The 115,343-nt window shown below is 54.7% G+C and carries 105 protein-coding genes, 1 tRNA gene, 1 other RNA gene and 1 pseudogene (2 of these 108 only partly in view); 59 read left to right on the plus strand and 49 right to left on the minus strand.

The features are described 5' to 3' along the window. The 6 genes from HV127_RS01945 to HV127_RS01970 all read right to left on the minus strand — a co-directional run. Nucleotides 1–425: the 5' portion of a hypothetical protein gene (locus tag HV127_RS01945; protein WP_040215118.1), read on the minus strand. It extends 202 nt beyond the left edge of the window; 425 of the gene's 627 nt are visible here — the first part of the coding sequence; its start codon is at nt 423–425; the stop codon falls past the left edge of the window. A gap of 24 nt (nt 426–449) precedes the next feature. Beyond that, entirely contained in the window at nt 450–1,181 is a 732-nt protein-coding gene (locus HV127_RS01950) for an HNH endonuclease (protein WP_064379999.1), read from the minus strand. Between the two features lie 199 nt (nt 1,182–1,380). Next, nucleotides 1,381–1,533, minus strand: a complete 153-nt coding sequence (locus HV127_RS01955) for a hypothetical protein (protein WP_168191999.1) — start codon at nt 1,531–1,533, stop codon at nt 1,381–1,383. A 639-nt stretch (nt 1,534–2,172) separates the two neighbouring features. Then, nucleotides 2,173–2,246, minus strand: a tRNA-Gly gene (locus HV127_RS01960). 80 nt (nt 2,247–2,326) lie between these two features. Beyond that, entirely contained in the window at nt 2,327–3,052 is a 726-nt protein-coding gene (gene actS / locus HV127_RS01965) for an amidase activator ActS (RefSeq protein WP_182234802.1), read from the minus strand. 89 nt (nt 3,053–3,141) lie between these two features. Beyond that, entirely contained in the window at nt 3,142–4,038 is an 897-nt protein-coding gene (locus tag HV127_RS01970; RefSeq protein ID WP_182240535.1) for a LysR family transcriptional regulator, read from the minus strand. Between the two features lie 216 nt (nt 4,039–4,254). Between HV127_RS01970 and HV127_RS01975 the strand changes: the two genes are divergently transcribed. From HV127_RS01975 to xdhC, 6 genes are all read left to right on the plus strand, one after another. Then, a complete protein-coding gene (locus tag HV127_RS01975) occupies nt 4,255–5,739 on the plus strand; it encodes a UbiD family decarboxylase (RefSeq protein WP_182234804.1) in 1,485 nt (494 codons plus the stop codon). Between the two features lie 11 nt (nt 5,740–5,750). Then, nucleotides 5,751–6,329 (plus strand): UbiX family flavin prenyltransferase, encoded by a 579-nt coding sequence (locus HV127_RS01980; RefSeq protein WP_182234806.1) that lies wholly within the window; start codon nt 5,751–5,753, stop codon nt 6,327–6,329. Between the two features lie 14 nt (nt 6,330–6,343). Next, on the plus strand, nt 6,344–7,060 hold the full coding sequence (locus HV127_RS01985; protein ID WP_182234808.1) for a DUF554 domain-containing protein: 717 nt from the start codon (nt 6,344–6,346) through the stop codon (nt 7,058–7,060). Nucleotides 7,061–7,274: 214 nt separating this feature from the next. Continuing rightward, nucleotides 7,275–9,578 (plus strand): xanthine dehydrogenase molybdenum-binding subunit XdhA, encoded by a 2,304-nt coding sequence (gene xdhA / locus HV127_RS01990; RefSeq protein ID WP_182234810.1) that lies wholly within the window; start codon nt 7,275–7,277, stop codon nt 9,576–9,578. Nucleotides 9,579–9,582: 4 nt separating this feature from the next. Continuing rightward, nucleotides 9,583–10,461 carry a xanthine dehydrogenase FAD-binding subunit XdhB gene (gene xdhB, locus HV127_RS01995; protein WP_182234812.1) on the plus strand — a complete coding sequence of 293 codons (879 nt, stop codon included), beginning with the start codon at nt 9,583–9,585 and terminating at the stop codon, nt 10,459–10,461. Next, nucleotides 10,458–10,937: a xanthine dehydrogenase iron sulfur-binding subunit XdhC gene (gene xdhC / locus HV127_RS02000; RefSeq protein WP_182234814.1), complete on the plus strand. Its 480-nt coding sequence runs from the start codon at nt 10,458–10,460 to the stop codon at nt 10,935–10,937. The genes xdhB and xdhC overlap by 4 nt, the downstream gene beginning before the upstream one ends. 492 nt (nt 10,938–11,429) lie before the next feature. Here xdhC and HV127_RS02005 read toward each other — a convergent pair whose 3' ends face one another. After that, complete coding sequence (locus HV127_RS02005) at nt 11,430–13,208, minus strand: sigma-54-dependent Fis family transcriptional regulator (RefSeq protein ID WP_182234816.1); 1,779 nt, start codon at nt 13,206–13,208, stop codon at nt 11,430–11,432. A 465-nt stretch (nt 13,209–13,673) separates the two neighbouring features. Here HV127_RS02005 and ygeW point away from each other — a divergent pair, with 465 nt between their 5' ends. From ygeW to arcC, 5 genes are read left to right on the plus strand one after another with little or no spacing between them, the layout of a single operon-like run. Then, the gene (gene ygeW / locus HV127_RS02010; RefSeq protein WP_130624347.1) at nt 13,674–14,861 is read left to right on the plus strand and encodes a knotted carbamoyltransferase YgeW; all 1,188 of its coding nucleotides are present in this window, start codon (nt 13,674–13,676) and stop codon (nt 14,859–14,861) included. A 56-nt stretch (nt 14,862–14,917) separates the two neighbouring features. Further along, nucleotides 14,918–16,114 (plus strand): diaminopropionate ammonia-lyase, encoded by a 1,197-nt coding sequence (dpaL, locus tag HV127_RS02015; protein WP_182234818.1) that lies wholly within the window; start codon nt 14,918–14,920, stop codon nt 16,112–16,114. 57 nt (nt 16,115–16,171) lie between these two features. Then, on the plus strand, nt 16,172–17,383 hold the full coding sequence (locus HV127_RS02020; RefSeq protein WP_182234820.1) for a YgeY family selenium metabolism-linked hydrolase: 1,212 nt from the start codon (nt 16,172–16,174) through the stop codon (nt 17,381–17,383). A gap of 48 nt (nt 17,384–17,431) precedes the next feature. Further along, nucleotides 17,432–18,823, plus strand: coding sequence for a dihydropyrimidinase (gene hydA, locus HV127_RS02025; protein WP_182234822.1), 1,392 nt, complete (start codon nt 17,432–17,434; stop codon nt 18,821–18,823). Between the two features lie 10 nt (nt 18,824–18,833). After that, nucleotides 18,834–19,766 carry a carbamate kinase gene (gene arcC, locus HV127_RS02030; RefSeq protein ID WP_182234824.1) on the plus strand — a complete coding sequence of 311 codons (933 nt, stop codon included), beginning with the start codon at nt 18,834–18,836 and terminating at the stop codon, nt 19,764–19,766. A gap of 238 nt (nt 19,767–20,004) precedes the next feature. On the opposite strand, the gene yqeB is transcribed toward arcC, so the two are convergent. Continuing rightward, nucleotides 20,005–21,630, minus strand: a complete 1,626-nt coding sequence (yqeB, locus tag HV127_RS02035) for a selenium-dependent molybdenum cofactor biosynthesis protein YqeB (protein ID WP_182234826.1) — start codon at nt 21,628–21,630, stop codon at nt 20,005–20,007. Nucleotides 21,631–21,678: 48 nt separating this feature from the next. Beyond that, nucleotides 21,679–22,458: a selenium cofactor biosynthesis protein YqeC gene (yqeC, locus tag HV127_RS02040; protein WP_182234828.1), complete on the minus strand. Its 780-nt coding sequence runs from the start codon at nt 22,456–22,458 to the stop codon at nt 21,679–21,681. Nucleotides 22,459–22,484: 26 nt separating this feature from the next. Between yqeC and mocA the strand changes: the two genes are divergently transcribed. The 11 genes from mocA (at nt 22,485) to idi (ending at nt 38,343) form a co-directional block, all read left to right on the plus strand. Then, nucleotides 22,485–23,051 (plus strand): molybdenum cofactor cytidylyltransferase, encoded by a 567-nt coding sequence (gene mocA / locus HV127_RS02045; protein WP_182234830.1) that lies wholly within the window; start codon nt 22,485–22,487, stop codon nt 23,049–23,051. Nucleotides 23,052–23,372: 321 nt separating this feature from the next. Continuing rightward, nucleotides 23,373–26,471 carry a putative selenate reductase subunit YgfK gene (gene ygfK / locus HV127_RS02050; protein ID WP_182234832.1) on the plus strand — a complete coding sequence of 1,033 codons (3,099 nt, stop codon included), beginning with the start codon at nt 23,373–23,375 and terminating at the stop codon, nt 26,469–26,471. A 2-nt stretch (nt 26,472–26,473) separates the two neighbouring features. Beyond that, on the plus strand, nt 26,474–27,802 hold the full coding sequence (ssnA, locus tag HV127_RS02055; RefSeq protein WP_182234834.1) for a putative aminohydrolase SsnA: 1,329 nt from the start codon (nt 26,474–26,476) through the stop codon (nt 27,800–27,802). 46 nt (nt 27,803–27,848) lie between these two features. Further along, the gene (ygfM, locus tag HV127_RS02060; protein ID WP_112217312.1) at nt 27,849–28,628 is read left to right on the plus strand and encodes a molybdopterin-dependent oxidoreductase FAD-binding subunit; all 780 of its coding nucleotides are present in this window, start codon (nt 27,849–27,851) and stop codon (nt 28,626–28,628) included. Next, the gene (locus HV127_RS02065; protein WP_182234836.1) at nt 28,625–31,495 is read left to right on the plus strand and encodes a molybdopterin-dependent oxidoreductase Mo/Fe-S-binding subunit; all 2,871 of its coding nucleotides are present in this window, start codon (nt 28,625–28,627) and stop codon (nt 31,493–31,495) included. The genes ygfM and HV127_RS02065 overlap by 4 nt, the downstream gene beginning before the upstream one ends. 379 nt (nt 31,496–31,874) lie before the next feature. Beyond that, nucleotides 31,875–33,275, plus strand: coding sequence for an NCS2 family protein (locus HV127_RS02070; RefSeq protein ID WP_181484949.1), 1,401 nt, complete (start codon nt 31,875–31,877; stop codon nt 33,273–33,275). 15 nt (nt 33,276–33,290) lie between these two features. Beyond that, on the plus strand, nt 33,291–34,607 hold the full coding sequence (gene guaD, locus HV127_RS02075; RefSeq protein WP_182234838.1) for a guanine deaminase: 1,317 nt from the start codon (nt 33,291–33,293) through the stop codon (nt 34,605–34,607). A gap of 32 nt (nt 34,608–34,639) precedes the next feature. Next, nucleotides 34,640–36,007, plus strand: a complete 1,368-nt coding sequence (gene ghxQ / locus HV127_RS02080) for a guanine/hypoxanthine transporter GhxQ (RefSeq protein ID WP_182234840.1) — start codon at nt 34,640–34,642, stop codon at nt 36,005–36,007. A gap of 85 nt (nt 36,008–36,092) precedes the next feature. Then, nucleotides 36,093–37,538: a nucleobase:cation symporter-2 family protein gene (locus HV127_RS02085; protein WP_182234842.1), complete on the plus strand. Its 1,446-nt coding sequence runs from the start codon at nt 36,093–36,095 to the stop codon at nt 37,536–37,538. Between the two features lies 1 nt (nt 37,539). Further along, nucleotides 37,540–37,662: a hypothetical protein gene (locus HV127_RS31645; protein ID WP_228288593.1), complete on the plus strand. Its 123-nt coding sequence runs from the start codon at nt 37,540–37,542 to the stop codon at nt 37,660–37,662. A 132-nt stretch (nt 37,663–37,794) separates the two neighbouring features. Further along, on the plus strand, nt 37,795–38,343 hold the full coding sequence (idi, locus tag HV127_RS02090; RefSeq protein ID WP_182234844.1) for an isopentenyl-diphosphate Delta-isomerase: 549 nt from the start codon (nt 37,795–37,797) through the stop codon (nt 38,341–38,343). Between the two features lie 42 nt (nt 38,344–38,385). On the opposite strand, the gene lysS is transcribed toward idi, so the two are convergent. From lysS to xerD, 5 genes are all read right to left on the minus strand, one after another. Continuing rightward, entirely contained in the window at nt 38,386–39,903 is a 1,518-nt protein-coding gene (gene lysS, locus HV127_RS02095; protein ID WP_182234846.1) for a lysine--tRNA ligase, read from the minus strand. Between the two features lie 9 nt (nt 39,904–39,912). Beyond that, nucleotides 39,913–41,011, minus strand: a protein-coding gene (prfB, locus tag HV127_RS02100; protein WP_182234848.1) for a peptide chain release factor 2 whose coding sequence is annotated in 2 segments (ribosomal slippage) — nt 39,913–40,935 and nt 40,937–41,011 — 1,098 coding nt in all. Because the reading frame shifts where the segments join, the coding sequence is not laid out codon by codon here. 85 nt (nt 41,012–41,096) lie between these two features. Continuing rightward, on the minus strand, nt 41,097–42,830 hold the full coding sequence (gene recJ / locus HV127_RS02105) for a single-stranded-DNA-specific exonuclease RecJ (RefSeq protein ID WP_182234850.1): 1,734 nt from the start codon (nt 42,828–42,830) through the stop codon (nt 41,097–41,099). 5 nt (nt 42,831–42,835) lie between these two features. After that, complete coding sequence (gene dsbC / locus HV127_RS02110; protein WP_181484942.1) at nt 42,836–43,549, minus strand: bifunctional protein-disulfide isomerase/oxidoreductase DsbC; 714 nt, start codon at nt 43,547–43,549, stop codon at nt 42,836–42,838. A gap of 23 nt (nt 43,550–43,572) precedes the next feature. Then, a complete protein-coding gene (gene xerD / locus HV127_RS02115; protein WP_182234852.1) occupies nt 43,573–44,469 on the minus strand; it encodes a site-specific tyrosine recombinase XerD in 897 nt (298 codons plus the stop codon). 121 nt (nt 44,470–44,590) lie between these two features. On the opposite strand from xerD, the gene fldB reads away from it, so the two are divergent. Beyond that, on the plus strand, nt 44,591–45,112 hold the full coding sequence (gene fldB, locus HV127_RS02120; protein WP_182234854.1) for a flavodoxin FldB: 522 nt from the start codon (nt 44,591–44,593) through the stop codon (nt 45,110–45,112). A gap of 8 nt (nt 45,113–45,120) precedes the next feature. On the opposite strand, the gene HV127_RS02125 is transcribed toward fldB, so the two are convergent. Together HV127_RS02125 and sdhE are read right to left on the minus strand one after the other, a co-directional pair. Next, nucleotides 45,121–45,531, minus strand: a complete 411-nt coding sequence (locus tag HV127_RS02125; RefSeq protein WP_110276702.1) for a protein YgfX — start codon at nt 45,529–45,531, stop codon at nt 45,121–45,123. Then, nucleotides 45,512–45,778: an FAD assembly factor SdhE gene (gene sdhE, locus HV127_RS02130; RefSeq protein WP_110276703.1), complete on the minus strand. Its 267-nt coding sequence runs from the start codon at nt 45,776–45,778 to the stop codon at nt 45,512–45,514. Before sdhE ends, HV127_RS02125 begins: the two co-directional genes overlap by 20 nt. Nucleotides 45,779–46,021: 243 nt before the next feature. Between sdhE and ygfZ the strand changes: the two genes are divergently transcribed. The 8 genes from ygfZ to HV127_RS02170 all read left to right on the plus strand — a co-directional run bounded on the left by ygfZ (nt 46,022) and on the right by HV127_RS02170 (nt 54,582). Next, the gene (gene ygfZ, locus HV127_RS02135; protein WP_182234856.1) at nt 46,022–47,005 is read left to right on the plus strand and encodes a tRNA-modifying protein YgfZ; all 984 of its coding nucleotides are present in this window, start codon (nt 46,022–46,024) and stop codon (nt 47,003–47,005) included. A 259-nt stretch (nt 47,006–47,264) separates the two neighbouring features. Continuing rightward, nucleotides 47,265–50,063 (plus strand): transcriptional regulator DagR, encoded by a 2,799-nt coding sequence (gene dagR / locus HV127_RS02140; protein WP_182234858.1) that lies wholly within the window; start codon nt 47,265–47,267, stop codon nt 50,061–50,063. A 120-nt stretch (nt 50,064–50,183) separates the two neighbouring features. Further along, nucleotides 50,184–50,609, plus strand: coding sequence for a PTS sugar transporter subunit IIA (locus tag HV127_RS02145; RefSeq protein WP_182234860.1), 426 nt, complete (start codon nt 50,184–50,186; stop codon nt 50,607–50,609). A 12-nt stretch (nt 50,610–50,621) separates the two neighbouring features. Beyond that, nucleotides 50,622–51,107 carry a PTS system mannose/fructose/N-acetylgalactosamine-transporter subunit IIB gene (locus HV127_RS02150; protein ID WP_181484936.1) on the plus strand — a complete coding sequence of 162 codons (486 nt, stop codon included), beginning with the start codon at nt 50,622–50,624 and terminating at the stop codon, nt 51,105–51,107. A 25-nt stretch (nt 51,108–51,132) separates the two neighbouring features. Continuing rightward, nucleotides 51,133–51,882: a PTS sugar transporter subunit IIC gene (locus tag HV127_RS02155; protein ID WP_110276708.1), complete on the plus strand. Its 750-nt coding sequence runs from the start codon at nt 51,133–51,135 to the stop codon at nt 51,880–51,882. After that, on the plus strand, nt 51,879–52,739 hold the full coding sequence (locus tag HV127_RS02160; RefSeq protein WP_167492726.1) for a PTS system mannose/fructose/sorbose family transporter subunit IID: 861 nt from the start codon (nt 51,879–51,881) through the stop codon (nt 52,737–52,739). Before HV127_RS02155 ends, HV127_RS02160 begins: the two co-directional genes overlap by 4 nt. Before the next feature lie 3 nt (nt 52,740–52,742). Beyond that, entirely contained in the window at nt 52,743–53,852 is a 1,110-nt protein-coding gene (gene dgaE / locus HV127_RS02165) for a D-glucosaminate-6-phosphate ammonia lyase (protein WP_182234862.1), read from the plus strand. Continuing rightward, complete coding sequence (locus tag HV127_RS02170; protein ID WP_182234865.1) at nt 53,839–54,582, plus strand: 2-dehydro-3-deoxy-phosphogluconate aldolase; 744 nt, start codon at nt 53,839–53,841, stop codon at nt 54,580–54,582. The genes dgaE and HV127_RS02170 overlap by 14 nt, the downstream gene beginning before the upstream one ends. A gap of 114 nt (nt 54,583–54,696) precedes the next feature. On the opposite strand, the gene HV127_RS02175 is transcribed toward HV127_RS02170, so the two are convergent. After that, entirely contained in the window at nt 54,697–55,356 is a 660-nt protein-coding gene (locus tag HV127_RS02175; protein WP_112216534.1) for a hemolysin III family protein, read from the minus strand. Nucleotides 55,357–55,517: 161 nt separating this feature from the next. After that, complete coding sequence (gene yqfB, locus HV127_RS02180) at nt 55,518–55,829, minus strand: N(4)-acetylcytidine aminohydrolase (protein WP_110276712.1); 312 nt, start codon at nt 55,827–55,829, stop codon at nt 55,518–55,520. Between the two features lie 50 nt (nt 55,830–55,879). On the opposite strand from yqfB, the gene HV127_RS02185 reads away from it, so the two are divergent. The 6 genes from HV127_RS02185 to HV127_RS02210 all read left to right on the plus strand — a co-directional run bounded on the left by HV127_RS02185 (nt 55,880) and on the right by HV127_RS02210 (nt 61,989). After that, nucleotides 55,880–56,608: a MurR/RpiR family transcriptional regulator gene (locus HV127_RS02185; protein ID WP_182240537.1), complete on the plus strand. Its 729-nt coding sequence runs from the start codon at nt 55,880–55,882 to the stop codon at nt 56,606–56,608. 121 nt (nt 56,609–56,729) lie between these two features. Next, nucleotides 56,730–58,163 carry a 6-phospho-beta-glucosidase BglA gene (gene bglA / locus HV127_RS02190; protein WP_182234867.1) on the plus strand — a complete coding sequence of 478 codons (1,434 nt, stop codon included), beginning with the start codon at nt 56,730–56,732 and terminating at the stop codon, nt 58,161–58,163. Nucleotides 58,164–58,479: 316 nt separating this feature from the next. Beyond that, the gene (locus HV127_RS02195; RefSeq protein ID WP_182234869.1) at nt 58,480–58,839 is read left to right on the plus strand and encodes a copper resistance protein; all 360 of its coding nucleotides are present in this window, start codon (nt 58,480–58,482) and stop codon (nt 58,837–58,839) included. Between the two features lie 48 nt (nt 58,840–58,887). Next, nucleotides 58,888–60,897 (plus strand): protein-disulfide reductase DsbD domain-containing protein, encoded by a 2,010-nt coding sequence (locus HV127_RS02200; protein ID WP_182234871.1) that lies wholly within the window; start codon nt 58,888–58,890, stop codon nt 60,895–60,897. A 2-nt stretch (nt 60,898–60,899) separates the two neighbouring features. Then, on the plus strand, nt 60,900–61,499 hold the full coding sequence (locus tag HV127_RS02205) for a DsbA family protein (protein WP_182234873.1): 600 nt from the start codon (nt 60,900–60,902) through the stop codon (nt 61,497–61,499). Next, nucleotides 61,489–61,989 (plus strand): protein disulfide oxidoreductase, encoded by a 501-nt coding sequence (locus HV127_RS02210; RefSeq protein ID WP_182234875.1) that lies wholly within the window; start codon nt 61,489–61,491, stop codon nt 61,987–61,989. The genes HV127_RS02205 and HV127_RS02210 overlap by 11 nt, the downstream gene beginning before the upstream one ends. Nucleotides 61,990–62,176: 187 nt before the next feature. Here the strand turns inward: HV127_RS02210 and HV127_RS02215 are convergent, their stop codons facing one another. From HV127_RS02215 to HV127_RS02250, 8 genes are all read right to left on the minus strand, one after another. Further along, nucleotides 62,177–62,920 (minus strand): SDR family oxidoreductase, encoded by a 744-nt coding sequence (locus HV127_RS02215; protein ID WP_182234877.1) that lies wholly within the window; start codon nt 62,918–62,920, stop codon nt 62,177–62,179. Nucleotides 62,921–62,980: 60 nt separating this feature from the next. Then, nucleotides 62,981–65,854, minus strand: coding sequence for an aminomethyl-transferring glycine dehydrogenase (gene gcvP, locus HV127_RS02220; RefSeq protein ID WP_182234879.1), 2,874 nt, complete (start codon nt 65,852–65,854; stop codon nt 62,981–62,983). Between the two features lie 178 nt (nt 65,855–66,032). After that, on the minus strand, nt 66,033–66,422 hold the full coding sequence (gene gcvH / locus HV127_RS02225; protein ID WP_110276721.1) for a glycine cleavage system protein GcvH: 390 nt from the start codon (nt 66,420–66,422) through the stop codon (nt 66,033–66,035). A gap of 23 nt (nt 66,423–66,445) precedes the next feature. Beyond that, nucleotides 66,446–67,540: a glycine cleavage system aminomethyltransferase GcvT gene (gene gcvT, locus HV127_RS02230; protein ID WP_181484926.1), complete on the minus strand. Its 1,095-nt coding sequence runs from the start codon at nt 67,538–67,540 to the stop codon at nt 66,446–66,448. Nucleotides 67,541–67,960: 420 nt separating this feature from the next. Next, the gene (gene ubiI, locus HV127_RS02235; RefSeq protein WP_182234881.1) at nt 67,961–69,163 is read right to left on the minus strand and encodes an FAD-dependent 2-octaprenylphenol hydroxylase; all 1,203 of its coding nucleotides are present in this window, start codon (nt 69,161–69,163) and stop codon (nt 67,961–67,963) included. Nucleotides 69,164–69,173: 10 nt separating this feature from the next. Continuing rightward, nucleotides 69,174–70,352: a 2-octaprenyl-6-methoxyphenyl hydroxylase gene (ubiH, locus tag HV127_RS02240; protein WP_182234883.1), complete on the minus strand. Its 1,179-nt coding sequence runs from the start codon at nt 70,350–70,352 to the stop codon at nt 69,174–69,176. Further along, a complete protein-coding gene (pepP, locus tag HV127_RS02245; RefSeq protein WP_182234885.1) occupies nt 70,349–71,665 on the minus strand; it encodes a Xaa-Pro aminopeptidase in 1,317 nt (438 codons plus the stop codon). Before pepP ends, ubiH begins: the two co-directional genes overlap by 4 nt. A gap of 28 nt (nt 71,666–71,693) precedes the next feature. Further along, nucleotides 71,694–72,272: a YecA family protein gene (locus HV127_RS02250; protein ID WP_142670565.1), complete on the minus strand. Its 579-nt coding sequence runs from the start codon at nt 72,270–72,272 to the stop codon at nt 71,694–71,696. A gap of 163 nt (nt 72,273–72,435) precedes the next feature. On the opposite strand from HV127_RS02250, the gene zapA reads away from it, so the two are divergent. From zapA to HV127_RS02265, 3 genes are all read left to right on the plus strand, one after another. Continuing rightward, nucleotides 72,436–72,765 carry a cell division protein ZapA gene (gene zapA / locus HV127_RS02255; protein ID WP_110276727.1) on the plus strand — a complete coding sequence of 110 codons (330 nt, stop codon included), beginning with the start codon at nt 72,436–72,438 and terminating at the stop codon, nt 72,763–72,765. Nucleotides 72,766–72,806: 41 nt separating this feature from the next. Continuing rightward, nucleotides 72,807–72,990: non-coding RNA, 6S RNA (gene ssrS, locus HV127_RS02260), on the plus strand. Between the two features lie 111 nt (nt 72,991–73,101). Further along, nucleotides 73,102–73,698 (plus strand): 5-formyltetrahydrofolate cyclo-ligase, encoded by a 597-nt coding sequence (locus HV127_RS02265; RefSeq protein ID WP_182234888.1) that lies wholly within the window; start codon nt 73,102–73,104, stop codon nt 73,696–73,698. A gap of 502 nt (nt 73,699–74,200) precedes the next feature. Here the strand turns inward: HV127_RS02265 and serA are convergent. Further along, nucleotides 74,201–75,433: a phosphoglycerate dehydrogenase gene (gene serA, locus HV127_RS02270; RefSeq protein WP_112216549.1), complete on the minus strand. Its 1,233-nt coding sequence runs from the start codon at nt 75,431–75,433 to the stop codon at nt 74,201–74,203. Nucleotides 75,434–75,702: 269 nt separating this feature from the next. Continuing rightward, a complete protein-coding gene (gene rpiA / locus HV127_RS02275) occupies nt 75,703–76,362 on the minus strand; it encodes a ribose-5-phosphate isomerase RpiA (protein WP_110276730.1) in 660 nt (219 codons plus the stop codon). A gap of 168 nt (nt 76,363–76,530) precedes the next feature. Between rpiA and argP the strand changes: the two genes are divergently transcribed. From argP to HV127_RS02300, 5 genes are all read left to right on the plus strand, one after another. Further along, a complete protein-coding gene (gene argP / locus HV127_RS02280) occupies nt 76,531–77,424 on the plus strand; it encodes a DNA-binding transcriptional regulator ArgP (protein WP_110276731.1) in 894 nt (297 codons plus the stop codon). A gap of 200 nt (nt 77,425–77,624) precedes the next feature. Continuing rightward, complete coding sequence (gene scpA / locus HV127_RS02285) at nt 77,625–79,769, plus strand: methylmalonyl-CoA mutase (protein ID WP_139540310.1); 2,145 nt, start codon at nt 77,625–77,627, stop codon at nt 79,767–79,769. Next, nucleotides 79,762–80,757 (plus strand): methylmalonyl Co-A mutase-associated GTPase MeaB, encoded by a 996-nt coding sequence (gene meaB / locus HV127_RS02290; RefSeq protein WP_182234890.1) that lies wholly within the window; start codon nt 79,762–79,764, stop codon nt 80,755–80,757. Before scpA ends, meaB begins: the two co-directional genes overlap by 8 nt. Nucleotides 80,758–80,767: 10 nt before the next feature. Next, nucleotides 80,768–81,553: a methylmalonyl-CoA decarboxylase gene (scpB, locus tag HV127_RS02295; RefSeq protein WP_182234892.1), complete on the plus strand. Its 786-nt coding sequence runs from the start codon at nt 80,768–80,770 to the stop codon at nt 81,551–81,553. A 10-nt stretch (nt 81,554–81,563) separates the two neighbouring features. After that, nucleotides 81,564–83,030 (plus strand): acetyl-CoA hydrolase/transferase family protein, encoded by a 1,467-nt coding sequence (locus HV127_RS02300; protein ID WP_182234894.1) that lies wholly within the window; start codon nt 81,564–81,566, stop codon nt 83,028–83,030. Here HV127_RS02300 and HV127_RS02305 read toward each other — a convergent pair. The 7 genes from HV127_RS02305 to epd form a co-directional block, all read right to left on the minus strand. After that, nucleotides 83,027–83,923 carry a LysR family transcriptional regulator gene (locus HV127_RS02305; RefSeq protein ID WP_142512828.1) on the minus strand — a complete coding sequence of 299 codons (897 nt, stop codon included), beginning with the start codon at nt 83,921–83,923 and terminating at the stop codon, nt 83,027–83,029. The genes HV127_RS02300 and HV127_RS02305 overlap by 4 nt on opposite strands. A 119-nt stretch (nt 83,924–84,042) precedes the next feature. After that, on the minus strand, nt 84,043–84,810 hold the full coding sequence (locus HV127_RS02310) for an oxidative stress defense protein (RefSeq protein WP_182234896.1): 768 nt from the start codon (nt 84,808–84,810) through the stop codon (nt 84,043–84,045). A gap of 90 nt (nt 84,811–84,900) precedes the next feature. Beyond that, nucleotides 84,901–85,536 carry an arginine exporter ArgO gene (argO, locus tag HV127_RS02315; protein ID WP_182234898.1) on the minus strand — a complete coding sequence of 212 codons (636 nt, stop codon included), beginning with the start codon at nt 85,534–85,536 and terminating at the stop codon, nt 84,901–84,903. Nucleotides 85,537–85,725: 189 nt separating this feature from the next. After that, nucleotides 85,726–86,583, minus strand: coding sequence for a small-conductance mechanosensitive channel MscS (gene mscS, locus HV127_RS02320; protein ID WP_110276739.1), 858 nt, complete (start codon nt 86,581–86,583; stop codon nt 85,726–85,728). A 187-nt stretch (nt 86,584–86,770) separates the two neighbouring features. Further along, nucleotides 86,771–87,850, minus strand: coding sequence for a class II fructose-bisphosphate aldolase (gene fbaA, locus HV127_RS02325; RefSeq protein ID WP_110276740.1), 1,080 nt, complete (start codon nt 87,848–87,850; stop codon nt 86,771–86,773). Nucleotides 87,851–87,947: 97 nt separating this feature from the next. Next, a complete protein-coding gene (pgk, locus tag HV127_RS02330) occupies nt 87,948–89,111 on the minus strand; it encodes a phosphoglycerate kinase (protein WP_112216559.1) in 1,164 nt (387 codons plus the stop codon). A gap of 51 nt (nt 89,112–89,162) precedes the next feature. Continuing rightward, nucleotides 89,163–90,182 (minus strand): erythrose-4-phosphate dehydrogenase, encoded by a 1,020-nt coding sequence (gene epd, locus HV127_RS02335; RefSeq protein ID WP_182234900.1) that lies wholly within the window; start codon nt 90,180–90,182, stop codon nt 89,163–89,165. Between the two features lie 274 nt (nt 90,183–90,456). Here epd and HV127_RS02340 point away from each other — a divergent pair. After that, nucleotides 90,457–90,546 (plus strand): annotated as a pseudogene (locus tag HV127_RS02340) (prohibitin family protein); the annotation flags it as partial. Nucleotides 90,547–90,593: 47 nt separating this feature from the next. On the opposite strand, the gene HV127_RS02345 reads toward HV127_RS02340, so the two are convergent. The 7 genes from HV127_RS02345 to tkt all read right to left on the minus strand — a co-directional run bounded on the left by HV127_RS02345 (nt 90,594) and on the right by tkt (nt 98,270). Next, a complete protein-coding gene (locus HV127_RS02345) occupies nt 90,594–91,310 on the minus strand; it encodes a nucleoside/nucleotide kinase family protein (RefSeq protein ID WP_182234902.1) in 717 nt (238 codons plus the stop codon). After that, complete coding sequence (locus tag HV127_RS02350) at nt 91,307–91,816, minus strand: MltR family transcriptional regulator (RefSeq protein WP_112216562.1); 510 nt, start codon at nt 91,814–91,816, stop codon at nt 91,307–91,309. Before HV127_RS02350 ends, HV127_RS02345 begins: the two co-directional genes overlap by 4 nt. A gap of 15 nt (nt 91,817–91,831) precedes the next feature. After that, on the minus strand, nt 91,832–92,803 hold the full coding sequence (glpX, locus tag HV127_RS02355) for a class II fructose-bisphosphatase (RefSeq protein ID WP_182234903.1): 972 nt from the start codon (nt 92,801–92,803) through the stop codon (nt 91,832–91,834). Beyond that, nucleotides 92,800–94,077: a zinc-binding dehydrogenase gene (locus tag HV127_RS02360; RefSeq protein WP_182234904.1), complete on the minus strand. Its 1,278-nt coding sequence runs from the start codon at nt 94,075–94,077 to the stop codon at nt 92,800–92,802. The genes glpX and HV127_RS02360 overlap by 4 nt, the downstream gene beginning before the upstream one ends. Before the next feature lie 25 nt (nt 94,078–94,102). Then, the gene (locus HV127_RS02365) at nt 94,103–95,479 is read right to left on the minus strand and encodes a PTS mannitol transporter subunit IICB (protein ID WP_182234905.1); all 1,377 of its coding nucleotides are present in this window, start codon (nt 95,477–95,479) and stop codon (nt 94,103–94,105) included. 27 nt (nt 95,480–95,506) lie between these two features. Next, entirely contained in the window at nt 95,507–95,950 is a 444-nt protein-coding gene (gene cmtB / locus HV127_RS02370; RefSeq protein WP_182234906.1) for a PTS mannitol transporter subunit IIA, read from the minus strand. A gap of 328 nt (nt 95,951–96,278) precedes the next feature. Next, complete coding sequence (gene tkt, locus HV127_RS02375; protein WP_182234907.1) at nt 96,279–98,270, minus strand: transketolase; 1,992 nt, start codon at nt 98,268–98,270, stop codon at nt 96,279–96,281. A gap of 279 nt (nt 98,271–98,549) precedes the next feature. Here tkt and HV127_RS02380 point away from each other — a divergent pair, with 279 nt between their 5' ends. Then, nucleotides 98,550–99,308 carry a M48 family metallopeptidase gene (locus HV127_RS02380; RefSeq protein WP_181484898.1) on the plus strand — a complete coding sequence of 253 codons (759 nt, stop codon included), beginning with the start codon at nt 98,550–98,552 and terminating at the stop codon, nt 99,306–99,308. Between the two features lie 220 nt (nt 99,309–99,528). Here the strand turns inward: HV127_RS02380 and speB are convergent, their stop codons facing one another. The 5 genes from speB to HV127_RS02410 form a co-directional block, all read right to left on the minus strand. Further along, on the minus strand, nt 99,529–100,449 hold the full coding sequence (gene speB, locus HV127_RS02385) for an agmatinase (RefSeq protein ID WP_112217192.1): 921 nt from the start codon (nt 100,447–100,449) through the stop codon (nt 99,529–99,531). Between the two features lie 149 nt (nt 100,450–100,598). Next, nucleotides 100,599–101,330, minus strand: coding sequence for a hypothetical protein (locus HV127_RS02390; protein ID WP_182234908.1), 732 nt, complete (start codon nt 101,328–101,330; stop codon nt 100,599–100,601). Nucleotides 101,331–101,481: 151 nt separating this feature from the next. After that, nucleotides 101,482–103,458 carry a biosynthetic arginine decarboxylase gene (speA, locus tag HV127_RS02395; protein WP_181484896.1) on the minus strand — a complete coding sequence of 659 codons (1,977 nt, stop codon included), beginning with the start codon at nt 103,456–103,458 and terminating at the stop codon, nt 101,482–101,484. Then, nucleotides 103,451–103,597, minus strand: coding sequence for an acid stress response protein YqgB (gene yqgB, locus HV127_RS02400; protein ID WP_130624344.1), 147 nt, complete (start codon nt 103,595–103,597; stop codon nt 103,451–103,453). Before yqgB ends, speA begins: the two co-directional genes overlap by 8 nt. Before the next feature lie 393 nt (nt 103,598–103,990). Next, a complete protein-coding gene (locus tag HV127_RS02410) occupies nt 103,991–104,161 on the minus strand; it encodes a hypothetical protein (protein WP_182234909.1) in 171 nt (56 codons plus the stop codon). A 137-nt stretch (nt 104,162–104,298) separates the two neighbouring features. Here HV127_RS02410 and metK point away from each other — a divergent pair, with 137 nt between their 5' ends. The 8 genes from metK (at nt 104,299) to ruvX (ending at nt 111,668) form a co-directional block, all read left to right on the plus strand. Then, complete coding sequence (gene metK / locus HV127_RS02415) at nt 104,299–105,453, plus strand: methionine adenosyltransferase (RefSeq protein ID WP_110273091.1); 1,155 nt, start codon at nt 104,299–104,301, stop codon at nt 105,451–105,453. A gap of 388 nt (nt 105,454–105,841) precedes the next feature. Next, nucleotides 105,842–107,236: a sugar porter family MFS transporter gene (locus HV127_RS02420; protein WP_182234910.1), complete on the plus strand. Its 1,395-nt coding sequence runs from the start codon at nt 105,842–105,844 to the stop codon at nt 107,234–107,236. Between the two features lie 200 nt (nt 107,237–107,436). Then, the gene (locus HV127_RS02425; RefSeq protein ID WP_182234911.1) at nt 107,437–107,937 is read left to right on the plus strand and encodes a SprT family zinc-dependent metalloprotease; all 501 of its coding nucleotides are present in this window, start codon (nt 107,437–107,439) and stop codon (nt 107,935–107,937) included. A 94-nt stretch (nt 107,938–108,031) separates the two neighbouring features. Beyond that, nucleotides 108,032–108,739 (plus strand): deoxyribonuclease I, encoded by a 708-nt coding sequence (gene endA / locus HV127_RS02430; RefSeq protein ID WP_182234912.1) that lies wholly within the window; start codon nt 108,032–108,034, stop codon nt 108,737–108,739. A gap of 91 nt (nt 108,740–108,830) precedes the next feature. After that, nucleotides 108,831–109,562 (plus strand): 16S rRNA (uracil(1498)-N(3))-methyltransferase, encoded by a 732-nt coding sequence (gene rsmE, locus HV127_RS02435; protein ID WP_182234913.1) that lies wholly within the window; start codon nt 108,831–108,833, stop codon nt 109,560–109,562. A gap of 20 nt (nt 109,563–109,582) precedes the next feature. After that, nucleotides 109,583–110,530 carry a glutathione synthase gene (gshB, locus tag HV127_RS02440; RefSeq protein WP_182234914.1) on the plus strand — a complete coding sequence of 316 codons (948 nt, stop codon included), beginning with the start codon at nt 109,583–109,585 and terminating at the stop codon, nt 110,528–110,530. 158 nt (nt 110,531–110,688) lie between these two features. Next, nucleotides 110,689–111,252 (plus strand): YqgE/AlgH family protein, encoded by a 564-nt coding sequence (locus tag HV127_RS02445; RefSeq protein WP_112217183.1) that lies wholly within the window; start codon nt 110,689–110,691, stop codon nt 111,250–111,252. After that, nucleotides 111,252–111,668 carry a Holliday junction resolvase RuvX gene (gene ruvX / locus HV127_RS02450; RefSeq protein ID WP_181250250.1) on the plus strand — a complete coding sequence of 139 codons (417 nt, stop codon included), beginning with the start codon at nt 111,252–111,254 and terminating at the stop codon, nt 111,666–111,668. The genes HV127_RS02445 and ruvX overlap by 1 nt, the downstream gene beginning before the upstream one ends. A 54-nt stretch (nt 111,669–111,722) precedes the next feature. On the opposite strand, the gene HV127_RS02455 is transcribed toward ruvX, so the two are convergent. Then, nucleotides 111,723–112,376: a LuxR C-terminal-related transcriptional regulator gene (locus HV127_RS02455; protein WP_182234915.1), complete on the minus strand. Its 654-nt coding sequence runs from the start codon at nt 112,374–112,376 to the stop codon at nt 111,723–111,725. Between the two features lie 348 nt (nt 112,377–112,724). Further along, on the minus strand, nt 112,725–113,705 hold the full coding sequence (locus tag HV127_RS02460) for a type IV pilus twitching motility protein PilT (protein ID WP_182234916.1): 981 nt from the start codon (nt 113,703–113,705) through the stop codon (nt 112,725–112,727). Between the two features lie 16 nt (nt 113,706–113,721). Here HV127_RS02460 and HV127_RS02465 point away from each other — a divergent pair, with 16 nt between their 5' ends. The 4 genes in view from HV127_RS02465 to HV127_RS02480 are tightly spaced (at most 17 nt apart) and all read left to right on the plus strand, a layout consistent with a single transcriptional unit that may run on beyond the window. Beyond that, nucleotides 113,722–114,426, plus strand: a complete 705-nt coding sequence (locus HV127_RS02465) for a YggS family pyridoxal phosphate-dependent enzyme (protein ID WP_182234917.1) — start codon at nt 113,722–113,724, stop codon at nt 114,424–114,426. Nucleotides 114,427–114,443: 17 nt separating this feature from the next. Next, complete coding sequence (locus HV127_RS02470; RefSeq protein ID WP_181484884.1) at nt 114,444–115,010, plus strand: YggT family protein; 567 nt, start codon at nt 114,444–114,446, stop codon at nt 115,008–115,010. Further along, on the plus strand, nt 115,007–115,297 hold the full coding sequence (gene yggU, locus HV127_RS02475) for a DUF167 family protein YggU (RefSeq protein ID WP_110273080.1): 291 nt from the start codon (nt 115,007–115,009) through the stop codon (nt 115,295–115,297). Before HV127_RS02470 ends, yggU begins: the two co-directional genes overlap by 4 nt. A 12-nt stretch (nt 115,298–115,309) precedes the next feature. Next, nucleotides 115,310–115,343 carry the 5' end (the start) of an XTP/dITP diphosphatase gene (locus HV127_RS02480; protein WP_182234918.1) on the plus strand. The gene runs 560 nt beyond the window's last position, so 34 of the gene's 594 nt are visible here — the first part of the coding sequence; it begins with the start codon at nt 115,310–115,312; the stop codon falls past the right edge of the window.

Raw genomic sequence — 115,343 nt, forward strand, 5'->3', positions numbered from 1 at the left:
AATTCCAATGCTGCCACAGTTTGCATTCTGCCCTCATGCAACTGCTTTAAATAAAACTTACGGTTAAAAAAGAAATCACGGAATGTTGGCGCATCTGCTTCAAGCCTAATGTCCCATGTAAGCGGTAGAGCGTCACAGATTTTTTCACTCATCATTTCACCGCTCGCGCTTCCGTCCTCGGATGCATCCATACTCACAGTCATCTTTGGTTGTGAAGGATCTAATCCCAGTTCGCCACTGTCCGCTAAGTATTCAGCATTTGTTGACCATTGACCTGTTAAAAATTCGCTATCGTAGATGTATGTCTTCTTTAATTCTTTATACGACGAAGGAATTTTCACTAAACTATCTAAAGCACCACTGAAACTGGTCAGAAACCCCGCCAAATAGATCAGCGCGTATTTACCCCATTCGAGTTTTTTCATGGCATCCTGTATGAGAAGTTATGTTCAGTTTTGCTTATTAACCGCCATTAATTCCAAAACACCGTAATGAGCTTGCCTATGGCAATTGGGGCATAATGCAATAGCATTTTCCACTGAATCGTCGCCTCCCCTTGAAAGCCACTCAATGTGGTGAACCTCAAGAAATGGTGTGCCATCTTCTTTCAGGAAAGGAGCATCACGCTTACAGCTTTGGCACTTGCCATTAGCCCTTGAAAGAACCTCAGCAACCACATACGGGCTTCGCTTATAAACTCTCGTTGTTACTTCCGTTAGTTCAGGGCTTTTACTTTCTATCGCTAAAATTTGCTTTCGTTTAGAGGGGGATAATTTTGCAGCAGCTTCTACAGCCTGTTCAAACGTTGATTTTACTTGTCGGTAACACCATTTACCCTGTAAATCTTGGTATAGCTCCCAAATGCCATGTAAAGAGGGTTGATAGATTTCAAAAATGTTCCCGCGCTTGAACAAACGGTCATACTCATGGTAACGATGAGTCACATCATCTGATCTCCTCGCAACTTTATTACAATCCCAATGGCTTCTGTTGCAATTGACAGTGTTAATGACAAGGTTTGAGCGCGTGTTGTCTCGATAATGCGGAAACAATGTCCTAAGGTAATCATCAACTTGCTTTACCGTTGCCGCTCCTTCGAACTGTTTCTCGACTACTTGAACAGTAGTGATTCTTATCGGCTGCTCTCCATACTTGTAAATTCGGTTAGATTTTTCTGCCATCACCAATCCCTTAATAGCCAAGATTCATCTTTAGTTACAGATGGTTCGTAGTTTGCGCAATTATCTGATGCAAGGCAATAGAAACCATTTAGCGCCGTGATGGATACATCTATCGATCAGCGCCGTCGACATATCATCAGATTTTTCAGCGGGAGATAAGGCAAAACAGTGATCCCCGTCTTTTTGTAATTACCTACAATCAGATAAATTTCCGGGCCTCCGAGACCATTTTCAACTCAGCCTCTTCTGCCTTCTTCCGTTCAAGCCATGCTTTGCCCTCTGGTGTCGCCAGAAACTTACGAGCGTGAATTTTACGGTTGTTGCGTTTGGTTGCTGCTGCATTCTTCGCCATGATTGCCTCCAGATCGGCCCTCACACTGGGGCCACAAAGGCAGGCTACAGAAAATCGCAGTGACAAATCCAGATGCAAAAATACCCTACCAAATGGTGCCGAAGGCAATAAGTGACCTTTACGTGCCGTGTTGGGCACATAAGGAGAGGCGGAGCGAAGCGACATCCGCAGTTAGCTCTTTTTCCTTCACAGGGAAGAACGAGCCATATGTGATCCCCTCGCGGGAATGATGATGCCTTGTCATGGCCTCTTATCAGGTAGCCGTTGTGATCCGGTGGCTGAAACCGTGGCAGAGCCGGATTCTTTCCCGATCCGGTTAGTCTTCCCAACATTACGCCTGTTTATTCTCTGCGACCTTTCACAAGGTGTTGCATCATAGAGCGCCGCACGAAGCGCGAGCCACATTGACAAGGGTTTTGGGAGAGGTTTAAAGCCTTGGTAAAGGCATCTTTTGTTCATGTTGGACTGTCGCAGTATGAACGATAGAACTACTGCCAGCGTGGTGGTATGCTCCCCTTATACCACTGACCACACACGCGGCAGGTGCGGGCGTAGTACAATGGGTAGTTTAAGTTGTACCTGCTTTGCAGGGCAACTTAACTAACTGAATAATCTAACTTGTTGATTATTCAGGAGATCTGGAGCGGGCGAAGGGAATCGAACCCTCGTATAGAGCTTGGGAAGCTCTCGTTCTACCATTGAACTACGCCCGCAAAGAAGTGCGAGGGCCATTATAGACCTTACGCACTCGCTGACAAGCCCAAACTGCGCTAACTGCCGATAAAATAACCTTTTAGCACTTAGGCTTACTGCCCTGCGGCGGCAAATAGCGCAGCGGGTCGATAGCCGTTGCGCGATAGCGAATCTGGAAATGCAGGCGTACGGAATCAGTATCTGTACTGCCCATAGTGGCGATCTGCTGGCCAATCTTCACGCTCTGACCGTTATTCACCATCAGCTTATCGTTGTGCGCATAGGCGCTGATGTAGTCCTCATTATGTTTAATCATAATCAGGTTACCGTAGCCGCGCAGTTGGTTGCCCACGTACACCACTTTGCCCGCACCGGACGCATAAACCGGCTGGCCGCGCTTCCCGGCGATATCAATACCTTTATTACCGCCATCGCTTAATGAATACGGCAACACCACTTTGCCGCTGGTTGGCCAGCGCCAGCAGCGTTGTCCGACCGGAGGCCAGGATGATTGCGGTACCGCCGAGGATGGCGTCACGGCAGCGGTGCGGCTGGCTGATGATTTTTTGCTGGATGATCCCGATTTCGCAGTGGTTCCTGAACTGCTGTTCAGCTTCAGCTTCTGCCCTACTTCAATGGTATAGGGCGGTGAAATATTGTTGAGTCGGGCCAGATCCCTGACGCTGGTACCGGTAGTGCGCGAAATGGCGTACAGCGTGTCGCCGCGCTTCACGGTATACGTGGAACCGGAATCAGATGAACTGGAGCACCCTGCAACGATCAGGCTGCTCACCAACATTATGGTGATAAAAAAACGTTTTCTCATCAGGCGTCCTGCGCTCAACACGAACTCTCACCTCGAAACCAGGGGCGATTATCATACCAGTCCGTAGGACGATCCCCAATCTCAACCCTTCATCCAGAAGTATTAAATGGATATCCCTGGGCGATAATATCCATTAGCGCGGGCAGATAAGACATAGATGGCAATTTCACCAGCGACGGATAGAATATTTGCGGCGAGGGGAATACCTCCACCACGTAGCACTGGCTAAGTTTGTCAGCATCAACTTCGGAAGACGGCAGCAGCGTCGCAGCCTCAAGGCCAGATTCGAGCCAGTCGAGGATCACCCCCGGCTGGGTTATATGCATAATCACCTTCGCATTTACCCCGGACTTACGAAACAGCTCCATCAGCATCTCGTAAGTCCCTGAATCCTTTGCCCGATGCAGCAACACCAGCGGCAGCACCGCCAGTGAAGTGTAACTGCACGGATTTGAAGGCGGCCCAGACAGACATTTTTTATTAATCACCGCCACCAGCTTGATCGGGTCAAAAGAGACATAATCAAAGCCTTCGCTTCGATAGGGCCGCTGTATTAACGCCAGGTCGATTGCGCCTTCTGTTAATAATGTCTCAAGATGGCTGGAGTCGGTAACGGAGATATTTATCGATGTTTCAGGGTTACGCCGATATAGCTCCATTAAGAGCGGTTTAAAATAATTCTGATAAAGATGCGTTAAGCCAATTCGCAATTCAGTTCTGTTTTTCTGTGCGATATCTGTTGTTTCACGGGCGGCATCTTCTACCTGACGTAATATTTCGCAGCCTTTGCGATAAAGAAAAAAGCCGGCTTCAGTCGGTTCAATGCGGTTACCACGACGCACAAAAAGCGATACCTGAAGCTCCTCTTCCAGCTCCTGAATCCGCTTGCTGAGCGGCGGCTGAGCCATGTTCAGTGATTTCGCCGCCTGGCTGACGGAACCGTGCTCCACCACCCGACAAAAGTAACGTAAGCGCTTTAAATCCATCATTGCCACCCATGATTTATCTTCTTATCAGTATCACACTTACGCAGCTAAATAAAAAGCCAGCGCCACTTCACCTCATATTGATTAATCATCCGTTAACACATTCTTAAAATAAACTTTTTTGATCTACTGAGCCTCCGCTAAACGGTATTTGTTTAAAAGGGCGATGAAAAATATTGTGCCGGTAGCAAAACTGCTTTTCTGAAGGAACATCCCATGGCAAATACTGATAACAAAACAGTACATGATTTACGCTCAGCGCTCGAACTCCTGAAAACCCTTCCCGGCGAATACGTCGAAACCGATACTGAAGTTGACCCGCACGCGGAGCTCTCCGGGGTTTATCGCTACGTTGGCGCAGGCGGCACCTGCCAGCGTCCGACTCGCAAAAACGGCCCGGTGATGGTGTTTAACAAAATCAAAGGATTTAACGATATCAGCGTGGCGATTGGCCTCAACGGCTCCCGCCAGCGCGTCAGCCATTTTCTCCAGTGCGAATCAGCAAAGCTGGGGCATCTGCTTAAAGATTCGGTAGAAAACGCAATAGCGCCAGTGATGGCTCAAGGTCCAGCGGTATGTCAGGAAGTGGTACATCTGGCAAGCGATGCCGATTTCGATCTGCGCAAGCTGCTGCCCGCTCCAACCAACACCGAAGAGGACGCCGGACCGTATATCACCATGGGCCTGTGCTACGCCTCCGACCCGGAAACCCACGAATCCGACATCACCATTCACCGCCTGTGCGTACAGAGCCGCGACGAACTCTCCATGTGGCTGACGCCGGGCCGCCATATCGACGCCTTCCGCATGAAGGCAGAGGCCGCTGGCCAACCGTTGCCGATTTCGATCAGTATCGGTGTCGATCCGGCCATTGAGATTGCCGCCTGCTTCGAGCCGCCGACCACGCCGCTGGGCTTCAACGAACTGAGCATTGCGGGCGCGCTGCGCGGCAAAGCGGTTGAAATGGTGCAGTGTAAAACCATCAATGAAAAAGCCATCGCTCACGCCGAGATCGTCATTGAAGGCGAACTGCTGCCAAACGTGCGCGTACGTGAAGATCAGAACACCAATACCGGCCGCGCAATGCCGGAATTCCCGGGCTATACCGGTGAAGCCAAAGAGGCTATCCCGGTGATTAAAGTGAAAGCGGTCACCCATCGCATCAACCCTATCTGGCGCACCACCGTCGGGCCGGGCGAAGAACATGTGAATATGGCAGGTATTCCGACGGAAGCCAGCATTCTGGATATGGTGGAACGCGCGATGCCGGGCAAACTGCTGAACGTTTTCGCCCACTCCGCTGGCGGCGGCAAACTACTGGCAGTGCTGCAATTTAAAAAATTCTCCCCAGCCGATGAAGGGCGTCAGCGCCAGGCGGCCCTGCTGGCCTTCTCCGCCTTCCCGGAACTGAAGCACGTGATTCTGGTAGATGAAGACGTGGATATTTTCGATAGCGACGACGTGCTGTGGGCGATGCAAACTCGCTATCAGGGCGATGTCGACACCATTACCATCCCCGGCGTGCGCTGCCACCCGCTCGACCCGTCCCAGGTGCCGGAGTACAGCCCGAGCATCCTGCAACAGGGGATGTCCTGCAAAACCATTTTCGACTGTACGGTACCGTTCCACCTGAAGCACAACTTCCAGCGCTCCAAATTTAAAGACGTGGACGTGAAGCGCTTCCTGCCGGATTTCGAATAAAGGAGACCCCCATGACGGCACGCATCATCATTGGTATCAGCGGAGCATCAGGATTTCAGTACGGTGTGAAGGCGCTGGAGTTACTTCGCCCGCTTCCTGTTGAAGTCCATCTGGTGGTCTCGAAAGGCGCGGAGAAAACCTGCGAACTGGAGACGGATTATCGGCTGGACGAGGTGATGGCGCTGGCTGACGTGGTGCATCCCATTGGCAATCTGGGGGCTTCTATCTCCAGCGGTTCATTCAAAACGCTGGGGATGCTGGTCGCCCCTTGCTCAATGCGCTCTTTGGGTGCCATTGCCCACTGTCTGACCGACAACCTGCTCACCCGGGCTGCGGACGTGGTGCTAAAAGAGCGCCGCCGTCTGGTGCTGCTGGCCCGCGAAACGCCGCTCAACCTCGGCCATATTCGCAATATGCTGGCGGTGACGGAAATGGGCGGGATTGTGTTCCCACCGGTTCCGGCGCTTTATCAACGCCCGCAAACGGCAGACGACATCATTACTCATAGCGTGAATCGCGCGCTCGACCTGTTTGACCTTGAGGTCAACAACATCCCTCGCTGGGGCGAGGGCGAGCTAAGTTTTAATTAACCGGAAATTGTTCAATGTTAATCGGCCCATATGTAAATGGAGCCGCCGTGATTATTGGCGGACTTATTGGCGCAGCGGCGGGCGGTAAGCTCCCCGATCGCGTAAAAACGGCGCTGCCGATGACCTTCGGCCTGTGCTCCGTCGGTCTTGGCATTACGTTGGTTTTGAAAGTGAAATATATGCCCGCCGTGGTGCTGGCGATGGTGATCGGCGCAATTCTCGGTGAACTGCTGCATCTGGAAAAGGGCATCGGTAAAGCGGCAGGCTCAACGCGTGGCCTTATCAATAAAGTGCTTCCCCCGGTGCAGGGCCTGAGCCACGAAGAGTTCACTGAGAAATTTGTCGCTATCCTGGTACTGTTTTGCGCCAGCGGCACCGGCATTTTCGGGGCGATGACGGAAGGGATGAGCGGCGACCCGTCAATCTTGTACATCAAAACGATTCTCGATCTGTTCACCGCCGGGATCTTCGCCACGCTGTTGGGTTACGCGGTGATGACTATCGCTATCCCGCAGGTCATTATTCAGGTGGCGTTAGCGATGCTGGCGGTGGTTATCCTGCCGATGATCTCGCCTGAAATGATGGCGGATTTCTCCTGCGCAGGCGGGCTGCTGATGGTAGCGACCGGATTGCGTATCTGTAACATCAAGCTGTTCCCGGTCGCCAATATGCTGCCCGGACTGGTTCTGGTGATGCCGTTCTCCCATTTATGGGCGACGCTGGTTGCCTGATAGAATCTATCGTCGCGTATCATAATGATTTGATTAAGCTCATAATGATACGCGGCGCGCGGCGTTTTTTCTCCCTCCCCACCCCATACCGGCCACAACTTTTAACGTCATCACAGTTCCTTGACTTACCTACCGTAATTTCCGCTTCTGGCGTAATTCTTGCCTGTTTTAGGTATTGGCTTGCGAGCCAAATCTTCATTTCAGGGGGACGACTATGGAATCGCGAGAAGCGACCGTTACCGGTGAGTCATGTATGCGCGTGGATGCCATTGCCAAGGTGACCGGGCGGGCCAGATACACCGATGATTACGTGATGGCAGGCATGTGTTATGCCAAATATGTTCGCAGCCCCATCGCGCATGGCTTTGCCAACAGCATCAATTGCGACGATGCCAAAAATGTGCCCGGCGTGCTGGCGGTATTTACCTGGGAAGATGTGCCGGATATTGCGTTTGCCACCGCAGGCCACGCCTGGACGCTGGAGGCGGGTAAACGCGACGCCGCCGACCGCTATCTGCTGACCCGTCACGTCCGTCATCACGGTGACGCGGTGGCAATTGTGGTGGCCAGGGACGAACTGACCGCCGAGAAAGCGGCGCTGCTGGTTAAGGTCGACTGGCAGCCATTGCCGGTGATAACCACCCCGGAGGCCGCGCTGGCTGAAGGAGCCGTCGAAATCCATCCCGGCGGCAATCTGCTCAAACAGAGTGAAATGGCCGCCGGAGACGTTGCCGGGGCGATTGAAACCGCAGACCTGCAGATTCAGGGGCACTATCAAACGCCGGTCATCCAACATTGCCATATGGAGACCGTCACCTCATTTGCCTGGATGGAAGAGGATTCCCGCATCTCCATCGTCACCAGCACCCAGATCCCCCACATCGTGCGCCGGGTCGTCGGTCAGGCGCTCGGCATTCCGTGGTCCTGCGTGCGGGTTATTAAGCCCTATGTCGGCGGTGGTTTTGGCAATAAACAGGACGTGTTAGAAGAGCCTATGGCGGCCTTCCTGACCAGCAAGCTCGGCGGCATTCCGGTGAAGGTCTCGCTCAGCCGCGAAGAGTGCTTTCTCGCCTCCCGCACGCGACATGCGTTTACCATCGACGGACGGATGGGCATCAATCGCGACGGCATCTTAAAAGGCTACAGTCTCGACGTGCTGTCTAACACCGGGGCGTATGCTTCGCACGGCCACTCCATCGCCTCGGCGGGCGGCAACAAAGTGGCGTATCTCTATCCACGCAGCGCCTACGGGTACCGCTCCACCACCTGCTATACCAACCTGCCCTCGGCGGGCGCGATGCGCGGATACGGCGCGCCGCAGGTCGTCTTTGCGGTGGAAGCGATGATCGATGATGCCGCCACCGCGTTGGGGCTAGACCCGATAGATGTCCGCTTACTCAACGTCGCCCGCGAAGGGGACGCCAACCCCCTCACTGGCAAAGTTATCTACAGCGCCGGGCTGCCGGAGTGCCTGCAAAAAGGCCGCGAGCTGTTTGAATGGGATAAACGCCGCGCTGAATATCAGAATCAGCAGGGCGATATCCGTCGCGGCGTCGGCGTCGCCTGCTTTAGCTATACCTCCAACACCTGGCCGGTCGGCGTTGAGATCGCCGGGGTTCGCCTGCTGATGAATCAGGACGGGACGATCAACGTCCAGAGCGGCGCGACGGAAATTGGTCAGGGAGCCGATACCGTGTTTGCGCAGATGGTGGCGGAAACCGTCGGCGTCCCGGTGAGCAATGTCCACGTGATTTCGACCCAGGATACCGATGTCACCCCGTTCGATCCCGGCGCGTTTGCTTCGCGGCAAAGCTATACCACCGCGCCCGCGCTGCGCAAAGCGGCGCTGGAATTGAAAGAAAAAATCCTCACGCACGCTGCTGTCATGCTGCATCAGTCGGCCATGAGCCTGACGCTTATCGGCGGCAATATCGTCCTTATCGATCGCCCCACACGCCCACTGCTGTCGCTGAAAGACCTGGCCATGGACGCGTTTTATCATCCGGAACGCGGCGGTCAGCTGTCGGCGGAAAGCTCGGTGAAAACCACCACCAATCCCCCAGCCTTCGGCTGCACGTTTGTTGACCTGAGCGTCGATCTTGCCCTGTGTAAAGTCACGATTAACCGGATCCTCAACGTCCACGACTCTGGTCATATTTTGAATCCACAGCTGGCGGAAGGTCAGGTGCACGGCGGAATGGGGATGGGCATCGGCTGGTCGCTGTTTGAAGAGATGATTATCGATACCGACAGCGGCGTAGTGCGTAATCCCAACCTGCTGGATTACAAAATGCCGACCATGCTCGATCTCCCGGAACTGGAGAGCGCGTTCGTTGAAACGCTGGAGCCGCAATCCGCCTACGGGCATAAATCGCTCGGCGAGCCGCCGATTATTCCCATTGCCGCCGCCATTCGTAACGCGGTCAAAATGGCGACGGGCGTCGCTGTCGATACGCTGCCGCTGACGCCAAAACGGCTGTTCGAGGCGTTTCACGAAGCGGGTTTGATTAAAGGATAAGACTATGTTTGATATCGCGACCTACCATCGCGCCCCGGATATCGCCGGGGCCATCGCGCTGCTGGCAAACAATCCGCAGGCGAAACTGCTCGCGGGCGGCACTGACGTTTTAATTCAGCTTCACCATCACAACGCTCGTTATCGCCATATTGTGGACATTAACGCCTTAGTGGAGCTGCGCGGCATTACCCTCACTGAGCACGGCGGGATTCGCATCGGCTCCGCCACCACCTTTAGCGAGCTTATCGACCATCCCTTAGTCCAGCGCCATCTTCCCGCTCTCAGTGCGGCTTCCGCTTCAATCGCCGGACCGCAAATTCGTAACGTCGCCACCTACGGCGGCAATATTTGCAACGGAGCGACCAGCGCCGACTCTGCCACCCCGACGCTGATTTACGAGGCCTCGCTGGAGATCCATTCGTCGAAAGGCGTGCGCTTTACGCCGATCAACGGCTTCCACACCGGCCCCGGCAAGGTATCCCTTGAGCACGACGAGCTGGTGGTGGCGTTTCACTTTCCTGCCCAGCCCGCCGAGTTTACCGGCAGCGCACACTATAAATATGCCATGCGCGATGCCATGGATATTTCCACCATCGGCTGTGCCGCACGCTGTTGTCTGGAAGAGGGTCGCATTCGCGAGCTGCGGCTGGCCTTCGGAGTCGCCGCCCCCACGCCCATCCGCTGCCAACACGCTGAACAGAGCGCGCAAAACGCCCCGTTAACCCGGCAAACCCTCGAGACACTCGGCGAAGCGGTATTGCAGGACGTCACCCCGCGCTCCTCCTGGCGCGCCAGCAAAGAATTTCGTCTGCACCTTATCCAGACGATGACAAAAAAAGTGGTCAGCGAAGCCGTGATCGCGGCGGGAGGAGAATGGCAATGAATCACAGCGACAGAATCACCATCGAATGTAGAATCAACGGAATGGTCTTTCAGCTAAGCGTCTCGCCGGGTATGCCGCTCTCCGAGCTGCTGCGCGAACAGGGGTTATTGAGCGTGAAACACGGCTGCTGCGTCGGGGAGTGCGGCGCATGCACCGTTTTGATTGATGGAACGGCGATAGACAGCTGCCTGTATCTCGCCGTCTGGGCCGCAGGTAAGGAGATTCGCACGCTGGAGGGAGAGCAGCAGGCCGGGCGGCTGTCACCGGTGCAAAAAGCCTATGCAGAATCGGGGGCCGTTCAGTGCGGGTTCTGCACGCCGGGATTGATTATGGCGACAACCGCCATGCTCGCCAGGCCGCGCAGCCAACCGCTAACCGTACTGGAGATCCGCCGGGGGCTGGCGGGAAACCTGTGCCGCTGCACCGGCTATCAGATGATCCTCCAGGCCGTACAGGCCTGCGAGAAGCAGGAATAACGCGCGTCGGATATCGCCTCCGGGAAATACAGGTTCGTGCGCTCTGCGGGTTTGGTAGCCCGGACAGATGCGCAGCATCGCCTCCGGGAAATGTGCCAGATCTGATGCCTCTGCGTGGCTTCATCCCGGGTGCGGCGCTCGACGCGCCTTGCCCGGGCTACGGGTCCGTGCGCTCTGCGAGTTTGGTAGCCCGGACAGATGCGCAGCATCGCCTCCGGGAAATGTGCCAGATCTGATGCCTCTGCGTGGCTTCATCCCGGGGGCGGCGCTCGACGCGCCTTGCCCGGGCTACGGGTCCGCGCGCTCTGCGGGTTTGGTAGCCCGGACAGATGCGCAGCATCGCCTCCGGGAAATGTGCCGGACCTGATGCATCGGCGTGGCTTCATCCCGGGGGCGGCGCTCGACGCGCCTTGCCCGGGCTACGGGTTCACAGCCGTCTGCGGGCCGGTAGCCCGGACAGATGCGCAGCATCGCCTCCGGGAAATGTGCCGTTCAGACGTTCAGCAATTCATATTTCTTAATCTTGCGATAGAGCGTAGCGATGCCGATGCCCAGCTCGTCCGCCGCCTGTTTTTTATTGTGATGCCGGGACAGCGCTTCGCGGATCATCTGTTTCTCCATCTCCTCAAGCGCGGTGCCTCCGGCGTCGTCGGCCAGCACGTGCAGCACCTCGGCGGGTGCGATATCACGCTCGGGCGCTTTGCCGTTATTGAGCAGATTCGGTGGCAGCAGCGTGCTATCAATCACCTCTCCCGAGGGGACAACGTTAACCAGATACTCCATCAGGTTGCTCAATTCCCGCAGATTGCCCGGCCAGCGATGATACTTCAGCAACGTCACCACATCCGGGGCGATGCCGGGGTAAACCAGGCCAAGCCGACGGGTATGCAGATGCAGAAAGTAGTGCACCAGCAACTCGATATCATCCTGACGTTCACGCAGTGGCGGCAGGGTTAACGGGATGACGTTAAGCCTGTAGAAAAGATCTTCGCGAAATTTTCCCTCGGCAATAAACAGCCCGAGGTTCTGATTGGTGGCGGAGATTATGCGGATATCCACCTGCACCGGACTGCTGGCGCCGAGAGGCAGAATTTCCCGCGCCTCAATAGCCCGCAGCAGCTTCGCCTGGAGCACCAGCGGCATATCGCCAATCTCATCAAGAAATAGCGTCCCGCTATTGGCTGCCTGAATCAGACCGGTTTTACCGTTGGCGGACGCTCCGGTAAATGCGCCTTTCACATAGCCAAACAGTTCGCTTTCCAGCAGTTGCTCCGGAATAGCGGCGCAGTTGATAGCGATAAAAGGTTTATTTTTGCGATCGCTGAGCTTATGAATTGCCCGGGCGACCACCTCTTTCCCGGTGCCGCTTTCGCCGACAATCATCACGCTGGAAGGGCTCGGGGCAATACGACCAATCAACTGCTTAAGCTGGCGCATCACCCGGCACTCACCGACCAGTTGCTCAATATGCGGTTCATTATCGGCTAACGCCACGACGGTACTCGTATGCGACTGATGAAAGGCCATCAGGAATAATTGCCGCCCCTGAACATTATGCAGCTGACCAATAATGAGTTCGCTTTTATCATCCCATGAAACAATATGTTGCATATGCCCGTGCGTAAAATTACTTTCAAAGGTGAGCGGTCTGAAGCGCACGGATTTACCCGTCATGGTGTTTTGCATCACCCCGAGTATTTTTAGTGCCGTTTGATTAGCAAACTGCATCCGATTATCTTCATCAATAACCAGCACCCCTTGATCCATATTCTCGATCATCGTCGCGAATATTTTACTGATGCTGTCATTGCCTCCCTGATCTTGCAGAAGTTTCGAAACAAAAATGGTCGATATATGGCGAACGTAATCGGAGAACTCGCGCAGATTATCGTTAATATGCTCCTGCTGTTCATGGGTAACGGCAATCAAACTTATCACCCCCACGCAGCGGTCTTGTAAAATAACCGGCGTGCCCAAAAAGGCTTTCTCACGGCAGTTGTCTTTACTGTCACATCCTTCACAGAGCGGATCGTGGCGAGAATGGGTGACCACCTTTTCCTGCTGGGTTTCCAGAACAAAGCGTAATAGCCTTGAATTGCTGCTTAGCGGACGCCCCAGAAACTTGCCGTAGGCGCCGGTACCCGCCACGCGGCACAGGTGTTCGTCGACAATCTCCACCTCAAGTTGCAAAACGCTGGCCAGCATTCTGGCAAAGCGCTGAATAGTCGGTTGAATCTGCATCAAAACGGATTGCGTTGTTGCGAGGACCATAGACTTACCTTCCGGCATCACTTAAGCGGTAGATCGTTGAGGATATCGATGACTGCAAGAGGACTATGATACTAACTCAGAAAAAAACGCCTTTGATAAAAAGCGGGTTGTTTATCATTTTGTCATGATAATTATGCAAGAGGTGTCACATTTCTATATCAATATGAGAATTACCCCAGCGTATTTATCAATATGACGATTTACTCCCCGTCCCTTAATATTATTCTCATTCTCTTTATGACGATGAAAAATGATATTTAAAAAGCCAAACGATTACGTCGATTAATTCCCACCAATAACATTGTTAATTTGTGATCGCAACCACAAATAACCATCCTAAAATAGGACTGACGCCGCCTTGAATTAATCCTGGCACACTTATTGTTAGTTGATGGTATCGCTGTGATATCGCGCAGTCACAGCCGTTAAGCCACCTTGCCGTTATTCCACTACCGGGACCTTATAATGAAAACTGTTAATGAGCTGATAAAGGATATCAATTCGCTGACCTCGCACCTTCACGAGAAGGATTTTTTATTAACGTGGGAGCAGACGCCGGATGAACTGAAGCAAGTCCTCGACGTCGCCGCCGCGCTGAAGATGCTACGCGCTGAGAATATCGCGACCAAAGTCTTCAACAGCGGATTAGGGATTTCTGTTTTCCGCGATAACTCCACCCGTACCCGCTTCTCTTATGCTTCGGCCCTCAACCTGCTCGGCCTCGCCCAGCAGGATCTCGATGAAGGCAAATCGCAAATCGCCCACGGCGAAACCGTCCGCGAAACGGCCAACATGATCTCGTTTTGCGCCGATGCGATCGGCATTCGCGACGACATGTATCTCGGCGCGGGCAACGCCTATATGCGTGAAGTCGGCGCAGCGCTTGACGACGGTTACAAGCAGGGCGTCCTGCCGCAGCGTCCGGCGTTAGTTAACCTGCAATGTGATATCGACCACCCGACGCAGGCGATGGCAGATCTGGCCTGGCTGCGCGAGCACTTTGGCTCGCTGGAAAACCTCAAAGGCAAAAAAATCGCCATGACCTGGGCGTATTCCCCGAGCTACGGTAAACCGCTCTCCGTACCGCAGGGGATTATCGGCCTGATGACCCGCTTCGGTATGGACGTCACGCTGGCGCATCCGGAAGGCTATGACCTGATTCCTGATGTTATCGAAGTGGCAAAAAGCAACGCCAACGCCTCCGGCGGCAGCTTCCGCCAGGTGACCAGCATGGAAGAGGCCTTTAAGGACGCCGACATCGTCTATCCGAAGTCATGGGCCCCTTACAAAGTGATGGAAGAGCGTACCGAGTTACTGCGCGCTAACGACCATGCGGCGCTGAAAGAACTGGAAAGACAGTGTCTGGAGCAGAACGCGAAGCATAAAGACTGGCACTGCACCGAAGAGATGATGGAGCTAACCCGCGACGGCGAAGCGCTGTATATGCACTGCCTGCCAGCGGATATCAGCGGCGTCTCCTGTAAAGAAGGCGAAGTTACCGAAGGTGTGTTCGAAAAATACCGTATCGCCACTTATAAAGAGGCCAGCTGGAAGCCTTACATCATCGCCGCGATGATCCTCGCCCGCAAATATCCGAAGCCCGGCGTCCTGCTGGAACAACTGTTGAAAGAAGCGCAACAGCGCATGAAATAACCCCCGAGCCGACCCGCCGGTCGGCTTTCCCTTCCGGAGGCCAATAAGGATAGGATATGTCCGTTTTCACACTGAAGATCGATATTGCCGACAACCATTTTTATAACGGTGAAACGTCGCCCCTTTTTTCGCAAAAACAGGCCCAAGTGGCGCGCCAGTTCCATCAAAAAATCGCGGGCTATCGCCCAACGCCGCTCTGCGCGCTGGACAGCCTGGCCAGTCTGTTTGGCGTGAAAAAAATTCTCGTCAAAGATGAATCAAAACGCTTTGGGCTGAACGCCTTCAAAATGCTCGGCGGTGCCTATGCCATCGCCCGCCTGCTATGCGAGAAATATCACCTTGATATCGAGACGCTCTCGTTCGCGCAGCTGAAAAACGCCATCGGCGAAAAGATGACCTTTGCCACCACCACCGATGGCAACCACGGTCGCGGCATCGCCTGGGCCGCGCAGCAGCTTGGGCAACATGCGGTGATTTATATGCCGAAAGGCTCCGCTCAGGAGCGCGTCGACGCCATTCTCAATCTCGGCGCTGAATGCATCGTTACCGATATGAACTATGACGACACCGTTCGTCTGACCATGCAACACGCGCAGCAAAACGGCTGGGAGGTGGTGCAGGATACCGCCTGGGAAGGTTACACCAAAATTCCGACCTGGATTATGCAGGGCTACGCGACGCTTGCCGATGAAGCCGTAGAGCAGATGCGCGAAATGGGCGTCACGCCAACCCACGTACTGTTGCAGGCGGGGGTCGGCGCGATGGCGGGCGGCGTGCTGGGCTACCTGGTGGATGTTTATGGCCCGCAAAACCTGCGCAGCATTATCGTTGAGCCGGATAAGGCCGACTGCATTTATCGCTCGGGCGTCAAGGGCGACATCGTCAACGTCGGCGGCGATATGGCAACCATCATGGCCGGTCTGGCCTGTGGCGAACCTAACCCGCTCGGCTGGGAAATTCTGCGCAACTGCGCCACGCAGTTTATCTCCTGCCAGGACAGCGTCGCCGCGCTGGGCATGCGCGTGCTGGGTAACCCATACGGCGACGATCCGCGAGTGATCTCCGGCGAGTCCGGTGCCGTAGGTCTGGGCGTACTGGCGGCAGTACACCATCACCCGCAACGTCAGGCCCTGATGGAAAAACTGGCGCTGGATAAAGACGCCATCGTGCTGGTTATCAGCACCGAAGGCGACACCGACGTGAAGCACTATCGCGAAGTGGTCTGGGAAGGCAAACATCCGGTCACCCCGTAATCCCCCAATGAGAACAGGCTCCCAAGGAGATACGGGAGTGAAAACTGGAGAACAACAATGGCTAAGCACATTCCCTTTAAACTGATTCTGGAAAAAGCACACGACTACCAGGCAGACATGACGCGCTTCCTGCGCGATATGGTCGCCATCCCCAGCGAGAGCTGTGATGAAAAACGCGTGGTTCACCGCATCAAACAGGAGATGGAAAAAGTCGGCTTCGATAAAGTCGAGATCGACCCGATGGGCAACATTCTCGGTTATATCGGTCATGGCCCGCGGCTGGTGGCGATGGACGCCCATATCGATACCGTAGGCGTCGGCAATATTAAGAACTGGGAATTTGATCCGTATGAAGGCATGGAAACCGATGAGCTGATCGGCGGACGCGGCACTTCCGATCAGGAAGGCGGCATGGCATCGATGGTGTATGCCGGGAAGATCATCAAAGACCTCGGCCTGGAAGATGAGTACACCCTGCTGGTGACCGGTACGGTACAGGAAGAGGACTGCGACGGCCTGTGCTGGCAGTACATCATCGAACAGTCCGGCATTCGCCCTGAATTTGTCGTCAGCACCGAGCCGACCGACTGTCAGGTGTATCGCGGGCAGCGCGGACGTATGGAAATCCGTGTTGATGTACAGGGCGTCAGCTGTCACGGCTCTGCACCAGAGCGCGGCGATAACGCGATCTTCAAGATGGGGCCGATTCTCAATGAATTGCAGGATTTGTCGCAGCATCTGGCTTACGACGAATTCCTCGGCAAGGGCACGTTGACGGTTTCCGAGATCTTCTTCACCTCGCCGAGCCGCTGCGCGGTGGCGGATAGCTGCGCCGTCTCTATCGACCGCCGTCTGACCTGGGGCGAAACCTGGGAAGGCGCGCTGGACGAAATCCGCGCCCTGCCTGCCGTGCAAAAAGCCAATGCGGTGGTGTCGATGTACAACTATGACCGCCCATCCTGGACCGGATTAGTTTATCCGACCGAATGCTACTTCCCGACCTGGAAAGTCGAAGAGGATCACTTCACCGTCAAAGCGCTGGTCAATGCTTATGAAGGGCTGTTCGGCAAAGCGCCGGTGGTCGATAAGTGGACCTTCTCCACCAACGGCGTCTCGATTATGGGACGTCACGGCATTCCAGTGATCGGCTTTGGTCCGGGTAAAGAGCCGGAAGCCCATGCGCCAAACGAGAAAACCTGGAAATCGCATCTGGTCACCTGCGCCGCCATGTACGCCGCCATCCCGCTGAGCTGGCTGGCAACAAAATAATCATCCCTCTGCATCCCCCGGCTTACCGGGGGATTTCTGGAGTCTGCTATGCGCGTACTGATTAAAAACGGAATCGTCGTTAACGCTGACGGACAGGCAAAACAGGATTTGCTGATAGAAAACGGTATTGTTCGTCAGCTCGGCGACAATATTACGCCACAGCTACCTTGCGAGATCGTCGATGCGGCCGGCTGCTACGTCATGCCCGGCGGCGTGGACGTGCACACCCATTTCAACATTGACGTCGGCATTGCCCGTAGCTGTGATGATTTTTTTACCGGCACCCGCGCGGCGGCGTGTGGCGGTACAACAACCATTATCGACCATATGGGGTTTGGCCCGACAGGCTGCCGGTTACGCCATCAGTTGGAGGTTTACCACGGTTACGCCGCGCATAAGGCGGTGGTCGATTACAGCTTCCACGGGGTCATCCAGCATATCAATCACGCCATCCTTGATGAAATTCCGATGATGGTTGAAGAGGGGATCAGCAGCTTTAAGCTCTACCTGACCTATCAGTACAAGCTCAACGACGATGATGTGCTGCAAGCGCTGCGCCGCCTGCACATCTCCGGCGCACTGACGACGGTCCATCCGGAGAATGATGCCGCCATTGCCTGCAAGCGCGCCGAGTTTCTTGCCGCCGGGCTGACCGCGCCGCGCTATCACGCCCTGAGCCGCCCGCTGGAGTGCGAGGCCGAGGCCATTGCCCGGATGATCAATCTGGCGCAGCTCGCCGGGAATGCGCCGCTGTATATCGTCCATCTCTCCAACGGTTTGGGGCTGGATTATTTACGCCTGGCAAGAGCTAACCACCAGCCGGTGTGGGTAGAGACCTGCCCGCAATATCTATTGCTGGATGAGCGCCGTTATGACGCACCTGACGGGCTGAATTTTATTCTCAGTCCGCCTCTGCGCAACGTCCGCGAGCAGGACAAACTCTGGTGCGGCATCAGCGACGGCGCAATCGACGTGGTCGCCACCGACCACTGCAACTTTTCGATAGCCCAGCGCCAGCAGCTCTCTGGCGGCGATTTCAACCGCTGCCCGAACGGTCTGCCCGGCGTGGAAAACCGCCTGCTGCTGCTCTTTTCCAGCGCCGTGATAAGCGGGCGCATCACGCCAGAACGCTTTGTCGATATGACCAGCGCCATGCCGTCCAGGCTGTTCGGCCTGTGGCCGCAGAAAGGTCGGCTGGCCCCAGGTTCCGATGGCGATGTGGTGATTATCGACCCGAATCAAACGACGGAAATTCGTCACGCCAAACTGCATGACAACGCCGACTACTCCCCGTGGGAGGGCTTTCGCTGTACCGGGGCGATCGTCAGAACCCTTTCGCGCGGTGAAACCCTCTTTTGCAAAGGGGAATTTAACGCCAGAGCGGGCCGGGGCCGCTTCCTGAGACGCAAACCGTTTAGCCATCCCTGGCATACTGAATAAGTGAGGAAAAATGAGTAAGAAAATTGTTCTCGCCCTCGGCGGGAATGCGCTGGGAGAGGATCTGGCCGGGCAGATGCAGGCCGTCAAAATGACCTCTCAGGCGATCGTCGATTTAATCGCCCAGGGCCATCAGGTAGTGGTCACCCACGGCAACGGGCCGCAAGTCGGGATGATCAACCTGGCCTTTGAGGCGGCGGCGAAAACCGAAGCTCACACGCCGATGCTGCCGATGTCGGTATGCGTGGCGTTGAGCCAGGGCTATATCGGTTACGATCTGCAAAACGCGCTGCGCGAAGAGCTGCTGTCGCGCGGGATGCATAAGCCGGTAGTGACGCTGGTGACCCAGGTGGAAGTTGATGCCCACGATCCCGCGTTCCTGAATCCGACCAAACCTATCGGTTCATTCTTCACTCAGCAGGAGGCTGAACAGCTGGAGAAACAGGGCTATACGCTGAAAGAAGATGCTGGTCGCGGCTATCGTCGCGTCGTCGCGTCGCCTAAACCGGTAGACATCATTGAGAAAGAGACGGTAAAAACTCTGCTGGATGCCGGGCAGGTAGTGATTACCGTTGGCGGCGGCGGCATTCCGGTGATCCGCGAAGGCAACCATCTGCGCGGCGCCAGCGCGGTGATCGATAAGGACTGGGCCAGCGCCCGGCTCGCCGAAATGATCGATGCGGATATGCTGATCATCCTGACGGCGGTGGAAAAAGTGGCTATCAACTTCGGTAAATCTAACGAACAGTGGCTGGATCGCTTGTCATTAAGCGATGCAGAGCGCTTTATCAACGAAGGGCATTTCGCCAAAGGTTCCATGTTGCCGAAAGTCGAAGCCGCCGCCTCGTTCGCCCGTTCCCGCCCAGGACGCGAATCTCTGATTACCGTGTTGAGCAAAGCGAAAGAAGGTATCGAAGGTAAAACCGGCACCGTGATTTGCCAGTAGCCGGATAAGGTGTTGGCCGCTTAGTCGGGAGGGCTGGTATTTTCCCCGGAGGCGATGCTACGCATCTGTCCGGGCTACGGGTTCACAACCGTCTGCGGGCCGGTAGCCCGGACAGGCGCGTCAAGCGCCGCCTCCGGGAAATGTGCCGGGCCTGATGGTTCGGCTCAGCAACTTCCCGGCTCGCGCTACGCTTAGCCGGGCTACAGGTTCACAGTCGTCTGAGGGTGAGGAGCCCACGCTATGCGACTTCCAGCACCTCGTTAGTCGATTTCACGCCCTGATGCATCAGCATCATCAGCGCTTCCAGCACGCCGCCGCCAATCGCCCTCGCTTTATCAGAAACGCTGGTAAAATCAGCGGTCTCGCCGCGCGGGTCGATATCGCCAATCTTAAAGCCGCCGACCACCGCCAGACCATCGCTTAACAAGCCGCGTACCATGCCCGATAGCGGCGCTTTAATTTCGCTTTCGCCAATCCAGGCCACGACATCACCCTCTTCTACCAGATCGCCTAGCTTCACGTTGGCACGCATGATGCCTGCGGCGGGCGCGCGGATCACCCGACGCGCGGTGTGGCCCATAATATTGCCGGGAACGCCGGTATTTTCCTGCGCGCAGCCCGAGTAAATCACCTGCCCCAGCCAGTGACCGCGATTGGTCTCAATCACCGCACGGCAATCCTCACCCGCGCGGAACCCTGGCCCCAGCGCGATAGTCACCGGCGCCATTTCAATATGAGTGCCCAGATTCTGTTTCGCCAGAATCGCATCGACCACGCAGACGGGCTTCAGCGCCTCAAGCGATGAACAGAAAGGGTCGACCAATATCGGAATAATACCGCGTTCAGCCAGCGCAATCGCCTCTGCCGTCGTGCTCGCCAGCCGGGCGGTTACGCCTTCGACCACCATTTCGCCGTCAAACGCGGCCTGGGCAAAAGCCACGCTGCGGCGGATAACCGTCGGTTTCTCAACCTCCAGCATGAACACTTTGAATCCGGCATGAAACAGACGCAGCGCCACGCCGCTGGCGATATCCCCCGCGCCGCGAACCACCACGCGCTGGTGTCCGGACGGGTGCGCCGCTCGCATCATCAAGCCGCCGGGAGCATTGTTTTTAACCTGTAAGATTTCAGCCAGCACGCTCACCGCAATCTCCTGCGGCGTTTCGGCACCAATGTTATAGCCCACCGGCGCATGCAGGCGCGCGAGATGCTCTTCATCAACCCCCTTCTCCCGCAGCTGGCGCATGAAAAGCTGAACCTTGCGGCGGCTCGCCAGCAACCCCAGCCATGCCACCGGGCGCTCCACCAGCTTATCCAGCGCCTCGCGATCCTGATTATTGGTGGCGATCAGCACAAAGTTATCGGGGCGGATCTCCAGCGCATCCACCGCCGCGGCAAACGAGTCGGCACAAAGTAGCTGTACCGAAGGAGGAAAAGAGGCCGGATTTAAGCTTTCACGATGGATATCCGCCACGGCAATATCAAAACCCAATAGCGCCGCGCTCTGGGCAATAGCCCGATTCACATGCCCCGCGCCAATCAACACCAGCCGGGGCCGCAGACCGTGGACGCTAATAAATACCGTCATCGCGCCGCCGCAATCTGAACCCACGGCATCGGTGCCGTTGCGCGCCATTCGCCCATGAAACAGGCGCGGCTTTCGCTCCTCTAATGCCTGTAGCGCCTCGTCGATCACCTTACGCTCCACCATGCCGCCGCCAATGGTGCCGACGATAGTTCCATCCTGATGGACAAGCATTTCTGCTGCATGTCGCGGCGTTGAGCCACGGCTATCCACAATTTGCGCCAGCGCAAATGGACTGTTTTGTTCTTCGAGTCTTGCAGCTTCTGTGAAAATATTCATAAAAACCTCAATGGATATCCGTTCGGTAGATCCGGTCTCCCGGCGTCGCTATCTCACAAATCTGCGCATAATCGGCGGGCGTTCCAGTATCGCGCCCAGCCAGATGGCATCCATATCCCCATTGCGCAAGAGCGAGTTCAGTTCGTCTTCAGCCAGGCGATTCTCAGATTGAGAAAACTGGTTGAGAAACCAGATCCGTCGGCTGTCCGGCGGTACGTTTTTAAACGCGCCCTGCGGATGGCGAATGAGCCGGAGAAGGTGCCCGAACGTCAGCGGCTCATCCGCTGTCAGGCCAGTGATATCAGCAAACAACGGCCAGCGATGGACATTTTCCGCTCCCGTTTTCTCCCCCAACATATGCCCGCCCGTTACGGCAATCACGCAGCAACTGCTTTCAGGTATGCAAGGTTCATGCTCATCCGGCGCTTTCAGCGGCAATCCGTGAGCGCCGTCAGCTTCCACTAATATAACGTCGCATTCCTCACGCGCCGCCAGCGCATCAATGGCGCTCGCCGAAAAACCTCGCGCTTTGCCCTCCTGCGCTTTCCAGGAGTGGAAACAGGTTAAAATAGGCAGCTTGAGATAGTGGGAAGGCAGAGCGGCAGCCTCCCGACAAAAGATCACCGGATAAGCAGCATCAGGCAGGAACATTTGAGTCGTCGTCGTCACCACGACGCGCCGTCCGCTGGCATGGAATAACTGAGCCAGCCAGAAAATGGTGCTGGTTTTGCCTCCGGCCCCCACTACTGAAATAACCGAGGGACGACTCTGCGCACCTAAGTCAAAGAACAATTCGGCGTTATCCTTTATATTTTCCTTGGTAACCATCAATCACCTTAAATAATGGACGCGCAATGCCAGCTATCGACTGTATTATTACCGCCGCAGGGCTTTCATCACGGATGGGAGAATGGAAAATGATGTTACCCTGGCAAGGAGGGACAATTCTTGATGCAAGTATCAAAAACGCCCTGCAATTTTGCAGTCGGATTATTTTAGTCACGGGGTATCGTGGCAATGAACTGCATCAACGTTATGCCAATATGCGTAATATTATTATTATCCACAACTCAGATTATGCTGACGGTTTATACTCTTCCGTGAAGGCCGCCGCCGCCGCCGTTGAGAGCGAATACTGCTTCATCACCCACGGTGACATGCCCTGCCTCACCGTTGAAATATTCAATAAAATGTGGTCGTTACGTAACACTGGCGCGCTCATGCCTTACTATCACGGCGTCCCTGGACACCCTATTTTGCTCACCAGAGAGTGCCTGCAGCAAGCTATCTCCCGGCCACATAAAAATATGCGTCAGGCACTGCTGGCGGGCGCGCATAATAGAGTAGAAATAAACAATCGCGAAATCACTTTAGATATCGATACACCAGAAGATTTTATTAACCTGCATCATCGTCAATAAAATAGCTTATCTGCCGAGTTAAACGATTGCGTTCAAATAATCAAACCAGGCGTCTTCCGCACTTATCATAATGATACAAACTCACCCTTTTTGAGAAAATAAGATACTTTCGAGAAACGCTGACTTCATCAACAACCAGGACTGATTTTAATTCTCATTTACGCAATGTGAGATCTTTCACAAAGCAGACATAACTTTAGAAGCGCTTCACAAAAAATTATATTTATGCCGCTCGCCAGCAAGAGTGGTGCGAATGTTGCTCTATCTCTCCCATACCACCGGTTTATTTGTACCGGCTAATTAATGATAAAGGAGAGGGTTATGGGGGATATTATGCGTCCCGTTCCGTTCGAGGAACTCTTGACGCGCATATTTGATGAATACCAACAGCAGCGCTCCATCTTTGGTATTCCCGAGCAACAATTTTACTCACCTGCCAAAGATAAATCGGTCAGCGTCTTTGGTGAAACCTGCGCTACCCCCGTTGGCCCCGCTGCTGGCCCACACACCCAGCTGGCGCAAAATATTGTCACCTCCTGGCTCACCGGCGGCCGTTTTATCGAGCTGAAAACGGTACAAATCCTTGACCGGCTGGAGCTGGAAAAACCCTGTATCGATGCCGAAGACGAGTGCTTCAATACCGAATGGTCCACCGAATTTACCCTGCAAAAAGCGTGGGATGAGTACCTGAAAGCGTGGTTCGTTCTGCATCTGTTAGAGCAGGTTTTCCAGCCCTCGGGCGCGGAAAAGTCGTTTATCTTCAATATGAGCGTCGGCTACAACCTGGACGGCATCAAGCAGCCGCCGATGCAGCAATTTATTGACTCAATGACAGACGCCTCCACGCAGCCGAAATTTGCGCAATATCGCGACACGCTTAGCCGTTGGCTGCACGACGACGCCTTCCTTGAGCGCCACGGCCTGAGCGGGCAGCGGGAAAACCTGCGCGCGCTACCCGCGCGCATTCCTGCCACCCTGGTTCACGGCGTCACGCTCTCCACCATGCACGGCTGCCCGCCGCACGAAATCGAAGCTATCTGCCAGTACATGCTGGAAGAAAAAGCGCTGAACACCTTCGTGAAGCTGAACCCGACGCTGCTGGGCTATGCGCGCGTTCGCGAGATTTTGGATAGCTGCGGCTTTGCGTATATCGGCCTGAAAGAAGAGTCCTTCGAGCACGATCTCAAACTGGCCCAGGCGCTGGAAATGCTGCAACGCCTGATGGCGCTGGCAAAACAGAAATCGCTCGGTTTCGGCGTGAAGCTGACCAACACTCTTGGCACCATCAATAATAAAGGCGCGCTTCCCGGCGATGAGATGTATATGTCTGGCCGCGCACTGTTCCCGCTCGCCATCAACGTGGCGGCGGTGCTGTCCCGCGCTTTTGACGGCAAATTACCCATTTCTTATTCCGGCGGCGCCAGCCAGCTGACCATTCGCGACATTTTCGACACCGGGATCCGCCCTATTACGATGGCGACCGATCTGCTCAAGCCCGGCGGCTACCTGCGCCTGAGCGCCTGCATGCGTGAACTGGAATCATCGGATGCGTGGGGCATGACCCACGTCGACGTCGAGCGGCTAAACCGGCTGGCAGAAGACGCCGTCACCATGGCCTATACGCAGAAACACTGGAAGCCGGAAGAACGCATCGAGGTTGCGGAAGACCTGCCGCTGACCGACTGCTACGTCGCACCTTGTATTACGGCCTGCGCGATCAAACAGGATATTCCGGAATACATTCGCCTGATGGGCGAGCAGCGCTACGCCGACGCGCTGGAGCTTATCTATCAGCGCAACGCCCTGCCCGCTATCACCGGGCATATCTGCGATCATCAGTGCCAGTACAACTGTACGCGCCTGGACTACGACAGCGCGCTGAACATCCGCGAACTCAAAAAAATCGCCCTGGAAAAAGGCTGGGACGAGTACAAGCAGCGCTGGCATAAACCGGCAGGATCCGGCTCACGCCATCCGGTTGCGGTCATTGGCGCAGGCCCGGCGGGGCTTGCCGCAGGCTATTTTCTGGCGCGCGCGGGGCATCCGGTTACCGTGTTTGAGCGGGAAGCCAACGCCGGCGGCGTCGTCAAAAACATCATTCCGCAGTTCCGCATTCCGGCGGAGCTCATCCAGCACGATATTGATTTTGTCGCCGACCACGGCGTGAAATTTGAGTACGGCTGCGATGCGCATCTGACGGTCGAACAGCTAAAAAATCAGGGCTATCAGTATGTGCTGATCGCTACCGGTACCGATAAAAACAGCGGCGTCACGCTGCACGGCGATAACCCGCACGTCTGGAAATCACTGCCTTTCCTGCGGGAATACAATCTGGGTTCCACGCTCAATCTGGGTAAACATGTGGTGGTGGTTGGTGCGGGGAATACCGCGATGGACTGCGCCCGCGCAGCGTTACGCGTACCCGGCGTGGAGAAAGCCACCATTGTATACCGCCGTTCGCTTCAGGAAATGCCCGCCTGGCGTGAAGAGTACGAAGAGGCGCTGCACGACGGCGTTGAGTTCCGCTTCCTCAATAATCCGCAGCGCTTTGATGCCGATGGCACATTGACCCTGCGGGTGATGTCGCTGGGTGAACCGGACGCCAAAGGCCGCCGCCGCCCGGTCGAAACCGATGAAACCGTGACGCTCCATGCCGACAGCCTGATCACCGCCATCGGCGAGCAGCAGGATACCGACGCCCTGAGCGCCATGGGTATTCCGCTGGATGAAAAAGGCTGGCCGGAGGTCAATGCCAGCGGCGAAACCCGCCTTGCCAACGTCTTTATGATTGGCGATGTTCAGCGCGGCCCCTCTTCCATTGTCGCCGCTATCGGCTCAGCCCGTCGAGCAAGCGATACCATCCTCTATCGGGAAAATATCCGCTCCCACCACGCGGATAAACGCTGGAACAACGTCAACCCAGCCGAAATTTACCAGCGCAAGGGGGAAATATCGGTCGCGATAGTCGATAAAGACGACCGCGATGCCTTCGTCGCTCAGGAAGCCGAACGCTGCCTTGAATGCAACTATGTGTGCAGCAAGTGCGTGGACGTCTGTCCGAACCGCGCCAACATCTCTATTGCGGTCCCTGGCTTCCAGAATCGCTTCCAGACGCTGCATCTGGATGCTTACTGCAACGAATGCGGCAACTGCGCCCAGTTCTGCCCGTGGTTGGGCAAACCCTACAAAGACAAAATCACCGTCTTCAGCCTGGCACAGGATTTTGACTCCAGCAGCAACCCCGGCTTCCTGGTGGAAGATGACCGCGTGCGCGTGCGTCTCGACAGCCAAAGCTGGGTACTGAATATCGACAACGACGGCCAGTTCGCCAGCATCCCTCCGGGGCTGGATGAGATGTGTCGCATCATCAGCCATGTCCATCAGCAGCATCACTATCTGCTGGGCCGGGTGGAGGTATAACGATGTTAATTCTAAAGAATGTGACCGCCGTACAGCTCTATCCGGCAAAAGTGCAGGAAGGCGTTGATATCGCTATCGAAAATGACGTTATTGTTGAGGTTGGAGATGCGCTGACCCGCCGCTATCCACAGGCTGACTGGAAGGAGATGCACGGGCGTATCGTGATGCCCGGACTGGTGTGCGCGCACAACCATTTCTACTCCGGATTGTCGCGCGGCATTATGGCCAACATCGCCCCCAGCCCGGATTTTATTTCGACGCTGAAAAATCTGTGGTGGCGGCTGGACCGCGCGCTGGACGAAGAGTCGCTCTACTACAGCGGGCTGATTTGCTCAATGGAAGCCATTAAGAGCGGATGCTCTGCGGTCATCGACCATCACGCTTCTCCGGCGTATATCGATGGCTCGCTCTCTACGCTGCGCAATGCCTTTTTGAAGATTGGCCTGCGCGGGATGACCTGCTTTGAAACCACCGACCGCAACGGTGGAGTCGATGAATTGCAGGCAGGCGTAGAGGAAAATATCCGCTTCGCCCGCCAGATAGACCATGCTCGGGCGACGGGTACGGAGCCCTATCTGGTGGAAGCGCATATCGGCGCTCATGCCCCCTTTACCGTGCCGGATGCCGGGCTATCCATGCTCAGCGAGGCCCTCAAGGTTACCGGGCGCGGCCTGCATATCCACGCGGCGGAAGACCTCTATGATGTCTCCCACAGCCACCATCTTTATGGCAAAGACCTGCTGGTCAGGCTGGCGGAATACGACCTTATCAGCAGCAAAACGCTGGTGGCGCACGGGCTGTATTTGTCGACAGACGATATCGCCCTACTCAACGAACAGAATGCTTTTCTGGTGCACAACGCCCGTTCCAACATGAACAACCATGTGGGCTACAACTATCACCTCACCGATATCCGCAACCTGGCGCTGGGTACCGACGGTATCGGCTCCGACATGCTGGAAGAGATGAAGTTTGCCTTCTTTAAGCATCGCGACGCCGGTGGCCCGCTGTGGCCGGACAGCTTCGCCCGCGCGCTGGCCAGCGGTAACGAACTGCTGAGCCGCAACTTTAGCGCCCGCTTTGGGCAGCTAGAGGCTGGTTATAAAGCCGACCTGACCATTTGCGATTATGCCGCGCCGACGCCGCTGCTGGCAGACAATATTGCCGGACATATCGCCTTTGGCCTCGGTTCCGCCAGCGTTCATAGCGTGATGGTCAACGGCGTGATGGTCTACGAAGACCGGCAGTTCACCTTTGATTGCGATTCGATTTACGCCCAGGCCCGAAAAGTCGCCGCAGATATGTGGCGGCGTATGGACTCGCTGGCATAGCCCACGCCCTCTTTCGTGCTGAAAGGGGGATTGATGAGGAAAGATTATGATCGAGCAATTTTTCAAACCAGACTCTGTAGAGCAGGCGCTGGAGCTCAAATCGCGCTACCAGGATGATGCCGTCTGGTTTGCCGGGGGCAGTAAGATCAATGCCACCCCGACGCGACCGGATAAGCGAATCGCCATTTCGTTACAGGACCTTGAGCTGGAATGGGTGGATTGGGATAACGGCGCGCTGCGCGTTGGCGCGATGACGCGTCTGCAAACCCTGCGTGATGCGCACTTCATTCCCGCCGCGCTACACGATGCGCTGGGCTTCGTCTACTCCCGCCACCTGCGCAACCAGTCAACCCTCGGCGGCGAAATCGCCGCCCGCCAGGAAGAGTCGGTGTTACTGCCCGTTCTGCTGGCGCTGGACGCGCATCTGGTATTTGGCGACGGCAAGTGCCTGTCGCTGGAGAGCTATCTCGCCGATCCCGGCGCGCGGCTGATCACGGAAATTGTCATTAAAGACCCTTTCCGCCCCTGCGCCACGCGAAAAATCAGCCGCTCACAGGCGGGGTTAACCGTCGTCACCGCGGCGGTTGCCATCTCAGAGCACGACGGCGTACATATCGCGCTGGACGGCGTGGCCGATGGCCCTCTGCGCCTGCGGGACGTGGAGTCGCAGCAACTGGAAGGCAGCGCGCTGGAGCAGGCCGTCGCCGCCGCAATTTTCCCTCAGCAAGATGTTCGGGGCAGCGTGGCCTATAAACGCTATATCACCGGCGTGGTTGTCGCAGACCTGTATGCCGACTGCCAGCAGATGGGCGAGGAGGTCGTATGATGATTCACTTTACCTTGAACGGCGCTGCGCGCGAGATGAAGGTCAATCCCGGCGCTAACGTACAGGCGCTGCTTTTCGGCCTCGGGATGCACTCGGTGCGCAACAGCGACGATGGGTTCGGCTTCGCGGGATCCGACGCAATTCTGTTTAACGGCCGCATCGTTAACGCTTCCCTGCTGATCGCCGCTCAGTTGGAACAGGCGGAGATCCGCACCAGCGAATCGCTGGGCAAATGGAATCAGCTCAGTCTGGTGCAGCAGGCGATGGTCGATGTCGGCGTGGTGCAATCGGGCTATAACGATCCCGCCGCCGCGCTGATTATCAGCGATCTGCTGGATCGCATCGCCGCCCCGACGCGCGATGAGATCGATGACGCGCTCTCCGGATTATTTAGCCGTGACGCGGGCTGGCAGCAATATTATCAAGTGATCGAACTGGCGGTGGCGCGTAAAGGCGACCCGCAGATCGCTATCGATAGCGCCCCGACCTTCCGCGACGATCTGGCGGTCGTCGGCAAGCTATATCCAAAAACCGATGCGGCAACCATGGTGCAGGCCAAGCCCTGCTACGTGGAGGACCGCGTCACACCGGACGCCTGCATTATTAAAATGCTGCGCAGCCCGCATCCCCACGCGCTAATTACTCATCTCGACGTCAGCAAGGCCGAGGCGCTGCCCGGCGTGGTTCACGTGATCACCCATCTTAACTGCCCTGATATCTATTACACCCCCGGCGGGCAGAGCGCACCGGAGCCGTCACCGCTCGACCGGCGGATGTTCGGCAAGAAGCTGCGCCACGTCGGCGATCGCGTCGCGGCGGTTGTCGCAGAAAGTGAAGATATTGCATTGGCCGCGCTGAAGCTTATTGACGTCAAATATGAAGTGCTTAAGCCGGTAATGTCGATTGATGAGGCGATGGCCGATGACGCGCCGGTGGTTCACGATGAACCGGTGGTATACGTCGCTGGCGCGCCGGATACGCTGGAAGAAGATAACCGCCACGCCACCCAGCGCGGCGAACATATGATTATCAATTTCCCCATTGGCTCGCGCCCGCGCAAGAATATCGCCGCCAGCATCCACGGCCATATTGGCGATATGGAAAAAGGTTTCGCTGAAGCCGATGTGGTTATCGAGCGCACCTACTCCTCCACTCAGGCTCAGCAGTGCCCGACGGAACCGCATCTTTGTTTTACCCGCATGGATGGCGATCGTCTGGTTATTCACGCCTCGACCCAGGTTCCGTGGCACCTTCGCCGCCAGGTGGCGCGTCTGGTCGGCATGAAGCAGCACAAGGTTCACGTGATTAAAGAGCGCGTGGGCGGCGGCTTCGGCTCCAAGCAGGATATCCTGCTGGAAGAGGTCTGCGCCTGGGCCACCTGCGTCACCGGACGCCCGGTCTATTTCCGCTATACCCGTGAAGAGGAGTTTATCGCCAATACCTCTCGCCACGTCGCCAAGGTGACGGTGAAGCTGGGGGCGAAGAAAGATGGTCGCCTGACGGCGGTGAAGATGGATTTCCGCGCCAACACCGGCCCCTACGGCAACCATTCGCTGACCGTGCCGTCCAACGGACCGGCACTTTCGCTGCCGCTGTATCCCTGCGATAACGTCGATTTCAAAGTGACCACCTACTACAGCAATATCTGCCCAACCGGCGCTTATCAGGGCTATGGCGCACCGAAGGGCAACTTCGCCATCACTATGGCGCTGGCGGAACTGGCGGAGCAGTTGCAGATCGATCAACTGGAGATTATCGAGCGCAACCGCGTGCATGAAGGGCAGGAGCTGAAGATCCTTGGCGCGATTGGCGAAGGTAAAGCGCCAACGTCGGTGCCTACCGCTGCCAGCTGTGCGCTGGAGGAGATCCTGCGTCAGGGCCGCGAGATGATCCAATGGTCGTCACCGAAACCGCACGCGGGCGACTGGCGGACAGGTCGCGGCGTGGCGATCATTATGCAGAAGTCGGGGATCCCGGACATCGACCAGGCCAACTGCATGATCAAGCTCGAATCCGATGGCACCTTTATCGTCCACTCCGGCGGCGCGGATATCGGCACCGGACTGGATACGGTGGTCACCAAGCTGGCGGCGGAAGTGCTGCATTGCCCACCGCAGGAGGTGCATGTCATTTCCGGCGACACCGATCATGCGTTGTTCGATAAAGGCGCTTACGCCTCGTCCGGCACCTGCTTCTCTGGTAATGCGGCGCGTAAGGCGGCAGAAAATCTGCGGGAGAAAATACGCTTCCACGGCGCAGAGATGCTCGGGGAACCGCTAAGCGACGTTGAGCTGGTAGCCCCTGGCGTGGTGCGCGGTAAGCAGGGGGAAGTGAGCTATGCCGATATCGCCCACAAGGCCGAGACCGGCACCGGCTTCGGTACGTTGGTCGCCACCGCCAGCTATATCACCGCCGATTTCGCCTTCCCGTATGGAGCCAACTTCGCCGAAGTGGCGGTGAATACCCGTACCGGTGAAATCCGCCTCGACAAGTTCTATGCGCTGCTGGACTGCGGCACGCCGGTTAACCCGGAGCTGGCGCTGGGGCAAATTTACGGGGCGTCGATGCGCGCCATTGGTCATAGCCTGACGGAGGAGATTCTTTACGACGCACAGGGCCATCCGCTTACCCGCGATCTGCGCAGCTATGGCGCGCCGAAAATCGGCGATATTCCGCATGATTTCCGCGCGGTGCTGGTGCCAAGCGATGACAAGGTCGGCCCGTTTGGCGCGAAATCAATCTCCGAAATCGGCGTCAACGGCGCGGCTCCGGCGATTGCCACCGCCATTCACGATGCCTGCGGCGTCTGGCTACGCGAATGGCATTTCACGCCGGAGAAAATACTGAGCGCATTAGGAAAACTGTAACCACAAGGGGCCGCTACGGCGCTGTTGCCGATGCCCTCACCCCGGCCCTCTCCCACAGGGAGAGGGAAAAAACCGGAGGGTGCGGGCTGTAGCTCCGCTTATCCGTTGCTATTTAACAAAAAATCGCAGAGGGGAGAGGGTTAGGGTGAGGGGAAAAACACGCACTCCCCCTCACCCCGATGCTTTCTCTGAGGGAGAAAACCGGCCGGTTCCTCATTTCGGGGAGACGGCCTGGCTAAGTGATTCAATCAATATTAAATGCCGTCTGTGGATTGAGAACCGCCTTTCTCAGGGCCTCCTGCGCCCAAAATTCGCAGAATTTAATTTCACTGATTCAGATGATCAAATTTGCTTATACCCAAATAGAGGGAGTAAAGGGATGTCTGATATAAACCGCACAGGTTCTGATCTGATTTATGAACTGGAGGATCGCCCCCCTTTTCACCAGACGATTGTGGGAGCGATTACCCATCTGTTGGCCATTTTCGTTCCCATGGTCACCCCTGCTCTGATCGTGGGGGCAACGCTACAACTCTCTGCGGAAACCACCGCCTACCTGGTTTCGATGGCGATGATCGCCTCCGGGATAGGCACCTGGCTACAGGTGAACCGCTACGGCATCGTCGGCTCTGGATTACTGTCGATACAGTCGGTGAACTTCTCGTTTGTCACCGTGATGATCGCGCTTGGCAGCGGGATGAAAAGCGACGGTTTTCATGAAGAACTGATTATGTCCTCGCTGCTCGGCGTGTCGTTTGTCGGCGCGTTTCTGGTGGTCGGCTCCTCTTTTATCCTCCCCTATCTGCGCCGGGTCATTACACCCACCGTCAGCGGTATTGTGGTGCTGATGATTGGCCTGAGCCTGATTAAAGTCGGCATTATTGATTTCGGCGGCGGCTTCGCGGCAAAGAGCAGCGGCACCTACGGTAATTACGAAAATCTCGGTGTGGGTTTATTGGTCCTGATGGTGGTGATTGGCTTCAACTGCTGCCGTAGCCCGCTGCTGCGCATGGGGGGGATCGCCATCGGCTTGGGCGTGGGCTACGTGGTGTCGCTGTGCCTGGGAATGGTCGATTTCAGCGGCATGAAAAACCTGCCGCTGGTGACTATCCCAATCCCTTTTAAATACGGTTTTCATTTCAGCCTGCATCACTTTCTGGTCGTCGGCACCATTTACCTGCTGAGCGTGCTGGAAGCGGTTGGCGATATCACTGCTACGGCGATGGTGTCGAGACGCCCCATCCAGGGTGATGAGTACCAGTCGCGCCTGAAAGGCGGCGTGCTGGCGGACGGGCTGGTTTCGGTCATCGCCTCCGCGCTCGGTTCCCTGCCGCTCACCACCTTCGCGCAAAACAACGGGGTTATCCAGATGACCGGCGTCGCCTCGCGCTATATCGGGCGCACCATCGCCGTCATGCTGGTGATCCTCGGCCTGTTCCCGACCATTGGCGGCTTCTTCACCACCATCCCCTCGGCGGTACTGGGCGGTGCGATGACGCTAATGTTCTCGATGATCGCTATCGCCGGGATCCGCATCATTATTTCCAATGGCCTGAAGCGCCGTGAAACGCTGATCGTCGCCACCTCTCTCGGGCTGGGGCTTGGCGTCTCTTACGATCCGGAAATTTTCAAAATCTTACCCGCCTCAATTTATGTGCTGGTGGAAAACCCCATCTGCGCAGGCGGACTGACCGCAATCCTGTTGAATATCATTCTTCCGGGCGGCTACCGGCAAGAGGACGTCTTGCCCGCAGCCGATTCATTGGAAGAAGCGGATTAACTGTAAGGAGTTCACATGTCAGGAGAACACACGCTAAAAGCCGTGCGTGGTAGCTTTATCGATATCACGCGCACCATCGAACATCCCGAGGAACTCGAATCGGCGCTGCGGTTTATCGAGGATGGATTGCTGTTGATTCGCGAGGGCAAAGTCGAATGGTTTGGCGAATGGGAAAAGGGAAAGCATCGGGTTCCTGAGGCTATCCGGATCCGCGATTATCGCGGCAAGCTGGTGATTCCGGGATTTGTCGATACCCATATTCACTACCCACAGAGCGAGATGGTTGGCGCCTATGGCGAGCAGCTGTTGGAGTGGCTGAATAAGCACACCTTCCCCACCGAGCGGCGCTATCAGGACCTGGAATATGCGCGCGAAATGTCCTCTTTTTTCCTCAAGCAGCTACTGCGTAACGGCACCACCACCGCGCTGGTCTTCGGCACCGTGCATCCGCAGTCGGTAGACGCCCTGTTTGAAGCCGCCAGCCATATCAACATGCGCATGATTGCCGGCAAAGTGATGATGGATCGCAACGCGCCGGAGTATCTGCTGGATGATGCCGAAAGCAGCTACCAGCAAAGCAAAGCGCTGATTGAACGCTGGCACAAAAATGGTCGCCTGCTGTATGCCATCACCCCGCGCTTCGCCCCAACCTCAACGCCGCAACAGCTGGCGATGGCGCAACGTCTGCGTCAGGAGTATCCCGACACCTGGGTACATACACATCTGTGTGAAAACAAAGATGAAATTGCCTGGGTTAAAGAGCTCTATCCCGATCATGATGGCTACCTTGACGTCTATCACCAATATGGTTTGACCGGTAAAAACTGCGTTTTCGCCCACTGCGTACATCTGGAAGAGAAAGAGTGGGATCGCCTGAGCGAAACCGACTCCAGCATCGCTTTTTGCCCCACCTCGAACCTGTACCTCGGCAGCGGGCTGTTCAATTTGCAAAAAGCCTGGCGGAAGAAAATCAAGGTCGGGCTGGGCACCGACATCGGCGCAGGCACCACCTTCAACATGCTGCAAACGCTAAACGAAGCCTACAAAGTGGTGCAGTTACAGGGATATCGGCTCTCGGCCTATGAGGCGTTCTACCTGGCGACTCTCGGCGGCGCGAAAGCGCTGGGGCTTGACCACCTGATTGGTAATTTCACACCGGGCAAAGAGGCCGACTTTGTGGTGCTGGAGCCGACGGCGACGCCGTTGCAGCAGCTACGCTACGACAACTCGGTGTCCCTGGTCGACAAGCTGTTCGTGATGATGACGCTGGGCGACGATCGTTCTATTTATCGTACCTATATTGATGGCCGCCTGGTGTATGAGCGCACCTGACGAAACCCTTCTATTCTGCTGAGGACATAACTATGTCTGGAGATACTCTGCCTACCCCGGATGCATCGCAGCCCCGCGGTGCGCTGGATACCTGGTTCAAAATTTCGGCTCGCGGCAGTACGGTTCGCCAGGAAGTGCTGGCGGGACTCACCACCTTTCTGGCGATGGTCTATTCGGTCATCGTGGTGCCCGGCATGTTGGGAAAAGCGGGTTTCCCACCCGCCGCCGTGTTTGTCGCCACCTGCCTGGTCGCAGGCTTCGGTTCACTGCTGATGGGGCTGTGGGCAAACCTGCCAATGGCCATCGGCTGCGCCATTTCCCTGACCGCCTTTACCGCCTTTAGCCTGGTGCTGGGGCAGCACATCAGCATTCCCGTCGCATTGGGCGCGGTTTTTCTGATGGGGGTAATTTTCACCGCCATTTCGGTCACCGGGGTGCGCACCTGGATCTTGCGCAACCTGCCGATGGGTATTGCTCACGGTACCGGCATCGGTATTGGGCTGTTTCTGCTGCTCATTGCAGCGAACGGTGTCGGCATGGTGATAAAAAACCCACTGGAAGGGCTGCCGGTGGCGCTCGGATCGTTTACTTCCTTTCCGGTGATCATGAGCCTGTTGGGTCTGGCGGTAATTTTTGGTCTGGAAAAAAATCGCGTCCCCGGGGGGATCCTGCTGGTCATTATTGCCATTTCAATTATCGGCCTGATTTTCGATCCCGCCGTTCAGTATCACGGCCTGGTCGCGATACCCAGCCTGAGCGGTGAAGATGGTAAGTCACTGATTTTTAGTCTCGATATCATGGGTGCGCTACAGCCCGCCGTACTTCCCAGCGTTCTGGCTCTGGTAATGACCGCCGTATTCGACGCCACCGGCACTATCCGCGCCGTGGCCGGGCAGGCAAACCTGCTGGATAAAGACAACCAGATTATCAACGGCGGCAAAGCGCTGACCAGCGACTCCATTAGCTCCGTATTCTCCGGTCTGGTCGGTGCCGCCCCTGCAGCGGTCTATATTGAATCCGCCGCAGGAACCGCCGCCGGAGGGAAAACCGGCCTGACGGCGACCATCGTTGGCCTCCTGTTCCTGTTGATTCTGTTTTTATCGCCGCTGTCGTATTTGATCCCCGGCTACGCCACCGCGCCCGCGCTGATGTACGTGGGGTTATTGATGCTAAGTAACGTCTCGAAGCTCGATTTTGATGACTTTATTGATGCGATGTCCGGGCTGGTCTGCGCGGTATTTATCGTCCTGACCTGCAATATCGTCACCGGCATTATGCTGGGTTTTGTCACCCTGGTTGTCGGGCGCGTCTTCTCTCGCGAGTGGCAAAAGCTGAATATCGGCACCGTGATTATCACCCTCGCCCTGGTGGCATTCTATGCCGGAGGATGGGCGATTTAAGCGCCAGATGTGATGTGCGGAAGGTTCACCATTTTACCGCCCGGTAACCGATTTTGGCGCGTGCCGGGTTCAAGGAGAAATACACATGAGCGCCATAGATTCTCAACTTCCACCTCCCGCCGAACCCGGCGGCACCATCGACGAGGTTGACCGCATCTTATCGCCGGGAAAGCTGGTCATCCTCGGGCTACAGCATGTACTGGTGATGTATGCGGGCGCAGTGGCAGTGCCGCTGATGATCGGCGACCGGCTCGGGCTGAATAAAGAGGCCGTCGCGCTGCTGATTAGCTCCGATCTGTTTTGCTGCGGCGTGGTGACGCTGCTGCAATGCATTGGGATCGGTCGCTTTATGGGCATTCGTCTGCCGGTAATTATGTCGGTGACGTTTGCCGCCGTAACGCCGATGATCGCCATCGGGATGAATCCGGATATTGGCCTGCTGGGGATTTTTGGCGCAACCATTGCCGCAGGCATCATCACCACCTTACTGGCACCGCTTATCGGGCGCTTAATCCCGCTGTTTCCTCCGCTGGTTACCGGTGTGGTGATTACCTCTATCGGCCTGAGCATTATCCAGGTCGGCATCGACTGGGCCGCAGGGGGAAAAGGGAATCCGCAATACGGCGATCCGGTTTATTTGGGTATTTCATTTGCCGTGCTCGTTTTTATCTTATTAATCACCCGCTTTGCCAAAGGTTTTCTGTCCAACGTCGCCGTATTGTTAGGCATTATTTTCGGCTTTGCGCTGTCGTGGATGATGAATGAGGTTAACCTCTCCGGTCTGCAGGACGCCTCGTGGTTTGCCATCGTCACGCCAATGGCCTTCGGTATGCCGGTGTTTGATCCGGTATCGATTCTGACCATGACGGCGGTGTTAATCATCGTCTTTATCGAATCGATGGGCATGTTCCTCGCCCTCGGGGAGATTGTCGGTCGCAAACTGTCTTCGCAGGATATTATCCGCGGGCTGCGCGTTGATGGCGTGGGCTCGCTGATTGGCGGCTTATTTAATAGCTTTCCCCATACGTCATTTTCACAAAACGTCGGACTGGTCAGCGTGACCCGGGTATACAGCCGTTGGGTATGTATTGCCTCAGGGGTGATTTTGATTCTGTTTGGTATGGTGCCCAAAATGGCGGTGCTGGTGGCATCGATCCCGCAGTTTGTACTGGGCGGAGCCGGTCTGGTGATGTTTGGCATGGTGCTGGCGACGGGGATTCGCATTCTGTCGCGCTGTAACTACACCACCAATCGCTACAACCTCTATATTGTGGCGATCAGCCTCGGCGTGGGCATGACGCCAACATTGTCACACGATTTCTTTTCTAAACTACCTGCCGTACTCCAGCCGCTGCTGCATAGCGGCATTATGCTGGCCACCGTTAGCGCCGTGGTGCTTAACCTCTTCTTCAATGGTTATCGCCACCATACGGAACTGGCGCAAGAAACGGCATCCTCGGGTGGAAAAGTCCGTACGGTACGCATGTGGTTGCTGCTGCGAAAGCTAAAAAAGAGCCAGCGGGAGGAGTGATATGAATATCTTACTGCGCTGCATGATTAGCCTTTTCTTACTGATGCTGATGGCGATCCCTGCCGTTTCTGACGGTATTGCGTTAGGCATTGAAAGCCGGTTTCACTTTCTGCTGCTTTTTTAAGCACCTCACTTCAAGCAGTTCCGTTTCTGTTACGGGACTGCTTCCCCCTATCGGTTAAATAGTCCGAAGTGTTAATTATTCCGTCGCATTAAGGCTTATAATAGCGAGTGCTTAAGATTCTTGGTGGACACTATGCGACAGGAACATGTCATCTTGCTGGATGAGCAAGATAAGCCTTCAGGTATGCTGGAGAAGTATACCGCTCACACCCTCGACACCCCGCTGCACCTCGCGTTTTCCTGCTGGTTGTTTAATGAACATAGTCAGCTGCTGGTCACCCGACGTTCGCTGGCTAAAAAAGCCTGGCCCGGCGTGTGGACTAACTCGGTTTGCGGGCACCCGCAAACGGGCGAAACGTTTGAGCAGGCCGTTGCGCGCCGCTGCCGCTTTGAGCTGGGCGTCGATATCCACAGCATAACGCCTGTTTATCCTGAATTTCGCTATCGGGCCGTGGCGCCAAACGGTATTGTCGAAAATGAAGTCTGCCCGGTGTATGCCGCCCGAAGAGCCAGCCCGCTACAGATAAATCCTGATGAAGTGATGGATTTCCAGTGGTGCAATCTTGAAGATGTTTTCAGCGGGATCCGCGCCACGCCGTGGGCTTTCAGCCCGTGGATGGTGATGCAGGCTGCGGATGATAATGCGCGTAACGCATTGATAAATTTTAGCCGTCAGGCATAAAAAACCCCAGCTCTGCTGGGGTTTCGTTTATTACGGTAATGCTTATTTTACCGGACGCATCGCCGGGAACAGGATCACGTCGCGGATGGTATGGCTGTTAGTGAACAGCATGACCATACGGTCGATACCAATACCCAGACCCGCAGTCGGCGGCAGGCCGTGCTCCAGCGCGGTCACGTAGTCTTCGTCGTAGAACATCGCTTCGTCGTCACCGGCAGCTTTCGCGTTTACCTGATCCAGGAAGCGCTGCGCCTGGTCTTCTGCGTCGTTCAGTTCGCTGAAGCCGTTACCGATTTCGCGGCCGCCGATAAAGAATTCAAAGCGGTCGGTGATTTCCGGGTTCTCGTCGTTACGACGCGCCAGCGGAGAGACTTCTGCCGGGTATTCAGTAATGAAAGTCGGCTGAATCAGGTGCGCTTCCGCTACTTCTTCGAAGATCTCGGTCACGATACGGCCCAGGCCCCAGCTCTTCTCAACGTGAACGCCGATAGATTCAGCAATGGCTTTCGCAGAGTCGAAGTTATCCAGGTCCGCCATCTCGGTTTCCGGACGATATTTCTTAATCGCTTCGCGCATGGTCAGTTTTTCAAACGGCTTGCCGAAATCGAAGGTCTGATCGCCATAAGGCACCGCAGTGTTGCCGAGGATATTCTGCGCCAGGGTGCGGAACAGGGATTCGGTCAGCTCGATCAGATCTTTATAGTCCGCATAAGCCATATAGAGTTCCATCATGGTGAACTCTGGGTTATGACGAACGGAGATGCCTTCGTTGCGGAAGTTACGGTTGATTTCGAACACGCGCTCGAAGCCGCCGACCACCAGACGCTTCAGGTACAGTTCCGGCGCGATACGCAGGTACATGTCCATATCCAGGGCATTGTGATGAGTGACAAACGGACGGGCAGATGCGCCGCCAGGGATCACCTGCATCATCGGGGTTTCCACTTCCATAAAGTTGCGGCCAACCATGAACTGACGGATACCAGCCAGGATCTGCGAACGAATTTTAAAAGTGTTGCGGGATTCATCGTTGGAGATCAGGTCCAGGTAGCGCTGACGATAGCGCGCTTCCTGATCCTGCAGGCCGTGGAATTTGTCCGGCAGCGGGCGCAGGGCTTTGGTCAGCAAACGCAACTCGGTGCAATGGATAGAGAGTTCACCGGTTTTGGTTTTGAACAGCTTACCGCGTGCAGCGATGATGTCCCCGAGATCCCATTTCTTGAACTGCTCGTTGTAGACGCCTTCCGCCAGATCGTCACGCGCAACGTACAGCTGAATGCGGCCGCCAACGTCCTGCAGCGTAACGAAAGAGGCTTTACCCATGATACGACGGGTCATCATGCGGCCAGCAACAGCGACCTCAACGTTCAGCGCTTCCAGCTCTTCGTTTTCTTTCGCATCGAAGTCAGCGTGCAGTTGATCAGAGGTGTGGTCACGACGGAAATCATTCGGGAACGGGATGCCCTGCTCACGCAGTGCGGCCAGCTTCTCACGACGGGCTTTCAGTTCATTATTAAGGTCAATTGCCGCGTCAGCGCCCTGTGCTTGTTGTTCAGACATGTTGGTTCCTCATAACCCTGCTTTCAAACTTGCTTCGATAAATTGATCCAGGCTGCCGTCCAGCACTGCCTGAGTGTTGCGGGTTTCCACCCCGGTGCGCAGATCTTTGATGCGGGAATCGTCCAGCACGTAAGAACGGATCTGGCTGCCCCAGCCGATGTCGGATTTGGTATCTTCCATCGCCTGCTTCTCGGCATTTTTCTTCTGCATTTCCAGTTCATAAAGCTTGGCTTTCATCTGCTTCATGGCCTGGTCTTTGTTTTTATGCTGTGAACGGTCGTTCTGACACTGCGTCACTAAGCCGGTCGGAATATGGGTGATACGCACCGCAGACTCCGTACGGTTAACGTGCTGACCGCCCGCACCGGATGCGCGGTAAACGTCGATACGCAGATCCGCCGGGTTGATTTCGATATCAATATCGTCATCCACTTCCGGGTAAACGAACGCAGAGCTGAAAGAGGTGTGGCGACGGCCGCCGGAATCGAACGGGCTCTTACGCACCAGGCGATGGACGCCGGTTTCGGTACGCAACCAACCGTAGGCGTAGTCGCCGATAATCTTAATGGTGACGGACTTAATACCCGCCACTTCGCCTTCAGACTCTTCGATAATCTCGGTTTTAAAGCCGCGCGCTTCGGCCCAGCGCAGATACATACGCGTCAGCATGCTGGCCCAGTCCTGCGCTTCCGTACCGCCGGAACCGGCCTGGATATCCAGATAGCAATCGGCGCTGTCGTATTCACCGGAGAACATGCGGCGGAATTCCAACTGCGCGAGTTTCTCTTCCAGCACGTCGAGTTCAGCAACGGCTTCGTTGAAGGTTTCTTCGTCGTCGGCTTCAACGGCCAGCTCCAGCAGACCGGAAACGTCATCCAGCCCTTGGGACATCTGATCCAGCGTATCCACGATGGCTTCCAGTGAGGAACGTTCTTTGCCCAGCGCCTGTGCGCGCTCTGGCTCGTTCCACACGTCCGGCTGTTCCAGCTCGGCGTTTACTTCTTCGAGACGCTCTTTCTTAGCATCGTAGTCAAAGATACCCCCTAAGAACGTTCGAGCGCTCCGTGAGGTCCTGAATGCGGTTATTTACCGGATTTATTTCAAACATGGTCGGTTTCTTTTAATGGATTCGTCAAAATGCGGTGATAAGAGCGGAATTCTACCGGATTCGCGCTCCCATTAATATACTGTTGTCAATTTGGCCAGAGGTGGTCAATGATCAGCTGCAGGCTGCGGTTGCCGCGGAACTCATTGATATCAAGCTTGTAGGCAAGCTGGACTTCGCGCACGCCGTTATCTGGCCAAATGGAAGTATCGACATTAAACGCGATACCATCCAGCAGCGGGCCGCCGCCAACCGGTTCAACCATCACTTTCAGGTGACGTTCGCCGACCAGGCGCTGCTGCAAAATGCGAAAATGACCATCAAACAGCGGTTCGGGGAACATTTGCCCCCAGGGGCCCGCATCGCGCAGCATTTGAGCGACTTCCATGCTCATTTCAGCCGCTGCTAACGGGCCGTCGGAAACCACTTCCCCTTGCAATAGCGCGGGGTCGAGCCACTCGGTCACCAGTTCGCCAAAGCGCTGCTGAAACTCATCAAAGCGCGCCTCTTCCAGCGACAGTCCTGCCGCCATGGCGTGACCGCCGAACTTCAGAATCATGCCAGGATAGAGCGTATCCAGGCGCTCCAGCGCATCGCGCATATGCAGCCCCTGAATCGAACGACCGGAACCTTTTAGCAGTCCGTCTCCGGTGGGCGCAAAAGCGATGACCGGGCGGTGAAAACGCTCTTTAATACGTGAAGCCAGGATGCCGACCACGCCCTGGTGCCACTGCGGGTGGTACATCGCCAGCCCGCCAGGCAGCGTCTCGCTGCTGCGCTCCAGCTTTTCACATAAGGTCAGCGCTTCCGCCTGCATCCCCTGTTCAATCTCTTTGCGCGTCTGGTTTAGCGCATCCAGTTCATTCGCCAGCACCCGCGCTTCGCCGGTACTCTCGCACAGCAGCAATGCGACGCCGACGGACATATCATCCAGCCGTCCGGCCGCATTAAGGCGCGGACCGAGAGCAAAACCGAGATCGCTGGCCGCCAGCTTTTGCGGATCGCGATTAGAGATTTCCAGCAGCGCCTTAATACCCGGACGGCATTTACCCGCCCGAATGCGGCTCAGCCCCTGCCAGGTCAAAATACGGTTGTTGGCATCCAGCGGCACCACATCTGCCACGGTGCCAAGCGCCACCAGGTCGAGTAAGTCAGCCAGATTCGGCGGCGCGATGCCGCGCTCCTCAAACCAGCCTTTATCACGCAGGAAAGTGCGCAGCGCCAGCATCAGATAAAAAGCCACGCCAACCCCGGCCAGCGATTTCGATGGGAACTCACAGTCGCGCAGGTTTGGGTTAATGATCGCATCAGCTGCGGGCAGCGTGTCGCCAGGCAGGTGGTGATCGGTCACCAGCACCGGAATGCCCAGAGCATGGGCGTGATCGACGCCAGCATGTGATGAGATACCGTTATCAACGGTCATAATCATCTGCGCGCCGCGGGCATGAGCCTGATCGACCACTTCCGGGCTCAGGCCGTAACCGTCTTCAAAGCGGTTAGGCACCAGATAGGAAACGTTGCCGTAACCCAGCGCGCGCAAGGCGAGCACGCTCAACGCCGTACTGGTGGCGCCATCGGCGTCAAAATCGCCAACCACCACGATGTGCAGTTGTTGCTTAAATGCGCCGTAGAGCATTTCTACCGCTTTTTCGACGCCGGTCAGTTGCGCCCACGGCAGCATGCCTTTCACGCCGCGTTCCAGCTCCTGCGCACTGCGCACGCCCCGGCTGGCGTACAGCCGTTGCAGGAGCGGAGGAAGGTCTGGAGGTAAGTCGGCGCCGTCAGCCGCCTCCCGGCGGCGTAGTTGTATCTGTTGTTTCACGCGAATCAGTTACCGCTTGTCTGTTTTTGATGCTCATCAAGGAGCGCTTTCAGGTCTTTAGGATCGCGATAGCCCGGCATAAGGGTCCCGTCGCTCAGCACCATCGCCGGGGTGCCGTTAACACCAAGCTGCACGCCAAGCGTGTAGTGTTTAGCGATATCAACATCGCAGCTGGCAGCCTCTACGGCTTTGCCGCTCATGGCGTTATCCAGCGCTTTGTTAGGATCTTTGGCGCACCAGATAGCCTTCATATTCTGCTCGGCTTCGCTTTGCAGTCCCTGGCGCGGGAAGGCCAGGTAGCGCACGGTGATACCCAGCGCGTTGTAGTCGCTCATCTGCTCGTGCAGCTTGTGACAATAGCCGCAGGTAATGTCGGTGAAGACGGTGATGACGTGTTTTTCCTGCGGCGCTTTGTAGACAATCATCTCTTTTTCCAGCGCGTTGAGCTTACCGGCCAGCAACGTGTTGGTAACGTTCACCGGCTGCGCGCCGCTGACATCGTACATCGGCCCCTGGATGATGTGCTTACCATCATCGGTGACGTACAGAACGCCGCTATCCGTCAACACGGTGCTGATGCCCTTGACCGGAGAAGGTTGCACGTCCGTGCTCTGCACACCCAGCTTTGCCAGCAGCTGCTTAATCGCCGCGCTATCGGCATGTGCTGCACCGGATAAGGTGGTCGCCAGCAGGGTGAACATCAGTAAACCTTTTTTCATACTCAATCCTTTTTATTCAGCGCTCACGCACGCGGGTGATGCTGTTGATGAAGTTGTCGCAGACGCTCGGTCGCCACGTGGGTGTAGATCTGCGTCGTGGAGAGATCGCTGTGTCCTAACAGCATCTGCACCACGCGTAAGTCCGCGCCATGGTTAAGTAAATGCGTGGCGAACGCATGGCGTAACACGTGCGGGGAGAGCTTTGCGCTGTCAATCCCCGCCAGTACGGAATAGTGTTTAATCCGATGCCAGAACGTCTGGCGCGTCATCTGCTGCGCGCGCTGGCTGGGAAAAAGCACATCGGACGCCACGCCGTTCAGCAACCAGGGACGCCCGTACTCAAGGTAATTCTCAACCCACAGTACCGCCTCTTCGCCTAACGGTACCAGTCGTTCTTTATTGCCTTTACCAATCACGCGCACAACGCCCTGGCGCAGGCTGATGTCGCTCATGGTCAAGCCCACCAGTTCTGAGACGCGCAGACCCGTCGCGTACAGCACTTCCAGCATCGCTTTATCGCGCAGCTCCAGCGGTTGCTCCACCAGCGGTGCCTGCAGCAGACGTTCAACCTGGGCTTCGCTCAGATCCTTCGGCAGCCTCTGCGGCAGCTTTGGAGATGCCAGCAGCGCGCTTGGATCATCCGGGCGGATTTTTTCCCGATAAAGATGCTGAAAGAAACGACGTACGGCGCTCAGCAAGCGTGCAGTACTAGTGGCTTTATAGCCCCCGGTCTGGCGCTCCGCCAACAGCGACTGAAGATCCTCGCCGCTCACGCTGGCAAGCGACAGCCCGCGATGATGCAGCCATTCGACCACCATCGTCAGGTCCCGGCGATAGGCGCTTAGCGTGTTCTCCGCCAGATTACGCTCCAGCCATAAAGCATCGAGAAACTGCTCGATTTGTGCGAGATCCTGTTTCACATCGGCCTCTTTGCTTATCAAAACGGCGTCATTATACCCTAAATAATTCGAGTTGCAGGCGGCCACGGCCTTTCTGGTAGACTAAGCACAAAGTCACAACAAGAATTGAGACATTTTTGCGATGAACATAGGTCTTTTTTACGGTTCCAGCACCTGCTACACCGAAATGGCGGCGGAAAAAATCCGCGATATCATCGGCCCTGAGCTGGTGACGCTGCATAACCTGAAAGATGATTCCCCTGCCCTGATGACGCAATATGACGTGCTGATCCTCGGCATTCCAACCTGGGATTTCGGTGAAATCCAGGAAGATTGGGAGGCCGTCTGGCAGCAGCTCGATACGCTGGATCTGCAAGATAAGATCGTCGCGCTATACGGTATGGGCGACCAGTTAGGCTACGGCGAATGGTTCCTTGATGCACTGGGTATGCTGCACGACAAGCTGGCAACCAAAGGCGTGAAGTTCATCGGCTATTGGCCAACTGAAGGCTATGAGTTTACCAGTCCGAAACCGGTTATCGCCGACGGGCAGCTGTTTGTTGGGCTGGCGCTGGATGAAACTAACCAGTACGACCTGAGCGATGAACGTATCCAGAGCTGGTGCGAGCAAATCCTCGGCGAAATGGCTGAGCAGTTCGCCTGAGGCTTGACTTAATCTTGCGCCGATTTCTGTAACACCAGTCGGCGCAGGTCTCGCCACTCTCCCGCGTCCATACTATCTGCCGCGACCCACAGATGCTGGGTACGGTGGTTTTTTGTATCCCGCAGACGCAGCAGCATTCCGCTATTGATCACCCACGGGGTACCGACGATTTCCCACTCCGCTTTTTGCCAGCGCAGTCGGGAGTCCATCAGCAGTTTTATTTCGCCCTGACGGGCGTGAATCCGCCTCTGGCTGCGCACGCAGTCAAACACCACCAGCGATAGCAGTATCAGCCATAACGGGGTGTAGCTGAGCGGCCAGGGCATCAGCAGCACGAGTGCCGCCACAACGCCGTGCAGCAGCAGTGAGAACCACTGCGCTCGCCATGAGATGCGTAAATCAGATTGCCACAGGACCACGTTCCCGATTCCGTATCTGAATTAATTTTACCATCCGTTGCAGTTCCGCATCAGCCGGTTCACCATGGTTCATTAACCAGTTGAACAGGTCCGGATCGTCGTTTTCCAGCAGGCGGATGAACAACAGCTTGTCACCATCGCTGAGCGTATCGTACTCGTACTCAAAAAACGGCATGATGGAGATATCGAGTTCACGCATCCCCCGGCGACACGCCCAGTGGATACGAGCTTTATTGTTAATATCCATGTTTACTTCCTACTTATAAATATTTCTTAGTTTAACCCGTTTTCGCCACTGACTTCACAGGAATATCAAGATTCGCGAGCGCGCCTCCATGAAAACCCTAAAATTATCAGGTCTTTCATTATTTCCTGCGGTATAGCTTCCCACCATTGAGGGCACAAATGGCTTGCCGAAAGCGCTTGCATTGCACTCTAGCTCTTTTACCATTAGTCACACACTCTGCGTTAAGCTATTCGGGATATGACTATGGCTTTTACACCTTTTCCTCCGCGTCAGCCTTCCTCTTGCGCGCGTCTGCCGTTAACGCTGATGACGCTGGATGACTGGGCGCTGGCGACGATTACCGGTGCGGATGGCGAAAAATATCTGCAAGGGCAGATTACCGCTGATATCAGTCAACTAACCAACGAGCAGCACCTGCTTGCCGCGCATTGCGATGCTAAAGGCAAGATGTGGAGCAACCTGCGCGTTTTCCGCCGTAACGAGGGGTTTGCGTGGATTGAACGCCGCAGCCTACGCGACGCGCAATTGACTGAACTGAAAAAATACGCGGTGTTCTCTAAAGTGACGATCGCCGCCGATGATGAACTGGTGCTGCTGGGCGTCGCCGGTTTCCAGGCCCGTGCTGCGCTGGCACCGCTGTTTAGCGAACTGCCGAATGCCGACAAGCAGGTTGTCAGTGAAGGATCCACCAGCCTGCTGTGGTTTGAGCATCCGGCCGAGCGTTTCCTGCTGGTGACCGATGAGGCAACCGCCACCCGCGTCACCGAGGCCCTGCGCGGTGAAGCGCAGCTTAACAACAGCCAGCAGTGGCTGGCGCTGAATATTGAAGCCGGACTGCCGGTTATCGACAGCGCCAACAGCGCACAGTTTATTCCGCAAGCGACTAACCTTCAGGCATTAGGCGGCATCAGCTTTAAGAAAGGCTGCTACACCGGTCAGGAAATGGTTGCCCGCGCAAAATTCCGCGGTGCCAACAAGCGTGCTCTGTGGTCCCTGGCGGGGAAAGCCAGCCGCGTGCCGGAAGCCGGGGAGGACCTTGAGCTGAAAATGGGTGAAAACTGGCGTCGTACCGGCACCGTTTTAGCCGCCGTGCAGTTAGACGATGGTCGCCTGCTGGTGCAGGTGGTGATGAATAACGATATGGAGCCGGACAGCGTATTCCGTGTGCGCGATGATGCCGGTAGCCTGAGCATCGAACCGCTGCCGTATTCGCTGGAAGAAGGTTAAGCCTCAATTAAGCCGTCTCCCCGGAGGCGGCGCAATGCGCCTGTCCGGGCTACCGGACAGCAGGCGGCTGTGAACTTGTAGCCGGCCATATAGTAGCTCCGCCGGGGAATCTCCCGAAAACGATACCGCCTCCCTGCAGTCTCTCAACGGCCATATCCGTCTTTGAGCTAATGCACCATCTCTGGCCCCAGGCCACTTTCATGCATAGCAGAATAGTGTATGTTCTGAACAATCATTTATTTCTTAAGCGGTAAAGAGAATGAGACGGATTGAGGTAATACAGGGAGAGCTGGCGCGGCTGACGAGCGGCTTGAGTCTTGCAGATTTAGCGCAGGAGACGGCGTTTACGGCAGAAGCCATCGGCTTTAACCTTGGGCTGGCGCGTAACTCAGTGAGTAAAGATCTCAATCAGTTGTGGAGCGACGGTTTGGTCATTAAGAGCCGTGGCCGTCCGGTATTCTTCCTGCACCGTCAAGCGGTGGAAACGCTGCTGGGACGCACGCTGGAGGAATCCGAGCGTGAAGTGCGCACGGTTGCCGATCTGCTCCCCCATCAGGAAGACCACTCGACTGATGACCCTTTTAGCGGCCTGATTGGTTATGACCGTAGTCTGCGTGACGCGGTGGAAAAAGGCCGCGCTGCGGTACTTTATCCCCACGGGTTGCATGTGCTGTTGACCGGCCCTTCCGGCGTTGGCAAAACCTTCTTTGCCGAACTGATGCATCGCTTTGCCTGCGAACATGCAACGGGAACTGCGCCGCCGCTGGTCTACTTTAACTGTGCAGAATATGCCCATAACCCGGAACTGCTCTCCTCGCACCTGTTTGGTCACCGGCAGGGGGCATTTACCGGAGCAAACGAGAATAAACCCGGTTTGGTTGAACAGGCCGATGGTGGCTATCTACTGCTCGATGAGGTCCACCGTCTGCCGTATGAAGGGCAGGAAAAGCTATTCTCCATTCTCGACAAAGGCCAGTATCGCCCGCTCGGCTCGAGCGCCACTGCGCGCTCAATTTCGGTACGCCTGATTTGTGCAACGACTGAACCAGTCAGCTCGGCACTGTTGCGCACCTTCCAGCGGCGTATTCAGGTCTGCATCGATCTGCCCGGTATTCGCCAGCGCTCGGTGGAAGAACAGGTTGAATTGATTGTCGGTTTCTTACAGCGTGAGAGCCGTAAAATCGAGCGCACAATAAGCATCGACAAAACGCTGCTGCTCTGGCTGTTAAATAAACCGCTGGAAGGCAATATTGGCCAGCTCAAAAGTGATATTCAGTTCCTGTGTGCCCAGGCGTGGGCATCAGGGATGACGGAGCATAGCGATACGCTACAGTTGGATAAACGGCTGGCGGAGATGCCGTTTAACGCCACGCCGGAGCAGCGTCTGCTGGTCGATACGCTATTTGACGGTAAAGAGCGGCTAAGTGTTGATGCGCGCACGCTGCCGGCGTTGAAAACCTCGCTGGCGACGGGAGCGGAGATTGAAGAGAGCGATCTCTTTTACAGCTTCCTGACTCGCGAATATGTCAATCTGCGCAACAGCAACGTTCCGCCAGCTGAAACGCTGGCAATCCTGAAAAACAAGCTCAGTTCAATTTTTGAATATGGTCTCTACAGCCGCGACAATATTGCCCATCCGCCGCGCTATGGCGATCAGATTGAGGAGCGCGTGACGCTGCTGATTGGTTGCGTGGAGCAGGTGCTTACGTTTACGCTGCCAGAAAACCTGGTGAATCCGCTGCGTAAGCACTTTCTGGCGCTGATTGGCTACGTGCAGCGTGGTCTTATCCCGCAGCTTTACTCCTCCAGCCTGATCCTCGACCGCTGTAAAGATGAATACGACAATGCCACGCTGCTGTGTCGAAAAATCAACGAGCTACTGCATATCCAGTGCCCGGCGACGGAAGTGGTCTGGCTATGCCTGTTCCTGAAGGAATGTCGACATTACCGCCAGCGCATCGACGCCAGCCCGGACTGCGGGGTGATTTTGATTGCCCATGGTTCGACGACGGCCACCAGCCAGGCGCAGTACGTGAACCGGGTGCTGGAGCGCGAGCTGTTTAGCGCCATTGACATGCCGTTTGAGCAGTCGGTGCATGACACCCTCGAAACGTTAATCCAGATGATCCAGGCCCGACGCTGGCAGCGGCTGATATTGATGGTAGATATCGGCTCACTGATTCATTTTGGCAGTACGATCAGCAAGCTATTTCAGATTGACGTACTGCTGATGCCCAATATAACTCTGACCAGCCTGCTGGAGTTAGGGCTGGACTTAAGCTATGAAACCAGCGAGTTACCACAGCTGGCGGCGTTAATGCAGAGTAAAGATATCCCCTGCCAGCTCTGCACGCCGCAGCAGGAGAACGGCGGTAAAGTACTGGTAATCTCCTGCATTACCGGCATGGGCACGGCGGAGAAAATCAAAAAGGTGCTGGAGGAAAGCTTTGGCGAACTGATGTCACAGGACACGCGGATGGTGATCCTCGACTACAATGAGGTGCGCAGTCTGGAGCGGGTCCAGCAGGCGATTAACCCCAGCGAACGGTTGGCGGGAATTGTCGGCACCTTCCAACCCGGTCTGCCGGATATTCCGTTTATCTCGCTGGAAGAATTGTTCTCCGAACAGGGGCCGGAGCTGGTGCTAAGCCTGCTGACACCGGATCTCTCAAGCAGCGAACGCCGCCTGGAGATGGAGCGCAGCGCGATGCGTTTTATCAGCGCGCTAACCATGGAAAGCATCATCAACCATATTTCGGTGCTCAATCCTCAGCGCATTCTCAAAGAGATGGAAGGCGTGCTCAACCATCTGACCACCTCACTTTCGCTGAAACCGAGCCGCCAGGTGACACTGCGCTTCCTGATCCACTGCTGCTGTATGGTCGAGCGTATCGTGATTAACCGCAAACCGTTACAGATGTCGCTGGAGAACAAGCCCGATCTGGATGCCCGGGCGTTTAGTGTCATTAAATCCGCCTTCCTGCCTATCGAAGAGGCTTATGCCATCCGTTTATCCGACGCGGAATATTTTTATATCTACGAACTGTTGTATCGCTAACCCCTTATCTGGCGTGGCTCTGCGCCTCGCCAGCCCTCTCTCCTCCCCCACGTGACACAAATTCTGGCACAGCCTTTGCTCTTACTACGTGTGTAAACGTAATAGAGCCAGGAGGCCATTTTGACTACCACTGAACCCTTGTCCCAAATCCTGCTGCTGACGCATGGCGGCTGGGGGCAACAGCTTTGCAACAGCCTGTGCATGGTGACGGGCGAAATCAAAGGCGTGACGGAGATTGCGCTGATGCCCGTCGATACGCTGGGCGAATTTTACCAGCGTGTCGAAGCCGTTGTGAAAACCATGCCGGAAGGCTCACTCATTCTGACCGATTTTGTTGGTGGTACCACCTCAAACGTGGCGGCGCGACTGAGTGCGGATTATCCGGTGGCGGTGGTTTCCGGGCTAAATGCCTCGCTGTTGCTGGAGGCGCTGGACAGGCGTGAAGAGGGGCCGCTCTCTGCCTGCGTGGCCGAGCTGGTGGAAGCCGCACGCAGCAGCTGTCTGGACGTTGTCGCCCACGTTCGTCAATTACAACAACCACAATAAGGGAAAAATATTATGGCTAACATCGTGTTATGTCGCATCGACAGCCGCCTGATTCATGGACAGGTGGTGACAAAGTGGGTCGGACAATCTCAGGCCAACCGGATTGCGGTAGTCAGTGATGAGCTGGACGCCGATCCGTTTATGAAAAACATCTATCTGATGGCCGCGCCACCAAACATTAAAGTGGATTGCTACAGCAATCAGAGCTTTGCGGCATCGTGGAAAGAAAATCAGCTTGGCGATGGCAACGTGCTGGTGCTGTTCCCTTCTCTGGCGGCGATTCAGGAAGCCGTACAGCTGGGGTTTGATGTCTCCGCCATTCAGGTGGGTGGTTTAGGCGGCGGGCCGAACCGCAAAGTCGTTTTCCAGAACATCACGCTGGATGAAAAAGACGTTGGCATTCTTAACGACCTGAAAAGTCGCGGGATTAAGGCAGTATTCCAGACCATTCCGGAAGATAAGCCGCAGTCTCTGGACGATATCCTGAAAAAATTCTAATCCTCTGATAACAGGGTAAATAATTATGGATACTTTAGTCTTTGCAAGCCTGATGGGATTGTATTACTGGTTTGCCCGATTACGCCTTGGCTACACCTTCTCCGCCATGCTGCTACAGCCGGTGGTTATCGCCGTCTTCGTCGGCTTGCTGCTCGGCAATATGCAAACGGCAATGATTATTGGTGCGGGCATGCAGCTCGTCTATCTCGGCGTAACTTCGACGCCGGGCGGTAACGTACCGTCGGACCCGGCGCTGGCCGCCTGTATTGCTATTCCCATTGCCGTGAAGGCCGGGATGGATCCGAACCTGGCGATAGCGCTGGCGATTCCGTTTGGCGTGATCGGCGTGTTCCTCGACCAGTTGCGTCGTACGCTGAACGCCGCCTGGGTGCATATGGCGGATAAACATGCGGAAACGGCGAATATGGCGGGCATTATGCGCTGCGCCTTCCTCTACCCGGCACTGCTTGGGCTGGTACTGCGCTTCCCGGTGGTATTTGCCGCCAACTATTTCGGCCAGAACGTGGTGGAAAGTTTCCTCAAGCTGATGCCGCACTGGCTGACCCACTCCTTTGAAATCATGGGCGGGATCCTCCCGGCTCTGGGTTTCGCCATCACCATTATGGTGATCGGTAAAAAGAGCCTGCTGCCGTGGTTCATTGGTGGATTCTTCGCGGTGCTGTATCTGAAGGTAGACATCATGGCGATGGCCATCTTCGGCACCTGCGTGGCCTTCCTGATTAAAGGCCTGGCGAAAAATGAAGGAGCAGCATGATGAGCAGCGACGTAATGCAGAATGAACTGGTCGAACGCGCACGAGTAAGCGGCACGCTGACCAAAGCCGATATCACTAAAGCCTGGTTTATCTACTGGTTGGGTGCGGAAGTTTCCAGCTCCTATGAGCGTTTGCAAAGCCTGATTTTCTGCGCCTCGATGACGCCGATCATCAAAAAGCTTTACCCGCAAAAAGAGGAGCAGGTAGAGGCGCTAAAACGTCATCTGAACTTCTTCAACTCAGAGCAGACCTTTGGTGCGGTGATTCAGGGGATCTCCATTGCGATGGAGGAGCAAAAAACCCGCGGCGAGCCGATTAGCGACGCCTCGATCACCGGGATTAAAACCGGCCTGATGGGGCCGCTGGCCGGGATGGGCGACTCCATTATCTGGGCCGCCGTGATGCCGCTGCTGATTGCTATTTTTATTCCGTTCGCCGCCAACGGCAGCGCAATGGGCGGTATTGTGCCCTTAATTCTCTACCCGGCGATTACGCTGGCGATTAGCTACGGCATGGTGCACAAAGGCTACACGCTGGGGCGCGACTCAATAATCGGCCTGCTGCAAGGGGGGCGAATCAAAGAACTGATCTACGGCGCGAACGTGCTGGGTTTGATCATGATGGGCGCGCTTTCGGCGAGCTACGTCAAAATTACCACGCCGTTAAAAATCAGCGCCCTGAAAGGTTCTGAGGTGGTCGTCCAGCAGATCCTCGACTCCATCGCACCGGGCCTGCTGCCGCTAGCGGCGGTATTCGCGGTCTACTTCTATCTGCTGAAGAAAGGGCCGCGTTACACCACTATTTTGCTGTCGATTGTCGCGCTGAGCGTGGTCTGTTCGCTGTTGGGAGTACTGTAAGCCATGACGCAGAACATCTATCAACAGCTGGGGCTAAAGCAAGTTATTAACGCCTGCGGCAAGATGACGATTCTGGGCGTCTCCAGCGTCGCGCCACAGGTGATGCAGGCAACGGCACGGGCGGCCTCGGCCTTTGTGGAAATCGACAGACTGGTGGACCGTACTGGCGAGCTGGTTTCCCGCTTTACCGACGCAGAGGACAGTTACGTCACTTCCTGCGCCTCGGCGGGCATCGCCATTGCCGTCGCCGCCGCCATTACCCGTGGTGACCAGGCCAGAGTCACGCTGATGCCGGACAGCTCCGGTATGGCCAACGAAGTAGTGATGCTGCGCGGGCATAACGTCGACTACGGTGCGCCGATTACCAGCGCCATTCGCCTCGGCGGCGGGCGTGTGGTAGAGGTGGGTTCGAGCAACCTGGCGGCCCGCTGGCAACTGGAGAGTGCGATTACTGACAACACCGCCGCGCTGCTGTATGTGAAATCACACCACTGCGTGCAGAAAGGGATGTTGAGCATTGAAGACTTTGCGCAGGTCGCACAGGTTCGCAACCTGCCGCTGATTGTTGATGCCGCCGCCGAGGAGGATTTGCACGCCTGGGTGTCGAGCGGAGCGGATATGGTTGTCTACAGTGGGGCAAAAGCCTTTAACGCGCCCACCTCCGGGTTTATCACCGGTAAGAAACCGTGGATCGCTGCCTGTAAAGCACAGCACCACGGCATCGCCAGGGCGATGAAAATCGGTAAGGAGAATATGGTTGGGCTGGTGTACGCGCTGGAAAATTATCATCAGGAGCAGGCGGTAGTGACTGCCGAACAACTGCAGCCAGTGGCGGAGGCAATTTCCGCGATTCGCGGGCTGAGCGCCGATATTGAGCAGGATGAAGCAGGGCGTGCCATCTGGCGTATTCGTATCCGGGTGAATGCGCAGGCGTTAGGCATTGACGCCCGTGAAGTGGAAGCGCAACTGCGCGGCGGCGATATCGCCATTTATGCCCGACGCTATAACCTTCACCAGGGCGTATTTAGCCTCGATCCGCGGACGGTCGCAGAAGGGGAAATGGCGTTAATCGTGGCGCGACTCAAGGAGATTGCAGACCATGCAGCAGATTAATTTTTATCGCCAACGAGTGGCGATCAACGTGCTGGCGAAAGATATTGCCAATGCCAGGGAAATCTATGATGCCGCAGAGGGCCATGCGGTGATCGGCGTGCTCTCCGCGCAGTTTACTTCAGTGGAAGACGGCGTTCAGGAGATCAAACGCTGGATGGCGGAGGTGCCGTCCATCTCCGTGGGGCTGGGAGCCGGGGATCCGGCGCAGTATTACAAGGCAGCGATGATCGCGTCGAAGGTACATCCGGCACACGTCAACCAGACCTTTACCGGCTGCGGTTTCGCGGCAGGGGCGCTGGCGACGACGGGCGGCGAACAGACGCACATCAACGCGCTGGTCAGCCCGACGGGAACGCCGGGCGAGGTGCTGATTTCAACAGGAGTCAGCAGTAGTCAGGGAACGCCCGCCCGCGTCTCCTGCGATGCGGCGGTACGTATGATGCAGGATTCAGGGGCGCATGCAGCGAAGTTTTTCCCAATGGGCGGTGAGAAGTCACTACCGGAACTGTATGTGCTGGCGACTACCGCTGCGCGCAACGGGATGACGCTGATAGAACCAACCGGCGGAATCGATCTCGATAACTTTGGCATTATTTTGCAAAGCTGTCTGGAAGCAGGTGTACCTCGCGTGATGCCTCATGTTTACAGCTCGATAATCGACCCGCAAACCGGCAATACACGACCAGAAGATATCCGCAGATTAATAGATATCGTGAAAGCCGTGGTCTAAATAAAAAACACCAAGCCGTAGCCCTGGCAAGCAAGCTATCACCAACGGAGAATGTCCCGGAGGCGGTGCTGGCGCGCCTGCCCGGGCTATAAAACCCGGGAGATTTCGCGAAATTTAAACCTGTCCGACGTACAGATAAATCGCCAGGAAGTGACACACGCTGCCGCCGAGCACAAACCCATGCCAGATTGCATGATTGTACGGAATGCGCTTGCAGACGTAAAAAATCACCCCCAGCGAATAGACCACTCCGCCGACCGCCAGCAGCGTGACGCCGCCCACCGCCAGCTTAATCGCCAGTTGATAAACCACGATAAGCGACAGCCAGCCCATCGTCAGGTAGGTCACCAGTGAGAGGATCTTAAAGCGATGCGCGATGGTCAGCTTGAACAGGATCCCCAGCAGCGCCAGGCTCCAGATAACAATCATCAGCCCGCGCGATAGCGGTGAATTTAGCCCCACCAGCAGGAACGGCGTATAGGTCCCGGCAATCAGCAGATAGATGGCGCAGTGGTCAAACTTTTTCAGCCACAGCTTAGCCCGCTGATGCGGAATCGCGTGATAGAGAGTGGAGGCGAGGAACAGCAAAATCATGCTGCCGCCGTACAGGCTGTAGCTGGTGATAGCCGTTGCGCCAGCGTTGCTATCTACCGCCTGCACCAACAACAACACCAGACCGACGATACCAAACACCAGCCCGATCCCGTGGCTGATGCTGTTGGCAATTTCCTCTGCCAGAGAATATCCCTGAGTGATTAATGGTTTGCGAACCATATTTGACTCCGAAAACAAGTACGCTTTTTGTGCTCACTTAGGTTAACTGAGAATGATTCCAGTGAACACCTGTTAGCTAAAATAAAAAGATGAATATTTATGAACACTATAAAATCATAGTGTTACAGTTAAATTTCAACTAACAGTCGTTCACTATTTTATTAAAGCGTTTCGAATTCAATGACATAAAACTGCTGTTCACCCGGATAGATCTCCGCAATCACGTCTCGTAGTTGCGTCAGCGTCATATTCTCCTGCTGCGCATGGAGATCGGTCAGCGTCTCCAGGGTTACCGTTGAGGTCGCCACTACGCGGATGGTGCAAAAATAGCCGTTATCTTCGTAACGGCCAACGCGCAGGATATCGCCCACTTTAAAGTGCGATTCGGCTGCATCGCGGATAGTAATGGTTTTACGCCCGGCAAGGATGTCGTCCTGAAAGCGCTGAAAAAAGGTAATGTCATTCTGCTGCATGATATAATTCCGTCCTGGTCATTATGAATTGTGAGTTTGCCACTGTGAGTATCTTCTCCCACGCTGCTATCGCCAGTCTCAACAATCTTGAGATGATGGTCTATCACTACGTTATTAAGAATCGTGACAAAGTGATGTATATGACCATCCGCGAACTGGCGGAAGCCGTCGGAGTCTCTACGACAACCGTCCTGCGCTTCTGCCGTAAGCTGCAGTGCGAAGGCTACTCAGAGTTTCGCGTACGCTTTAAATTATATCTGGAGCAGAATGAGCCTCAACAGGCAAATATCGGTGCCAGTGAAATAATGAGCTTTTTCAAAAGCGTCAATAACGATGAATTTGATGGCTTACTGGAACAGGCCGTCGATATTATTCTCTCTTCTGAGCGTATTATTTTCGTTGGCGCGGGGACTTCCGGCGCACTGGCGAAATATGGTGCCCGCTTCTTTTCTAACGTTGGGAAATTCAGCAATCATATCGATGACCCTTATTTCCCGGTCACCAATGATATGGCGCGCAATGCGCTGGCGATCGTGCTGTCGGTCTCCGGCGAAACCGAAGAGATCCTGCGTTTCGCCAGCCAGTTCAGCCTGCACCGCTGCAAAGTGATGTCCATCACCAGCCACGAACACTCGCGACTGGCAAAGCTTGCGGACTTTAATCTCTCGTGGCACGTCCCGCAAACGCGCATCGGCGGCGTCTACGATATTACGACGCAGATCCCGGTTATTTATATTCTTGAAAGCCTCGGGCGTAAATTAGCGCGTAAACTCAGCTAAAAATAACACCCTGTTTTTTCGATGTAACAAATTCCACGCAGGGAAAATTGTTATATCGTGACATTTATATCCCCTTTGCTAGACTCGAAACCAACAAGTAATTATGACGAGATCAGCAAAGATGAAAAAAATACCTTTACCGAAAGACTTTTTATGGGGTGGCGCGGTAGCTGCGCACCAGGTTGAAGGCGGCTGGAATAAAGGCGGCAAAGGCCCAAGCATCTGTGATGTGCTGACCGGTGGCGCGCACGGCGTACCACGCGAGATAACCCAGCAGGTTGAGCCGGGTAAATACTACCCGAACCACGAAGCCATCGACTTCCACGGCCACTATAAAGAAGACATCAAGCTGTTTGCCGAGATGGGCTTTAAATGTTTCCGTACCTCTATCGCCTGGACCCGCATCTTCCCGTTAGGTGACGAAACCCAGCCGAATGAAGAAGGCCTGAAGTTTTACGATGACATGTTCGATGAACTGTTGAAGTACAACATCGAGCCGGTTATTACCCTCTCCCACTTTGAGATGCCGCTGCATCTGGTTCAGCAATATGGTGGCTGGACCAACCGTAAAGTGGTCGATTTCTTTGTGCGCTTCGCCGAAGTGGTCTTCGAGCGCTATAAGCACAAAGTGAAATACTGGATGACCTTTAACGAGATCAATAACCAGCGCAACTGGCGCGCGCCGCTGTTTGGCTACTGCTGTTCCGGCGTGGTCTATACCGATCATGAAAACCCGGAAGAGACCATGTACCAGGTGCTACACCACCAGTTCGTAGCCAGCGCGCTGGCGGTAAAAGCGGCGCGTCAAATCAACCCGGATATGCAGGTTGGCTGCATGCTGGCGATGGTTCCCCTCTATCCGTTCTCCTGTAAGCCGGAAGACATCATGTTCGCTCAGGAATCAATGCGCGAGCGCTATGTCTTTACCGATGTCCAGCTACGCGGTTACTACCCAAGCTACGTCCTGAACGAATGGGAACGTCGCGGCTTTAACATCAAAATGGAAGACGGCGATGCGCAGATCCTGCGTGAAGGGACCTGTGCTTACCTCGGATTCAGCTACTACATGACCAACGCGGTGAAAGCGGAAGGCGGCACCGGCGACGCGATTTCTGGCTTTGAAGGCAGCGTACCGAACCCGCACGTCAAAGCCTCCGACTGGGGATGGCAAATCGACCCGGTAGGCCTGCGCTATGCGCTGTGCGAACTGTATGAGCGCTATCAGAAACCGCTGTTCATTGTGGAAAACGGTTTTGGCGCTTATGACAAAGTCGAAGAAGACGGCAGCATCAACGACGACTACCGTATCGACTACCTGCGCGCGCACGTCGAAGAGATGATCAAAGCGGTCACTTACGACGGCGTTGAGCTGATGGGCTACACCCCGTGGGGCTGCATCGACTGCGTCTCCTTCACCACCGGCCAGTACAGCAAACGTTACGGCTTTATCTACGTCAATAAACACGACGACGGCACCGGCGATATGTCGCGCTCGCGTAAGAAAAGTTTCAACTGGTACAAAGAGGTTATCGCCAGCAACGGTGAAAAACTGTAATGCTTTCGCCCTCTCCCGGTCGGGAGGGGGCAAAAAACCCCACGATATATACCCTAAGTAATTCGAGTTGCAGGACAAGGCACTTGTACCTTGAACAGCGCTTGCGCTGGCCCCGAAGGGGCGAGGCCGTAGGCCGAGTAACGCGGCAAGAGAGTGAATCCCGATGAGCTTACTTTGGTAAGTGATTCGGGTGAACGAACGCAGTCAACACACCTGCAACTTGAAGTACGACGGGTACAGACACTTCTTTACAGCATTAACATTGCCAAAACGCTTTCGCCCGATAAGATAGGCCACGTGAATAATTGAGGCGATCATGATCAAGCGACAACGCAAAGCCATCCTTCTTGTAGCCCTTGCCTGTCTGGTGGTGCTGATATGCACCGCGCAGCGTATGGCCGGGATGCATGCGCTTGTCATAAATGCGACTGCCGCCACTCAATTGGTACAGCAGGGTCAGAGTAATAGCGATGAGCCTGTGACGCCCTGCGAGCTGAGCGCCAAATCGCTGATGGCCGTTCCGCCGATACTATTCGAAGGCGCGCTATTTGCCATCACCCTGCTGCTGGCGGTACTGGCGGCAAACCCTGCGCGTATTGAGCGCCTCTGGCCTCCCCGCGAAATTTCTCCTCCCCGGTTACGGGTGCATCTCCGATTATGCGTTTTCCGTGAATGAGCACTGGCCTGACGGTTCAGGTTAATCATTCATTTACGGAGAAAATTTATGTTTATGGTATTCAGGCGACTGCTGGTCTGCCTGCTTTGGCTATGGCTGCCCGTCAGTCAGGCCGCCGACAGCGGCTGGTTACGCGCCGCCGATAATCAACACGCCAGCGTCAGGCTGCGCGCGCAAAATGAGAGCAGCGGCGAAACGCGCTTGCTGCTGGACGTCGCTCTGGAAAAGGGCTGGAAAACCTACTGGCGCTCACCGGGTGAAGGGGGAATTGCTCCGGCAATAACCTGGTCAAAACCGCTTGAAGTCAGTTGGTACTGGCCAACGCCGCAGCGCTTTGACGTCGCCGGGATTTCTACTCAGGGCTATCACGGCAACGTCAGCTTCCCACTGGAGATTCGCGGCCCACTGCCGGAAACCCTGCACGGCGTGCTGACGCTATCAACCTGTAGCAACGTCTGTATTCTCACCGACTATCCCTTCTCGCTGGATATGACCTCCCCCGCAGGAAGCGATTTTCGCTACGACTTCACGCGGGCGATGGGCACTCTACCGCTGACGGACGGCCTGACCTCGCAGCGTAGCGCCAGCTATATCAGCGGTAAGTTAACGGTCACCGCCGTTCGCGAAGCGGGCTGGCAGCAGCCCTCGCTATTTATCGACAGTATGGATGACGTGGATTTCGGCAAGCCCGCCTTCGCCATCAAGGGGAATACGCTTATCGCCACGCTGCCGGTCACCGATAGCTGGGGCGATGCTGCGCCAAACCTCAGCGATAAGACTTTGTCGCTGGTGCTTACCGAGGGCGGTCAGGCCGAGGAGAGCCGGGTTGCCATTGTTCAGGGGACTGCCGCACCGGAGCTGTCTCTGTGGTGGGTGCTGCTGATGGCGCTGGCCGGGGGCCTGATCCTCAACGTGATGCCCTGCGTGCTGCCGGTACTGGCCATGAAGCTGGGCACGCTGGTGCAAAGCGCTAACCAGCAGCGCGGGGTAATAAGACGCCAGTTCCTGGCATCCGTTGGCGGGATTATCGCCTCTTTCCTCGCTCTGGCGCTGATGATGACCCTGTTAAGGCTGGGCAATCAGGCGCTGGGCTGGGGCATTCAGTTCCAGAATCCGTGGTTTATCGGTGCGATGGCGATGGTGATGGTGCTGTTCAGCGCCAGCCTGATGGGGCTGTTTGAGTTTCGCCTCTCCTCGAATACCAGCACGTTTCTGGCCACCCGCGGCGGAAGCGGTTTATTGGGCCACTTCTGGCAAGGGGCATTCGCCACGCTTCTCGCCACACCGTGTACCGCGCCGTTTCTCGGCACTGCCGTATCGGTGGCGCTCGTCGCGCCACTGCCGCTGCTGTGGGGGATCTTCTTCGCGATGGGTCTGGGAATGAGCCTGCCGTGGTTGCTGATTGTCGCCTGGCCCGGTTTCGCCCGACATCTTCCTCGCCCAGGCCGCTGGATGAACCGCGTTCGGGTCATTCTCGGGCTGATGATGCTCGCCTCGTCGCTGTGGCTGGTAAGTCTGCTGACGGTGCACATAGGTCGCCTGCCGGTGCTCGCACTGTTGGTGATTCTGACTCTCGTTCTGCTGCTGGCGACGGCCTGGCGCTACCGCTGGCGTACGGCGCTACAGGCCGCAGCGCTGGCCCTGGTGATTGCGGTCGCGGTGGCTTTGATTTCACCACCGGAAAGCCAGGGTTCGCGCCGCGATCGCGTCAACTGGCAACCGCTCAGTGAACAGGCGATTGCCGACGCGCTGGCGAAGCATCAGCGAGTGTTTGTCGATGTAACCGCCGACTGGTGCGTGACCTGTAAAGCCAATAAATACAACGTATTGCTTCGTGATGAGGTACAGGAGGCGCTCTCAGCCCCGGATGTGGTGGCGCTGCGCGGCGACTGGAGTCGACCGTCGGACACCATTAGCCAGTTTCTGACCGCTCGCGGCAGCGCCGCCGTACCGTTCAATCAGATTTATGGACCGGCGTTACCGCAGGGCCAGACGCTGCCTGCGCTATTAAATCGAGAAGAGCTTCTCGCCACCCTATCCGCTGCGAAAGGAAAATAATCATGAGAATCATCACCGCATTACTGCTGCTGTGCATAGCAACATTTAGCATGGCCGCGCCGGAATCATCCACCGATGACCAGCTCGCCAGGCTGCTGTTTAACGATCCCTTAAGCCCGCGTATGGGAGCCAAAGAGCCGAAACTGACCATCGTCTCATTCACGGATTACAACTGCCCTTACTGCAAGCAGTTCGACCCAATGCTGGAGAAAATCGTCCATGATAATCCTGACGTTTTACTGATTGTGAAGCTACTGCCGTTTAAGGGGCAAAGTTCGGTCAACGCCGCCAAAGCCGCGCTCTCAACCTGGCAGCAGCAGCCAGATAAGTTTTGGGCGCTGCATCAGAGGCTGATGGCGAAAAAGGGCTATCACGACGATGCCAGCATTCACGCCGCGCAGCAGAAGACCGCCTCGGACGGGGTGAAGATCGATGAGAAAACCATGGAATCGCTGAAGATGAACCTGATTTTATCGCAGGTACTGAATATTCAGGGCACACCGGCCACCATTATCGGCGACGAGATGGTCGCGGGCGCAATCCCCGAAGCAGATCTGGAGGGGCTGGTGAAAGAACAGCTGGCGAAAGCGGATGCGCAGTAAATTAACGCGCTGGCTGCGCGAGGGGATCGTCTTACTATTGATTGGGGTGGCGATAAGCCTGGCGGTGGATTACGTGCGTAAACCCGCATTGCCGCAAAATTTCACCAGCACGCCGCTGCAAACCCTTGATGGCCGGACGGTCGATCTGGCGGCGATGAGCCACGAACGTCCGCTGCTGCTGTACGTCTGGGCCACATGGTGCGGCGTATGTCGTTACACCACGCCATCGGTGGCCGCGTTGGCTGACGATGGCGGTAACGTTATAACCGTGGCGCTGCGCTCCGGCGATAACGCCGCCCTGGAGAAATGGCTGGCGCATAAAAAGATGGCGTTACCGACGATCAACGACGCCAGCGGTCAGCTCTCACGGCAGTGGGATGTGCAGGTGACGCCAACTCTGGTCGTGATTTCGCGCGGCGAGGTGAAGTCGGTCACCAGCGGCTGGACCAGCGGTTGGGGGATGCGCCTGCGGCTGTGGATGGCGTCGTAGCGCATCTCCCCCGCTCGCTGAGCTACGGGTCGATGCGGTCTGAAGGTCTGGCAACCCGGAAATCCACAGTGTAATGGATCACAAAGCTCCCGGTGGCGCTGCGCTGACCGGGCTACAAGTTCACAGTTGTCTGTGGGCTGGTAGCCCGGACAGGTGCGCAGCGCCGCCTCCGGGAAAGATTTACGGATTACTTCCCGCCCGCCAGCTCCAGAAAGCTGCCGGTCACGTAGGACGCTTTGTCGCTCAGCAGCCAGACGATGGCCTGGGCGACCTCTTCCGGCTGACCGCCGCGCTGCATCGGCAACATCGACTTCACGCGATCCACGCGCCCCGGTTCACCGCCGCTGGCGTGCATTTCAGTATAAATTAGGCCAGGACGAACCCCGTTGACCCGAATTCCCTGCGCCGCAACCTCTAGCGACAGGCCAGTGGTCAGGGTATCTACCGCGCCTTTTGACGCGGCATAGTCTACATATTCCCCCGGCGCGCCCAGGCGCGAGGCCGCTGATGAAACGTTAACAATCGCCCCACCCTTACCGCCGTGCTTGTGTGACATCCGCTTTACCGCTTCCCGGCAGCAAAGAAAATAGCCAGTGACGTTGGTCGCCAGCACCCGGTTAATCCGCTCGGCGCAAAGGCTTTCAATCGTCCCTTGGGTAAACAAAATGCCAGCGTTATTGACCAGCGCCGAGAGCGGTTCGCCAAGGCGATCGACAGCCTCAAACATCGCCACCACCTGCGTTTCATCACTGACGTCCGCTTGCAGCGCAACGGCCTTTCCCCCGCTGGCGATAATTTCGTTCACCACGCCGGTAGCAGCTTCACTGTTCTGGTGATAATTCACCACCACGGTATAACCTTCCTGCGCCAGCAGCAGCGCCGTCGCTTTACCTATTCCGCGGCTGCCGCCGGTCACTAATGCTATCGTCATGCCATTCCCCCAAAAAATAAAGGCGCCGCAGCGCCTTTAAAAGATAGTCTAATCAGCAGATTACTGGTATTCGCTCATCGGGACGCAAGAGCAGAACAGATTACGGTCGCCGTAAACATCGTCCAGACGCTTCACGGTCGGCCAGTATTTATTGTTCAGCCCTGCCGGGAATACCGCCAGCTCGCGGGTGTACGGGTGGTTCCACTCGCTCACCAGTTCGCCCTGGGTATGAGGAGCGTTAACCAGCGGGTTGTCTTCCAGCGGCCACTCACCGGCTTTCACACGGTCAATCTCGCCGCGAATCGCCAGCATCGCATCGATAAAACGGTCCAGCTCGGCTTTGCCTTCCGATTCGGTCGGCTCAACCATCAGCGTACCCGCTACCGGGAAGGACATCGTCGGCGCGTGGAAACCAAAGTCAATCAGGCGCTTAGCGATGTCCAGCTCGCTGATGCCGGTCTCTTCTTTCAGCGGACGAATATCAAGAATGCATTCGTGCGCCACGCGACCGTCGCGTCCGGTATACAGCACCGGGAACGCGTCTTTCAAGCGGGTGGCGATGTAGTTGGCATTCAAAATCGCCATCTGGCTCGCCTGTTTCAGCCCTTCTGAGCCCATCATGCGGATATACATCCAGCTGATCGGCAGAATCGAGGCGCTGCCGAACGGGGCGGCGGAAACTGCGCCCTGACGGGTCAGCATACCTTCGATTTGCACCACGCTATGGCCCGGAACAAACGGCGCCAGATGTGATTTCACGCCAATCGGTCCCATACCCGGGCCGCCGCCGCCGTGCGGAATGCAGAAGGTTTTATGCAGGTTGAGATGCGATACGTCCGCGCCGATAAAGCCTGGAGAGGTAATGCCGACCTGCGCGTTCATGTTCGCGCCGTCGAGGTAAACCTGGCCGCCGAACTGATGCACGATTTCACACACTTCGCGGATCGTCTCTTCGTAGACGCCGTGGGTGGACGGATAGGTGACCATAATGCAGGAGAGGTTGTCAGCGTGCTGCTCCGCTTTTGCCCGCAGATCTGCCAGATCGATGTTGCCATTTTTATCACAGGCCACCACGACCACCTGCATCCCCGCCATCTGCGCGGAAGCCGGGTTGGTGCCGTGGGCAGAAGCCGGGATCAGGCAGATATCGCGATGCCCGTCGTTACGGCTCTCATAGTAATGACGGATCGCCAGCAGGCCCGCGTACTCGCCCTGTGCGCCAGAGTTCGGCTGCATACAGACGCTATCGTAACCGGTCAAGGTGACCAGCCAGTCGGCAAGCTGGGCGATCATTTGATGATAACCTTCCGCCTGTTCGATCGGGCAGAACGGGTGCAGCTCGGCAAATTCCGGCCAGGTGATCGGGATCATCTCAGCGGCGGCGTTGAGCTTCATGGTGCAGGAGCCCAGCGGGATCATCGCCTGATTCAGCGCCAGATCCTTGCGTTCCAGCGAGTGCATATAGCGCATCATCTCGGTTTCGCTGTGATAGCGATTAAATACCGGATGGGTCAGGATCGCATCGTCGCGCAGCATGCTGGCCGGGATCGAGCGGCTATCAAGCGCCACGTCTTTATCCAGGGTGTCGATATCCAGACCATGATCATCGCCAACGATGGCACGGAACAGGTTCTGCACGTCTTCGCGGGTGGTGGCTTCATCCAGCGTGATGCCGACGGCGTTGTGAATATCGCTGCGCAGGTTGATCTGCAGCGCTTGCGCCCGCGCCAGTACCGCTGCTTTATCAGCTACTTCCACGCACAGGGTATCGAAGTAATGCGCGTGACGCAGCTTGAGGCCTTTTTTCTGCAGGCCATCGGCCAGAATATCGGTCAGGCGATGAATACGGCTGGCAATACGTTTCAGGCCTACCGGGCCGTGGAATACGGCGTACAGGCTGGCGATGTTAGCCAGCAGCACCTGGGAAGTACAGATATTGGAGTTCGCTTTCTCGCGGCGAATATGCTGCTCACGAGTCTGCATCGCCATGCGCAACGCAATATTGCCCGCCGCATCTTTCGATACGCCGATAATACGGCCCGGCATGGAGCGTTTGAATTCATCTTTTGCGGCAAAGAAGGCCGCGTGCGGGCCGCCGTAGCCCATCGGTACGCCGAAGCGCTGAGCGGAGCCGAAGACAATGTCCGCGCCCTGCTTGCCCGGAGCGGTCAGCAGAACCAGCGTCATAAAATCGGCAGCGACGCTGACAATCACTTTGCGCGCTTTCAGTTCCGCGATCAGCTTGCTGTAATCATGCACTTCACCCGTGGTGCCGACCTGTTGCAGCAGTACGCCGAAGACATCCTGGTGGTCGAGGACTTTATCAGCATCATCGACAATCACGTCAAAGCCAAAGGTTTCCGCACGAGTACGCACCACGTCCAGGGTTTGCGGATGAACATCGGCGGCAACGAAAAAACGGTTGGCATTTTTCAGTTTGCTTACGCGTTTAGCCATCGCCATCGCTTCAGCCGCGGCGGTAGCTTCGTCCAGCAACGAGGCCGAAGCGATATCCAGACCGGTCAGGTCGAGCGTCACCTGCTGGAAGTTCAGCAGAGATTCCAGCCGCCCCTGAGAGACTTCCGGCTGATAAGGCGTATAGGCGGTATACCAGCCCGGATTTTCCAGCATGTTGCGCTGAATAACCGGCGGCAACTGCACGGCGCTGTAGCCCATGCCAATGTACGACTTGAAGCGCTTGTTACGACCGGCAATCGCCTTCAGCTCCGCCAGCGCGGCGAATTCAGTCGTTGCTTCGCCCACCTGCGGCGGCGTCGCCAGCTGGATATCCTGCGGCACAATCTGGCCAATCAGGGCGTTAAGCGAGTCGGCGCCAACGGTTTTCAGCATCTCCTGCTGTTGCTGGGCGTCCGGGCCGATGTGACGTTCAATAAAGGCGTCACGGTTTTCAAGCTGGCCTAAAGTCTGGGTCATGAGCGATGGTTCCTGAAACGTGCGGTGAATCGTAGGTGTCTCTACTTATCTGAATACGCAAAATAATTCGCGTTGCAGGCAGGCGGCAAGTCAGTGAATCCCCAGGAGCGTACATAAGTACGTGACTGGGGTGAGCGAGCGCAGCCAACACACCTGCAACGTGAAGAATGAAGCGTATTTATTCGTCTTCTAACAGCGCTTCGTACGCAGTGGCATCCAGCAGAGCGGCAACCTGAGCTTCGTCGCTGGCTTTGATTTTGAAGATCCAACCGTCGGTGTACGGCTCGCTGTTCACTAGCTCAGGAGAGTCATTCAGCTCTTCGTTAACGGCAACGATTTCACCGCTAATAGGTGCATAGATATCGGAAGCCGCTTTCACAGACTCGGCAACCGCGCAGTCAGCACCTGCTTCGACGATGGCGCCCACTTCCGGAAGGTCAACGAAGACCATATCGCCAAGCAGCTCCTGTGCGTGTTCGGTGATCCCGACGGTATAGGTGCCGTCAGCTTCTTTACGCAGCCATTCGTGTTCTTTGCTGTATTTCAGTTCTGCTGGTACGTTGCTCATCAATTCATCTCCAAAAGGGGAAATCACACCACGGCTTTGCCGTTGCGTACAAAAACAGGTTTAGTCACTTTTACCGGCATTTCACGGTTGCGAATCTGTACCACGGCGGTTTCGCCGATGCCTTCCGGTACGCGTGCCAGCGCAATACTGTAGCCCAGCGTTGGGGAGAAGGTGCCGCTGGTGATAATACCTTCTTTCTGATTACCCTCGGCATCGCTAAAGCGCACCGGCAAGCCGCCGCGCAGGACGCCTTTGTCGGTCATCACCAGGCCAACAAGCTGCTCAGTGCCTTTTTCACGCTGTAACTCCAGCGCTTCGCGGCCGATAAAATTACGCTCTGCAGGCTCCCAGGCAATGGTCCAGCCCATGTTCGCCGCCAGCGGAGAAACGCCTTCGTCCATCTCCTGGCCGTACAGGTTCATCCCCGCTTCCAGACGCAGCGTGTCGCGTGCGCCCAGGCCGCATGGCTTAACGCCAGCATCCAGAAGACCGCGCCAGAAATCCACTGCCTGCTCGTTCGGCAGCGCAATTTCATAACCCGCCTCGCCGGTATAGCCGGTGGTGGCGATAAACAGGTCGCCCGTCTGCACGCCAAAGAACGGCTTCATGCCTGCAACCGCCTGGCGCTGCTCATCGGTAAACAGCGTCGCTGCTTTTTCTTTCGCTTTCGGACCCTGTACCGCAATCAGTGAAAGATCGTCACGCACGGTCATTTCAAGGCCATAAGATTCAGATTGCTGAGTTATCCAGGCAAGGTCTTTTTCACGGGTGGCGGAGTTAACAACGAGGCGGAAATAATCTTCAGAAAGGAAATAGACAATCAGGTCATCGATGACGCCGCCAGAAGCGGTTAGCATCCCACTGTAGAGCGCTTTGCCCGGCGTGGTGAGCTTATTCACGTCGTTAGCCAGCAAATAACGCAGGAATTCACGGATGCGGCTGCCGTGGAAATCAACGATGGTCATGTGCGACACATCGAACATTCCGGCATCGCCGCGCACCGCGTGATGCTCATCAATCTGGGATCCGTAATGTAGCGGCATCATCCAGCCATGGAAATCCACCATGCGCGCGCCGCATAGCGTGTGTTGTTCAAACAACGGAGTCTGTTGAGCCATCTTTTCCTCATCGAATAAAACGGAACCAGCCACTATTTTTGGCGATTTTGCGCCACGAAATCCGCCGTCGACATCGCTGACGGAGGTCGACGCAAACGTTCTCTTTGGCCAGAACTTACCACCGATACCGGGAGTAAACCATAAGCTGAATCAGGACATCACATTAGCTTATGACTAAAATCCGCTAATGAGCCTACAGAGTTATCAACTGAATTAAAGCGATAGATGCCACATAAAAACAATGCCATAAACCTTAAAGGCAGAGGGTAATGATATTTTATGCGAAATTACGTACCTAATTTCTATAACAAAAAAAAGGTAACATTAATAAAACTAATGCGAAAAAAGAGGTGAGATTAGATTATTTCAAATGAGCGGGGAGACCCGGCGCGATGGCCGGGAGAGAGAAATGTGATGGGCTTAACGTAACCAGGCAGGAAGGTCGTTTAGCCCCATTGCCTGACGGATAAGCTGCGGCTTCACACCAGGCAGCGTGTCCGCCAGCTTAAGGCCGATATCGCGCAGCAGCTTCTTCGCCGGATTGCTGCCGGAGAACATCTCGCGAAACCCCTGCATTCCTGCCAGCATCACTGCGGCGCTATGCTTGCGGCTGCGCTCATAGCGACGCAGATACAGATGCTGACCAATATCTTTGCCCTGCGCATGCAGGCGTTTGAGCTCATCAATCAGCTCGGCGGCATCCATAAAGCCAAGATTGACGCCCTGCCCCGCCAACGGATGAATGGTGTGAGCAGCATCGCCAACCAGCGCCAGACGATGGGCGGCGAACTGACGCGCATAGCGGCCCGTCAGCGGGAAAACCTGACGTTCGCTTTCCACCGAGCACAAGCCAAGGCGGTTATCGAAAGCAATATTCAGCGCCTGGTTGAAAGCGGCTTCGTCAGCCTGCTGCATCCGCTTCGCGTCTTCAGGAGACAGCGACCAGACAATAGAGCAGAGATGCGGATCGCTCAGCGGCAAGAACGCCAGAATCCCTTCGCCGTGGAACGCCTGACGCGCAATCGCTTCGTGCGGCTCTGCGGTACGAATAGTGGCAACCAGCGCATGATGATGATAATCCCAGTAAGTCAGAGGAATATCGGCCTTGTTGCGCAACCATGAATTGGCACCGTCAGCGCCAACCACCAGCCGGGCGGTTAACATGCTGCCGTCCTGCAGGCTCAGAAAAGCCTCGTTCTCGCCCCATGCGACCTGCTGCAGTTGAGCCGGGGCCAACAGTGTGACATCGGAACAGCGCTGAGCTTTCTGCCACAGGGCATGGTGCACCACAGCGTTTTCGATAATATGCCCGAGATGGCTGAATCCCATGCTCTGGTCATCAAAGCTGATATGGCCAAAACTGTCTTTGTCCCACACTTCCATACCGTGGTAGCGGCTGGCGCGCTGGGCGACAATATCCTGCCAGACATCCAGTTTGCTCAGCAGCTTCTCGCTGGCGGCGTTAATCGCCGATACCCGCAACGCCGGCGGCGCATCCATATCCAGCGGCTGAGGAGTTGCCTGTTCCAGCACCGCCACGCGCAGCCCGCTCCCCTGCAAACCGCAGGCAACCGCCAGGCCCACCATCCCACCGCCAACAATGGCGACATCAACACTTTGCACGTTTAACTCCTTAACGGGGGACCCAACCGAGGGTACGCTGCGCCAGCGCATCTCGCGCCGGGGTAAATAATTCCATCGCCATCAGGCCCAGGTTACGCCCCGCGACCAGCGGCGCCCAGCGATTGGCGAACAGATGCACCAACCCGTCAGTCACACCAATGGTGGCAGCTTTATCATCGGCACGCCGCGCCTGATAGCGACTCAGAAGTGAATAATCACCCGAGTCCTGACCAGCGGCCTGCGCCTGCGCCAGCATTTCCGCCAGGCTCATCACATCGCGCAGACCGAGATTAAAACCCTGTCCGGCAATAGGATGTAACGTTTGTGCCGCATTGCCGACCAGCGCCAGACGATGCGCAACCGTGCGGGTGGCCGAAGTCAGCGATAGCGGATAAACGCTGCGCTTTCCGGCATGGGTAATTTGACCGAGTCGCCAGCCAAACGCTTGCTGAAGCTCATGGCAAAAACGTTCGTCAGACCAGCTCAGCACCTCTTCTTGCCGCGACTGCGGATGACACCACACCAGCGAGCAGCGCCCCTGCGACATCGGCAGCATCGCCAGCGGGCCGTGTTGGGTAAAGCGTTCGAAGGCGCGGCCGTTGTGAGGCAGGGCGGTACTAACGTTGGCAATAATTGCCAACTGTTCATAGGGTTGCTGCTGCCAGCTGATGCCACAACGAGCCCCCAGAGTGGAGCGAGAGCCGTCTGCCGCCACCAGCAGTTTACCGTGGAGAACCTCGCCGCTGTCCAGGGTCAGGCTTACGCCCTCCTCGCTGCGGCTGACGTCTTCAACTTTTGCCGGGCAGTGCAACGTAATGCCCGGCGCTTTGCGCAGTTGCGCAAACAGGCGCTGGCCCACATCATGCAGCTCAACCACCTGGCCTAATGCCGCCAGGCCATACTCCTGAGCATCGAGCGTCACAAAGCCCGCATGACCGCGATCGCTGACGTGGACACGCTGAATAGGCGTAGCGCAGTCGGCAATCTCTTGCCAGATACCCACCCGAGCCAGCTGTTGGCAGGTGCCGGCGGCCAGGGCGATAGCGCGGGCATCAAAGCCCGAATGCCGCGCGGATTCCGGCGCTGTCGCTTCCACCAAATGCACCGGCAACGTGCCGCTGGTGAAGCGAGAAATGGCTAACGCCAGCGTCGCGCCGGTCATTCCGCCGCCAACGATCAGCACGCTCATAGCTCGCGCGCCGCCGCCATCAGCGCCTCAATATCATCAGCTTTTTTCACGACACCTGCGGTGAGATTTTCATTGCCGTCTTCGGTGATAACAATGTCATCTTCGATACGAATGCCGATACCGCGATACTGAGCCGGCACATCGGCATCCATCGCAATATAGAGTCCCGGTTCGATGGTCAGCACCATCCCCGGTTCGAGGATGCGCGAACGGTCTACGTCATAGTTGCCGACATCATGCACGTCGAGGCCAAGCCAGTGGCTCAGACCATGCATAAAGAAAGGACGATGGGCGTTGTTGGCAATCAGCTCGTCGATATCCCCTTTGAGGATCCCCAGACGCGCCAGGCCAGTAATCATAATCCGCACGACCTGCTGATTAACCTCGTGAATTGAGGTGCCGGGACGATAGAGCTTCAGCGAGGTTTCCAGCGATTCGAGGACGATATCGTAAATCTCGCGCTGCGCCGGGCTGAACTTGCCGTTAACCGGGAAAGTTCGGGTGATGTCGCCCGCGTAGCCGCGATATTCACAGCCAGCATCGATCAATACCAGATCACCGTCGCGCAGTTCACATTCGTTTTCAGTGTAGTGCAGGATGCAGCCATTTTCGCCGCCACCAACGATGGTGTTGTAGGAAGGGAAACGCGCGCCGTGGCGGTTGAATTCGTGAAGGATTTCGCCTTCAAGGTGATACTCAAACATGCCCGGGCGACATTTTTCCATGGCGCGGGTGTGGGCCAGCGCGGAAATTTCACCAGCTCGCCGCATAACCTCAAGCTCTTCCGCCGACTTAAACAGGCGCATTTCATGCACCATCGGCCGCCAGTCAATCACCGAGTTCGGCGCTTGCAGATTCTGACGCACGCCTTTGCGCAGTTTTTCCAGCGCGTTGAACACGATTTCGTCTGCGTAAGCGTATTCACCCTGTGCAAAATAAATAGCATCAAGGCCGTTAAGTATCTGGAATAGCTGCTGATTGATTTCACTAAACGCCAGGGCGCGATCGACGCCGAGTTTTTCCGGCGCAGCGTCCTGACCAAGACGACGACCAAACCAAATTTCCGCCGTCAGATCGCGGACGCGGTTAAACAGTACGCTGTGATTATGCGTTTCGTCGCTTTTAATCAAGATAAGGAGCGCTTCTGGCTCGTTAAAGCCGGTGAAGTACCAAAAGTCGCTGCTTTGCCGGTAGGGATATTCCGAATCTGCGCTGCGTACCGCTTCCGGTGCAGCGAAAATTAGCGCTGCGCTGCCTGGCTGCATCTGTGCCAGCAGAGCCTGGCGACGAGAGAGAAATTCCTGCTGAGTCATGACGCCCCCTGAACGATTTAATCAATGATTAGTGTAATGTCGGCTTTTGAACTTCCGGCGCAGTAGGCTTTTGCGTAGAGAAGGTATCGTGGCACAGCAGCGCGGCAACGCGTACGTACTCGATAATCTCTTCGAGGGACATTTCCAGTTCTTCCTGGTCTTCATCCTCGTCGTAGCCTAACTGGGCAATGTTGCGCAGATCGTCGATGGCTTCGCCGGTTTCATCTTTGACCTTATCTAACTTAGGCTGCGTCACGCCCAACCCGAGCAGAAAATGGTTCACCCAACCCGCCAGCGCATCGGCGCGATCAAAAACGCTCACCGCGTCTCCATCCGGCAAATAGAGCTGGAACAGAAAGCCGTCATCTTCCAGCGCATCGCTGGTGGCGGAATGCATGTTACGCAGCGCCTGTGCCAGCTCATGACCAAAAGCAAGACCTTCGTTGGTCAGGTCATGTACCAACGGCTGCCAACTGCTGTCTTTATTGCCGCCGCACAGGATCCCGCTGATCAAACCGTGCATTTCTGCAGGGGTTAATCCCACCCCTTGTTGGTTCAGTAACTGGTCTACGTCGTTGTAACCAGGCATTTCGTTCTGTATAGACATGCGCATTCGTCATCGTTGGGAGGAATTCATGATATGCTACCACTTTGGACCCTGGTGAACCAGAATGGGGCTTGTATCTTCATTCCAGGGTAGCTATAGTGTCGCCCCTTCGCAGACCCGGGCAGGGCGTGAAGGCAGCGCAGTCAATCAGCAGGAAGGTGGCATGTCTGCACAACCCGTAGATCTCCAAATTTTTGGCCGTTCACTACGAGTGAATTGCCCGCCTGAACAAAGGGATGCCTTAAACCAGGCAGCTGACGACCTGAATCAGCGGTTGCAAGATTTAAAAGAACGCACTAGAGTCACAAATACTGAGCAGCTGGTTTTCATCGCCGCGTTGAACATCAGCTACGAATTGGCTCAGGAAAAAGCGAAAACCCGCGACTACGCCGCCAGCATGGAACAGCGTATTCGGATGCTTCAGCAGACCATCGAACAAGCGTTGCTTGAGCAAGGTCGCATAAGCGAAAGACCCGGGCAGAAGTTTGAATAACACTTTGCATTTAACTGTGTTAGAGTAATCGCAAGAACAAAATTTCTCTGAGATGTTTGCAAGCGGGCCAGTCCCCTGAGCCGATATTTCATACCACAAGAATGTGGCGCTCCACGGTTGGTGAGCATGCTCGGTTCGTCCGAGAAGCCTTAAGACTGTGACGACACATTCACCTTGAACCAAGGGTTCAAGGGTTACAGCCTGCGGCGGCATCTCGGAGATTCCCTTCTTTATCGTTCCATCCCCCCAGTTTCATTTTCGGCTTTTGCCGCCTGGTGTATTACACTTGCTTCGTTCGTCTCCTTTGCTCTCGTAACGCTTTTCAGGCAGCCCGGTATGACTCAAATTTCAGATATCCCACTAAGCCGACAACAAATTCGCCAGCAGACTCGCCTGCGCCGACGTGCATTAACGCCAGAGCAGCAAACGCAGTTTGCGCTTCAGGCCGCTGACCGAATGATGGCCTATCCACCGGTTTTACTGGCGCATACCGTGGCAGTGTTTCTCTCATTTGATGGAGAACTGGATACACAACCGCTGATTGATCAGCTTTGGCGGGCGGGTAAACGGGTTTATCTTCCGGTGCTCCACCCTTTCAGCCCGGGTAATCTTCTGTTTCTGCACTACCATCCGAGCAGCAACCTGGTAGTGAATCGCTTGAAAATCCGCGAGCCAAAGCTTGATGTGCGCGACGTCCTCCCCCTTAGCCAACTGGATGTTCTGATTACGCCGCTGGTGGCGTTTGATGCCGCCGGACAGCGACTGGGTATGGGCGGCGGATTTTACGACCGGACGCTGCAAAACTGGCGGCAGTATCATCTACAGCCGGTCGGCTACGCCCACGACTGCCAGCAGGTCGAAGCGTTACCAACGGAGCAGTGGGATATCCCGCTGCCCGCAGTGGTTACGCCAGCAAAAACCTGGCTCTGGTAGAGCGTCGGCCCCATTGACATTGCTTTTTTTTTAACCTAAATTCTCGGGTAAAGGGTGAGGGAGGCGAACCTCCCTCCTGCTTCCTCTCTGTTAATATACCGGCCAGGCAATGATTAACAGGATAAGCAACATGATGAATAGTCTCATCATCGTCCCTTTCCTTTTATACCCGTCATACTTCAAGTTGCATGTGCGTTGGCTTCACTCGCTCACCCCAGTCACTTACTCATGTAAGCTCCTGGGGACTCCCTCACTTGCCGCCTTCTTGCAACTTGAATTATTTAGGGTATAGAGCCCTGCTCTGCCAGGGGCTTTCCCGTTTCAGCCTCATGCTGCGCCCTTATCGTAATTCCCTTTCTTTCAGGCACAACGACATCTATCGGCTTTAATCGCCGTTTGCGGCAAGCCTCGCAAAGAGTTTGTATGAGCGCGGGAAATTTCAGAAATGAGGACTTCGGAAAGGAAAAGGGGCAGGTCAAAACCTGCCCGCTGACAAAAATGATTAGAACAACAGACGTGCGCGAATCGTACCTGGAATAGCTTTCATTGCCTGCAGCGCCTGCTGCGCGACATCTTCTTCCGCTTCAATATCAATAACCACATAGCCCATCTGCGGGGTGGTTTGCAGATACTGGGCCGCGATGTTAATGCTCTGAGCGGCAAAAATCTGGTTGAGAGCAGTCAGTACGCCCGGACGGTTTTCATGGATGTGCAGCAGACGGCGACCGCCGTGCAGCGGCAGCGACACTTCCGGGAAGTTAACCGCAGAAAGCGTTGAACCGTTATCGGAGTACTTCGCCAGCTTGCCAGCCACTTCCAGGCCGATATTTTCCTGTGCTTCCTGGGTTGATCCGCCAATGTGCGGAGTCAGGATCACGTTGTCGAATTCGCACAGCGGCGAATTGAACGGGTCGGTGTTGGTCGCCGGTTCAGTCGGGAATACGTCAATCGCTGCGCCCGCCAGGTGTTTGCTTGCCAGTACATCGCACAGCGCCGGGATATCAACCACGGTACCGCGAGAGGCGTTAATCAGCAGTGCGCCCGGTTTCATCAGCGCCAGTTCTTCTGCGCCAATCATGTTCTTGGTGGAGGCGTTTTCCGGCACGTGCAGGCTCACCACATCGCTCATATTCAACAGATCAGAGAGATGCTGAACCTGAGTGGCATTACCTAATGGCAGTTTGCTTTCAATATCATAGAAATAAACGTGCATTCCCAGCGATTCTGCCAGAATACCCAACTGGGTACCGATATGGCCATAGCCGATAATACCCAGTTTTTTGCCGCGCGCTTCAAAGCTACCGACAGCCAACTTGTTCCAGACACCGCGGTGCGCTTTGGCGTTTGCCGCCGGTACGCCACGCAGCATCAGCAGCAGTTCGCCGATCACCAGTTCAGCAACAGAGCGAGTATTTGAGAACGGCGCGTTAAACACCGGAATACCGCGTTTTGCCGCCGCATTCAAATCAACCTGATTGGTACCGATACAGAAACAACCGACCGCAACCAGCTTTTCCGCCGCCGCGAAGATCTCTTCAGTCAGGTGAGTACGGGAACGCAGGCCGATGAAATGGGCATCACGGATCGACGCTTTCAGCTCTTCGCTGTCCAGCGCGCCTTTGTGAAATTCGATGTTGGTGTAGCCTGCAGCGCGGAGGTTATCCACCGCTTTTTGATGCACACCTTCAACCAGTAGAAATTTAATCTTGTCTTTTTCCAGTGATACCTTAGCCATTTCCCCGTCCTGTTTTTGTCTTATCTGATGTCGTGCGGAACGAAAGTTCTTCTCAGCAACATATCAAAAAAAACTATTGCGGCAATATGAACGTTTGCGTCGACGACCTGAAGAAATATCACACAGAGGGAAATGACAGGACAAAACACCAGAAAGTAAAAGAAAGGTAGATTGTTAATGACACCAGCCGCACAAATGTGACAGAAGTCACCAAAATCGTCCTGACAAAAAAATATTTACGAGGGAGCCATTCACTCCCCCTGATCAGACTATTTAGTGATAGTTTTTACACCATCGGCGGTTCCGATCAACGCCACGTCAGCGCCACGATTGGCGAACAAACCAACGGTAACGACGCCAGGAATGCCGTTAATCGCATTTTCCAGCGCGATAGCATCCAGAATCTCCAGGCCAAATACATCGAGGATCACGTTGCCGTTATCGGTCACCACGCCCTGACGATATTCCGGACGACCACCAAGCTTAACCAGTTCACGCGCGACGGCACTACGCGCCATCGGAATCACTTCAACCGGCAGCGGGAATTTGCCCAAAATATCGACCTGTTTAGACGCATCAGCGATACAAATAAACTTATCCGCGACCGAGGCGATAATCTTCTCACGCGTCAGCGCTGCGCCACCGCCTTTGATCATCTGCATATGGCCGTTGATTTCATCAGCACCGTCAACGTAAACGCCAAGACTATCCACTTCGTTGAGATCAAACACATGGATGCCGAGGCCTTTCAGTTTTTCAGTCGAAGCATCAGAGCTGGAAACCGCGCCTTCAATCTGCCCTTTCATGGTGCCCAGCGCATCAATAAAATGCGCCGCCGTGGAGCCAGTGCCGACTCCAACAATGGTGCCAGGTTGTACATACTGCAATGCCGCCCAGCCTACCGCTTTTTTCAGTTCATCTTGCGTCATGATTATGGTCCGAGATGTGAATTCCTGTGGCGCATTATAGAACATCAAGGGTGCCATTGTCCCTGCGACGGGGATCACACAACTGAGTAGATCATTTTTCGTCTTCATCAAAAACAAATTTATGTCATAGTGCAAGTTAACGAAAAGTACTAGGGGTACGCCAGATCAATGAAACGACCGGACTACAGAACACTACAAGCGCTGGACGCGGTAATCAGGGAACGAGGGTTTGAGCGCGCCGCGCAGAAGCTTTGTATTACACAGTCCGCCGTCTCTCAGCGTATCAAACAGCTGGAAAATATGTTTGGGCAGCCGCTGCTGGTGCGTACCGTCCCGCCGCGTCCGACCGAACAAGGGCAAAAGCTATTGGCCCTGCTGCGCCAGGTTGAGCTGCTGGAAGAAGAGTGGCTGGGCGATGAGCAGACCGGTGCTACGCCGCTGCTGCTGTCATTGGCGGTCAACGCCGACAGCCTGGCGACCTGGCTGCTGCCCGCGCTTTCCAGCGTACTTTCCGACTCGCCTATTCGTCTGAACCTGCAGGTCGAAGATGAAACCCGGACCCAGGAACGCCTGCGCCGTGGCGAAGTGGTTGGTGCAGTCAGTATCCAGCCGCAGGCGCTGCCAAGCTGTCTGGTCGATCAGCTCGGGGCTCTGGACTACCTGTTCGTCGCCTCCAAAGAATTTGCACAACGCTATTTCCCGAACGGCGTGACCCGCTCGGCGCTGCTCAAAGCCCCGGTAGTCGCATTCGATCATCTTGATGATATGCATCAGGCCTTTTTGCAACAGAACTTCGACTTACCACCGGGTAGCGTACCCTGCCATATCGTTAACTCCTCTGAGGCCTTTGTGCAACTGGCCCGTCAGGGGACAACCTGCTGTATGATCCCGCACTTGCAGATTGAGAAAGAGCTGAACAGCGGCGAGCTTATTAACCTCACCCCTGGCCTGTTCCAGCGCCGGATGCTCTACTGGCACCGTTTCGCGCCAGAAAGCCGCATGATGCGCCGGGTCACCGATGCGCTGATCGCTTACGGCCACAAAGTGTTAAGACAAGATTAAGCCTCGCCAGCAGGTCGGATCCATCCGGCCTGCATGACCCACTATCCCCACATCACGTCTTTGAAATACATCACAAAATAAAATATTCCATGCGGCAAAAAACGACGCATTGATGGCTATTTTTTGCTGGCGACAAGGATCGTTAAAAAGCTCACCGTATTCGCAATACCTTATTTTAATTGTGGAATACGGAGCACAAAATGTCAGACTTGCAGGAGTGGCAAAAGCTTGCCAACAAGGAGCTGAGTCGGCGGGAAAAGACCGTCGATTCGCTGGTAAAACAGACGGCGGAAGGCATTGCCATTAAGCCGCTGTATACCGAAGCCGATCTTGATAATCTGGAAGTGACCGGCACCCTGCCCGGCCTCCCGCCCTACGTCCGCGGCCCACGCGCCACCATGTATACCGCACAGCCGTGGACTATTCGTCAGTACGCTGGTTTCTCCACAGCTAAAGAGTCTAACGCCTTCTATCGTCGAAACCTCGCCGCCGGGCAGAAAGGGCTCTCCGTCGCCTTCGACCTCGCCACCCACCGAGGCTATGACTCCGATAACCCGCGCGTGGCGGGCGATGTGGGAAAAGCGGGCGTGGCGATTGATACCGTCGAAGATATGAAGGTGCTATTCGATCAGATCCCGCTGGATAAGATGTCCGTATCGATGACCATGAACGGTGCGGTGCTGCCGGTGATGGCGTTTTATATCGTTGCGGCAGAAGAGCAAGGCGTGGCGCCGGAACAGCTTACCGGGACGATTCAGAACGATATTCTGAAAGAATATCTGTGCCGCAATACTTACATTTACCCACCGAAGCCCTCAATGCGCATTATCGCCGACATCATTGCCTGGTGTTCGGGCAACATGCCGCGCTTTAACACCATCAGCATTAGCGGCTACCACATGGGCGAGGCGGGAGCCAACTGCGTACAACAGGTCGCCTTTACCCTGGCCGATGGCATCGAATACATCAAGGCTGCGCTCTCCGCTGGCCTGAAAATTGACGACTTTGCTCCGCGCCTGTCCTTCTTCTTTGGCATCGGCATGGATCTGTTTATGAACGTCGCGATGCTGCGCGCCGCACGCTATCTGTGGAGCGAGGCGGTCAACGGGTTTGGCGCCACTAATCCAAAATCCCTGGCGCTGCGCACCCACTGTCAGACTTCCGGCTGGAGCCTGACCGAACAGGATCCGTACAACAACGTCATTCGCACCACCATTGAAGCGCTCGGTGCCACGCTTGGCGGCACCCAGTCGCTGCACACCAACGCCTTTGACGAGGCGCTCGGCTTGCCCACCGATTTTTCCGCCCGCATCGCGCGCAATACGCAGATCATCATCCAGGAAGAGTCAGAGATCTGCCGCACGGTGGATCCGCTGGCCGGTTCCTATTACGTCGAATCGCTGACCGATCGCATCGTCAAACAGGCGCGGGCCATTATTCAACAGATCGACGAAGCAGGCGGAATGGCGAAGGCTATCGAAGCCGGACTGCCGAAACGGATGATCGAGGAGGCTTCCGCCCGCGAGCAATCTCTGATCGACCAGGGCAAGCGCGTTATTGTCGGCGTCAACAAATACAAGCTGGAGAAAGAGGACGAAACGGCGGTACTCGAGATCGACAACGTTAAGGTGCGCAACGAACAGATCGACTCGCTGGAGAGAATTCGGGCCAGTCGTGACGATGTGACGGTAAAAGCGGCGCTGAACGCCCTCACCCACGCTGCACAGCATAATGAAAATCTGCTGGCCGCCGCCATCAACGCCGCCCGTGTTCGCGCCACGCTGGGTGAAATCTCCGACGCGCTGGAGGCGGCGTTTGACCGCTATCTGGTCCCCAGCCAGTGCGTCACCGGAGTCATTGCGCAAAGCTACCATCAGTCCGACAAATCCGCCTGCGAGTTTGACGCTATCGTTGCGCAAACTGAACGTTTCCTTGCGGACAACGGCCGCCGCCCGCGCATCCTGATCGCCAAAATGGGTCAAGATGGCCACGATCGCGGGGCAAAAGTGATCGCCAGCGCCTATTCCGATCTCGGCTTCGATGTTGATCTCAGTCCGATGTTCTCCACGCCGGAAGAGATCGCCCGCCTGGCAGTAGAAAACGATGTGCACGTGGTTGGCGCCTCATCCCTGGCGGCAGGACACAAAACGTTAATTCCCGAGCTGGTCGCCGCGCTGAAAAAATGGGGGCGCGAAGATATCTGCGTTATCGCCGGTGGCGTCATCCCTCCGCAGGATTACGCTTTCCTGCAGGAGCACGGCGTGGCCGCTATTTATGGCCCCGGTACGCCAATGCTGGAAAGCGTGCGCGACGTTCTGGTAAGGATTAGCCAACATCATGATTAACGAATCCACGCTGGCGGACACCGTGCGGCAATTACGGATGGGCGAGCGGTCCACGCTTGCCCAGGCCATGACGCTGGTAGAAAGCCTGCATCCTCGCCACCAGTCGCTAAGCATACAGTTGCTGGATGCCATTATGCCCTTTACCGGTAACGCGCTGCGTTTAGGCATTACCGGAACGCCGGGAGCCGGAAAGAGTACCTTCCTGGAAGCTTTCGGTATGCTTCTGATCCGTCAGGGTTTTCGGGTAGCGGTGATCGCGGTCGATCCCAGCAGTCCGGTCAGCGGCGGCAGCATTCTTGGTGATAAAACGCGGATGATCGAACTGGCGCGATCGGATTCGGCATTCATCCGTCCGGTCCCCTCCTGCGGTCATCTTGGCGGCACGAGCCTGCGCGCGCGGGAGCTGATACTGCTGTGCGAAGCGGCGGGCTATGACGTGGTGATTGTTGAAACCGTCGGCGTCGGCCAATCGGAAACGGAGGTCTCCCGCCTGGTGGATTGCTTTATCTCGTTGCAGATCGCTGGCGGCGGTGACGCTCTTCAGGGCATCAAGAAAGGGATCATGGAGATGGCTGATATCCTTGTCATCAATAAAGATGACGGGGAGAACCATGCCAGCGTCGCCATCACCCGCCATATGTATGAATCCGCCCTGCATATTCTGCGCCGCAAGCACGCCGAGTGGCAGCCGCGCGTTCTGAGCTGTAGCGCACTGGAAAAACGTGGTATCGAAGCCGTCTGGCTCGCCATTCTTGAGTTCAAAACAGCGCTGACGGACAGCGGCGGTCTGGAAAAAATGCGCCAGCGCCAGGCGCTGGAGTGGCTGCAAAAGCAGACCGAAACAGAGGCGCTGCACCTGCTATTTTCCCGGACCGATTTCGAACGCTACTTCCAGCAAACGCTACAGGCGGTCAAAAGCAACCACCTCTCGCCGCGCACCGGTCTGCACCAGATCAGCGAATTCCTCCAGAATCATTACTTTGCATGAAAGGATATTTATGTCTTATCAATATGTTAATGTCGAAATTATTCAGAAGGTTGCGGTTATTGAGTTTAATTATGCGCGTAAGCTCAACGCCTTAAGCAAGGTGTTTATCGACGATCTGATGCAGGCGCTGAGCGACCTCAACACGCCGGAAATTCGCTGCGTGATTTTACGCGCGCCCAGCGGAGCGAAAGTCTTCTCCGCCGGTCACGATATTCATGAACTGCCTGCTGGACGCCGCGATCCGCTCTCTTATGACGATCCGCTGCGTCAGATTACCCGCATGATCCAAAAGTATCCGAAACCGGTGATCTCAATGGTCGAAGGCAGCGTCTGGGGCGGCGCATTTGAGATGATCATGAGTTCCGATCTGATCATCGCCGCCAGTACGTCAACCTTCTCCATGACGCCGGTCAACCTCGGCGTGCCGTACAACCTGGTCGGTATTCATAACCTGACCCGCGACGCCGGTTTCCATATCGTCAAAGAGCTGATTTTTACCGCCCTGCCGATTACCGCCCAGCGCGCGCTGGCGGTCGGCATTCTCAATCACGTGGTGGACGCCAACGAGCTGGAGGACTTCACCTTACAGATGGCGCACCACATCTCGGAAAAAGCGCCACTGGCGATTGCGGTAATAAAGGAAGAGCTGCGCGTGCTTGGCGAAGCGCACACCATGAATTCCGACGAATTCGAACGAATTCAGGGGATGCGTCGCGCCGTTTACGACAGTGAGGATTATCAGGAAGGGATGAGCGCGTTTATGGAAAAACGTAAACCTAATTTTGTCGGCCATTAAGGAGAGCAAAATGAAACGGATGAGCGCCGATGAAGCGGCGGAGATTATCCAGCACGACCAGATGGTTGCGTTCAGCGGGTTCACGCCCGCCGGTTCGCCCAAGGCCCTGCCTGCTGCCATTGCCCGCCGCGCCAGCGAACTGCATCAGGCGCAACAGCCTTTTCAGATTCGTTTGCTAACCGGGGCGTCAATTAGTGCAGCGGCGGATGATGCCCTATCAGAAGCCGACGCCGTCTCTTGGCGCGCACCGTATCAGACCGCCTCCGGCCTGCGGCAAAAAATCAATCAGGGGAGAGTGAAATTTGTCGACCTGCACCTGAGCGAAGTGGCGCAGATGGTCAACTACGGCTTCTTTGGCGATATTGACGTTGCGGTGATCGAGGCTTCAGCCATTGCGCCGGATGGACGAGTCTGGCTCTCCAGCGGGATCGGCAACGCGCCAACCTGGCTGCTGCGGGCGAAAAAAGTGATCATTGAGCTAAATCACTACCACAGCCCGCGAGTTGCTGAGTTGGCTGATATCGTGATCCCCGGCGCGCCGCCGCGTCGCAATAGCGTCTCTATTTTTCACACCATGGATCGCATAGGCAGCCAGTACGTACAGATCGATCCGAAAAAGATTGTTGCGGTGGTGGAGACCGAGCTGCCCGATGCAGGTAACGCGCTGGAGAAGAGCAACCCTTTCTGCCAGCAAATCGCCGACAATGTAGTGACATTTTTGCTCAATGAGATGGCGCAGGGACGGATCCCGCCTGAGTTTCTGCCGCTACAAAGCGGGGTTGGCAATATCAACAACGCGGTGATGGCGCGGCTTGGCGAAAACCAGGATATTCCGCCGTTTACGATGTATTCAGAGGTTTTGCAGGAGTCGGTGGTACATCTGCTGGAAAGCGGAAAAATCACCGGGGCCAGCGCCTCCAGCCTGACGGTCTCCGCCGATTCGCTGTATAAGATTTACGACAATATGGACTTCTTCTCCAGCCGCATCGTACTGCGCCCGCAGGAGATCTCCAATAATCCGGAGATCATCCGCCGTTTGGGGGTTATCGCGCTGAACGTTGGGCTGGAGTTTGATATCTACGGCCACGCCAACTCCACCCACGTGGCCGGGGTGAATCTGATGAACGGCATCGGCGGCAGCGGCGATTTCGAGCGCAACGCGTATCTCTCCATTTTCATGGCGCCATCAATTGCCAGAGACGGGAAGATCTCGACGATTGTGCCGATGTGCAGCCATGTCGATCACAGCGAGCACAGTGTGAAAGTCATCATCACCGAGCAGGGGATCGCCGATCTGCGTGGGCTATCGCCGCTACAGCGGGCGCACAAGATTATCGAAAATTGCGCGCATCCACTCTATCGAAACTATCTGCATCGCTATCTGGAAAATGCGCCCGGCGGGCATATCCATCACGACCTCCGTCACGCGTTCGATCTGCACCGTAACTTAATCGAGTACGGCTCGATGCTCGGTTAATTCGCCGTGCCGTCACGATCTTCAGTAATGTGCTGAAGCATCGTGGCGGTATAGCGATGGTTTTTCAGCGAGTAGAGATACTCCTGCATATACATTGGGCTACCGGGCGCGTCGAAGTACTTCAGCTTCGCCGGGTTCACCAGACGCCAGGCAAAATGCGGGATCACCGTCAGAAACTGTCCGCGCTCCACGGCGCTGATCTTGGCCATAAAGCTGTAAGGCCGATAGATGACCGTGGGATTAATTCCGCATGGGCGCATATAAGCATCCAGCATCGCCTCAAAATTCGCCCGATTCTGAAAGCGCATTTGCAACCAGGGTAGCTCACGCAAAAGCTCTTGCGGTGGCTTATCTTCGTAACGACGGGAAACAAGAAACCCTAGCCGCAAAGGTGCAAGCTCGGTGATGGTCAGATTTTCTAGCTCCTGAACGCGAGCGGAAACGTGCTGTGGCGAGATAATAAAATCGAGCTGATGGTCAAACAGATTATCAATCACCCCATTTTCGCTGAACTCCACCGCCTGCGCGGTGACGCCATCGTATTTGTCGCCGAGGCTTATCAACTGATCAAAAATAATGGTGGGATACGTGTTGTCGATACCGATGACAATATTGCGCGAACGGTGCGTCGAGTGATGGATTTCGTTATCAATTGCCGATAAGCGCTGATAAATCGGAAACAGCTTCTGATAAAGCTCCTGCCCTGCCTTATTCAGGCTGATGCTGTTATCTTTGCGGGTAAACAGCGTATAGCCAATTTGATCCTCCAGCGCGGCGATGCTTTTGCCAAAGGGGGAAGCGGTCATATGTATTTTTTCCGCCGCTCTGGCGATGTTATTGGTCTGCGCCAACAGAATAAAATTGCGCATTTTTTTCGAAATAAAGATATCCATGTTTACCTCATCAAGGGACAGGGATATATCCTCACTTCATCAGGGGAAAGACTTTTGTCGTGCTCTCATTTTTACAGATGGTCACAGAAAAAACCCGGCACGAATGCCGGGTAACGGAATTACTGTGCCGCTTTTGGCTCTTCAGCAGGTTTCGCTGGCGCAGCGGGTGCTGGCGTAGGCTGGGTCGGTTGCAGTTCAAACACCACATCAACCTGGTCATCAAACTGAATCGTCGCCTGCTCGTAGGTTTCCTGAGCAGAAACCGGTGCTGCATCGGCCTTCATCATCCGCACCATCGGGCTTGGCTGATAGTTAGAGACATGATAACGCACGCTATAGACTGGCCCCAGTTTACCGTGGAAGCCTGTCGCCAGCTCTTGCGCCTGATGAATAGCATCATCAATCGCCGCTTTACGCGCTTTGTCTTTGTAAGCATCCGGCTGCGCAACGCCCAACGACACGGAGCGAATTTCATTCAGACCGGCTTTTAACGCCCCATCCAACAGGCCGTTTAGCTTATCTAACTGACGCAGCGTGACCTCAACGGTACGCACTGCGCGGTAGCCCTTGAGAATGCTTTTGCCATTCTGATAATCATAATCAGGCTGGGTGCGCAGGTTGGCCGAGTTAATATCTTTTTTTCCAATGCCGCTCTTTTCCAGGAAGGAAAGATACTGAGCCACGCGCTCATCGGCCTGTTTCTTTGCCGATGCCGCGTCTTTCGCGGAAACGTTGACTTCAATCGCCAGGGTTGCGATATCGGGAACCGCAGCAACGCTGGCGGTGCCTGAAGTGACAATATGTGGGCCATTTGGCAATTCATTTGCCTGAGCTGCCATTACGCTAAATCCGAGTGCCGCCGCCAGGGCCATGACTTTTAACTTCACTGTCGTTTCTCCATCTTACATTGGTCGTCCATACACAGACGCATGCCTGCAAGCTTAGCGCGTACGCGCGGAAAGTCCATCGGACAAGACTTAGTTAAGCAGCATCTGCACATGCGCCAGGCCGTCTTTCGCCAGCTGTAGCGCAATCACCCACATCACCAGGCCAACCAGCACGTTAATAATGCGCTGTGCCTTTGCCGTGCGCAGACGCGGGGCCAGCCAGGCAGCCAGCAGAGCCAGACCAAAAAACCATAAGAATGAAGCACTGATGGTGCCTAACGCGAACCAGCGCTTTGGCTCCATCGCTAACTGTCCGCCCAGGCTGCCGAGCACCACGAAAGTATCAAGATAAACGTGCGGGTTGAGCCAGGTCACCGCCAGCATCGTGACGATGATTTTCCAGCATCCCTGCTTCATGACTTCCGCACTGGCCAGTTCCAGATTGCTGCTCAAAGCCGTTTTCAACGCACCGAAACCGTACCACAATAAAAAGGCCACACCGCCCCAGGTTACCAACGCTAACAGCCACGGAGACTGCATCAACAGCGCGCTACCACCAAATATACCGGCGCAGATCAGCAGCAGATCGCTGATAGCGCATAGCAGCGCAATCATCAGATGGTACTGGCGGCGAATGCCCTGATTCATCACAAACGCATTTTGGGGTCCGAGAGGCAAAATCATTGCCGCCCCCAGGACAAGCCCCTGAAAGTAATAAGATAACATGTTGAATTTTTCCGCTGAGGTCGTTAATGCGGCTGACTATAGCGCGATATCATTATTAGCGGAAATTGATATTATTAATCATTAATTAGAAAGGCTAATGATCAGGGATTTTCCAGGATTTTACTCTACAAACTAAAAAGGCTCACCATCAGGGACGGCGAGCCTTAATCGCTAAACCTGACGTGAAAATTACTCCGCCGGGTCTTTTACCTGCTTCAAATTCACATCCATCTGCGGATACGGAAAGCTGATACCGTTAGCGTCGAAGTCACGCTTAATACGCTCCAGAACATCCCAATACACGTTTTGCAGATCGCTGCTTTTACTCCATACACGAATCACATAGTTTACCGATGAAGCACCCAGTTCATTCAGGCGCACGGTCATTTCGCGATCTTTAAGGATACGCTCATCTGATTCAATGATAGCCGTAATCAGTTGCTTCACTTTATCGATATCGGCATCGTAAGCCACGCCAATAATAAACTCGTTGCGACGTACTGGCTCGCGGGAGAAGTTAATGATATTCCCGGCAATGATTTTACCGTTCGGAACCACCACAATCTTGCCATCCGCGCTACGAAGGGTTGTGGAGAAAATCTGCACGTTCAGCACGGTACCCGCGATACCGCCAAGGTCAACGTATTCACCCGCACGGAATGGGCGGAATACGACCAGCAGAACACCAGCAGCAAGGTTAGACAGAGAGCCTTGTAGCGCCAGGCCGACGGCCAAACCGGCAGCACCGAGAACGGCGATGACTGAGGCAGTTTGCACGCCGACGCGGCCCAAAGCGGCAATCAGCGTAAAGGCTATAACGGCGTAACGTACCAGCGCAGAAAGAAAATCGGCAACGGTGGCGTCAATATGTCGCGCCCGCATCAGGCGATTCACCGTATTGGACACAATCCGCGCCACGATCATACCAACAATAATAATCGCGATAGCCGCTACGATGTTGACGGCATAGCTCAGCAGTAATTCCTGATTGCGCACCAGCCACGAACTGGCGTTATTTATGCTATCGACAACGTTCAAATCTTCCATTTAACATTCCTTATGGATACCCGGACGGGAAATAAAAAACCAAACCTGAAATAACAGGTAGGTTAAGGGTAAACAAAAAGTGTACGTTTTGCCAAACTGATCACATTTATTTAGCAACATTTCATGTCGTTCAGATAATAAAAAAGCCCGCATTTCTGCGGGCTTCAGAGTAAGAAACAGAGTTTTCTTACAGAACGTCGATCGCGTTCAGTTCTTTAAATGCCTGCTCCAGACGTGCCACCATGGTCACCTGAGCAGCACGCAGCCATGCGCGCGGATCGTAGTATTTTTTGTTCGGCTGGTCTTCGCCTTTCGGGTTACCCAGCTGGCCCTGCAGGTAAGCTTCGTTCGTTTTGTAGTAGCCCAGGATACCGTCCCATGTTGCCCACTGGGTGTCGGTATCGATGTTCATTTTCACTACGCCGTAGCTTACGGAGTCTTTGATTTCCTGAGCAGAAGAACCGGAACCGCCGTGGAAGACGAAGTTCAGGCTGTTGTGCGGCAGGTTATGTTTCTTAGAAACATAGTCCTGAGAATCGCGCAGGATAGTCGGGGTCAGTACCACGTTACCCGGCTTATAAACGCCGTGTACGTTACCGAAGGAAGCCGCGATGGTGAAACGCGGGCTGATTTTGCTCAGCTCGGTGTAAGCGTAATCAACGTCTTCCGGCTGGGTGTACAGTGCAGAAGCGTCCATGTGGCTATTATCCACACCGTCTTCTTCGCCACCGGTGCAACCCAGTTCGATTTCCAGAGTCATGTCCATTTTGGCCATACGAGCCAGGTATTTAGAACAGATCTCAATGTTTTCGTGCAGAGTTTCTTCAGACAGGTCAATCATGTGAGAAGAGAACAGCGGTTTGCCTGTAGCTGCGAAGTGTTTTTCACCCGCGTCCAGCAGACCGTCGATCCACGGCAGCAGTTTCTTAGCGCAGTGGTCAGTGTGCAGGATAACTGGAACACCGTAGTGCTCTGCCATCTGATGTACGTGATGCGCACCAGAGATAGCACCCAGGATTGCTGCGCCCTGAGGAACGTCAGTTTTCACGCCTTTGCCCGCGATGAACGCTGCGCCGCCGTTAGAGAACTGAACGATAACCGGAGAACGAACTTTTGCAGCAGCTTCCAGAACGGCGTTGATGGAATCAGTACCCACGCAGTTTACTGCTGGCAGAGCAAAGTTGTTTTCTTTAGCTACCTGGAACACTTTCTGAACGTCGTCGCCAGTGATGACGCCCGGTTTTACGAAATCAAAAATTTTAGACATGTTACGTAGTCCTGTATCTGTATCTTCGACCGTTGAAGAAGGTTCGCGAGCGTTTAAGCGCGCTGAAAAACAGGCGGGTCACCCCGCCTGAACTGAATTACTTCTTAGCGCGCTCTTCGAGCATAGCTACTGCTGGCAGGACTTTGCCTTCCACGAATTCGAGGAATGCGCCGCCGCCAGTGGAGATGTAGGAGATTTTGTCAGCAATGCCAAACAGGTCGATTGCTGCCAGGGTATCGCCGCCGCCTGCGATGGAGAAGGCTTCGCTATCAGCGATAGCGTTAGCAACGATTTCAGTACCTTTGCGGAAGTTCGGGAATTCAAACACGCCAACCGGACCATTCCACAGAATAGTTTTGGCATTTTTCAGGATTTCAGCCAGCTGTTGCGCAGAAGCGTCGCCCAGGTCCAGAATCTGTTCGTCATCTTTGATGTCGTTAACAGACTTCAGGGTTGCGGCTGCAGTTTCTGAGAACTCGGTTGCCACGCGCACATCAGTCGGGACCGGGATGTCGCAGGTTGTCAGCAGGCGCTTAGCTTCGTCAACCAGGTCTGCTTCGTACAGGGATTTACCGACATTGTGGCCTTGAGCGGCAACGAAGGTGTTAGCGATACCGCCACCCACGATCAGCTGGTCAGCGATTTTTGACAGGGAGTCCAGAACGGTCAGTTTAGTGGAAACTTTAGAACCACCAACGATAGCGACCATCGGGCGAGCAGGTTCTTTCAGCGCTTTACCCAGTGCGTCCAACTCTGCGGCCAGCAGCGGACCTGCGCAAGCCACGTCAGCAAATTTACCGATGCCGTGGGTAGAAGCCTGTGCACGGTGAGCAGTACCGAATGCATCCATTACGAATACGTCACACAGCGCAGCGTATTTTTTAGACAGCGCTTCGTCGTCTTTCTTTTCGCCTTTGTTGAAGCGAACGTTTTCCAGAACAACCAGTTCACCAGCGGCCACTTCAACGCCGTCCAGGTAATCTTTAACCAGACGTACCGGGTTAGACAGTTTGTCTTTCAGGTAGTTAACAACCGGCAGCAGAGAGAATTCTTCGTTGTACTCGCCTTCGGTAGGACGACCCAGGTGGGAAGTTACCATCACTTTCGCACCCTGTTTCAGGGCCAGTTCGATGGTCGGCAGAGAGGCACGGATACGCGCATCGCTGGTTACTTTCCCTTCTTTAACTGGTACGTTCAGATCCGCACGGATAAAAACGCGTTTACCAGCAAGATCCAGATCGGTCATCTTAATTACAGACATGGTGAATCCTCTCGTTGATTCTTGATAAAGTTTTGCAAGCGCTTACGCGCCTTACCTGAAACCTTGTGCGGCCATCGCTAACGTGGTGTCGAGCATCCGGTTAGCAAAGCCCCATTCGTTATCGCACCAGACCAGCGTTTTGATCAAATGCGCGCCGCTTACCCGCGTTTGCGTACCATCAACAATGGCGCTATGCGGATCGTGGTTGAAATCTATCGAGACTAACGGTAATTCCGTATAGTCAACTATACCATGAAATGTACCCTGTGCTGCTTTTTGCAGCAACTGGTTGACTTCACTTGCTTTTACTGGTTTCTTCACCGTCACGCTGAGGTCGATAGCCGTCACATTAATGGTCGGCACACGCACCGCAATCGCTTCGAAACGATCGTTAAACTGAGGGAAAAAACGCGTAATCCCCGCAGCAAGCTTAGTATCAACCGGGATAATCGACTGACTGGCTGCTCGAGTACGACGCAAATCCGGATGCCAGGAATCAATGACCTGCTGATCGTTCATTGATGAGTGGATCGTCGTTACCGTTCCTGACTCTATGCCGTAGGCATCATCTAACAGTTTAATGACCGGAATAATGCAGTTGGTCGTGCAGGAGGCGTTGGAGACGATACGGTGCTCGGCTCGCAGTTCATCATGATTGACGCCAAAAACAACCGTCGCGTCGAGATCGTTGCCGCCAGGATGTGAAAAGAGCACTTTCTTCGCGCCAGCCTGAAGATGGGCTTCGCCATGTTCACGGCTGCCGTAAACGCCCGTACAATCAAGCACCACATCCACCGCCAGCTCACGCCAGGGCAACGCCTCAAGGGAAGATTCATGCAGCAGGCGAATAGCATCATCGCCGACAAACAGCTGCTCTCTCTCCTGGCGTACATCCCAGGCAAAGCGCCCATGGCTGGTGTCATATTTCAACAAATGAGCGATGCCGGCAGCATCCGCCAGTTCATTGATTGCCACCACGGTGATTTCCGCACGACGCCCGGATTCATACAAAGCACGAACCACGTTACGCCCGATGCGACCGAAGCCATTAATCGCAATGCGTATGGTCATAGGTCTCCTGCAAGGCTGTCCATGAAATGAGGTGGCTGACAGAGTAATGCAGCTACGCTCTAAGGGAAACCTTACCTGTCGCAAACTGCGACTGATTGGTTAATTGTCGAACATTTAGACGACTGAAACGCTTCAGCTAGAATAAGCGAAACAAGGAATAAAAGGAATGACTGTCCAGTTGAAGAAGCCATTTATCTGACTTACGTCACATTTTAAAAGGAATAGTTGCAACGCGAGTAACGAATAGCAAAGACGATGCGAGCGGACTTTTTGTCTTGTTGCTCTGACCACAGCGGAGCGTTGGGATGGTAAATTGCCGGAGACCATGATTCCTGGCGGCACTGTTCCCTTTATCTCAACTAAATACAAACAGGGCCGTTATCGCGGCCCTTTTTGCAACACTCGCCTGAGTCAAGGGCAGGCAATCTTATATGCACCGTCAGCCGTCATCTCTAACGTCAGGTTTGCAGCCCGGCTGTTTTCGAGCACACGGCGAACGTTCGGACCATCGGTACGCTCGTAAAACGCCTCGGCTTCAGCTTGCGACAGGCCTCCGGCCAGCTTGCGTCCAACCAGCCTGGCCCGCAAAGCGTTGGCTGGCGCTTTAATAAACAGTGAAAAATCGCAAAACTCCGCGAGTACACGCCACTGCTCATCATCCAGCAGCAGCCAGTTGCCCTCAACGATAACAACGGGGGCATTTACATTAATGGCAGCTTCAACCGGGTCGTGTTTTTGCCGATCGTATTGCGGCCAGTCGCCCTCACCCTCGCGAATCTGGCGAAGATTTTTCGCCAGCTTGGTCACATCGAACGTTTCCGGTGCGCCTTTCGAGCTACGTAACCCATGCTCTTCAAGCCAGGTGTTATAGCGATGAAAACCGTCCATCGGTAGCGTCTGGATGGGTGTCAAATGCGAGTCCTGACGCGCTAAAAACTCCCAAAACGTCGTGAGCGTCGATTTCCCTGTCCCTGGCGGCGCACTGAGGAAAATAATGGTCCGCCGGTTCGGCGTTAAAGCATGTAATCGGGTAAAACGGTGCAGTAAAGGTTTATGGACGTTCTCAATTTCGTCATCACTGTACCGGGCATCAACATTCAGCCCATTAATACTCAGCGTTATATTCACGGCGTTAATTCCTTTAATATCGTCGTTATCGCCAACGCCAGCGCGGTTTTCACCATATTAATGAAGCGAATTTCTGACCACGCAGAGAAATCAGCAAATTTCATTGATTTCAACGCGCCATATAATGCGGTGTTATTCGTAATGCTATTTACATTACAAATAAAATCCCAGGTCAACTCGTCCGCAAATCCGGGAAGATCGCATTGTTCAGTCAGGTACTGATAAAACTGCGAAAAGTGGGTGATATCGGCATAGAGCCATTTGTCCATTTTCCCCAGCGCATATATCAGTCGTAACGCCACATCAATATCGTCAAGCGGGCCGCTTTGCGCGAGTAACGGCTTCACTGCATATTCCACGATCTCTTCATCATTATTAACGAACAACGAGGGCAGAAAACGCTTGATGGCCTGCAACAAGAGGGTATTTGCAGTCGCCATAAAGGAGAGTAAATCTTGCTGAGCGTCCAATTGCTCCAGCACGTCATCTTCTGTTAGCGTCGTCATTCGTTTCTCGATAAATCACCAGGAATGCAGAGAGTCTACTATATTACACGTTTGGTCTATGCCACTGATTAGGATTGTTTGTGTGCGAATTCCGCCCGCGCTGCGTTGAATTCCACGCAGCAGGTCTCCACCCGTGACGCCGGTTGCAGCGAACAGAACATCGCGGTGGCTCACGATATCATCAAGCCGGTACACATGGTTGACCTTAACGCCCATCTCATCGCAACGGCTGCGCTCTTTCAGCGCTATCTGCTGGTGCTCAGGCGAGTCGCCTTTCGCCTCACAAAAGTCGATAAGTTCCGCCTGCATATCCCCACCCAGAGCGGTCACCGCGCATGCAGATATCACCCCTTCCGGCGCGCCGCCAATGGTGAACATCACATCGTAAGCATTGTCCGCCATGCAGGTCTGCACGCTGGCGGCGACATCACCATCCGGCAAAGCAAAAACTTTCACCCCAAGGCTTCTCGCCTCATCAATAGCGGGCCGTAATCGCGGTTTATCCAGCGTGACCATGCGCAGCGCCGTCAGCGGCTTGTCCAGCGCCTTTGCCACGCTATATAAGTTCTCGCTTAACGAATGCCGCAGATTAATCGCCCCTTTCGCCCGGCGGCCCACAACCATTTTTTTCATATACATATCAGGCGCATGCAGCAGCGAACCCGCTGGCGCAAAAGCCATGACCGCCAGCGCATTACTTTGCCCCATCGCAACCATTCGGGTTCCTTCTATTGGATCGACGGCAATATCAGTAGCCAACCCCTCGCCACGTCCAACCTGCTCGCCAATCCACAACATGGGAGCATGGTCGATTTCCCCCTCTCCGATGACGATCCGCCCCTGAAAATTAAGCTCATTGAGCGCCTGCCGCATTGCGCTTACCGCCAGGCCATCAATTTTGTTTTTATCCCCGCACCCCGTTTCGGGCCAGGCAGCAAGCGCTGCCTGTTCCGTAGTGCGTAGCAGCGGCCACGCCAGTGACATCATTCCGTCACCTCGCCAATATCAACGCCAAAGTGCGCCAGAAGATACTTCTCGGCCTGCTCATTCCAGATCCCGTGCGTCTCTTCTACCAGTTTCGCCAGCTGCTTAAACAGCGGGTCGGTTTTACCTTTCTCAGCAAAATCAGTAATCGCCGTTAGCGGCATCGTCACGCCGTTATAAATCAGCTTTTTGCCGCCAGGTATGTTGGGCAGATTAAGCACCGTGTCCGGCACCGCATCCAGGCCGCCAATATGCGTCACCATAAATGAAGGCTGTAGTTGTCCAGTTGCGCTCAGGGCGATCGCTTCAAGCATGTCATCCGTTGAGCCGCCGGAGGTCCCCACGACATGGGTGCTGTTGTAATGCACGTTGTAGAAGTTAAACGGGACTTTAAAGTTTTTATCCGTAGGACCGGCAAAGAAGTTCAGGCATCCATCTTCTGCCAGCAGATCGTCCGCCATTTCCACGATAGCGGGAACGGCAGCATAGACGAAGACATCGTCAAATCCTTCGTCATTCGTCAGCGCCCGCAGCGCCTGTACCGGATCCGCAACATCCCGCGTATTGACGTAAACCAGCTCAATTCCTTTACTGGCAGCCAGTTCTACCGGCAGGAGTTTTTGCGCCTGCGCCAGGCGCTTTTCATCAATATCAACCACTACCACCCGCGCCGGGGCGATGTTGCCGTTGATAGCATAATCTATCGCGCCAATGCCCATCGGCCCGGCACATGCCAGCAGCGCCAGATTGCCGCCAGGCTTAATTCCCATCCGATGCTCATAGACATAAGGCGTGGTATGGAAATTGGCGTTATATGCGCCAATAATGCAACACATAGGTTCAGCCAGCGACGCGGCGGCAAAATAAGAACCGTGATATGGCAGTACGCATCCCAGATTAATAGCCACCTCAGGGATAATCATATAGGTTGCGTTACCGCCGAAGTATTCATAGCTATAACCTGCTGAATATCCGCTGGGTAGTCCCATTGCCGGTTGCAAAACAAATCGCTGTCCTTTTTTATATTTGCCAGTGAGATTTTTACCCACTTCGACAATAATTCCTGCACATTCATGACCGGTAATAACCGGATGATTTTCTAAATCATCGGGAACGCGCTTATGTTCGCTACCTAAAGCAGCGGCCTTCCAGGTGGATAAGCACACGCTATCGGAGATTACGCTCACCAACAGTTCATTATCGGTAATTTGCGGAAGTTCGAATTCACGAATACGGACATCCTGCTTGCCATAAATAGCGGCAACTTTGGTTTTCATATTAACTCCGTAAATTAATGAGCAATCAGGCGCTGAGGTTTTTAAACAACTCGTCCAGGTACGGATCGCCGATATAGTTTTTAATCAGGATTAAAGGTTTATCACTGACGCGTTTAACACGGCCTTCCAGGCTGGCATGAGTGACGATAATATCCGCATCATCCGGTACATTTTCGATGGCATAGTGGGTGACGGTAATAGCCAGCCCTGCTTTTTCCAGACGTTTACGGAAAGTTGTTGCGCCCATCGCGCTGGAGCCCATACCCGCATCGCAAACGAAAGCGACGCGTTTAACTTGCTTGTAAGAAAACGAACCTTCGCGTTTCATCGCTTTTACCGCTTTAGCAGATTCGCTAAATGTATCTTCTTTTTCGACTTCGATGCTTTTATCCATCTTCAGAATAAAAGAAGTCATGATAAAGGTTACCAGAGCCCCCGCCGTTACGCCCGCGATGGTGGCGATAAACGACCCTTTCGGTGTTAATGCCAAGTAGGCGAAGATTGAGCCAGGACTCGGTCCGGCAACCAGGCCGCCACCTAATAAATTAAAGACCCAGGTACCGGTCATTCCACCGCCGATCATGGCAATCAGCGTTAGCGGCTTCATCAACACATAAGGGAAATAGAGCTCATGGATACCGCCAAGGAAATGGATAATCATGGCGCCCGGAGCGGACTTCTTACTCATGCCTTTACCAAAGATGGCAAACCCGAGCAGCAGGCCCAGCCCTGGGCCGGGGTTAGAGGCCACCATAAAGAAGATCGATTTTCCGGTCTCAGCAGCCTGTTGCATACCCAGCGGATAATAGACACCCTGATCGATAGCATTGTTCAGAAAGAGGATTTTTGCGGGCTCGTTGATAACCGATAACAGCGGCAGATATCCCGCATGTACCAGAGCTTCAATGCATTCCTTCACAAAATTGTTGGCGACAAGAACTGCCGGGCCAATAATTTCAAATCCCAGCAGGCACAAGATCATGCCAGCGATACCGAGAGAGAAGTTATTTATGACCATTTCGAAACCGGCAGGAATACGTTTTTCCAGCAGGCGGTCAATATGTTTAATCACCAGGCCACCGAGCGGGCCCATGATCATGGAACCAAGGAACATTGGAATATCAGCGCCAACAATCACGCCAATGGAACCGATGCCGCCCATTACCGCTCCGCGCTTGCCGCCAACCAAGTGACCGCCGGTTGAGCCAATCATTACCGGTAATAAATAGGTGATCATCGGACCGACAATTTTGGCAAAATGCTCATTGGGCATCCAGCCAGTAGGAATAAATAATGCGGTAATAAACCCCCAGGCAATAAATGCGCCGATATTGGGGATGACCATGGCAGTCAAAAACCCACCAAAAGCCTGAACCTTTGCACGAGCAGACTTGTTTTCCATATTAATATCCTGAAAGGAGGGAGTAGATTATGCGCGGGAGATAATATCCGCTAATTGTTTCTCAGATTTAGCCGCCAACAATGCAGCCAGGCTTTCCTCTTCACACAATAATTCACTTAATGCCTGAATCGCACCAATATGCGAATCTGAATCGGCAGCGGACAGCCCAATTAATAATTTAATCGGTTCATTATCGTCGCCAAAGCTGACGTGGTTTCGCAATAGCGTTAATGACATCCCTGTTTTTAACGCGCCGTATTCAGGACGCGCATGAGGCATTGCCACTTCGGGAGCCAGAATATAATAAGGCCCGTTAGCTAACGTAGAGTCTTTAATTGCCTGAACATATTGCGGGCTAACATAATGATTAGACAATAAAGCTGACATTGAGAAATCAACCGCTTCTTGCCAGCTTGATGCTGAATTCTTTATCGATATTGATGCTTCTGGGAAATAATCAATCAGTCGCATAGGTCATCCTTTTATTTTATTTCTAGGGTACAGCTTATCGTTAAAAACAAAATACTCGGGAGGCACAGTGAAATCAATAAGCGACAAAAGAGAGGCGAACTGGCTGAAGGTTTTTACGAAATGAACAAAAACAACAAGTTGATAATTAAAAAAATAAAATCAACTCTATGTTTGTGATTTCAATTGCAAATATGAAAAATCACTAAATTAACATTTTGTGAAGTACATCACCATTAATGACTTGATGATAGCTAACAAAAAAAGCTAGCACTGTCTCAATCAAAAGAAACGGGCCGCCTGAGCGACCCGTTTATTATCATAAAAATGATTACAGCAGTGCTTTCGCTTTGGCGACAACGTTATCCACGGTGAAACCAAACTCTTCAAACAGCAGCTCAGCCGGAGCAGATTCGCCGAAGGTAGTCATGCCGACGATAGCGCCGTTCAGGCCCACGTATTTGAACCAGTAGTCAGCGATGCCCGCTTCAACGGCTACGCGAGCAGAGACTGCTTTCGGCAGCACCGCTTCACGGTAAGCCGCATCCTGCTTGTCGAATGCGTCAGTGGACGGCATGGAAACCACGCGCGCCTTCACGCCTTCGGCAGTCAGTTTTTCGTAAGCAGCTACCGCCAGCTCAACTTCTGAACCGGTGGCGATAAAAATCAGCTCTGGCTGGCCAGCGCAATCTTTCAGCACGTAACCACCGCGGGCGACGTTCGCCAGCTGCTCTTCGGTACGTTCCTGCTGCGCCAGGTTCTGACGGGAGAGGATCAGCGCGGTCGGGCCGTCCTGACGCTCAACGCCGTATTTCCACGCGATAGCAGATTCAACCTGGTCACACGGACGCCATGTGGACATGTTTGGCGTGACGCGCAGGGAAGCAACCTGCTCAACCGGCTGGTGAGTCGGGCCATCTTCGCCCAGACCGATGGAGTCGTGGGTATAGACCATCACCTGACGCTGCTTCATGAGAGCCGCCATACGCACCGCGTTACGGGCGTATTCGACGAACATCAGGAAGGTGGAGGTGTACGGCAGGAAACCGCCGTGCAGCGAGATACCGTTGGCAATCGCGGTCATGCCGAATTCGCGCACACCGTAGTGGATGTAGTTACCGGCGGTGTCTTCGTTGATGGCTTTAGAGCCGGACCAGATGGTCAGGTTAGACGGTGCCAGGTCAGCGGAGCCGCCGAGGAATTCAGGCAGCAACGGACCGAAAGCTTCGATCGCATTCTGGGATGCTTTACGGCTGGCGATTTTCGCCGGATTCGCCTGCAGCTTAGCGATAAACTCATTCGCTTTCGCATCGAAGTCAGACGGCATATCGCCTTTCATACGACGGGTGAATTCTGCCGCTTCCTGCGGGAAGGCTTTGGCGTAGGCCGCGAACTTCTCGTTCCAGGAGGCTTCTTTCGCCTGACCGGCTTCTTTCGCATCCCACTGAGCATAGATATCAGACGGGATTTCAAAGGCCGGGTGTTTCCAGCCCAAAGCTTCGCGGGTCAGCGCGATTTCCGCGTCGCCCAGCGGCGCGCCGTGGGAGTCGTGAGTGCCCTGTTTGTTAGGGGAACCGAAACCGATGATGGTTTTGCACATCAGCAGGGACGGTTTGTCAGTGACCGCACGTGCTTCTTCCACTGCGCGTTTAATCGAGTCAGCATCGTGACCATCCACGCCACGAACAACGTGCCAGCCGTAGGCTTCAAAACGCTTCGCGGTGTCGTCGGTAAACCAGCCTTCAACGTGACCGTCGATGGAGATACCGTTATCGTCATAGAACGCCACCAGTTTGCCCAGTTTCAGGGTACCGGCCAGGGAGCATACCTCGTGAGAGATACCTTCCATCATGCAGCCGTCGCCCATGAAGGCGTAAGTGAAGTGGTCAACAATGTCGTGGCCCGGACGGTTAAACTGCGCCGCCAGCGTTTTCTCCGCAATCGCCATCCCCACCGCATTGGCAATACCCTGACCCAACGGACCGGTAGTGGTTTCAACACCCGCGGTGTAACCCACTTCCGGGTGGCCCGGCGTTTTAGAGTGCAGTTGGCGGAAGTTTTTCAGCTCTTCAATCGGCAGATCATAACCGGTGAGGTGCAGCAGGCTATAGATCAGCATAGAGCCGTGACCGTTGGACAGCACGAAGCGGTCGCGGTCAGCCCATAATGGGTTCTGCGGGTTATGGTTCAGGAAATCACGCCACAGGACTTCAGCAATGTCAGCCATACCCATCGGGGCACCCGGGTGACCGGATTTGGCTTTCTGTACTGCGTCCATGCTCAGCGCACGAATAGCGTTGGCAAGCTCTTTACGTGAGGACATTTTGACTCCAGATCGGATAATGAAGGCCATGCCCGCAACGACTTGACGACAGCGCGTTTTGGGCTACGCCGGAAAAAAGTGTGAACAATGTAACCTAAGCGGCAAAACATGTACATGGAGCATCCTTTTGCCGCTTAAGAAATCTCTGGAACACGTTATGCTGCACCGTAATCCTCTCGCCCGCATACTGAGATAGTATTTATAATTTGTATAGGATACGGCAGGCCTGCTATCGCCGTTTTTTCGGATAAATAACCATAAGATTGTGGAAGATAAAAAATGAAAATTCGTTCAGCTATTCTTGCCCTTGGGATCGCAGCAACGCTTACCGGATGCCAGAACATGGACTCTAACGCCCTGCTCGGCTCTGGCGCAGAAGCCTGGCAGGCTTACTCCCTCAGCGACGAGCAGGTTAAAACCTTAAGCGACAAAGCCTGTCAGGAGATGGACGCCAAAGCCACCATCGCGCCTGCCAGCAGCGAATACAGTAAGCGCCTCAGCAAAATCGCCGCCGCGCTGGGCGACAACATCAACGGCCAGCCGGTGAACTACAAGGTATACCAAACCAAAGACGTCAACGCATTTGCCATGGCCAACGGCTGTATTCGCGTCTATAGCGGGCTAATGGATTTGATGAATGATAATGAAGTTGAAGCAGTCATCGGCCATGAAATGGGTCACGTGGCGCTCGGTCATGTGAAGAAAGGGATGCAGGTCGCGCTGGGTACCAACGCGGTGCGCGCAGCGGCGGCTTCAGCTGGCGGTATTGTCGGCAGTCTCTCGCAGTCGCAACTGGGCGATCTGGGTGAAAAACTGGTGAATTCACAATTCTCCCAGCGCCAGGAATCTGAAGCAGACGACTACTCTTACGATCTGCTGCGTAAACGCGGGATTAATCCTGCGGGCCTGGCCACCAGCTTCGAAAAATTAGCCAAGTTGGAAGCCGGTCGCCAAAGCTCAATGTTTGACGATCACCCGGCGTCAGAGGCGCGCGCTCAGCATATTCGCGATCGAATGGCTGCGGACGGCATCAAGTAACCGCCGCCCCATCAGCAAGCCATATCAGATATTTTTGGCAAAGCTCGTCATGCAAGCCGGATAGCATTAGCGCTATCCGGCATAGCTGGTGATGACAAACCCGTTTTAGGCATAGTGCCCGGATTCATGCCGGGTGGCGGCTAACGCCTTACCCAGCCTACGAGATCCGCGATTATCTGTAGGCCCGTGCAAGCGCAGCGCCGCCGGGCGATTCCTGTGATTACTCGCCTTTCTTCGCCGCCTGGATATACAGCATCTCCAGCGCCAGAGTCGCCGCCGCCAGAGCAGTGATTTCGGACTGATCGTAAGCCGGAGCCACTTCCACCACGTCCATGCCGACAATATTCAGATCCTTCAGGCCGCGCACCAGTTTGATCGCGCGATCTGAAGTCAGGCCACCGATCACCGGCGTACCGGTACCCGGTGCGAATGCCGGATCCAGGCAGTCGATATCAAAGGTCAGATAGACCGGCATATCGCCGACGATCTGCTTAACCTGGGCAATCACATCGTCAGCGGTCCGATCGTTAACCTGACCCGCATCCAGCACCGTGAAGCCGTTATCTTTATCAAACTCGGTACGAATGCCGATCTGCACCGAATGATTCGGATCGATCAGACCTTCGTTCGGCGCGGTATAGAACATAGTGCCATGGTCGAATTCGCAGCCGTTTGCATAGGTATCGGTGTGAGCATCGAAGTGCACCAGCGCCATTTTGCCGAAGTGCTTAGCGTGCGCGCGCAGCAGCGGCAGCGTCACGAAGTGGTCACCGCCGAAGGAGAGCATGCGTTTACCCGCAGCCAGCAATCTTTCCGCGTGGGCCTGCAGCTTTTCGCTCATCTCACGCGCATCGCCGAAGGCATAAACCAGATCGCCACAGTCAACCACGTTGAGACGCTCACGCATATCAAAGTTCCACGGGAAGCGGTTGTGCTCCCACGCAAGGTTAGTCGACACCTGACGGATCGCCGCCGGACCGTGACGGCCGCCCGCGCGTCCGGAAGTCGCCATATCAAACGGGACGCCAGTAATCACCCAGTCAGCATCGCTGTCGTACGGCTGGAAATTCAGCGGCAGGCGCAGAAAGCCAAATGCGTTAGATACCAGGGAGTTATCGTATTGATGACCTAAGGTGCTCATGGGTATGACCTCTTTTACAGTCGTGGAATTTGAAAAAGATATAAAAAAACCCTTCCGCGTCGTTAGGCCCGACGAGAAAGGGTTCAATTTGCATATCATGTATTGGGCGTAATTATCGCCTTAAAACTACCCGGCTTCAAGCGAAGCGTTTATTTACGGCACGGCGGTGGTGCATAACCGTTGCTGTCTGCCGGGAAAGCCTGAGCCGAGCACGGCGGCAGCGCCGAGGTTGATTTACTCTGTAGCGCAAATGCCGCAAAACCAATAACCCCGGTATTACGCACATCACCCTGCGCGGAGTTAGCCGCATAGGAATCAGAGGCATCGGAGAACTGGAACGCTGCCTCAGTATGCTTATCTTTTCTGAACCCTTTAATCGCCAGCGAATCACCAGCATTAACAATATAACCGCTATTATTCAGAGAGCCAGGTTTACCGCTCAGCACATCCAGGCCATCAACCGTCGCGACAATTTCATAATTCTTATCACGACTGAAATTACGCACGTACAGCTGATAGTTCATCCCCACGGTCGCCGGGATAATATATTGCCACTGTCCAGTGTAGGAGTCATAACGACGAGTGATTGGAATAGAATTAAAATTTGCATCACGAACAGCATATTCAAGATTACTGATACGAATGCTATAAACACGATCGTACCCCGGCTGGTATTTAGCAGAGTAATTTATCAGAATGATTTCACTGGGCTCACGCTCTGCCCGCTCAGCTGAGACGCCCGTCACCGTTGAATTTACGTCTCCCCCCCACGTGGTGCCCACTTCGGAATGCATGGATGGGTTGGACTGCATCTGCCCAGCGCAGCCGCCTAAAAGCAAAAACATACTGACCAGTAAACTCTTAATTTTAAATCCCTTCATATCCACTTCCTTTGCTGTCATGAATAAATCACTCAGCAATAGTATGGATATTTAAAAATAAAAAAAGAGGGTAATTAACGATTAAGATTCTTTTCAGAATGAGATGACCGATTTATAAAAATAAATCGGTCATCAAGCGGAATACTCTTAATTACTCATCTTCGAGATAAGTATATCCATATAATCCCGCTTCGAACTCTTCAAGGAACTGCTGTTGCAGCGCTTCGTCGAGGCCTGAGTTTTTCACCTGATCGCGGAACTGAGTCAGCAACGTGCTCGGGTCTAGCTGCACGTATTGCAGCATGTCCGCCACCGTATCCCCTTCATCGGACAGCTCAACTTCCACGCTACCGTCAGGGAACACAAACACGTCGACGGCTTCCGTATCACCGAACAGGTTGTGCATATTGCCGAGAATTTCCTGATAGGCACCAACCATAAAGAAACCCAGCATCGGTGGGTTATCCGGATCGTACTCCGGCATTGGCATCGTGGTTGCGATACCATCACCATCGACATAATGGTCAATTGCGCCATCGGAGTCACAGGTGATATCCAGCAGCACCGCACGGCGTTCCGGCACCATATTCAGCCCTTCCAGCGGCATCACCGGGAACAGCTGATCGATACCCCAGGCATCCGGCATCGACTGGAACAGTGAGAAGTTGACGTAGATTTTATCCGCCATCCGCTCCTGCAGCTCATCAATAATCGGACGATGCGCACGGTTGCTCGGGTCGAGCTGCTTCTGCACTTCATGACACATATTCAGATACAGCTGCTCGGCCCAGGCGCGCTCCTGAAGATTAAAGGTGCCGGAGGAGTAGCCAATGTGGATATCATGCAGGTCCATCTGGCTATCATGCAGCCATTCGCGCAGCGAGCGGCGGTTGCCGGTCTCGTGCATTTCCAGCCAGGTTTCCCACATACTTTGCAGTGGACGCGCAGCGTCTTGTGCAGGCGGAGTCGCTTCGGTGTATTCGTTACGCTCAACGCCGATAATGTTAGAGACCAGCACGGTATGATGCGCAGTCACTGCACGACCCGACTCGGTAATCACCGTCGGATGCGGCAGGCCGTTCTCTTCACAAGCATCGCCAATCGCCCAGATTATGTTGTTGGCATACTCATTCAGGCCGTAGTTCACCGAACAATCGGACTGCGAACGGGTACCTTCATAGTCCACGCCCAGACCGCCGCCAACGTCGAAGCACTGAATGTTGACACCCAGCTTATGCAGCTCAACGTAGAAGCGCGATGACTCACGCACGCCGGTGGCAATATCACGAATATTGGCCATCTGCGAACCGAGATGGAAGTGCAACAGTTGCAGGCTGTCCAGGTGCCCTGCCGTACGCAGGATCTCAACCAGTTGCAGAACCTGCGTTGCCGCAAGGCCAAATTTCGATTTTTCGCCGCCGGATGACTGCCACTTACCGGAACCCTGCGATGCCAGACGCGCACGCACGCCAAGGCGCGGCACCACGTTCAGACGCTCGGCTTCTTCCAGCACGATAGCGATTTCCGACATTTTCTCGATGACCAGATAGACCTTATGGCCCATCTTTTCACCCACCAGCGCCAGGCGGATATATTCACGGTCTTTATAACCGTTACACACAATCACGCTACGGGTCATGCCCGCGTGCGCCAGGACCGCCATCAGTTCCGCTTTTGAGCCCGCTTCCAGACCCAGTGGTTCACCGGAGTGGATCAGCGACTCAATAACCCGGCGATGCTGGTTAACCTTGATCGGATAAACAAGGAAGTAGTCACCGTTATAGCCATAGGATTCACGCGCGCGTTTAAATGCGGCATTAATCGAACGCAGGCGGTGCTGCAGAATCTGCGGAAAGCAGAACAGCGCAGGCAGGCGCTGGCCCTGTGCTTCACGCGCTTTCACCAGCTCGGCGAGGTCAACGCGCGCTTCCGGGACGTCGGGATCCGGGCAGACGCTAATATGGCCCAGTTCGTTAACGTCGTAGTAGTTATTACCCCACCAGGCAATATTATAAGTACGTAGCATCTTGCTGGCTTCCTGGGAGCTCATCGCAACCTCCTGCATGGAACGTAGTACACCGTGTTCGCCTGCTGACGAAGGCGAAAACAAAGACATGTCGTCAGACATAGCGAACCTCAAATTTAGTAACAAGTGTAAAACAGTTGACTACTATCGCAATCCGAAGAAGCGATAACAACCCATGAACAGTCCTAAATCCCAGCAGATAGTGCTGGTCTCGCGACTGCGCGACCGGTTTCTTATTCATATCATCGTAAAACACGTACCCGAACTGAGTATGACAGTTCGGAGAAACCACGAGAAAACCCTTGCGATAGCAAGAGCGCCCTTGTTCAGTTTTCCAATCGCCTACCGGCCCTGGAATCCTGAGAAGCGCCGAGATGGGTAGAGCATCGGCTGGTTTGCATGAGAGAGATGCAGCTTGCGGGATAGTGACGCGCGACGGAACGACGCGACGAATCAGGCAAAAAACGTGGGTTCATTATTAAGGATCACCTCCACACTGCCCCGACATGGGCCAGCGACAAGCCAAAGCTAGACATTCCGAACAGCCAGCGCAAACGCTGCTGCGGGACTCTGTAAACACAGACTGCTTAACCCGGCTGGAAGTGGCGTCACGAGAAGAGTGCTCGTGCGCTTTTTAATGAGCCGCGCGCGGCGTTTTATACCGAGAAGCGGGGTAAAAAGCAAAATAAAAATATGCGCGTTGCCGGGGTTTGTCAGGAAAAATTGCCACCACTGTTTTCCCATAAATGCGACGAATATCAAAAAAGGCTGGAAATGGGGTCAACAACTGCCCTAAAATAGCCATCCAGAAGTTAATCCATCTATACTGATTAACACTCAGACTGCTCGTGTCACTACCTGCAAGCTTTGGTAGGGTCATCCGTCAAAGCCTCTCTACACAACAGTATGAGCTACCCGAATCGTCCACAGGTGAAATAAAACATGGCAAAACACCTCTTTACGTCCGAGTCCGTATCAGAAGGGCATCCAGACAAAATTGCTGACCAAATCTCCGACGCCGTACTGGACGCGATCCTCGAGCAGGATCCGAAAGCACGCGTAGCATGTGAAACCTACGTCAAGACCGGCATGGTTCTGGTTGGCGGTGAAATCACCACCAGCGCATGGGTTGATATCGAAGAGATCACCCGTAACACGGTCCGTGAAATTGGCTACGTGCATTCCGATATGGGCTTTGATGCCAACTCCTGCGCGGTACTGAGCGCTATCGGCAAACAGTCTCCGGACATCAACCAGGGTGTTGACCGTGCCGATCCGCTGGAACAAGGCGCGGGCGACCAGGGCCTGATGTTTGGCTACGCGACTAACGAAACCGACGTGCTGATGCCAGCGCCGATCACCTATGCTCACCGCCTGGTGCAGCGTCAGGCCGAAGTGCGTAAAAATGGCACCCTGCCGTGGCTGCGCCCGGATGCGAAAAGCCAGGTCACCTTCCAGTATGACGATGGCAAAATCGTCGGCATCGATGCCGTGGTTCTGTCAACTCAGCATGCGGAAAATATTGACCAGAAATCACTGCAAGAAGCGGTGATGGAAGAGATCATCAAGCCGGTCCTGCCGACCGAATGGCTGAGCAGCGCAACAAAATTCTTTATCAACCCAACAGGTCGTTTTGTCATCGGCGGCCCGATGGGCGACTGTGGCCTGACCGGGCGTAAAATCATCGTTGATACCTACGGCGGCATGGCTCGTCACGGCGGCGGCGCATTCTCCGGTAAAGATCCATCAAAAGTGGACCGTTCTGCAGCCTACGCTGCACGCTATGTTGCGAAAAACATCGTGGCGGCTGGTCTGGCTGACCGTTGCGAAATTCAGGTTTCCTACGCTATCGGCGTGGCAGAACCGACTTCCATCATGGTTGAAACCTTCGGCACTGAGAAAATCGCTTCTGAACAACTGACTCTGCTGGTTCGCGAGTTCTTCGATCTGCGTCCGTACGGACTGATTCAGATGCTGGATCTGCTGCACCCGATCTACAAAGAAACCGCAGCATACGGTCACTTTGGCCGCGAACATTTCCCGTGGGAAAAAACCGACAAAGCCGCCCAACTGCGCGAAGCCGCTGGCCTCAAGTAAACCATGCCCTTCTGCTTTTAAGGCCAGCCTCGCGCTGGCCTTTTCGTTTCTAATACTCCCCGTTAGCGATTTCCCGCAGACACGTATCGACCCCTATCGCAAAAAATGAAAGCGATTACATTAGGTACAGAGCAAATCATTAATTAACTCACGCTCTTAATGCACTAAGACATCACAGTGTTACACAATATTTCAGTTTTCTCTGATTAGTGCTTTTAATTTCTTAAGCTAAAATCAATTAATATGTTGATTTAAATAACTTTAATTCAATTACGTTTCTTTACTTTAGTGTAACCGATTACACAGTCGTGATTGATATCACATTTTTTTACTACGTACTTCCCTACCCTAACCATCGATAGAATCAATAACTCAACTGGAGGGCGTTATGCCTGACAACAAAAAACAAGGGCGCTCGAACAAGACGATAACGTTCTTTGTCTGCTTCCTCGCCGCACTGGCTGGCCTGCTGTTCGGCCTTGATATCGGTGTTATTGCGGGTGCCTTACCCTTTATTGCCAACGAGTTTCAGATAAGCGCTCATACCCAGGAATGGGTGGTGAGCTCCATGATGTTCGGTGCCGCCGTTGGCGCAGTCGGTAGCGGCTGGCTCTCCTTTAAACTCGGGCGTAAAAAAAGCCTGATGATTGGCGCCATCCTGTTCGTTGCCGGTTCGCTGTGCTCTGCTGCTGCTCCGAACGTTGAAGTGCTGCTGATTTCCCGCGTGCTGCTCGGCCTGGCCGTAGGCGTCGCCTCCTATACTGCCCCGCTTTATTTGTCGGAAATCGCCCCGGAAAAAATTCGCGGCAGCATGATTTCGATGTATCAGTTGATGATCACCATTGGTATTCTCGGCGCTTATCTTTCCGATACAGCGTTTAGCTATAGCGGCGCGTGGCGCTGGATGCTCGGCGTTATTATCATCCCGGCGATCCTGTTGTTGATTGGCGTTATCTTCCTGCCGGACAGCCCGCGCTGGTTTGCCGCTAAGCGCCGCTTTGTTGATGCAGAGCGCGTTCTGCTGCGCCTGCGCGATACCAGCGCAGAAGCAAAACGCGAACTGGATGAAATCCGCGAAAGCCTGAAGGTAAAACAGTCCGGCTGGTCGCTATTTAAAGAAAACAGCAATTTCCGTCGCGCAGTGTTCCTTGGCGTTCTACTGCAGGTGATGCAGCAGTTCACCGGCATGAACGTCATCATGTACTACGCACCGAAGATTTTTGAACTGGCAGGCTATGCCAATACCACTGAACAAATGTGGGGGACAGTCATTGTCGGTCTGACCAACGTTCTGGCAACCTTTATTGCCATCGGTCTGGTTGACCGCTGGGGTCGTAAACCCACGCTAATCCTTGGCTTTATCGTGATGGCCGTCGGTATGGGTGTTCTGGGCAGCATGATGCATATTGGCATCCATTCAGCCACCGCGCAGTACTTTGCCGTGCTGATGCTACTGATGTTTATCGTCGGCTTTGCGATGAGCGCCGGTCCGCTGATTTGGGTACTGTGTTCAGAAATCCAGCCGCTGAAAGGACGTGATTTTGGTATCACCTGCTCAACGGCAACCAACTGGATTGCCAATATGATCGTCGGAGCCACCTTCCTGACCATGTTGAACTCGCTGGGCAGCGCCAACACCTTCTGGGTCTATGGTGGTCTGAACGTGTTGTTCATCTTCCTGACGCTGTGGTTGATTCCGGAAACGAAAAACGTCTCGCTGGAACACATCGAACGTAACCTGATGAAAGGTCGTAAACTGCGCGAAATCGGCGCTCGCGACTAGCACCTATACCCAAAATAATTCGAGTTGCAGGAAGGCGGCAAGTGAGCGAGTCCCCAGGAGCTTACTCTGGTAAGTGACTGGGGTGAACGAACGCGGCCAACACACATGCAACTTGAAGTATGAAGGGTATAAAGCTTCCTCCCGCCCGAGAGGAAGCTTCTTCTTGCTCTCCCCTCTCTGCCGCACTATCCTCTGGCGCTATGAAAACACCCCGAATTCCCATTGCCCTTCAACAGGCCGTCATGCGCAGCCTGCGCGAGAATCTGGCCAAAGCTAACGCCAAACTGGGACAACATTACCCTGAACCGGTACTGGTCTATCAGCAACGTGGCACTTCCGCCGGCACCGCCTGGCTGGAAAAAAACGAAATCCGCCTCAACCCGGTGCTGCTGCTGGAAAACCAACAAGCATTTATCGACGAGGTCGTACCGCATGAGCTGGCTCATCTGCTGGTGTGGAAGCACTTTGGTCGCGTCGCACCGCACGGCAGAGAGTGGAAATGGATGATGGAAAACGTACTCGGCGTTCCGGCCCTGCGCACCCATCGTTTTGAACTCGACTCGGTGCGCAAAAACACCTTCTCCTACCGCTGCCAGTGTCAGCAGCACCAGTTAACCGTCCGCCGTCACAATCGCGTGGTGCGCGGGGAAGCCACTTATCGCTGCGTTCGCTGCGGCGACGTTCTGGTAGCGGAAAAGTAATCTCCGGAAATAATTGGAAGTTTTCTGATCTGGCTGATTGCATCCGGCAATCGCATTCGTTACGTTGCGGGCTCGTTTTGACACGGAGTTCACGATGTCCCGCATTCATATTTTTACTGTCGCGTTTCTCAGCGTGACGGCGTGTGGCCCGCTTGCGGCCGAAGGAATCAACAGTTTTTCTCAAGCCAAGGCTGCAGGCGTGAAAGTCAACGCCGATGTCCCAGGCGATTTTTACTGCGGCTGTAAAATCAACTGGCAGGGGAAAAAAGGCGTTATCGACCTGGAATCTTGTGGCTATAAAGTGCGTAAAAATGAAAACCGCGCCAGCAGGGTTGAGTGGGAGCATGTGGTTCCGGCCTGGCAGTTCGGTCACCAGCGTCAATGCTGGCAGGATGGCGGACGGAAAAACTGTGCCAAAGACCCGGAATATCGCAAGATGGAAAGCGACATGCATAACCTGCAGCCAGCGGTCGGCGAGGTCAATGGCGATCGCGCCAACTTTATGTACAGCCAGTGGAACGGCGGCGAAGGCCAATATGGTCAGTGCGACATGAAGGTCGATTTCAAAGACAAAGTCGCCGAGCCACCGGCTCGTGCCCGCGGTTCTATCGCCCGCACCTACTTCTATATGCGCGACCGCTATCAACTAAACCTTTCCCGCCAGCAAACTCAGCTATTTACCGCCTGGGACAAGCAGTATCCGGTGACGACCTGGGAGTGTCAGCGCGACGAGCGCATTGCGAAAGTCCAGGGTAACCATAATCCTTACGTCCTGCAGGCTTGCCAGGCGCAAAAGAGCTAACCTACACTAGCGGCAATTGTTAATTTGCAGCGTCACTCTTCCCTTCTTTACGAGGGAAGAGGATATCTGCGCACAGAACGGAATATCAAGCATGCGCACTCCTCGCATCCATCACCCGGACCCCATCATCACGGGCACCCAGATAGCCCTCTCCGACGACGCGGCCAACCATGTCGGCCGCGTTTTACGCATGGGTAAAGGTCAGGCAATTGAGCTTTTTGACGGTAGCAATCAGGTCTTCGAAGCGGTAATTGTCGAGGCCGGTAAGAAAAATGTTCTGGTTGAAGTGCAGAGCAGCAAAATCGATGACCGCGAATCCCCACTGCATATCCATTTGGGCCAGGTCATGTCCCGTGGCGAAAAAATGGAATTCACCATCCAGAAATCGATCGAACTTGGTGTAAGCCTCATAACGCCACTGTTTTCCGAGCGCTGTGGCGTTAAACTGGATGCCGAACGTTTGCAGAAGAAGATCCTGCAGTGGCAAAAAATCGCCATTGCCGCCTGCGAGCAGAGCGGTCGCAACGTGGTGCCGGAGATCCGCCCGGCAATGCAGCTTGAAGCCTGGTGCGCGGAACAGGACGAGGGCCTGAAGCTCAATCTGCATCCCCGGGCCAGCGCCAGCATTAACACGCTGCCGTTGCCGGTCGAGCGTATTCGCCTGCTGATTGGCCCGGAAGGCGGCCTGTCGGCGGAAGAAATAGCGATGACCGCTCGCTACCAGTTTACTGATATCCTGTTGGGACCGCGCGTTCTGCGTACAGAGACAACTGCGCTCACTGCCATCACCGCCCTGCAGGTGCGTTTTGGCGACTTAGGTTGAGGCGTTAACGGAGAAGAATAATGATTAAGCTCGGCATCGTGATGGACCCCATCGCAACCATCAACATCAAGAAAGACACCAGCTTCGCCATGTTGCTGGAAGCGCAGCGTCGCGGCTATGAACTCCATTATATGGAGATGAACGATCTGTACTTAATCAACGGTGAAGCCCGCGCCCGTACGCGCTCGCTGAGCGTCGAGCAAAACTACGATAAATGGTATGAATTCAATAGCGAGCAGGATCTGCCGCTCGCGGATCTCGACGTGATTCTGATGCGTAAGGATCCGCCGTTCGATACTGAGTTTATCTACGCGACCTATATTCTTGAGCGTGCTGAAGAAAAAGGAACGCTTATCGTCAACAAGCCGCAAAGCCTGCGCGACTGTAACGAAAAGCTATTTACCGCTTGGTTCTCCGAGTTAACCCCGGAAACGCTGGTCACCCGTAATAAAGCTCAGTTAAAAGCCTTCTGGGAAAAACATGGCGATATCATCCTCAAGCCGCTGGACGGCATGGGTGGCGCATCGATTTTCCGCGTTAAAGAAGGCGACCCTAACCTTGGCGTGATCACCGAGACATTAACCGAACTCGGCAGCCGTTACTGCATGGCGCAGAACTATCTGCCAGCCATTAAAGATGGCGATAAACGCGTACTGGTGGTTGATGGCGAACCCGTTCCTTACTGCCTGGCCCGTATACCGCAGGGTGGCGAAACTCGTGGTAACCTTGCAGCAGGTGGTCGCGGTGAAGCGCGCCCGCTGACTGAAAGCGACTGGGCTATCGCCCGCCGCGTCGGCCCAACGCTAAAAGCTAAAGGGTTAATCTTTGTGGGTCTGGATATCATTGGCGATCGCCTGACGGAAATTAACGTCACCAGCCCGACCTGCGTACGTGAAATCGAAGCCGCATTCCCGATTTCCATTACCGGTATGCTGATGGACGCCATCGAGAAGCGCATCAATAAATAAGCACTGCTTCAGGCTACGGGCCCACGCCTGTAGCCTGAAAGACCACTCAAGTTGATTCAACGCCCCTGTAACCTGAAAGATAAAGTTGAATCGACAGCCTTGCACGTTACCCGCATACTGGGTGCTGCTTTTTTGAACCAGGAACAGAACCTCTGACAATGAATTTACAGCATCACTTTCTAATTGCCATGCCTGCTCTCCAGGACCCGATTTTCCGTCGCTCCGTAGTCTATATCTGCGAGTATAACGATGACGGTGCCATGGGCATTATTATCAATAAACCGATGGAAAATCTGCTGGTTGAAGGGATCCTGGAGAAGTTAAAAATCGCGCCCGATCCGCGTAACCCTGATATCCGCCTGGATAAACCGGTTATGCTCGGTGGGCCTCTGGCTGAAGACCGGGGCTTTATCCTGCATTCACCACCGTCCGATTTCTCATCCAGCATCCGTATCTCTGATAATACGGTGATAACCACCTCCCGCGACGTGCTGGAAACCCTGGGTACGGACAAGCAGCCAGGTAACGTGCTGGTCGCACTGGGATATGCTTCCTGGGAGAAAGGCCAACTAGAACAAGAGATACTGGATAACGCCTGGTTAACCGCTCCGGCCGATCAGAATATTTTGTTTAAAACGCCGATAGCTGACCGCTGGCGCGATGCAGCGAAGCTGATTGGTATCGATATCGTGACAATGCCAGCCGAAGCGGGGCACGCATAATGAGTGGGACCTTTTTAGGCTTTGATTTTGGCACCAAAAGTATTGGCGTCGCAGTCGGGCAGCGCATCACCGGGACTGCTCGCCCTCTTCCCGCACTTAAAGCACAGGACGGCAAGCCGGACTGGAACATTATCGAAAAATTACTGAAAGAGTGGCAACCTGAGGCCGTTATTGTCGGTCTGCCGCTTAATATGGACGGTACTGAACAGCCTCTTACCGCACGTGCACGCAACTTCGCCAATAAAATACATGGCCGCTTTGGGGTGCAAATAACGTTGCATGACGAACGTCTGAGCACCGTTGAAGCCCGAGCCGGATTATTTGAACACGGCGGATTTCGCGCACTCAACAAAGGCAGCGTTGATTCAGCTTCTGCGGTCATTATTCTGGAAAGCTATTTTGAACAAGGCTTCTAAGCCTGACAAATGGCGCCATAGCCTGTAGCTGGCGCCACTTCCGTGACTAATTCGTTAGTGACGCAGATGTTCGTTCGCCCAGCTTACCGCCTGGGTACGATTCTTCACGCTCAGCTTACGAAACACGTTATATAGGTGAGTGCGGACCGTATTTTCGCTGATAAATAGCGCGCGAGCTATATCCATATTGGTCGCACCACAGCGCAGTTCATTAAGAATTTCACATTCGCGTTCAGTCAACGGAGAACTTTCCGCAGGTGCCGATGCATGATCCGCGGTATACATCGCCGGGTGCATCACGCTCAATTCAGCCGTCTGTTCACCGTTCAATACGGCTTTAACGCCCTCAATTAAGCGCGATTCATCATCGTCATGGCGAAAGACACCATAAAGCGCAGGCCACTGTGCCATTTCGTAGAGTTCATACTTTTGTGCGCTATTGATAATCAGCAGACGAGGATTGTCTGCTTGTGAGCGAATAATATCACGCCATACGCTGTTCAACTTTTTATTTGAAACAGCAATATCAAATAATATTACAGAATCTTTCAAAAAACGTTGTACAAGGGGCTTATTAATATTTTGCAAAATGACAGAAACAGATAACGTATCAGCCAGATACGTTGCAAATGCTTTGCTTTGAATCGATGGGTGAGTAATAAAAGTAACCTGGCGAGAACGAATGAAATCCTCAGAAAAATTAATCACTTAAAACTCTCCTTAGTTGATACCCGCCTTCATAGCGGTTAAATGAATTAAAAAGAATACGATCGCGAGTGTATTTATAAGTCCAAACCATATTTACACATTGAAACAATATTCCATGGGAATTTTCCTATCCCTGCAAACAGCATAAATCGAATGCCTTAAGAGAGTCAAAAGATTATCAAACTTTTTTCCTGGTTATGGGAAGTTTATGTCAATTCGTTTTTCATAGCGTACATTATTCGTCTTAATTTCACGTACTTATTTGTAATATAAAATTATGATACTGAACATTAATAAAACATTGTCATAACAAGCCATTGGTAAGATGTCTGAATATAAAAAATACAGCTATAAACGACCTGCAGCCGTACGTTGCTGAAAGCTTTGCGTAAATGTTTGCATGCCCGATTGCTGCCCGGTTTGCATTACGCCGGGCAGTTGATGCGTTTTTCCCTCTCGGATCAAATTCGCCACCGCTGGGGTATTAACCAAAAGCTCGTATAGCGCAACTCTTCCACCAGCAGTATCCGGAAACAATTTTTGTGCCAGCACAGCGCACAAACTCCCTGCCAGCTGACTGCGGACCTGCTCTTTCTCCTGCGCCGGAAAAACATCTACCAGCCTCTCGACCGCCTGCGCCGCGCCACGCGTATGCAACGTCGCCATCACCAGATGTCCGGTCTCCGCCGCGGTTAATGCAAGGCGGATCGTTTCACTATCACGCAGTTCCCCTAACAAAATGACGTCAGGGTCCTGACGCAGCGCGACGCGCAATGCCGATGCAAAGGAGGGACAGTGGCGGCCAACTTCCCGCTGTTGAATCAGGCAACGCTCGCTGTGATGGATAAACTCAACCGGGTCTTCCAGCGTCAGAATATGACCATCGAGACGCTGGTTAAGATAACCAACCATCGCCGCCAGGGTGGTTGATTTACCGCTCCCGGTCGCCCCCGTGACCAGAATAAGCCCACTCTCTTCATTGAGCAGTTCCGGTAAGGCGGCAGGAGTACCCAGCTCCTCCAGTAAAGGACAAGTTTCTGCCAGCAGGCGTAATGCCAGAGACAGGCCACGAGTATGGGCAAACGCGCTGGCACGCAGGCGCGGCCCGCCTGCCGGCGCAAGGGCAAAATCAACCTGCCCGCAGGCCTGCCACTGCGCTAACTGCTCTTCGTTGAGCCAGTCATTGAGAATTTTACCGATATCCGGCGAGGTAAAAGGCGCAGGTTCCAGCTTTCCCTGCCGACGCCAGCGCGGCGCTGACGCATTGCACAGGTGTAGATCGGAGACATTATGCTTTACACTAAGGGCCACTATTTCTTCCAGCTCCATAACTCATCCTCGGAATATGAACGATATTGCGCATAACCTGGCACAGGTCCGGGACAAAATCTCAGCCGCTGCCGCACGCTGCGGCCGTGCTCCAGAAGAAGTTACGTTGCTTGCAGTGAGTAAAACGAAACCTGCGAGCGCTATCGAAGAAGCGGTGGCTGCAGGCCAGGTGGCTTTTGGCGAAAACTACGTTCAGGAAGGGGTTGAAAAAATTCGCCACTTTCAGGAAGTGGGCGCAACCGGTCTACAGTGGCACTTTATTGGTCCGCTGCAGTCCAACAAAAGCCGCCTGGTGGCCGAGCATTTTGACTGGTGCCATACCGTCGATCGGCTCAAAATCGCCGCCCGCCTTAGCGAGCAACGACCAGCCCATTTGCCACCGCTCAACGTACTGATTCAAATCAATATCAGCGATGAGCACAGCAAATCAGGTATTCCACTTGAAGCCCTGGACGCGCTGGCGGCAGACATCGCCGAGCTGCCTAACCTACAGCTACGCGGCTTGATGGCGATTCCCGCGCCAGAGTCAGAATATGTAAGGCAGTTTGCCGTCGCCCAACAAATGGCGGTAGCATTTGCGCGATTAAAAACACGCTATCCTACGGTCGATACGTTGTCGCTGGGAATGTCGGATGATATGGAAGCCGCCATCGCGGCGGGAAGCACTATGGTGCGCATCGGAACCGCAATTTTCGGCGCGCGCGACTACAGCAAAAAATAAGGAATCTGAGGAACGCCATGAAGACGTTGACTTTCCTGCTCTCAACGGTCATTGAGCTCTACACAATGGTCGTGTTATTACGCGTCTGGATGCAGTGTGCGCGCTGCGACTTTTATAACCCGTTTTCGCAGTTCGTCGTGAAAGCGACGCAGCCTGTCGTTGGGCCGCTACGCCGCATTATCCCGGCAATGGGGCCGCTCGATAGCGCCTCCCTGCTGGTGGCCTTTATTCTTTGCGTTGTGAAAGCCATCGTCCTGTTTATGGTCGTCACTTTCCAGCCAATTATCTGGATCTCCGCGCTCCTGATCCTCATCAAAACCATGGGCTCATTGATTTTCTGGGTTCTGCTGTTGATGGCGATTATGAGCTGGGTTAGCCAGGGCCGTAGCCCGGTAGAATACGTCCTGATGCAGCTGGCTGACCCGCTGCTGCGTCCGATTCGCAAAATGCTGCCATCAATGGGCGGGATTGATTTCTCGCCGATGGTGCTGGTGCTGCTGTTGTACGTTATCAATATGGGCATTGCCGAGCTCTTACAGGCAACAGGCAACGTTCTGCTTCCGGGGCTGTGGATGGCGCTATGAGTGCCGTCGAAGCCTGCGCTGACGGGTTAGTCTTGCGGCTGTATATTCAGCCCAAGGCCAGCCGCGACAGCATCGTTGGTTTACATGGCGACGAACTTAAAGTCGCCATTACCGCCCCGCCCGTTGATGGTCAGGCCAACGCCCATCTGGTTAAATTCCTCGCCAAACAGTTCCGCGTAGCGAAAAGCCAGGTCCTTATTGAGAAAGGTGAACTGGGCCGCCACAAGCAGGTAAAAATCATTCATCCGCAGCAGATCCCGACCGGGGTCGCTGCGCTGACAGAATAAACAGGACTCATAATGCAAAAAGTTGTTCTCGCCACCGGCAACCCAG

Origin of the sequence: Klebsiella sp. RHBSTW-00215, from assembly GCF_014103785.1 — a bacterium.
GTDB lineage: Bacteria > Pseudomonadota > Gammaproteobacteria > Enterobacterales > Enterobacteriaceae > Klebsiella.

Excerpts from the sequence above, each read along its gene's own strand:
- rsmE (WP_182234913.1), top strand. The coding sequence starts at position 108,831 with ATGCGCACTCCTCGCATCCATCACCCGGACCCCATCATCACGGGCACC.
- HV127_RS02360 (WP_182234904.1), bottom strand. The coding sequence starts at position 94,077 with ATGAAAACCAAAGTTGCCGCTATTTATGGCAAGCAGGATGTCCGTATT.
- HV127_RS02200 (WP_182234871.1), top strand. The coding sequence starts at position 58,888 with ATGTTTATGGTATTCAGGCGACTGCTGGTCTGCCTGCTTTGGCTATGG.
- argO (WP_182234898.1), bottom strand. The coding sequence starts at position 85,536 with ATGTTATCTTATTACTTTCAGGGGCTTGTCCTGGGGGCGGCAATGATT.
- gcvH (WP_110276721.1), bottom strand. The coding sequence starts at position 66,422 with ATGAGCAACGTACCAGCAGAACTGAAATACAGCAAAGAACACGAATGG.
- HV127_RS02170 (WP_182234865.1), top strand. The coding sequence starts at position 53,839 with ATGCAGCAGATTAATTTTTATCGCCAACGAGTGGCGATCAACGTGCTG.
- yqgB (WP_130624344.1), bottom strand. The coding sequence starts at position 103,597 with ATGAATAAGAAACCGGTCGCGCAGTCGCGAGACCAGCACTATCTGCTG.
- dgaE (WP_182234862.1), top strand. The coding sequence starts at position 52,743 with ATGACGCAGAACATCTATCAACAGCTGGGGCTAAAGCAAGTTATTAAC.
- HV127_RS02410 (WP_182234909.1), bottom strand. The coding sequence starts at position 104,161 with ATGGCTATTTTAGGGCAGTTGTTGACCCCATTTCCAGCCTTTTTTGAT.
- HV127_RS02085 (WP_182234842.1), top strand. The coding sequence starts at position 36,093 with ATGAGCGCCATAGATTCTCAACTTCCACCTCCCGCCGAACCCGGCGGC.
- speA (WP_181484896.1), bottom strand. The coding sequence starts at position 103,458 with ATGTCTGACGACATGTCTTTGTTTTCGCCTTCGTCAGCAGGCGAACAC.
- HV127_RS02305 (WP_142512828.1), bottom strand. The coding sequence starts at position 83,923 with ATGGATATCTTTATTTCGAAAAAAATGCGCAATTTTATTCTGTTGGCG.
- xdhC (WP_182234814.1), top strand. The coding sequence starts at position 10,458 with ATGAATCACAGCGACAGAATCACCATCGAATGTAGAATCAACGGAATG.
- gcvT (WP_181484926.1), bottom strand. The coding sequence starts at position 67,540 with ATGGCTCAACAGACTCCGTTGTTTGAACAACACACGCTATGCGGCGCG.
- ssnA (WP_182234834.1), top strand. The coding sequence starts at position 26,474 with ATGTTAATTCTAAAGAATGTGACCGCCGTACAGCTCTATCCGGCAAAA.
- HV127_RS02250 (WP_142670565.1), bottom strand. The coding sequence starts at position 72,272 with ATGTCTATACAGAACGAAATGCCTGGTTACAACGACGTAGACCAGTTA.
- dpaL (WP_182234818.1), top strand. The coding sequence starts at position 14,918 with ATGTCCGTTTTCACACTGAAGATCGATATTGCCGACAACCATTTTTAT.
- speB (WP_112217192.1), bottom strand. The coding sequence starts at position 100,449 with ATGAGCACCTTAGGTCATCAATACGATAACTCCCTGGTATCTAACGCA.
- HV127_RS31645 (WP_228288593.1), top strand. The coding sequence starts at position 37,540 with ATGAATATCTTACTGCGCTGCATGATTAGCCTTTTCTTACTGATGCTG.
- HV127_RS02195 (WP_182234869.1), top strand. The coding sequence starts at position 58,480 with ATGATCAAGCGACAACGCAAAGCCATCCTTCTTGTAGCCCTTGCCTGT.
- mocA (WP_182234830.1), top strand. The coding sequence starts at position 22,485 with ATGCCAGCTATCGACTGTATTATTACCGCCGCAGGGCTTTCATCACGG.
- HV127_RS02380 (WP_181484898.1), top strand. The coding sequence starts at position 98,550 with ATGAAAATTCGTTCAGCTATTCTTGCCCTTGGGATCGCAGCAACGCTT.
- HV127_RS02350 (WP_112216562.1), bottom strand. The coding sequence starts at position 91,816 with ATGACGACGCTAACAGAAGATGACGTGCTGGAGCAATTGGACGCTCAG.
- fldB (WP_182234854.1), top strand. The coding sequence starts at position 44,591 with ATGAACATAGGTCTTTTTTACGGTTCCAGCACCTGCTACACCGAAATG.
- yggU (WP_110273080.1), top strand. The coding sequence starts at position 115,007 with ATGAGTGCCGTCGAAGCCTGCGCTGACGGGTTAGTCTTGCGGCTGTAT.
- scpA (WP_139540310.1), top strand. The coding sequence starts at position 77,625 with ATGTCAGACTTGCAGGAGTGGCAAAAGCTTGCCAACAAGGAGCTGAGT.
- HV127_RS02210 (WP_182234875.1), top strand. The coding sequence starts at position 61,489 with ATGCGCAGTAAATTAACGCGCTGGCTGCGCGAGGGGATCGTCTTACTA.
- HV127_RS02150 (WP_181484936.1), top strand. The coding sequence starts at position 50,622 with ATGGCTAACATCGTGTTATGTCGCATCGACAGCCGCCTGATTCATGGA.
- ygfK (WP_182234832.1), top strand. The coding sequence starts at position 23,373 with ATGGGGGATATTATGCGTCCCGTTCCGTTCGAGGAACTCTTGACGCGC.
- scpB (WP_182234892.1), top strand. The coding sequence starts at position 80,768 with ATGTCTTATCAATATGTTAATGTCGAAATTATTCAGAAGGTTGCGGTT.
- ubiH (WP_182234883.1), bottom strand. The coding sequence starts at position 70,352 with ATGAGCGTGCTGATCGTTGGCGGCGGAATGACCGGCGCGACGCTGGCG.
- ygfM (WP_112217312.1), top strand. The coding sequence starts at position 27,849 with ATGATCGAGCAATTTTTCAAACCAGACTCTGTAGAGCAGGCGCTGGAG.
- arcC (WP_182234824.1), top strand. The coding sequence starts at position 18,834 with ATGAGTAAGAAAATTGTTCTCGCCCTCGGCGGGAATGCGCTGGGAGAG.
- HV127_RS02465 (WP_182234917.1), top strand. The coding sequence starts at position 113,722 with ATGAACGATATTGCGCATAACCTGGCACAGGTCCGGGACAAAATCTCA.
- dsbC (WP_181484942.1), bottom strand. The coding sequence starts at position 43,549 with ATGAAAAAAGGTTTACTGATGTTCACCCTGCTGGCGACCACCTTATCC.
- fbaA (WP_110276740.1), bottom strand. The coding sequence starts at position 87,850 with ATGTCTAAAATTTTTGATTTCGTAAAACCGGGCGTCATCACTGGCGAC.
- HV127_RS02205 (WP_182234873.1), top strand. The coding sequence starts at position 60,900 with ATGAGAATCATCACCGCATTACTGCTGCTGTGCATAGCAACATTTAGC.
- yqfB (WP_110276712.1), bottom strand. The coding sequence starts at position 55,829 with ATGCAGCAGAATGACATTACCTTTTTTCAGCGCTTTCAGGACGACATC.
- xdhA (WP_182234810.1), top strand. The coding sequence starts at position 7,275 with ATGGAATCGCGAGAAGCGACCGTTACCGGTGAGTCATGTATGCGCGTG.
- ygfZ (WP_182234856.1), top strand. The coding sequence starts at position 46,022 with ATGGCTTTTACACCTTTTCCTCCGCGTCAGCCTTCCTCTTGCGCGCGT.
- glpX (WP_182234903.1), bottom strand. The coding sequence starts at position 92,803 with ATGATGTCACTGGCGTGGCCGCTGCTACGCACTACGGAACAGGCAGCG.
- HV127_RS02460 (WP_182234916.1), bottom strand. The coding sequence starts at position 113,705 with ATGGAGCTGGAAGAAATAGTGGCCCTTAGTGTAAAGCATAATGTCTCC.
- ygeW (WP_130624347.1), top strand. The coding sequence starts at position 13,674 with ATGAAAACTGTTAATGAGCTGATAAAGGATATCAATTCGCTGACCTCG.
- tkt (WP_182234907.1), bottom strand. The coding sequence starts at position 98,270 with ATGTCCTCACGTAAAGAGCTTGCCAACGCTATTCGTGCGCTGAGCATG.
- HV127_RS02300 (WP_182234894.1), top strand. The coding sequence starts at position 81,564 with ATGAAACGGATGAGCGCCGATGAAGCGGCGGAGATTATCCAGCACGAC.
- ruvX (WP_181250250.1), top strand. The coding sequence starts at position 111,252 with ATGAGTGGGACCTTTTTAGGCTTTGATTTTGGCACCAAAAGTATTGGC.
- hydA (WP_182234822.1), top strand. The coding sequence starts at position 17,432 with ATGCGCGTACTGATTAAAAACGGAATCGTCGTTAACGCTGACGGACAG.
- cmtB (WP_182234906.1), bottom strand. The coding sequence starts at position 95,950 with ATGCGACTGATTGATTATTTCCCAGAAGCATCAATATCGATAAAGAAT.
- HV127_RS02420 (WP_182234910.1), top strand. The coding sequence starts at position 105,842 with ATGCCTGACAACAAAAAACAAGGGCGCTCGAACAAGACGATAACGTTC.
- lysS (WP_182234846.1), bottom strand. The coding sequence starts at position 39,903 with ATGTCTGAACAACAAGCACAGGGCGCTGACGCGGCAATTGACCTTAAT.
- idi (WP_182234844.1), top strand. The coding sequence starts at position 37,795 with ATGCGACAGGAACATGTCATCTTGCTGGATGAGCAAGATAAGCCTTCA.
- mscS (WP_110276739.1), bottom strand. The coding sequence starts at position 86,583 with ATGGAAGATTTGAACGTTGTCGATAGCATAAATAACGCCAGTTCGTGG.
- HV127_RS02155 (WP_110276708.1), top strand. The coding sequence starts at position 51,133 with ATGGATACTTTAGTCTTTGCAAGCCTGATGGGATTGTATTACTGGTTT.
- gshB (WP_182234914.1), top strand. The coding sequence starts at position 109,583 with ATGATTAAGCTCGGCATCGTGATGGACCCCATCGCAACCATCAACATC.
- HV127_RS02175 (WP_112216534.1), bottom strand. The coding sequence starts at position 55,356 with ATGGTTCGCAAACCATTAATCACTCAGGGATATTCTCTGGCAGAGGAA.
- HV127_RS02425 (WP_182234911.1), top strand. The coding sequence starts at position 107,437 with ATGAAAACACCCCGAATTCCCATTGCCCTTCAACAGGCCGTCATGCGC.
- epd (WP_182234900.1), bottom strand. The coding sequence starts at position 90,182 with ATGACCATACGCATTGCGATTAATGGCTTCGGTCGCATCGGGCGTAAC.
- HV127_RS02470 (WP_181484884.1), top strand. The coding sequence starts at position 114,444 with ATGAAGACGTTGACTTTCCTGCTCTCAACGGTCATTGAGCTCTACACA.
- gcvP (WP_182234879.1), bottom strand. The coding sequence starts at position 65,854 with ATGACCCAGACTTTAGGCCAGCTTGAAAACCGTGACGCCTTTATTGAA.
- HV127_RS02160 (WP_167492726.1), top strand. The coding sequence starts at position 51,879 with ATGATGAGCAGCGACGTAATGCAGAATGAACTGGTCGAACGCGCACGA.
- yqeC (WP_182234828.1), bottom strand. The coding sequence starts at position 22,458 with ATGGTTACCAAGGAAAATATAAAGGATAACGCCGAATTGTTCTTTGAC.
- dagR (WP_182234858.1), top strand. The coding sequence starts at position 47,265 with ATGAGACGGATTGAGGTAATACAGGGAGAGCTGGCGCGGCTGACGAGC.
- pgk (WP_112216559.1), bottom strand. The coding sequence starts at position 89,111 with ATGTCTGTAATTAAGATGACCGATCTGGATCTTGCTGGTAAACGCGTT.
- HV127_RS02005 (WP_182234816.1), bottom strand. The coding sequence starts at position 13,208 with ATGGTCCTCGCAACAACGCAATCCGTTTTGATGCAGATTCAACCGACT.
- HV127_RS02070 (WP_181484949.1), top strand. The coding sequence starts at position 31,875 with ATGTCTGATATAAACCGCACAGGTTCTGATCTGATTTATGAACTGGAG.
- HV127_RS01975 (WP_182234804.1), top strand. The coding sequence starts at position 4,255 with ATGGCAAATACTGATAACAAAACAGTACATGATTTACGCTCAGCGCTC.
- xdhB (WP_182234812.1), top strand. The coding sequence starts at position 9,583 with ATGTTTGATATCGCGACCTACCATCGCGCCCCGGATATCGCCGGGGCC.
- actS (WP_182234802.1), bottom strand. The coding sequence starts at position 3,052 with ATGAGAAAACGTTTTTTTATCACCATAATGTTGGTGAGCAGCCTGATC.
- sdhE (WP_110276703.1), bottom strand. The coding sequence starts at position 45,778 with ATGGATATTAACAATAAAGCTCGTATCCACTGGGCGTGTCGCCGGGGG.
- HV127_RS02065 (WP_182234836.1), top strand. The coding sequence starts at position 28,625 with ATGATGATTCACTTTACCTTGAACGGCGCTGCGCGCGAGATGAAGGTC.
- meaB (WP_182234890.1), top strand. The coding sequence starts at position 79,762 with ATGATTAACGAATCCACGCTGGCGGACACCGTGCGGCAATTACGGATG.
- HV127_RS01950 (WP_064379999.1), bottom strand. The coding sequence starts at position 1,181 with ATGGCAGAAAAATCTAACCGAATTTACAAGTATGGAGAGCAGCCGATA.
- HV127_RS02265 (WP_182234888.1), top strand. The coding sequence starts at position 73,102 with ATGACTCAAATTTCAGATATCCCACTAAGCCGACAACAAATTCGCCAG.
- endA (WP_182234912.1), top strand. The coding sequence starts at position 108,032 with ATGTCCCGCATTCATATTTTTACTGTCGCGTTTCTCAGCGTGACGGCG.
- HV127_RS02390 (WP_182234908.1), bottom strand. The coding sequence starts at position 101,330 with ATGAAGGGATTTAAAATTAAGAGTTTACTGGTCAGTATGTTTTTGCTT.
- yqeB (WP_182234826.1), bottom strand. The coding sequence starts at position 21,630 with ATGAATATTTTCACAGAAGCTGCAAGACTCGAAGAACAAAACAGTCCA.
- ghxQ (WP_182234840.1), top strand. The coding sequence starts at position 34,640 with ATGTCTGGAGATACTCTGCCTACCCCGGATGCATCGCAGCCCCGCGGT.
- guaD (WP_182234838.1), top strand. The coding sequence starts at position 33,291 with ATGTCAGGAGAACACACGCTAAAAGCCGTGCGTGGTAGCTTTATCGAT.
- zapA (WP_110276727.1), top strand. The coding sequence starts at position 72,436 with ATGTCTGCACAACCCGTAGATCTCCAAATTTTTGGCCGTTCACTACGA.
- HV127_RS02365 (WP_182234905.1), bottom strand. The coding sequence starts at position 95,479 with ATGGAAAACAAGTCTGCTCGTGCAAAGGTTCAGGCTTTTGGTGGGTTT.
- metK (WP_110273091.1), top strand. The coding sequence starts at position 104,299 with ATGGCAAAACACCTCTTTACGTCCGAGTCCGTATCAGAAGGGCATCCA.
- HV127_RS02020 (WP_182234820.1), top strand. The coding sequence starts at position 16,172 with ATGGCTAAGCACATTCCCTTTAAACTGATTCTGGAAAAAGCACACGAC.
- HV127_RS01970 (WP_182240535.1), bottom strand. The coding sequence starts at position 4,038 with ATGGATTTAAAGCGCTTACGTTACTTTTGTCGGGTGGTGGAGCACGGT.
- rpiA (WP_110276730.1), bottom strand. The coding sequence starts at position 76,362 with ATGACGCAAGATGAACTGAAAAAAGCGGTAGGCTGGGCGGCATTGCAG.
- HV127_RS02445 (WP_112217183.1), top strand. The coding sequence starts at position 110,689 with ATGAATTTACAGCATCACTTTCTAATTGCCATGCCTGCTCTCCAGGAC.
- pepP (WP_182234885.1), bottom strand. The coding sequence starts at position 71,665 with ATGACTCAGCAGGAATTTCTCTCTCGTCGCCAGGCTCTGCTGGCACAG.
- HV127_RS01955 (WP_168191999.1), bottom strand. The coding sequence starts at position 1,533 with ATGGCGAAGAATGCAGCAGCAACCAAACGCAACAACCGTAAAATTCAC.
- HV127_RS02215 (WP_182234877.1), bottom strand. The coding sequence starts at position 62,920 with ATGACGATAGCATTAGTGACCGGCGGCAGCCGCGGAATAGGTAAAGCG.
- serA (WP_112216549.1), bottom strand. The coding sequence starts at position 75,433 with ATGGCTAAGGTATCACTGGAAAAAGACAAGATTAAATTTCTACTGGTT.
- HV127_RS01980 (WP_182234806.1), top strand. The coding sequence starts at position 5,751 with ATGACGGCACGCATCATCATTGGTATCAGCGGAGCATCAGGATTTCAG.
- HV127_RS01985 (WP_182234808.1), top strand. The coding sequence starts at position 6,344 with ATGTTAATCGGCCCATATGTAAATGGAGCCGCCGTGATTATTGGCGGA.
- argP (WP_110276731.1), top strand. The coding sequence starts at position 76,531 with ATGAAACGACCGGACTACAGAACACTACAAGCGCTGGACGCGGTAATC.
- bglA (WP_182234867.1), top strand. The coding sequence starts at position 56,730 with ATGAAAAAAATACCTTTACCGAAAGACTTTTTATGGGGTGGCGCGGTA.